The organism is Burkholderia sp. 10_S31, assembly GCF_056930375.1.
Map to the genome: position 1 here is coordinate 857844 of NZ_JBXOWK010000002.1, position 115343 is coordinate 973186.

Annotated in this window: 94 protein-coding genes and 2 pseudogenes; 32 read left to right on the forward strand and 64 right to left on the reverse strand. The window is 63.3% G+C overall.

Annotated elements, in window-relative coordinates:
* Positions 1 to 54: 54 nt before the first annotated feature.
* Together AC1Z3W_RS18425 and AC1Z3W_RS18430 are read left to right on the forward strand one after the other, a co-directional pair.
* Entirely contained in the window at positions 55 to 636 is a 582-nt protein-coding gene (locus AC1Z3W_RS18425; RefSeq protein WP_057927409.1) for a TetR/AcrR family transcriptional regulator, read from the forward strand.
* A 222-nt stretch (positions 637 to 858) separates the two neighbouring features.
* Positions 859 to 1152 (forward strand): hypothetical protein, encoded by a 294-nt coding sequence (locus AC1Z3W_RS18430; protein ID WP_483508177.1) that lies wholly within the window; start codon positions 859 to 861, stop codon positions 1150 to 1152.
* A 110-nt stretch (positions 1153 to 1262) separates the two neighbouring features.
* Here the strand turns inward: AC1Z3W_RS18430 and AC1Z3W_RS18435 are convergent, their stop codons facing one another.
* The 3 genes from AC1Z3W_RS18435 to AC1Z3W_RS18445 form a co-directional block, all read right to left on the reverse strand.
* The gene (locus tag AC1Z3W_RS18435; RefSeq protein WP_483508178.1) at positions 1263 to 2702 is read right to left on the reverse strand and encodes an MFS transporter; all 1440 of its coding nucleotides are present in this window, start codon (positions 2700 to 2702) and stop codon (positions 1263 to 1265) included.
* 160 nt (positions 2703 to 2862) lie between these two features.
* On the reverse strand, positions 2863 to 4014 hold the full coding sequence (locus AC1Z3W_RS18440) for a CaiB/BaiF CoA transferase family protein (protein WP_057927412.1): 1152 nt from the start codon (positions 4012 to 4014) through the stop codon (positions 2863 to 2865).
* A 7-nt stretch (positions 4015 to 4021) separates the two neighbouring features.
* Positions 4022 to 4963 carry a hydroxymethylglutaryl-CoA lyase gene (locus AC1Z3W_RS18445; protein ID WP_483508179.1) on the reverse strand — a complete coding sequence of 314 codons (942 nt, stop codon included), beginning with the start codon at positions 4961 to 4963 and terminating at the stop codon, positions 4022 to 4024.
* 312 nt (positions 4964 to 5275) lie between these two features.
* Between AC1Z3W_RS18445 and AC1Z3W_RS18450 the strand changes: the two genes are divergently transcribed.
* The 3 genes from AC1Z3W_RS18450 (at position 5276) to AC1Z3W_RS18460 (ending at position 8138) form a co-directional block, all read left to right on the forward strand.
* Positions 5276 to 6193 (forward strand): LysR family transcriptional regulator, encoded by a 918-nt coding sequence (locus AC1Z3W_RS18450; RefSeq protein ID WP_057927414.1) that lies wholly within the window; start codon positions 5276 to 5278, stop codon positions 6191 to 6193.
* A gap of 337 nt (positions 6194 to 6530) precedes the next feature.
* Complete coding sequence (locus tag AC1Z3W_RS18455) at positions 6531 to 7616, forward strand: extracellular catalytic domain type 1 short-chain-length polyhydroxyalkanoate depolymerase (protein WP_483508180.1); 1086 nt, start codon at positions 6531 to 6533, stop codon at positions 7614 to 7616.
* 228 nt (positions 7617 to 7844) lie between these two features.
* Positions 7845 to 8138, forward strand: coding sequence for an antibiotic biosynthesis monooxygenase family protein (locus AC1Z3W_RS18460; RefSeq protein WP_124489678.1), 294 nt, complete (start codon positions 7845 to 7847; stop codon positions 8136 to 8138).
* Positions 8139 to 8238: 100 nt separating this feature from the next.
* Here the strand turns inward: AC1Z3W_RS18460 and AC1Z3W_RS18465 are convergent, their stop codons facing one another.
* From AC1Z3W_RS18465 to AC1Z3W_RS18475, 3 genes are read right to left on the reverse strand one after another with little or no spacing between them, the layout of a single operon-like run.
* Complete coding sequence (locus AC1Z3W_RS18465) at positions 8239 to 9465, reverse strand: porin (protein ID WP_483508181.1); 1227 nt, start codon at positions 9463 to 9465, stop codon at positions 8239 to 8241.
* A gap of 60 nt (positions 9466 to 9525) precedes the next feature.
* Complete coding sequence (locus AC1Z3W_RS18470; RefSeq protein WP_483508183.1) at positions 9526 to 10851, reverse strand: MFS transporter; 1326 nt, start codon at positions 10849 to 10851, stop codon at positions 9526 to 9528.
* A 53-nt stretch (positions 10852 to 10904) separates the two neighbouring features.
* Positions 10905 to 11966: a lactonase family protein gene (locus AC1Z3W_RS18475; RefSeq protein WP_483508184.1), complete on the reverse strand. Its 1062-nt coding sequence runs from the start codon at positions 11964 to 11966 to the stop codon at positions 10905 to 10907.
* 238 nt (positions 11967 to 12204) lie between these two features.
* On the opposite strand from AC1Z3W_RS18475, the gene acnA reads away from it, so the two are divergent.
* The 3 genes from acnA to AC1Z3W_RS18490 are packed head-to-tail and all read left to right on the forward strand — an operon-like array spanning position 12205 to position 16539.
* Positions 12205 to 14829 carry an aconitate hydratase AcnA gene (gene acnA / locus AC1Z3W_RS18480; RefSeq protein ID WP_483508185.1) on the forward strand — a complete coding sequence of 875 codons (2625 nt, stop codon included), beginning with the start codon at positions 12205 to 12207 and terminating at the stop codon, positions 14827 to 14829.
* A 38-nt stretch (positions 14830 to 14867) separates the two neighbouring features.
* The gene (locus tag AC1Z3W_RS18485) at positions 14868 to 15761 is read left to right on the forward strand and encodes a GntR family transcriptional regulator (RefSeq protein ID WP_175827147.1); all 894 of its coding nucleotides are present in this window, start codon (positions 14868 to 14870) and stop codon (positions 15759 to 15761) included.
* A 43-nt stretch (positions 15762 to 15804) separates the two neighbouring features.
* Positions 15805 to 16539, forward strand: coding sequence for an ABC transporter substrate-binding protein (locus AC1Z3W_RS18490; RefSeq protein ID WP_175827114.1), 735 nt, complete (start codon positions 15805 to 15807; stop codon positions 16537 to 16539).
* A 95-nt stretch (positions 16540 to 16634) separates the two neighbouring features.
* Here AC1Z3W_RS18490 and AC1Z3W_RS18495 read toward each other — a convergent pair whose 3' ends face one another.
* A complete protein-coding gene (locus AC1Z3W_RS18495) occupies positions 16635 to 17618 on the reverse strand; it encodes an AraC family transcriptional regulator (RefSeq protein WP_483508186.1) in 984 nt (327 codons plus the stop codon).
* 136 nt (positions 17619 to 17754) lie between these two features.
* Here AC1Z3W_RS18495 and AC1Z3W_RS18500 point away from each other — a divergent pair, with 136 nt between their 5' ends.
* On the forward strand, positions 17755 to 18591 hold the full coding sequence (locus tag AC1Z3W_RS18500; RefSeq protein ID WP_483508187.1) for an alpha/beta hydrolase: 837 nt from the start codon (positions 17755 to 17757) through the stop codon (positions 18589 to 18591).
* A 166-nt stretch (positions 18592 to 18757) separates the two neighbouring features.
* A complete protein-coding gene (locus AC1Z3W_RS18505) occupies positions 18758 to 19765 on the forward strand; it encodes a serine hydrolase domain-containing protein (protein WP_483508188.1) in 1008 nt (335 codons plus the stop codon).
* Between the two features lie 133 nt (positions 19766 to 19898).
* Here AC1Z3W_RS18505 and AC1Z3W_RS18510 read toward each other — a convergent pair whose 3' ends face one another.
* From AC1Z3W_RS18510 to AC1Z3W_RS18550, 9 genes and pseudogenes are all read right to left on the reverse strand, one after another.
* Positions 19899 to 20615, reverse strand: coding sequence for a Type 1 glutamine amidotransferase-like domain-containing protein (locus AC1Z3W_RS18510; protein WP_175827110.1), 717 nt, complete (start codon positions 20613 to 20615; stop codon positions 19899 to 19901).
* 237 nt (positions 20616 to 20852) lie between these two features.
* Positions 20853 to 21599, reverse strand: coding sequence for a carbonic anhydrase family protein (locus AC1Z3W_RS18515; RefSeq protein ID WP_483508189.1), 747 nt, complete (start codon positions 21597 to 21599; stop codon positions 20853 to 20855).
* Between the two features lie 442 nt (positions 21600 to 22041).
* Positions 22042 to 22629, reverse strand: a complete 588-nt coding sequence (locus AC1Z3W_RS18520; protein WP_260428456.1) for a J domain-containing protein — start codon at positions 22627 to 22629, stop codon at positions 22042 to 22044.
* Positions 22630 to 22938: 309 nt separating this feature from the next.
* Positions 22939 to 23634, reverse strand: coding sequence for an HNH endonuclease (locus AC1Z3W_RS18525; RefSeq protein ID WP_175827077.1), 696 nt, complete (start codon positions 23632 to 23634; stop codon positions 22939 to 22941).
* A 63-nt stretch (positions 23635 to 23697) separates the two neighbouring features.
* A complete protein-coding gene (locus AC1Z3W_RS18530; protein WP_483508335.1) occupies positions 23698 to 24330 on the reverse strand; it encodes a DUF6946 family protein in 633 nt (210 codons plus the stop codon).
* 704 nt (positions 24331 to 25034) lie between these two features.
* Positions 25035 to 25436, reverse strand: coding sequence for a hypothetical protein (locus tag AC1Z3W_RS18535; RefSeq protein ID WP_483508190.1), 402 nt, complete (start codon positions 25434 to 25436; stop codon positions 25035 to 25037).
* A 528-nt stretch (positions 25437 to 25964) separates the two neighbouring features.
* Positions 25965 to 27383, reverse strand: coding sequence for a DEAD/DEAH box helicase (locus tag AC1Z3W_RS18540; RefSeq protein WP_483508191.1), 1419 nt, complete (start codon positions 27381 to 27383; stop codon positions 25965 to 25967).
* 82 nt (positions 27384 to 27465) lie between these two features.
* A pseudogene (locus AC1Z3W_RS18545) lies at positions 27466 to 27598 on the reverse strand (MFS transporter small subunit).
* Between the two features lie 22 nt (positions 27599 to 27620).
* A pseudogene (locus AC1Z3W_RS18550) lies at positions 27621 to 27761 on the reverse strand (hypothetical protein); the annotation flags it as partial.
* A gap of 274 nt (positions 27762 to 28035) precedes the next feature.
* Here AC1Z3W_RS18550 and dapA point away from each other — a divergent pair.
* The 8 genes from dapA to AC1Z3W_RS18590 all read left to right on the forward strand — a co-directional run bounded on the left by dapA (position 28036) and on the right by AC1Z3W_RS18590 (position 36792).
* Positions 28036 to 28932, forward strand: coding sequence for a 4-hydroxy-tetrahydrodipicolinate synthase (gene dapA / locus AC1Z3W_RS18555; protein WP_057928222.1), 897 nt, complete (start codon positions 28036 to 28038; stop codon positions 28930 to 28932).
* A 14-nt stretch (positions 28933 to 28946) separates the two neighbouring features.
* Positions 28947 to 30113 carry an iron-containing alcohol dehydrogenase gene (locus AC1Z3W_RS18560; protein ID WP_124835574.1) on the forward strand — a complete coding sequence of 389 codons (1167 nt, stop codon included), beginning with the start codon at positions 28947 to 28949 and terminating at the stop codon, positions 30111 to 30113.
* The gene (locus AC1Z3W_RS18565; protein ID WP_483508192.1) at positions 30110 to 31387 is read left to right on the forward strand and encodes a four-carbon acid sugar kinase family protein; all 1278 of its coding nucleotides are present in this window, start codon (positions 30110 to 30112) and stop codon (positions 31385 to 31387) included. The genes AC1Z3W_RS18560 and AC1Z3W_RS18565 overlap by 4 nt, the downstream gene beginning before the upstream one ends.
* 11 nt (positions 31388 to 31398) lie before the next feature.
* Positions 31399 to 32424 carry a 4-hydroxythreonine-4-phosphate dehydrogenase PdxA gene (pdxA, locus tag AC1Z3W_RS18570; protein ID WP_057928219.1) on the forward strand — a complete coding sequence of 342 codons (1026 nt, stop codon included), beginning with the start codon at positions 31399 to 31401 and terminating at the stop codon, positions 32422 to 32424.
* A 112-nt stretch (positions 32425 to 32536) separates the two neighbouring features.
* Complete coding sequence (locus tag AC1Z3W_RS18575) at positions 32537 to 33955, forward strand: sodium:solute symporter family protein (RefSeq protein ID WP_483508193.1); 1419 nt, start codon at positions 32537 to 32539, stop codon at positions 33953 to 33955.
* 23 nt (positions 33956 to 33978) lie between these two features.
* Positions 33979 to 35166, forward strand: coding sequence for a sialidase family protein (locus AC1Z3W_RS18580; protein ID WP_057928217.1), 1188 nt, complete (start codon positions 33979 to 33981; stop codon positions 35164 to 35166).
* Between the two features lie 104 nt (positions 35167 to 35270).
* On the forward strand, positions 35271 to 36065 hold the full coding sequence (locus AC1Z3W_RS18585; RefSeq protein ID WP_057928216.1) for a DeoR/GlpR family DNA-binding transcription regulator: 795 nt from the start codon (positions 35271 to 35273) through the stop codon (positions 36063 to 36065).
* A 22-nt stretch (positions 36066 to 36087) separates the two neighbouring features.
* Complete coding sequence (locus AC1Z3W_RS18590; RefSeq protein ID WP_057928215.1) at positions 36088 to 36792, forward strand: SDR family NAD(P)-dependent oxidoreductase; 705 nt, start codon at positions 36088 to 36090, stop codon at positions 36790 to 36792.
* A gap of 101 nt (positions 36793 to 36893) precedes the next feature.
* Here AC1Z3W_RS18590 and AC1Z3W_RS18595 read toward each other — a convergent pair whose 3' ends face one another.
* Together AC1Z3W_RS18595 and AC1Z3W_RS18600 are read right to left on the reverse strand one after the other, a co-directional pair.
* A complete protein-coding gene (locus AC1Z3W_RS18595; RefSeq protein ID WP_483508194.1) occupies positions 36894 to 37949 on the reverse strand; it encodes an aldo/keto reductase in 1056 nt (351 codons plus the stop codon).
* A gap of 72 nt (positions 37950 to 38021) precedes the next feature.
* The gene (locus tag AC1Z3W_RS18600; RefSeq protein WP_057928213.1) at positions 38022 to 38612 is read right to left on the reverse strand and encodes a flavodoxin family protein; all 591 of its coding nucleotides are present in this window, start codon (positions 38610 to 38612) and stop codon (positions 38022 to 38024) included.
* A 117-nt stretch (positions 38613 to 38729) separates the two neighbouring features.
* Here AC1Z3W_RS18600 and AC1Z3W_RS18605 point away from each other — a divergent pair, with 117 nt between their 5' ends.
* On the forward strand, positions 38730 to 39635 hold the full coding sequence (locus AC1Z3W_RS18605) for a LysR family transcriptional regulator (RefSeq protein ID WP_057928212.1): 906 nt from the start codon (positions 38730 to 38732) through the stop codon (positions 39633 to 39635).
* A gap of 75 nt (positions 39636 to 39710) precedes the next feature.
* Here AC1Z3W_RS18605 and AC1Z3W_RS18610 read toward each other — a convergent pair whose 3' ends face one another.
* Entirely contained in the window at positions 39711 to 40223 is a 513-nt protein-coding gene (locus tag AC1Z3W_RS18610; RefSeq protein WP_242431882.1) for a lipocalin-like domain-containing protein, read from the reverse strand.
* A gap of 1199 nt (positions 40224 to 41422) precedes the next feature.
* Here AC1Z3W_RS18610 and AC1Z3W_RS18615 point away from each other — a divergent pair.
* Positions 41423 to 41788, forward strand: a complete 366-nt coding sequence (locus AC1Z3W_RS18615) for a type II toxin-antitoxin system RelE family toxin (RefSeq protein WP_483508196.1) — start codon at positions 41423 to 41425, stop codon at positions 41786 to 41788.
* A 220-nt stretch (positions 41789 to 42008) separates the two neighbouring features.
* Here the strand turns inward: AC1Z3W_RS18615 and AC1Z3W_RS18620 are convergent, their stop codons facing one another.
* The 4 genes from AC1Z3W_RS18620 to gltP all read right to left on the reverse strand — a co-directional run bounded on the left by AC1Z3W_RS18620 (position 42009) and on the right by gltP (position 46359).
* Complete coding sequence (locus tag AC1Z3W_RS18620) at positions 42009 to 42410, reverse strand: hypothetical protein (RefSeq protein WP_483508336.1); 402 nt, start codon at positions 42408 to 42410, stop codon at positions 42009 to 42011.
* A 576-nt stretch (positions 42411 to 42986) separates the two neighbouring features.
* Positions 42987 to 43280 (reverse strand): GYD domain-containing protein, encoded by a 294-nt coding sequence (locus tag AC1Z3W_RS18625; protein WP_057928240.1) that lies wholly within the window; start codon positions 43278 to 43280, stop codon positions 42987 to 42989.
* Positions 43281 to 43699: 419 nt separating this feature from the next.
* Positions 43700 to 44977, reverse strand: coding sequence for an aminotransferase class V-fold PLP-dependent enzyme (locus tag AC1Z3W_RS18630; protein ID WP_124835581.1), 1278 nt, complete (start codon positions 44975 to 44977; stop codon positions 43700 to 43702).
* 53 nt (positions 44978 to 45030) lie between these two features.
* Positions 45031 to 46359 carry a glutamate/aspartate:proton symporter GltP gene (gltP, locus tag AC1Z3W_RS18635; RefSeq protein ID WP_124835582.1) on the reverse strand — a complete coding sequence of 443 codons (1329 nt, stop codon included), beginning with the start codon at positions 46357 to 46359 and terminating at the stop codon, positions 45031 to 45033.
* A gap of 160 nt (positions 46360 to 46519) precedes the next feature.
* Here gltP and AC1Z3W_RS18640 point away from each other — a divergent pair, with 160 nt between their 5' ends.
* The 3 genes from AC1Z3W_RS18640 to AC1Z3W_RS18650 all read left to right on the forward strand — a co-directional run bounded on the left by AC1Z3W_RS18640 (position 46520) and on the right by AC1Z3W_RS18650 (position 49924).
* Complete coding sequence (locus tag AC1Z3W_RS18640; protein ID WP_175827080.1) at positions 46520 to 47437, forward strand: LysR family transcriptional regulator; 918 nt, start codon at positions 46520 to 46522, stop codon at positions 47435 to 47437.
* Positions 47438 to 47661: 224 nt separating this feature from the next.
* Positions 47662 to 48969, forward strand: coding sequence for a dicarboxylate/amino acid:cation symporter (locus AC1Z3W_RS18645; RefSeq protein WP_057928208.1), 1308 nt, complete (start codon positions 47662 to 47664; stop codon positions 48967 to 48969).
* A gap of 13 nt (positions 48970 to 48982) precedes the next feature.
* Entirely contained in the window at positions 48983 to 49924 is a 942-nt protein-coding gene (locus tag AC1Z3W_RS18650) for an amino acid ABC transporter substrate-binding protein (protein WP_057928207.1), read from the forward strand.
* 236 nt (positions 49925 to 50160) lie between these two features.
* Here the strand turns inward: AC1Z3W_RS18650 and uvrA are convergent, their stop codons facing one another.
* Together uvrA and AC1Z3W_RS18660 are read right to left on the reverse strand one after the other, a co-directional pair.
* Entirely contained in the window at positions 50161 to 56055 is a 5895-nt protein-coding gene (uvrA, locus tag AC1Z3W_RS18655; protein WP_483508197.1) for an excinuclease ABC subunit UvrA, read from the reverse strand.
* A 182-nt stretch (positions 56056 to 56237) separates the two neighbouring features.
* Positions 56238 to 56633, reverse strand: a complete 396-nt coding sequence (locus AC1Z3W_RS18660; protein ID WP_124835586.1) for a winged helix-turn-helix transcriptional regulator — start codon at positions 56631 to 56633, stop codon at positions 56238 to 56240.
* A 96-nt stretch (positions 56634 to 56729) separates the two neighbouring features.
* Here AC1Z3W_RS18660 and AC1Z3W_RS18665 point away from each other — a divergent pair, with 96 nt between their 5' ends.
* From AC1Z3W_RS18665 to AC1Z3W_RS18675, 3 genes are all read left to right on the forward strand, one after another.
* Complete coding sequence (locus AC1Z3W_RS18665; RefSeq protein ID WP_483508198.1) at positions 56730 to 57137, forward strand: DoxX family protein; 408 nt, start codon at positions 56730 to 56732, stop codon at positions 57135 to 57137.
* Positions 57138 to 57148: 11 nt separating this feature from the next.
* Complete coding sequence (locus AC1Z3W_RS18670; protein ID WP_057928204.1) at positions 57149 to 57892, forward strand: SDR family NAD(P)-dependent oxidoreductase; 744 nt, start codon at positions 57149 to 57151, stop codon at positions 57890 to 57892.
* A 220-nt stretch (positions 57893 to 58112) separates the two neighbouring features.
* Positions 58113 to 59090 carry a D-alanyl-D-alanine carboxypeptidase family protein gene (locus AC1Z3W_RS18675; protein ID WP_082664819.1) on the forward strand — a complete coding sequence of 326 codons (978 nt, stop codon included), beginning with the start codon at positions 58113 to 58115 and terminating at the stop codon, positions 59088 to 59090.
* An 84-nt stretch (positions 59091 to 59174) separates the two neighbouring features.
* Here the strand turns inward: AC1Z3W_RS18675 and cuyB are convergent, their stop codons facing one another.
* The 14 genes from cuyB to AC1Z3W_RS18745 all read right to left on the reverse strand — a co-directional run bounded on the left by cuyB (position 59175) and on the right by AC1Z3W_RS18745 (position 77534).
* Positions 59175 to 60635, reverse strand: coding sequence for a cysteate racemase (gene cuyB / locus AC1Z3W_RS18680; protein ID WP_483508199.1), 1461 nt, complete (start codon positions 60633 to 60635; stop codon positions 59175 to 59177).
* Positions 60632 to 61906 (reverse strand): dicarboxylate/amino acid:cation symporter, encoded by a 1275-nt coding sequence (locus tag AC1Z3W_RS18685; RefSeq protein ID WP_483508201.1) that lies wholly within the window; start codon positions 61904 to 61906, stop codon positions 60632 to 60634. The genes cuyB and AC1Z3W_RS18685 overlap by 4 nt, the downstream gene beginning before the upstream one ends.
* A gap of 184 nt (positions 61907 to 62090) precedes the next feature.
* A complete protein-coding gene (locus AC1Z3W_RS18690) occupies positions 62091 to 63005 on the reverse strand; it encodes a LysR substrate-binding domain-containing protein (protein ID WP_483508337.1) in 915 nt (304 codons plus the stop codon).
* Positions 63006 to 63174: 169 nt separating this feature from the next.
* Entirely contained in the window at positions 63175 to 63483 is a 309-nt protein-coding gene (locus AC1Z3W_RS18695; protein WP_057928201.1) for an H-NS histone family protein, read from the reverse strand.
* 193 nt (positions 63484 to 63676) lie between these two features.
* Entirely contained in the window at positions 63677 to 65071 is a 1395-nt protein-coding gene (locus AC1Z3W_RS18700; RefSeq protein WP_483508202.1) for a phosphomannomutase/phosphoglucomutase, read from the reverse strand.
* A gap of 169 nt (positions 65072 to 65240) precedes the next feature.
* Entirely contained in the window at positions 65241 to 65474 is a 234-nt protein-coding gene (locus tag AC1Z3W_RS18705; protein ID WP_483508203.1) for a flagellar transcriptional regulator FlhD, read from the reverse strand.
* Between the two features lie 215 nt (positions 65475 to 65689).
* Positions 65690 to 70153 carry a cellulose biosynthesis protein BcsC gene (locus AC1Z3W_RS18710; protein WP_483508204.1) on the reverse strand — a complete coding sequence of 1488 codons (4464 nt, stop codon included), beginning with the start codon at positions 70151 to 70153 and terminating at the stop codon, positions 65690 to 65692.
* 1 nt (position 70154) lies between these two features.
* Positions 70155 to 72638, reverse strand: coding sequence for a cellulose biosynthesis cyclic di-GMP-binding regulatory protein BcsB (gene bcsB / locus AC1Z3W_RS18715; protein ID WP_483508205.1), 2484 nt, complete (start codon positions 72636 to 72638; stop codon positions 70155 to 70157).
* Between the two features lie 16 nt (positions 72639 to 72654).
* Positions 72655 to 74832 (reverse strand): UDP-forming cellulose synthase catalytic subunit, encoded by a 2178-nt coding sequence (gene bcsA, locus AC1Z3W_RS18720; protein WP_483508206.1) that lies wholly within the window; start codon positions 74830 to 74832, stop codon positions 72655 to 72657.
* A complete protein-coding gene (gene bcsQ, locus AC1Z3W_RS18725; RefSeq protein ID WP_057928193.1) occupies positions 74829 to 75608 on the reverse strand; it encodes a cellulose biosynthesis protein BcsQ in 780 nt (259 codons plus the stop codon). Before bcsQ ends, bcsA begins: the two co-directional genes overlap by 4 nt.
* The gene (bcsP, locus tag AC1Z3W_RS18730; RefSeq protein ID WP_483508207.1) at positions 75605 to 76030 is read right to left on the reverse strand and encodes a cellulose biosynthesis protein BcsP; all 426 of its coding nucleotides are present in this window, start codon (positions 76028 to 76030) and stop codon (positions 75605 to 75607) included. Before bcsP ends, bcsQ begins: the two co-directional genes overlap by 4 nt.
* 45 nt (positions 76031 to 76075) lie before the next feature.
* Complete coding sequence (bcsD, locus tag AC1Z3W_RS18735) at positions 76076 to 76531, reverse strand: cellulose biosynthesis protein BcsD (RefSeq protein WP_483508208.1); 456 nt, start codon at positions 76529 to 76531, stop codon at positions 76076 to 76078.
* A 284-nt stretch (positions 76532 to 76815) separates the two neighbouring features.
* The gene (locus AC1Z3W_RS18740; RefSeq protein ID WP_483508209.1) at positions 76816 to 77049 is read right to left on the reverse strand and encodes a flagellar transcriptional regulator FlhD; all 234 of its coding nucleotides are present in this window, start codon (positions 77047 to 77049) and stop codon (positions 76816 to 76818) included.
* 290 nt (positions 77050 to 77339) lie between these two features.
* On the reverse strand, positions 77340 to 77534 hold the full coding sequence (locus tag AC1Z3W_RS18745; RefSeq protein ID WP_057928189.1) for a flagellar transcriptional regulator FlhD: 195 nt from the start codon (positions 77532 to 77534) through the stop codon (positions 77340 to 77342).
* Between the two features lie 342 nt (positions 77535 to 77876).
* Between AC1Z3W_RS18745 and galU the strand changes: the two genes are divergently transcribed.
* The 4 genes from galU (at position 77877) to AC1Z3W_RS18765 (ending at position 82297) form a co-directional block, all read left to right on the forward strand.
* Positions 77877 to 78761 carry a UTP--glucose-1-phosphate uridylyltransferase GalU gene (gene galU, locus AC1Z3W_RS18750; protein ID WP_057928188.1) on the forward strand — a complete coding sequence of 295 codons (885 nt, stop codon included), beginning with the start codon at positions 77877 to 77879 and terminating at the stop codon, positions 78759 to 78761.
* Between the two features lie 97 nt (positions 78762 to 78858).
* Positions 78859 to 79440, forward strand: a complete 582-nt coding sequence (locus tag AC1Z3W_RS18755) for a phosphatase PAP2 family protein (RefSeq protein WP_483508210.1) — start codon at positions 78859 to 78861, stop codon at positions 79438 to 79440.
* 150 nt (positions 79441 to 79590) lie between these two features.
* Positions 79591 to 80856, forward strand: a complete 1266-nt coding sequence (locus AC1Z3W_RS18760; protein WP_057928186.1) for a glycosyltransferase WbuB — start codon at positions 79591 to 79593, stop codon at positions 80854 to 80856.
* A 31-nt stretch (positions 80857 to 80887) separates the two neighbouring features.
* Positions 80888 to 82297, forward strand: a complete 1410-nt coding sequence (locus AC1Z3W_RS18765; RefSeq protein ID WP_483508212.1) for a UDP-glucose dehydrogenase family protein — start codon at positions 80888 to 80890, stop codon at positions 82295 to 82297.
* A gap of 1202 nt (positions 82298 to 83499) precedes the next feature.
* On the opposite strand, the gene AC1Z3W_RS18770 is transcribed toward AC1Z3W_RS18765, so the two are convergent.
* From AC1Z3W_RS18770 to AC1Z3W_RS18840, 15 genes are all read right to left on the reverse strand, one after another.
* Positions 83500 to 84705 carry a glycosyltransferase family 4 protein gene (locus tag AC1Z3W_RS18770; protein ID WP_483508213.1) on the reverse strand — a complete coding sequence of 402 codons (1206 nt, stop codon included), beginning with the start codon at positions 84703 to 84705 and terminating at the stop codon, positions 83500 to 83502.
* Entirely contained in the window at positions 84623 to 85735 is a 1113-nt protein-coding gene (locus tag AC1Z3W_RS18775; RefSeq protein WP_483508214.1) for a glycosyl hydrolase family 28-related protein, read from the reverse strand. Before AC1Z3W_RS18775 ends, AC1Z3W_RS18770 begins: the two co-directional genes overlap by 83 nt.
* A gap of 10 nt (positions 85736 to 85745) precedes the next feature.
* Positions 85746 to 87182, reverse strand: a complete 1437-nt coding sequence (locus AC1Z3W_RS18780) for a flippase (protein WP_483508216.1) — start codon at positions 87180 to 87182, stop codon at positions 85746 to 85748.
* 49 nt (positions 87183 to 87231) lie between these two features.
* On the reverse strand, positions 87232 to 88656 hold the full coding sequence (locus AC1Z3W_RS18785) for a hypothetical protein (protein ID WP_483508217.1): 1425 nt from the start codon (positions 88654 to 88656) through the stop codon (positions 87232 to 87234).
* 94 nt (positions 88657 to 88750) lie between these two features.
* Positions 88751 to 89908 carry a glycosyltransferase family 4 protein gene (locus AC1Z3W_RS18790; protein WP_483508218.1) on the reverse strand — a complete coding sequence of 386 codons (1158 nt, stop codon included), beginning with the start codon at positions 89906 to 89908 and terminating at the stop codon, positions 88751 to 88753.
* 1 nt (position 89909) lies between these two features.
* Positions 89910 to 91079: a glycosyltransferase gene (locus AC1Z3W_RS18795; RefSeq protein WP_483508219.1), complete on the reverse strand. Its 1170-nt coding sequence runs from the start codon at positions 91077 to 91079 to the stop codon at positions 89910 to 89912.
* 25 nt (positions 91080 to 91104) lie between these two features.
* Positions 91105 to 92295: a glycosyltransferase family 4 protein gene (locus AC1Z3W_RS18800; RefSeq protein ID WP_483508220.1), complete on the reverse strand. Its 1191-nt coding sequence runs from the start codon at positions 92293 to 92295 to the stop codon at positions 91105 to 91107.
* On the reverse strand, positions 92292 to 93470 hold the full coding sequence (locus AC1Z3W_RS18805; protein ID WP_483508221.1) for a glycosyltransferase: 1179 nt from the start codon (positions 93468 to 93470) through the stop codon (positions 92292 to 92294). Before AC1Z3W_RS18805 ends, AC1Z3W_RS18800 begins: the two co-directional genes overlap by 4 nt.
* A complete protein-coding gene (locus AC1Z3W_RS18810) occupies positions 93467 to 95677 on the reverse strand; it encodes a polysaccharide biosynthesis tyrosine autokinase (RefSeq protein WP_483508222.1) in 2211 nt (736 codons plus the stop codon). The genes AC1Z3W_RS18805 and AC1Z3W_RS18810 overlap by 4 nt, the downstream gene beginning before the upstream one ends.
* Before the next feature lie 4 nt (positions 95678 to 95681).
* Complete coding sequence (locus AC1Z3W_RS18815) at positions 95682 to 96122, reverse strand: low molecular weight protein-tyrosine-phosphatase (RefSeq protein ID WP_483508223.1); 441 nt, start codon at positions 96120 to 96122, stop codon at positions 95682 to 95684.
* Positions 96119 to 97291 carry a polysaccharide biosynthesis/export family protein gene (locus AC1Z3W_RS18820; protein ID WP_483508224.1) on the reverse strand — a complete coding sequence of 391 codons (1173 nt, stop codon included), beginning with the start codon at positions 97289 to 97291 and terminating at the stop codon, positions 96119 to 96121. The genes AC1Z3W_RS18815 and AC1Z3W_RS18820 overlap by 4 nt, the downstream gene beginning before the upstream one ends.
* Positions 97292 to 97347: 56 nt before the next feature.
* The gene (locus AC1Z3W_RS18825) at positions 97348 to 98727 is read right to left on the reverse strand and encodes an undecaprenyl-phosphate glucose phosphotransferase (RefSeq protein ID WP_483508225.1); all 1380 of its coding nucleotides are present in this window, start codon (positions 98725 to 98727) and stop codon (positions 97348 to 97350) included.
* A gap of 45 nt (positions 98728 to 98772) precedes the next feature.
* On the reverse strand, positions 98773 to 100290 hold the full coding sequence (locus tag AC1Z3W_RS18830) for a mannose-1-phosphate guanylyltransferase/mannose-6-phosphate isomerase (protein ID WP_483508226.1): 1518 nt from the start codon (positions 100288 to 100290) through the stop codon (positions 98773 to 98775).
* 93 nt (positions 100291 to 100383) lie between these two features.
* Positions 100384 to 101349: a GlxA family transcriptional regulator gene (locus AC1Z3W_RS18835; protein WP_483508227.1), complete on the reverse strand. Its 966-nt coding sequence runs from the start codon at positions 101347 to 101349 to the stop codon at positions 100384 to 100386.
* Between the two features lie 674 nt (positions 101350 to 102023).
* A complete protein-coding gene (locus AC1Z3W_RS18840; protein WP_483508228.1) occupies positions 102024 to 102290 on the reverse strand; it encodes a hypothetical protein in 267 nt (88 codons plus the stop codon).
* A gap of 808 nt (positions 102291 to 103098) precedes the next feature.
* Here AC1Z3W_RS18840 and AC1Z3W_RS18845 point away from each other — a divergent pair.
* Positions 103099 to 103560, forward strand: a complete 462-nt coding sequence (locus AC1Z3W_RS18845) for a GDP-mannose mannosyl hydrolase (RefSeq protein WP_483508229.1) — start codon at positions 103099 to 103101, stop codon at positions 103558 to 103560.
* Between the two features lie 71 nt (positions 103561 to 103631).
* Here AC1Z3W_RS18845 and AC1Z3W_RS18850 read toward each other — a convergent pair whose 3' ends face one another.
* Positions 103632 to 104588 carry a GlxA family transcriptional regulator gene (locus AC1Z3W_RS18850; protein WP_483508230.1) on the reverse strand — a complete coding sequence of 319 codons (957 nt, stop codon included), beginning with the start codon at positions 104586 to 104588 and terminating at the stop codon, positions 103632 to 103634.
* Between the two features lie 1920 nt (positions 104589 to 106508).
* Between AC1Z3W_RS18850 and AC1Z3W_RS18855 the strand changes: the two genes are divergently transcribed.
* Positions 106509 to 107669: a porin gene (locus AC1Z3W_RS18855; RefSeq protein ID WP_483508231.1), complete on the forward strand. Its 1161-nt coding sequence runs from the start codon at positions 106509 to 106511 to the stop codon at positions 107667 to 107669.
* A 184-nt stretch (positions 107670 to 107853) separates the two neighbouring features.
* Here the strand turns inward: AC1Z3W_RS18855 and AC1Z3W_RS18860 are convergent, their stop codons facing one another.
* The 9 genes from AC1Z3W_RS18860 to AC1Z3W_RS18900 all read right to left on the reverse strand — a co-directional run bounded on the left by AC1Z3W_RS18860 (position 107854) and on the right by AC1Z3W_RS18900 (position 115107).
* The gene (locus tag AC1Z3W_RS18860) at positions 107854 to 108168 is read right to left on the reverse strand and encodes a high-potential iron-sulfur protein (protein ID WP_057928170.1); all 315 of its coding nucleotides are present in this window, start codon (positions 108166 to 108168) and stop codon (positions 107854 to 107856) included.
* Between the two features lie 116 nt (positions 108169 to 108284).
* On the reverse strand, positions 108285 to 108626 hold the full coding sequence (locus AC1Z3W_RS18865; RefSeq protein ID WP_057928169.1) for a cytochrome C oxidase subunit IV family protein: 342 nt from the start codon (positions 108624 to 108626) through the stop codon (positions 108285 to 108287).
* 8 nt (positions 108627 to 108634) lie between these two features.
* On the reverse strand, positions 108635 to 109354 hold the full coding sequence (locus AC1Z3W_RS18870; protein ID WP_124835254.1) for a heme-copper oxidase subunit III family protein: 720 nt from the start codon (positions 109352 to 109354) through the stop codon (positions 108635 to 108637).
* A complete protein-coding gene (locus AC1Z3W_RS18875) occupies positions 109351 to 109962 on the reverse strand; it encodes a cytochrome c oxidase subunit 3 (protein ID WP_483508232.1) in 612 nt (203 codons plus the stop codon). The genes AC1Z3W_RS18870 and AC1Z3W_RS18875 overlap by 4 nt, the downstream gene beginning before the upstream one ends.
* Positions 109959 to 111719 (reverse strand): cytochrome c oxidase subunit I, encoded by a 1761-nt coding sequence (gene ctaD, locus AC1Z3W_RS18880; RefSeq protein ID WP_483508233.1) that lies wholly within the window; start codon positions 111717 to 111719, stop codon positions 109959 to 109961. The genes AC1Z3W_RS18875 and ctaD overlap by 4 nt, the downstream gene beginning before the upstream one ends.
* Positions 111720 to 111732: 13 nt before the next feature.
* Positions 111733 to 112881 carry a c-type cytochrome gene (locus tag AC1Z3W_RS18885; RefSeq protein WP_124835257.1) on the reverse strand — a complete coding sequence of 383 codons (1149 nt, stop codon included), beginning with the start codon at positions 112879 to 112881 and terminating at the stop codon, positions 111733 to 111735.
* Between the two features lie 356 nt (positions 112882 to 113237).
* On the reverse strand, positions 113238 to 113753 hold the full coding sequence (locus tag AC1Z3W_RS18890; RefSeq protein ID WP_483508234.1) for a hypothetical protein: 516 nt from the start codon (positions 113751 to 113753) through the stop codon (positions 113238 to 113240).
* Between the two features lie 408 nt (positions 113754 to 114161).
* Positions 114162 to 114671 carry a hypothetical protein gene (locus tag AC1Z3W_RS18895; RefSeq protein ID WP_057928163.1) on the reverse strand — a complete coding sequence of 170 codons (510 nt, stop codon included), beginning with the start codon at positions 114669 to 114671 and terminating at the stop codon, positions 114162 to 114164.
* 220 nt (positions 114672 to 114891) lie between these two features.
* Positions 114892 to 115107 (reverse strand): DUF3820 family protein, encoded by a 216-nt coding sequence (locus AC1Z3W_RS18900; protein WP_057928232.1) that lies wholly within the window; start codon positions 115105 to 115107, stop codon positions 114892 to 114894.
* Between the last annotated feature and the right edge of the window lie 236 nt (positions 115108 to 115343).

Consider the following 115343-nt stretch of genomic DNA (forward strand, 5'->3'; position numbering starts at 1 on the left):
CTCGCCCTATCGCCCCATCACCGCGCACAAGCGCGACGCCATCGCGACGAACCAATGGACAACCAGACCCGCTCGGAAATTTCCCGCAAGAAGGCCATCGATGCAGCACTCGGCATCCTCACACGCGACGGCGTCGGAGGCTTGACGTTTGACGCGCTCTCGCGTGAAAGCGGCATCAGCAAGGGGGGGTTGCTGCATCAGTTCCGTACCAAGCAGGGCGTGCTCGAGGCGCTGCTCGAATTCCAGCAGCAGCAATTCGAGCAGTTCGGGCGCGATTACCTCGTGAAGGAGGGGGCGTCGAAGGCCGAGCCGACGCTCGCGGCCCAGATCGCGATTTTTCGGGAAGCCATCAATCAACCGAACTCGGTCGCACGCGCGGTACTGGCGGCCATCATCGAAAGCCCGGAACTGCTGGAGGGCCGAGACAACACCGATGCCGACAAGCTGAAAGCCATGGACAAGGAGTCCGGTGATTTCGAACTCTCGCTGCTGCGTTACTTCGCGGCGAGCGGCATTGCGTTCAACGTGCTGCTTGGTTTGACGCCACTGACCGGCGCCATGCGAAATCGACTGTTCGCCCGCCTGCTGGATGAGGAAAGCTGGCAAGCCAGGACGGTCAAGCCGAAACGGAAGTGATCGGTTGATCCGTCGCCGCTAACGCACTTCCGCAAATTCGACGGCCGGCACACCGGCCTTCGCATGGCAGGCCTGACCTGCCCCCGCCGCATCCCCACGTCCGCGCCGCCGATCCCGCCGCCCCGTTCCGCTTCCGACCATGAACGCAACCGTTGACAACGCACCTTCCGCCCCGTCGGTCCTCGGCGTCTATCGGTAACTGGCGGATCCTTCCGCCGGGCAATGGGTCGTCAGCCGCTCCGAACGCGCGCACATGTACCGGACCAGCATTACCGGCCCGACGGCAGCACGTCCGTCGATACGGTCGTCGAGGCGGATAACCTCGACGCAAAGCTGCGCAAGCGGCATCACGAAGGCTTCGCGCGGCGCGACGACGCCGACGGCGGCAACCCGGCGATCCTGCGCACCGACCTGCGTGCGCGCTTCGTGCGCAGCGTATCGAACTTATCGGCGTCGCGATTCTCGACGATTCGGTCGAATCGTTCTATCCGGTCAGCAGCGTGGTCGAACGGTTGAACGAATTGCCCGGCGCGGCGTTCAGCGTACTGGGAGCGACGTTGCCGAAACGCCGGTGACGATCGGCGCGAATCGAGCACTTGCGCGTCGTCACTCGATGCAACGGTGCATCAGCGGTTCAGTTCCTCGAGACGCAACCCGTTGGTCTTCGGCCCGAAGAACCCGATCGATACGGCGACCGCCACCATGCATGCCGTGATGCCGGCAAATACGCCGGGCAAGCCGAAATCCCGGAGCAGGAACGCGATCGAAAAGCCCGATATCATCGCGCCGACCCGGCTGGCCGAGTACACGATGCCGTTGGCCCGGCACCGCACGGCCGTCGGAAACAGCTCTGCCTGGTACGCGTGGTAGCAGACCGAGATGATCTGGCCGGCGAAGCTGATCGACACGCCTAGCAGGATGAGCGGCACCACCGCCTTGACTTGCGCGAACGCCGTCCCGCACGCGATCACGACCAGCGCGCCGCCGACGATCAGGTATTTGCGCTGGATCCGGTCGGCGACGGCCATCGCGAGCAGCGGCCCGACCGGCAACGCGAACGCGATGATGAACGAATAGAGCAGGCTTTTCGTGACCGTGATGCCCTGGCTGATCAACAGCGTCGGCACCCAGTTCGCAAAACCGTAGTAGCCGATCGCCTGACAGAAGTTGAAGACGATCAGCATCACGAGGCGCGACCGATACGGCGGCTGCCACAACTGCGCGAGCGATGCACGTCGATGGCGCGGCTGTTCGACGACCGGCGACGGCGGCGGCAGCGGCTTGCCCGACTGACGTTCGACGATCGCCTCGATGGTGCGCACGATCGCGTCGCTCCTGTCGACCTGTCCGTGCATCGCGAGCCACCGCGGACTCTCCGGCACACCGCGCCGGATGAACCACACCAGCAGCGCACCGACCGCGCCCGCGAGCACCACGATGCGCCATCCGTCGATACCGAATACCGTGGTCGGCACGAGCCAGTACGACAGGATCGCGGCGACCGGCGCCGCCGCGAACATCACGCTCTGGTTGAACGCCATCGCGCGGCCGCGCATCTGTTGCGGGACGAGTTCCGTCACGTAGCTGTCGATCGTGATGATCTCGACTCCGACACCGATCCCCGTGATGAAGCGCCACAGGATCATGCCTTCGGCGCTCGTCTGAAATGCCATGATCACCGAGCCGATCGAGTACCAGAGCAGCGACACCGTGAACACCGTGCGCCGGCCGTAACGATCGGGCATCCAGCCCAGCCCGAACGTACCGACGAACAGCCCGGCAAACGTCGCGGCAATGAAGCCGGCGATCCCGGTGAAGCCGAAGAATGCGTGCGTGGTCGTTTGCAGCACCCCGCTCTTCGCCATGCCCGGCGCGATATAGCCGGTGAAGATCAGGTCGTAGACTTCGAAAAATCCGCCCAGCGAAATCAGCAGCACCAGCATCCACAAATGGCGGGTGATCGGCAGACGGTCCATGCGCGCGGCGATCGCCGCGCCCGGCATGGCGTGGACATCGATGAAGGGCGAATCATGCGGACGGGAATCCGCGGTGACGGTGGGCTGCATGAATGTCTCCTGAATACGGCGATTGTCGACGGCCTTGTTGTTCGATCGTGGTCCGTCCGCCGGTGTTGCGCGCCGCGCGCGTCATGCGCGGCGCGCGGTTCTCAACGGTTTCTTGCTGCGACGCCTCGACGGCCCGGATTGCTGCCGATACGGTAGAGGGTCATGCGACCGCGCGTCCGGTCAGCCGCGAAAGAATCTCGTGCGTGTGTTCGCCGACCCGCGCCAGCGCCTGCCGGACGCCCGGCCGGCGCCCACCCATCGTGAGCGGCAGCAGCACGACGTCGGTCGTCGTGCCATCATCGGCCACCATCGGCACGAGGCCGCCGCTGGCCTTGAGATGCGGGTCGTCGAGCAGTTGCTCCGGTCGCACGATCGGTGCGTACGGAATGCCAGCGGCTTCGAGCTTCGGCGTCAGCTCGTCGACACGGTGGTCCTTCAATATGTCGCCGAGGACATCGAGCAACGCCGGCCGTACCGCCACCCGCAGCGCGTTGCTGGCGAAGCGCGGCTCGGCGGGCAGATCCGGCCGGCCTAGCACGTCGCACAACGTGACGAACTGCTTGTCGCTGACGGCACCGATGAACAGCTGTTCGTCGTCGGCAAGCGTGAACACGTCGTAGACGCTCCATGCGGACACGCGCGCGGGCATCGGCGGTGGCGCTTCATGCGTCATTGCATACTGCTGCATATGCTGCGCGGAAAGGAACACGCAGTTCTCGAAGAGCGCGCTTTGCACTTCCTGGCCGCGTCCGGTGGCATCCCGTTCGCGCAGCGCGGCGAGCACCCCGATCGCGCCGAACATGCCGCCCATGATGTCGTTGACCGACGTTCCCGCGCGCAACGGCCGGCCCACCGGCCCCGTCATGTACGACAGCCCGCCCATCATCTGCACCACTTCGTCGAGCGCGAGGCGCTGCTCGTACGGGCCGGGCAGGAAGCCCTTGTGCGACACGTAGACGAGCCGCGGGAACACCTTCGACAGCGTGTCGTAGTCCAGGCCGAGCTTCGCCATCAGGCCCGGACGGAAATTCTCCAGCATCACGTCGCATGTGCCGATCAGTTCGACCGCGGCGTCCTTGCCCTGCGGCGTGTTGATGTCCAGGACAACGCTCTTCTTGTTGCGGTTGAAGGTCCGGAAGAAGCCGATGCCGAGGCCCGGCAGCTTGCGGGTCTTGTCGCCGCCGGGCGGCTCGATCTTGATGACCTCCGCGCCGAGATCCGCGAGGATCATCCCGCACGTCGGCCCCATGACCATGTGCGTGAACTCGATCACGCGCACGCCGTCGAGCGGCAGTTTTGCGTTTGTTTCCATGATGTCCTCAGGCAATGTGCGCGGTCGACGCGCGATGTGTTTTCGGCAAGCCGGCCCGCCACAGCGCGCCGTGCAACGATTCGCCGTCGAGCCAGCGCGCAACCTTCGCGCGCAGCGCAAGCAGCGCCGTCAGGTCGATGCCCGTATCGATGCCCATGTCGTCGAGCATGAACGCGAGGTCTTCGCTCGACGCATTGCCGCTGGCGCCAGGCGCATGCGGACACCCGCCGATTCCGGCGAGCGTGGCATCGAAACGCGCGACGCCGGTTTCCAGCGCGGCGTAGACGTTCGCGAGCGCGAGGCCGCGCGTGTCATGGAAGTGACCGCAACAGAAGCGGTCGCCGGCAATTCGACGTGCCCGCTCGAACAGCGCGCGCACGGCCGCCGGCCCCGCGTAGCCGACCGTATCGGCGATGCTGACGCGATCCGCGCCCGCATCGAGCAACGCCTGCATGCAGCGCAGGACCTCGTCCGGTTCGACGCGCCCCTGGATCGTGCAGCCGAAGGCCGTGCCGATGCCGCCTTCGATCAGCGTCTTTGCCCCGGCGGCATCGCGCTCGGCGCGGATGCGCGCGACCTCGGCGACGACTTCGTCGGGCGTCTTGCGCAGGTTCGCGAGGCTGTGTTCGTGACTCGCGGACAACGGCACGAGCACCAGGTCGGCCCCGGTTTCGATAGCGCGCTGTGCGCCTTTCAGGTTCGGCACCAGAACCGACACGGCGAGGCCCGGCAGCGTTTTCGCATACGCGACGAGTTCGGTGGTATCCGCGAGTTGCGGCAGAAGCCGCGCGGGCACGAAGGAGCCGACTTCGATCTCGCGCTGGCCGGCCGCGTATGCGTCGGCGATCCATTCGATCTTGCGCCCGGTCGGCAGAACGGCCTGAATACTTTGCAGGCCGTCGCGCAATCCGACCTCGCGAATCACGACATGGGTGGGAAAAGAAGGCATGACGTTGCTGTCTCCACAATCTGGGGCCGATCATTGCGCGCCGGCGATAGCCCTACTTTAGAGATTCCCGAAAAAACGTAAAGCATCGGTTTGGAAGCAAAAACGTTCCGAAACGGAATGCCTGAGATCGGGCGGCCGCCGCGCCGTGACGGCGTCGGCCATCGCCATGAAGGCGTTTTGTAAGTCACATGCGCCGACCGACGTGTCGCCGACGACGTGGTAATTTCTGACATTCCCGGAGAACCCGAAGATCGGCGAAATCGAGCCGATAACTTCCGGCCCGGAACGTTTAGACAGGCGGAGACTGCACCGATGCGCGACATCGACCTCAAGACACTGCGACTGTTCGTGGCGGTGTGCGATCACGGCAACATCGCGCGTGCCGCGAAGGAAGCGCACATCGAGCCTTCTGCGATCAGCAAGCGCATTGCGCAGCTCGAAAGCGATCTCGGCGTGCCGGCGCTGACGCGGTCACGGCGCGGCGTCGCGCCCACGCCAGCCGGCATCGCGCTGCTCGAGCACGCGCGCAGCATGCTGTTCACGATGGACCGGATCGCGGCCGACGTCACCGCGATCGGCGACGGGTTGCAGGGGCGCGTGAGCATCTGCGCGTCGGCGTCGGCGATCGCGGAAGTGTTGCTGGACGACATCGCGTCGTTCATGCGCGATCCCGCCAACCGCAACATCAAAGTCGACGTCGAGGAGCGGCTGTCGCGCGACCTCGTCCGGCAGGTGCGCGAAGGGGCTTCCGCGGTCGGCGTGTGCTGGGACAACGTCGACTTGCAAGGGCTGCAGGCACGCTCGTACCGCCATGATCGGCTGGCGCTCGCCGTGCATCCCGAGCATCCGCTTGCCGGCCGCCGGTCGGTCGCCTTCGACGACACGCTCGAATTCGAGCACGTTGGCCTGCCGCCGGCCACGGCCGTCCACACGATGCTCAAACGGGCAGCCGCGGACCGCGGCCGGACCGTGTCGTATCGCGTGATCGTGTCGAGTTTCGACGCGGCGTTTCGCGTCGTGGCCGCCGGCCTGGGGATCAGCGTGATTCCGGTCGAAGTCGCGGCCGCTTACCGGCAGTCGCTCGGCGTGCAGGTGATCCCGCTCACCGATGCATGGGCGCGGCGGCGCTTCATCGTGTGTTTCCAGCGCTTCGATACGCTGCAGCCCGCCGCGCAGCGGATGGTCGATCATCTCGCCCACCGCGCGGCGCGTGACGATCACGGCCAGTAGCACATCCCGGCTCGTCGGCATACGCGGCAGTCCCCATTGAACCGGAGGGGCGACACCCCCGAAGCGTTCACCGATTCGTCACATAACCATCTCACTCGATGCGCGCGCCGCCTGCTAGCATGCCGCGTGGCCTGTCCGAATCGCGACGACGGCTGTCAAGATGTCGCGTGGCGCGGTATTCGGCCCGGCCGGTCGGCCGCCTCCGTGCCGGTCATGCCGAAGCGCTTCGACGCGGATGCTTCCCGCAGCACGAATCGTGCTCCGCCGCATTCGACTTCCATCCGATGGCCGGCTGCGCCGCATGCTGTCGCGCGAGCCGCCGGCACGAGATCCGTCCATGCCCAGGAAAAAAACCAGCCTCTGGCTACGGCCTTTCGACCTGCTTTCCGCCGCGACGAGCGCGCGGCCCAAAAGGAAGGCAACCAAACCGCCGGCATCGCCCAAGCGCCCGGCCAACACCCGGCCCCCGCGTCGCACGGCGCCAGCGCCTGCGCCCGCCGCTCGCGCATCGCCCCGCCAGGCCCCCGGCACGTGGCTTCGCTCGTTTCATTCCGCGCGCCCGTCCGCCGGCAGCCTCGTCAACCATCTTGCCTATGCGCTATACCTGCCCGCCGCGCCGGCGACGACCGAAGGCATGCCCGTCATCGTGATGCTGCACGGCTGCAAGCAGACGGCCGAATCGTTCGCCGCGGGCACGCGCATTTGCCGCGTCGCCGAGCGCGCCGGGTTTGCCGTGCTGTTTCCCGAACAGGCAAAGACCGCCCACTCGCATCGCTGCTGGAACTGGCATGGCGATGCGTCGCAGTCGGAGGCCCCGGCGATCGCGTCGCTGATCGACGCGCTCGTGCAAGAACGCCGGTTCGATCGCGACCGGATCTATCTGGCCGGCATGTCGGCCGGCGCCGGGCTGGCCGCGCGGCTGGCGATCGCCCATCCCGAGCTGTTCGCGGCCGTCGGTTTGCACTCCGGTCCGGCCATCGCGCCGCCGCTGTCGACGATGGCCGCGATGAGCGTGATGCGCCGCGGCCTGCACGACGACCCGATACGCGTCGTCGACGCATGCGTCGACGTTCGCGCTTATCCGGGCATGCCCGCGCTCGTCGTGCATGGCGGACTCGATACGGTCGTCGCCGAGCAAAACGCGCTGCAGCTCGGCGTCGCGTTCGCGCGGATCAACCGGCTCGTCGACGAACAGGGTGAACTGCGCGTCGGCGAGCAACATACCTATGCGCACGACGATGCGCATTACACGGACTATCTGCGCGGCGGCCGGCTGATCGTCCGGGTCTGCATCGTGCGCCGGCTGGCGCACGCATGGAGCGGCGGCGATCCGCGCGAGGCATTCCACTCCGCGACGGGGCCGGACGCGACCGCGATGTTCTGGAATTTCTTTCGAAGGCGGCGGCGCAAGCGGGGACGGTAACGACACGTCGCCTTGCGCTCATGCCCGTTGCTCGACGTTCGGATCGTGATCACGCCGCGCGTCGGAATCATCAGGGCAAACGCCGGCAAGCACGATGTATGCGCCGGCGTCGTGATGACCGCATGGCGCCACCGCATGGCCGACTTCCGGTATCGTTGCCGGATGCGCCGTCCGCGGCGCGCGTCGCATCACGATCCGTTCGTATCCTTCACCCCTTATGGAGCCTTCATGATTCTGGAAATGGCATCGCTCGACATCGATCCGTCGCAGGCCGAGCAATTCGAAGCGGCGGTTCGCCAGGCACTCCCGCTGTTCGCGCGTGCGCGCGGCTGCGGCGGCGCCGAGCTGCACCGCGTGATCGAGCGCAGCGGCGGCTACCTGCTCGTCGTCAAGTGGGACACCGTGGACGACCACATGGTGCATTTCCGGCAATCGGACGACTTCCAGGCATGGCGACAGCTGGCGGGCCCGTTCTTCAAGAGCCCGCCGCAAGTCGTGCATACGGAAGTCGCGGTCAAGTAATCGCCACGGTAAAAAGCGGGTCGGGCAAACGCCCGCCCCGTGTCGCCGGCGCGCCGCCGAAACCCGGCTTTACGCGCGCCGTTCCAGTCGCCCCGCCTGTTCAGAACCTGTGACGCAACCCGATCCGCAATGAAACCTGCTTGTCGGTCGCGGACGGCGTCAACCCGGTAATCTGCGCAACCGCCGGCTGCCCGAGCGAATCCGTCCCGCTCGCCTTCTCGAACACGGCAACCGTATAAACGTCCGTGCGCTTCGACAGGAAATAATCGACACCCGCGCTGAACAGGTTGTAGTTCGCGCCGCCCTTGCCGCCGGCACCGCCGTTTCTCGTGTAGTCGTAGGCGACACCGGCCTGCAACGACGGCGTGAACTGGTATTTCGCGTTGATCTCGACGTTGTTGAACGCCGCGGTGCCCGCGTAACGCAGCGCATTCGGCCCCGACGCGGAGCCCAGCCCCTCGAAGCGCGTATTCGAATACGCGAGATTGACGCTGAGGGCGGCCAGCGTCACGCCCGCTCCGACGCCGGCGATTTCGAGCCGGTTCGCGGACGCATAGCCGGCGAACACGGGGTTGCTCTCCGGCGCACTCGCGCTGCCGGCGCTGCCGAGGTTGTTGCTCGTCGCCGGGCCGGCATTCGGATTCGCGCCGAAAAACGACGTGTTCGGATTGCGGACGTTCAGGTAGCCCGCGCCGATCGAAAACGGCCCCGCCGCATACGACGCGCCGGCACCCCAGATCCAGTTGGTCGAGAACGACCCGGCGGTGCCGCCGAGATTCATCAACGCGTCGAGCGTCAGCCCGCGGTAGCTGGCGCTGCGGAACTTGATCGAATTGTTGATGCGGCGCGTGTTCAACGCATTGTCGAGGTCGCCCGGATGCGAGGTCATGTAGCCGCCCCACTGCGGCGCGGCGAGGAACGGCCCGTAGAAGTCGACGACGGGATCGTACTGCCGCCCGAGCGTGACCGTGCCGACCGGATGGCTCAGGCCGACATACGCCTGCCGCCCGAACATCGCGCCGCCCTGGTTCAGCACGCCGTTGTTGCTGTAGAAACCGCTCTCCAGCACGAACAGTGCCTTGAGACCGCCGCCGAGATCCTCGCTGCCCTTGAGCCCCCAGCGGCTCCCCTGCAGGCCAGCCGACCCGCCTTCGATCATCGCGATCTGATGGCCGCCGACCGGGCCTGCCGCCGTCCGTGCCGTCTGCACGTTGCTGGTGTAATTGATGCCGCTGTCGATGATCCCGTACAGCGTCACGCTGCTTTGCGCCAGCGCGATCGCCGGCACTGAATTCAGTACAACCAAGCAAAATGAAAGCTTCTTCATCAATCGATCTCCTCTTTCGGTTATATATCCCGGCTCGCCGCCGGATTGCGCGTCATCGTGTCAATGGGTCTGGTTCACCACGTTCGACGGCGTGTCGTCGGCCGGCTGTTCGTGAACGCGAATGAAGAACGTCATCAGGAACGACACGACGAGCAGCGCCGCGAGAAACAGCAGCCCCGGCGTCGCGCTCTGCCCCGTTCCCTTGACGAAGCCGATCATGAACGGCCCGACGAAGCCGCCGAGGTTGCCGATCGAGTTGATCACCGCGATCGACACAGCCGCGGTCGAGCGGCTGAGAAACAGCGTCGGCAGCGCCCAGAACGGCGACTTGAACGCGTACAGGCCCGCGAGGCTCAGGCTGATCATCGCGATCGACACGTACGGGTTCGTCGCGAGCCCCGCGCCGAGCAACGCCGCGGCAGCCACCGCGAGCGGAATCGCCGAATGCAGGCGCCGCTCGCTGCGCCGGTCCGAACGACGCGACCACATGACCATCGCGATCGTCGCAACCACGTAGGGCACCGTCGCGATGAGCCCGATCTCGGTATGCGAGAGCTTCGACGAGAAGCCCTTGATGATCTGCGGCATCCAGTAACCGACGCCGAGGCTGCCGCACTGGTACACGAAGTAGATGAACGACAGGTACAGCACCTTCGGGTTCGTCATCGTCTTCAGCGAACCGAGGTGCTGCGCACGCGGCCGCGCCTTGCGATCGTTGTCGAGTTCGTTCAGCAGCCACGCGCGTTCCGCGGGCGTGAGCCACTTCGCGTCGCCCGGGCGGTCCGTCAGGTACAGGAAACACAGGATCCCGCCGACCAGCGCGGGCGCGCCTTCGAGCACGAGCATCCAGCGCCAGCCGCTCCACTGGAACCAGTGGACGTGATCCATGATCCACGTCGAAAGCGGTGCGCCGATGATGTACGACACCGGGATCGCGGCCGTAAACAGCGCGACGGTCGTCGCGAGTTCCTTCGCACGGAACCAGTAGGTCAGGTACACGATGATGCCGGGGAAGAAGCCCGCTTCCGCCACGCCGAGCAGGAACCGCAGCACGTAGAGTTGCGTCGCGTCGTGCACGAATGCGGAGATCACCGACACGACACCCCACGTCACGAGGATCCGCGCGATCCACACGCGTGCGCCGAACTTGTTGAGCATCACGTTGCTGGGCACTTCGAACAGGAAATACCCGATGAAGAAGATGCCCGACGCGAAGCCGAACGCCTCGCTCGACAGCGCGAGGTCCTTGTTCATCTGCAGCGCGGCGTAGCCGATGTTCGCGCGGTCGAGATACGAAATGATGTAGAGGACGAACACGAACGGGATGATGCGCCACGCGATCTTGCGCACCAGCGCGCGTTCGTCGATAGGGGTTGCTTGATTCATGGTTGTCCACCGGCGGACCTGCCGCCGGCTGTCTCCTGATGGGGCGGGAAGGATTACGCGCGGTGTCCGGAAAACACCATGCAGACGGGGCTGCCCGACGCGACCGAGAAGCCGGTCGGCTTGAGGCGGCCCGTCGCGGCATCGATCGCGAACGCGACGATGCTGTCGCTGTCTTCGTTCAGCGCGTACATGAAGCGGCCGTCCGGCGTGCCGGTCATGAAGCGCGGCGTGCGGCCGCCGGCCGGTTCGGCCGCGACGAACAAGAGATGGCCGCTGGCCGGGTCGATGCGGAACACGGCGATGCTGTCGTCGCCGCGGTTCGATGCGTAGACGAAGCGCCCGGCCGGATCGACCTCGATCTCCGACGCGCGGCTGTTGCCGGTGTACGTGTCCGGCAGCGACGACACGATCTGCACGGGCGTCAGCGCACCGTTCGACGACGTGTACCGATAGGTCGTGACGGTCGAGTCGAGTTCGTTGACGACATACGCGAGCGCGCCGTTCGGATGAAACGCGACGTGACGCGGGCCGGCCGTCTCCCGCGTGACGACGAACGCCGGATCGGCCGGCGCGAGCCGCCCGTCCTTGAACCGGAACGAGAACACGCGGTCGAGCCCCTTGTCCGGCACGATCACGAATTGCCCGGTCGGGTCGAACGGGTTGAAGTGCGGCTTCGCCTGCTTCTGCTCGATGCGATGCGGACCGATCGGGCCTTCGAGCGGAACGAGCTGCGCGACCTCCTGCAGCGTCCCGTCGGCCGCGATCGGCAGCACCGCGATACTCGCGCCGATATGGTTGGACACGACGACGTAGCGGCCGGTCGGATCGATCGCGAGATGCACGGGGTTCTTGCCCTGCGTGCTCTGGCGATTCAGGAACGTGAGCTTGCCGCTGGCCTGGTCGACCTTGAATGCGCTGATGTCGCTCAGGTCGCCGTGGACCGTATACAGGTGTTCGCCGTTGGCGCTCAGCGCGAGGAACGACGGATTCACCAGATCCTTGACGAGCTGCACGAGTTCGAGCGCGCCCGTCCCGGCGTCGACGCGGTAGACGCTAATCCCGTCGCCGCGGGCGTTTCGTTCGCGCGTGGTGCGCGATCCGACATAAGCAAACATGGGTGTTTTTCCTTTCAAAGCCTTGTGTGATTCGTCTGCAGAAACCGGCCCGGCGGCCGCGCCGAGGAGCGCGAGCGCGCCGAGCGCCGCCGTGTGCCCTATCACGCGGCGGCGCATCTGATCCGGACCGTTTTCGTCCGAGTCGTTGCCTGTTTTCGTCACGGTCGTCTCCTGAATTGTTGTATCTCGGGTTAGCACTAGATTGCATTTTTACTTGTTAAAGTGCAAAAATACAGTCATGGAAAACACCAACTCCCCCTCGCAAGCCCGGTTGACGGTCGATGGCGCGACGTTTCGCTTCGTCGATCTCCCCGGCCAGTTCGGCGACACGCTGCGCACCCTGCCGGTCGTGCTGCGCCTGCTGCTCGAAAACGTGATCCGCAACACCGACGGCGACGAGCGGCGGCAGGCGGTCGACGCGATCGTCGACTGGACGCGCCGCGCCACCAGCGAGGCGGAGATCGCGTTCCAGCCGAATCGCGTGCTGATGCACGACACGACCAGCACGCCGGCGCTCGTCGACATCGCCGGGATGCGCGATGCACTGGCCGAAGCCGGCGCGGACCCGGCGTCGCTCAATCCGGTGCTGCCCGTCGATTCGTCGGTCGACCATTCGCTGGCCGTCGAGTACTTCGCGCAGCCGGACGCCGCGCCCCTGAACCTGAAGCTGGAACTGCGCCGCAACGCGGAGCGCTACCGGTTCCTGCGCTGGGCGTCGAAGGCGCTCACGGGCGTACGCATCCATCCGCCGGGCACGGGGATCATGCATACGATCAACCTCGAACAACTGGCGACGGTGGTCACGACGCTGGCGCGCGACGGCGAGCGCTGGGCCGTGCCCGACACGCTGATCGGCACCGACAGCCACACGCCGATGATCAACGGCATCGGCGTGCTCGGCTGGGGTGTCGGCGGGCTGGAAGCGCAGACGGTGATGTTCGGGATGCCGGTGATGCAGCGCATTCCCGACGTGATCGGCGTGCGGCTGACCGGCGCGTTGCGCGCGGGCGTGCTCGCGACCGATCTCGCGCTGACCGTCACGCAACGGCTGCGTGCAATCGGCGTATCGGGCGAGTTCGTCGAGTTCTTCGGCCCGGGCGTCGCCACGCTCGGTGCCGGCGAGCGCGCGGTCGTCGCGAACATGGCGCCTGAATACGGCGCGACGACCGGCTTCTTCCCGGTCGACGGCAACACGCTCGACTATCTGCGCGCGACCCATCGATCCGAATCGGCGGTCCGGCTCGTCGAAGCGTTCACGCGGCAAGCCGGCCTGTGGTTCGATCCGGATGCCGAGCCGCGCTACACGCGCACGATCGACATCGACCTCGCGTCGATCGGCATGCACGTCGCCGGGCCGCGCCGCCCGCAGGACCTGCTCGATCATTCGCAGACGGCCGCCGCGCTCGCGCCGCTCGCGTTCCATCCCGCGCATCCGCATCCGTCGATGCCGAAGCATCCGGTCGCGATCGCCGCGATCACGAGCTGCACGAACACGTCCGATCCCGCGCTGCTGATCGCAGCCGGCCTCGTCGCGCGCAACGCGCGTGCGCTCGGGCTGAAGGTGCCGGCATGGGTCAAGACGTCGCTCGGTCCCGGTTCGCCCGCGGCGGCGGCCTATCTCGAACGGGCCGGGCTGATCGACGACCTGTCGGCGGTCGGCTTCGATATCGTCGGGTATGGCTGCACGACCTGCATCGGCAACTCAGGGCAACTGACCGAGCCGATCCGGGCGGCGCTCGCCGACGCGTCGATCCGGCCGGTCGCGATGCTGTCGGGCAACCGCAATTTCCCGGGGCGTATCCACCCGGATCTCGACCTCGGCTTCATCATGTCGCCGCCGCTCGTGATCGCGTTCGCGCTGGCCGGCGACGCCGAAATCGACATGAGCCGCGATCCGCTCCAGCACGCGGCTGACGGCCAGCCCGTGTACCTGCGCGACCTGTGGCCGACACGCGAAGCCATCGCCGAACTGACGGCGGCCGCCGCCGATCCGCACGACTACCCGCGCGCATTCGCGCACGCCAGTGCGAACCCGGCCTGGCACGACCTCGACGCGCCCGACAGCGCGCAATTCCCGTGGGATCCGGCCTCGACCGCGCTGCGCCGGCCGCCGTTCGCGTCGGCGTCGCAGGGCAGCCAGCTCGGCACGTACAGCGCGTACCCGCTGCTGGTGCTCGGCGACGACGTGACGACCGATCACATCTCGCCCGCCAGCGCGATCCCGAAGGACAGCTTCGTCGCCGATTTCCTCGTATCGCGCGGCGACGATCGCGACGACCTGAACGTGTTCGCATCGCGGCGCGGCAACTGGGAAGTGATGATGCGGGCCGCGTTCTACAACCGGACCCTCGTCAACCGGCTGCGCGACGGCATGCCGGTCGCGCATACGCTGCACGTGCCGAGCGGCGACGTGTTGCCGATCTTCGAGGCGGCCGCGCGTTACCGGGAGGAAGGCAATCCGGTCGTACTCGTCGCCGGCGAGCGCTACGGCACCGGGTCGTCGCGCGACTGGGCCGCGAAAGGCCAGCGGCTGCTCGGCATCCGCGCGGTGCTGGCGGCGAGCTTCGAGCGCATTCACCGCTCGAACCTGATCGGGATGGGCATCCTGCCGCTGCGCTTCGCCGCGGGCACCCACCCCGACACGCTGGAGCTCCGGCCAGGTGATAAGCTCGAGGTCGACGCGCCGGCCGATGCGCTGTCGCCGCGCTGCACGGTGCCCGTGCGCATCGTGCGCGCCGACGGCCGCGTCGAGCCCGTCGACGCGACGGCCGCGGTCGAGACCCGTCTCGAATGCGAGCTGCTGCGCTCGGGCGGCGTCATCCCGCTGATATTGCAGAAGAACCTGGCGACGCAGGAGGCTTGAGACCGAAGCCGCCCGCGGCGCTCCGAATGCTCACTCACATGATCGACCGCTCCATCGCGACCCAGATTGTCGAACTGATCAAGACGGAAGGACTGGACGTCGGCGCGCACCTGCCCGCGCAGATGCTCGCCGACCGCCTGCGCGTGTCCCGTTCACCCGTCAACGAGGCCCTCGCGCTGCTGCACGAGAAAGGCATCCTGACACGCGAGCGCAATCGCGGCTTCTTCGTCGCGAAGCCCGTGATCGAGCCGCTGTCGGACGTCGTCGACGAACTCGGTCTCGGCGAAGCCGACGTGATCACGAGCGTGTATTTCCGGATCGCGGACGATCGCCTGAAGGGCGAGCTGCCCGACGAATTTTCGGAACAGCTGATCCGCACCCGCTACGGGCTGACGAACGCGCAGCTCACCGCCGTGCTCGGGCGTATCGCGCAGGAAGGCTGGGCCGAACGCAAGCCGGGCTACGGGTGGCAGTTCTCGCCGATGCTGACGACGCCCGACAGCCTGCTGAAATCGTACCGGCTGCGCCTCGCGCTCGAGCCGGCCGCGCTGCTCGAGCCCGGCTACCGGCTCGAACCGAAGGTGCTCGAACGGTGCCGTGAAGTCGAGAAGCACCTGCTCGCCGGCGGCATCGAGACCGATACCGCCGATCAACTGCACGATCGCGGCGTGCGGTTCCACGAATCGCTCGTCGAAGCATCGGGCAACAGCTTCTTCATCGACACGATCCGGCGCGTGAATCGCGTGCGCCGCCTGCTGTCGTATCGCTCGATGCAGGATCGCGCGCGCTACGTCGAACATGCGAAGCAGCATCTTCACGTGCTCGAGCTGCTCGAGCGCGAGCGCAACGAAGAAGCGTCGGAAGCGCTGCGTCAACACCTGTTGCATACGCTCGATGCGCTGTCGCGCATCAGTGCCATTCTCAAACCCTGAGCACCCGCGCCACCAGCGCATCCGATTCCCCACGAGCCCTTCCATGACCATCGACCCTTCCGTCCTCTCCGCGTTCACCCCGACCGGCAAGCTGCGCGCGTCGATCAATCTCGGCAACCCGATCCTCGCGAACCGCGACCCGGCCACGGGCGAGCCGTTCGGCGTGTCGATCGACCTCGCGCGCGCGTTCGCCGAGCGGCTGTCGGCCGAGCTGGAGCTCGTCGTGTTCGATGCGGCCGGCAAGTCGGTGCAGGCGCTCACCGAAGAGCGTGCCGACTTCGGCTTCTTCGCGGTCGATCCGCTGCGCGGCGAAACGGTCGCATTCACCGAACCGTACGTGCTGATCGAAGGCTTCTATCTCGTGCGCGACGATTCGCCGATCCGCGGCAATGCGGACGTCGATCAGCCACACAACCGTGTCGCCGTCGGCAAGGGCAGCGCGTACGACCTGTTCCTCACGCGCGAGCTGAAGGCCGCGCAGATCGTGCGCGCGCCGACGTCGCCGGCCGTCGTGCCGACGTTCGTCGAACAGCAGCTCGAAGTCGCGGCGGGCGTGAAGCAGCAACTCGAAGCCGATGCGGCGAAAACACCCGGCCTGCGCCTGCTCGACGAGCGCTTCATGGTGATCCGCCAGGCGATGGGTGTACCGAAGAGCCGCGGCGCGGCGGCCGCCGCGTTGCTCGGTGCGTTCGTCGAAGAGATGAAGGCGTCGGGCTTCGTCGCGGATGCGCTGAAACGCCATGGGATCACGGGCGCGTCGGTCGCACCGCTGGCGTGATCAGGACAGGATCGGACACCCGCTGACGCAACGACGGCGCCACTGTCTCGCCCGGCATCGGCGCCGCGCACCGCAAGCATCGCGCGGCACGGGCACTACTCGGCATTGGCGCGCCGCCATTGCATCGGCGACATCTCGTACCGTCCGCGAAACGCGCGGCTGAACGCCGCCTCGGACGTATAGCCGACGCGGTTCGCAATATCCGATACCGGCGCGCGGCTGTAGCGCAACAGCTCCGCCGCTCGATCCAGACGCCAGGTCGTCAGATAGCTCAGCGGCGCCTGGCCCACGACACGCTGGAATCGATCCGCGAACGCGGAGCGGGACAGGTTCGACAGCTCGGCGAGATCGTTGACGGTCCACGCGCGACCGGGGTCCGCGTGAATGGCGGACATCGCCGGGTTGATCCGGCTGTCGATCGCGCCGGACAACCAGCCGTGGCCCGTCGCCCCCTCCGTCGCCCAGGTGCGCAGCAACTGGACGAAGATGACGTCCAGCAAGCGGGAGATCATCGCGGCGGCGCCCGCGCGCGGGCTCAATGCCTCGTCGAGTATGAAATGGCAGCTCAGCTCCAGCCACTCGAACGGCCGTTCCCGCAAGCCCTTCAGCACCAGCACCGGCGGCAGCACGGACAGCAGACGCTGCGACAGCACACCGTCGAAGCCGAAATCGCCGCACAGCCAGGTGGTGTCGCCGCTACCTATCGTCAGACGTTCGCGGTCGTAGTGCTGTGGCGCGAGATCCGTGACGAGACGGGCGGAACGGCCCGGCCGGTCGGCGATGACATGGCCATGGCCATGCATCAGCATGACCAGGTCGCCCTGCGACGCCTGATAGCACGCGTCGAGCCCCTCCACCTCGATCGTCACGCTGCCGCTTCGAATGATATGCAGCCGGTACTTCCCGGCAGGAAAGCGCAACCCGAAAGGCGCCGAGGCCGCGCAGGTGAACACCGTGTTGCCCCGGATGCGGATCAGCTCCAGCACGTCGGAAAACGCGTCCCGCCTGAACGCGAACGGATCTGCTTCATCGTCCAGCCGGTTCGGCGTTTCAGCAAAGAATTCCGGTTTTTCAGCCATGTCGCGTACTCGGATGGTCTTTAAGATGGACACATCATTCACGCCGGGCGGTGCCGATGTCAAAGGGATTCGACGAGGGCACGCGGCACACTCGCGGGCGTGACGGGCGTCATCCAGCGACCACAGGAGCAGGCACATGAATCCGGAAACGCGCACCGATACGGTTGTACTCATTCACGGCCTGTGGATGACGCCGCTGTCGTGGGAGCATTGGGTCACCCGCTACACGCAGCGCGGCATGCGAGTCATCACGCCCGGCTATCCGGGAATCGAGCCGGGCACGGCCGGGGTCGCGGCCCTGCGCCGCGATCCGTCGCCGCTCGTGAACCTCGGCGCGCGCGAGATCTTCGAGCATCTGGCCGCGACCATCGCGGCGCTCGACACGAAGCCGATCATCATGGGGCATTCGTTCGGCGGCGCGTTCGTGCAACTCCTGCTCGACGCGGGCTTCGGCACGGCCGGCGTATCCATCGACGGTGCGGCCGTGAAGGGCGTGTGGGCGCTGCCGTTCAGCGAGATCAAGGCGACCTTCCCGGTCCTGCGCAATCCGGCCAACCTGCACCGCGCCGTGCCCATCACCGAGACGGAATTCCACTACGCGTTCACGAACAACCTGAGCCTCGCGGAATCGAAGCCGGTCTATGACCGCTATGCGGTGCCCGTGTCGGGGCGCATCCTGTTTCAGGGCGGATTCGCGAACGTGACGCCGAATGCCGCGACAAGCTACAACTTCGCGAACGACACGCGCGCACCGCTGCTCTTCATCGCCGGCGGCAACGATCACATCCTGCCGCCGGCCGTCCAGCGCGAGAACTACGAGAAGAACGCGAAACGTTCTCGGGCGATTTCCGCATATCGGCTGTTCCCCGGCCGCAGCCATTACACCTGTGGCGAGCAAGGCTGGGAGGCGGTCGCCGACTTCGCACTCGACTGGGCGCAGGCGCCGGTGGCGGGGGATCTCGGTAACCGTTGAGCGGTTTTCATCGCGGAGGACCACACGGCGCGGACGCTCGGCATGACCGAAAGCGGTCGCGCATGTGGCTGCCAGCCACGGCTGCAGGCGTTTCAAGTCGCGCCTGATACGTTGCGGGCGTTGCGGTCGGTACCATTCCGCGAGCATGCTGTCGATACCTGAACAGATGACCGACCTCGAACGATTCCTCGCTGAAACAACCGCCAGCGGCAAGATACCTGGCGTATCGCTTGCCGCCCTTCGCGCAGGGACGAGAAGCGTCGAACTCTACTCAGGGGTCCGCGGTGTACACGACCACGCGGCTGTCGATGCGGCGACCGTCTTCGAGGCTGCGTCTCTCACCAAACCGCTCGTTGCGTATATCGCGCTTCAGCTTGTCGAAGAAGGGCTTCTGGATCTGCAACAACCCCTATTCGAAATCTGCGGCGATTACGTACCCGGCGATTCGAACTCTCGCCGGATAGCGGCCTTTCATGTCCTGACACACACCAGCGGTCTTCCGAATATCGTCCGCGACAACGCTCCGCTTCGCACATACTTCATGCCCGGCGAGCGGTTCAGCTATGGCAGCAGTGCGTTTGCATGGCTTCAACGCGCGATGGAAACCGTCAGCGCGCGCCCGCTCGAGATGCTGGCGCGAGCGCGCGTATTCGGGCCGTTGGGCATGCGTCATTCGAGCCTGGCGTGGCAAGAGCGCTTCGCGGTCAATCATGCGCAAGGCCACGAATGGGAAGGTCAGCCGGTGCCGAAGCGTCGCGTGCAGACAGCGCAGGCCTCGTGGTCGCTGCTGACGACGGCATCCGATTACGTCGGCTTTGTTCAGCATGTACTGGCGCGCCGAGGCTTGACGGCAGCGAGCTACGATCAGTGGTTTGCACCTCGCGTCAATACTCGGCAAGGCGACGATGCCGAAGATCTCATCGGTCGAAACCCGCCCGATCCAAACGTTGCGTGGGGATTGGGCTGGGGGCTCGAACCGCTGCAGGGTTGCTTCTTTCACTGGGGAAACAACGCGGGATTCCGGGCGCTTGTTCTCGCCAATCGGGCGACGCGGGATGCAGTCGTCTGGTTTGCCAATTCGGCCCGAGGCCTGAGACTGATACATGCCGTCCTGCCGGCCACCGTTCCCGGCGAACACCCCGCGGTCGCATGGCTTCGGATCGGTAACTTGTGACTATGTCGTTAGCGGCATCGCGCAATCGAAACCGGTAATCCACGTTGAAACGGTGGGCACACTGCAAGGTCGACCAAGTCGCTTCCGAGCGGCAACCTCTATTTCCACAGCAGTCGTCGGATCGTGGGTACTGTCAGCCGATCCGGTTGACCGGCAACGCGGTCTCGAACACCGTCTCGCGTTCGCGATGGACTCGATACGCGGCTGATCCCGCTCGCCAGGAAAACACGCTTTCGACAGAAGTGTGCATGTACAGCACAGCCGCAAAATCATCGATTGCAATCGTCGGCGGGATGCTGCCGGCCTGTTGTGCGGCATGTAACGTCCGACGCCTCTTAGGATCGCTGCCGTAGTGAACGGCACAGCCGCCGGGCAGCAATCCCAGGCAGTCGAGCGGACGATGGGCTGCGCCCCAGAATGAATCTGTCAGCCCCGCGTCAAACCAGCACATTGCGCCGGCACTCATACCGGCGAGCAACACGCCACGCTCCCATGCCGTTCGCAAAACCGAATCGAGTCCCCACTCCCGCCATACGGCAAGTGCGGACTTGGTATTGCCGCCGCCAACGTAAATCACGTCCTGCTCGAGCAGCCTGATTGGAAAGTCGGAAACAAGCATCGACCTTGAGTCGGGTTGCCGAAAAAACGCAAGATGGGACGTTTCGCAGCCCAAATTGCCGTAGGCCATGTGGAACTTCTCCAGATGGTCTGGCAAATCCCCGCTGGGCGTGGCCAGAAAACAGATACGCGGTCGCGCCTTGCCCGTGAGCGTAACGAGATGTTTGTCGATCGGCGACGACGTCTCTTCCATCATGAAACCGCCACCGCCTATCGCGAGAATACGTTGCATGAATGCACACCGGGTCGTTGATTGTCGCTTATCGCATGCGGATTCAACCCGTCGATGCAACATACGTGAGGCGGCATAGCCGCGAGGGGTGTTGCATCGACGGGTTGAATCCGCAACCCTCTCCCGCCGTACGCGGCTGCGTTAGCACAACGACCGCTGTGAGGGAAAGCGACCGTCCGTGTTGTCAGGTGGCCGCCTCGTACTCCGCGATTTTGTTGAAGAGGGACGTCGACGTGCTCAGCCGAAGAATTCGACTGCGCCAGTCCGAAGGTTGTACATCGCGCCAACGATCTTAATCTTTCCCGTGGTCTCGAGTTCGGCGAGCACGGGGCTATGCTGACGAATGTTGGCGATGGTCAACTCGACGTTCTTGCGCGACACGGCGTCCACGAAAGCATAGTTCGTTGCAGAGCGATCACCATCGTAGATCGTTGCCTGCACGGCGGGTTTGATCTTGGCTAACAATCCGGTGAGATTGCCTAGCTCGGCGTTGGCAATGGCTCCCTTGATCGCGCCACAGGCCGTGTGTCCCATCACGACGACTACCTTTGCGCCAGACAGTTTGCATGCGAACTCCATGCTGCCAAGGATGTCTTTGTTTTCGATATTCCCGGCGACACGGCAATTGAAGACATCGCCGATGCCCAGATCCATGATCACTTCTGCTGGCGCGCGCGAGTCGATACAACTAAGCAGCACTGCGGCGGGATACTGCCCGGCTGAGCTCGCCCTCTGCTCTCGCAAATAATTGCGAGCTTTCCTCTCGCCCCTCTGAAAGCGCGCGTTCCCCTGGTTCATGACCTTGATTATCTGTTCCGGTGTCATGCTGTCGCGCTGTGCCTTGGTCAATGCATCGGCGCGTGCGGGCTTCATAAAGAGTGGTCCAGCGGCGAGCCCAACCACAGTGGCGGTGCCAGCAAGCTTGAGAAAATTCCGGCGACCTGAGCCTCTGTATTGCCTCGGATACTCGAAAGTGTCGCACATGACGTTGTTCCTCGTTTTTGCCAACTGGCGTCCATGGTTCCAGCATGTCCCGATCACCACGCTCGCGGGAGTTACTGGAGGTGGCCGATCGTCACCACAGCCCTGACGGGGTTTGATGACCTACTATGTCCGTCGCAAGGGATCGATTCAATATAGGCGATCGCTAGCCGCGTTCAAGTGAAGTGAAAGGATTGGAGCCCGCTTTCTGCAACGCATAGTCCCCCCCCTCAAGCAACGTTCGTCGTCGCGAATCGAATGGCCGCTTGTTGTTGCGAAGCCGCTGTCTGAACGTCCAACTGACGCGACGGATGAGTGACCCTTCATGGCGAATACTGCCCAATTAGCCGTCAATTCATGAAGCAGTCGATCGAAGAACCTCCCCCGAAGAGGGCTCCGATCGCGGTCGAGTTCCGCGCTCGCAAAACCGGTCACCCACCAGGACTCACGGGCGCAGCCCGAACACGCCGTGCCACAGAGCGCTGAAAAAGTCCCTATGCACGTGTTCGTCACTCCTTCGCGCGTCGCTCTTTGGCGCCGGTGTCGCCCTCTTCTCGCATTGCGGCATCTGCTCATCACGCTGCCCGTCCCGCGATGCGCTCGGCTGGCGCGACGCATGCAGCTCGACCACGCCGCCGGCAATGCGCTCGGCGAGTTGAACATCGCAATCACGGCCGAGCAGAACACCGAACACGACGTCGCGGTTGTGCCCTTGTTCGGCGAAGCGCATCGCCCATGCCACGAACCGCGCGTATTCCGCTTCGCGCTCCGCCTTCAAGCGCTCCTCTTCTTCGCGAAGCCGTGCGTGACGGAGCATTTCCTCTGCGAAAACGGTGTCATAGACGCGGCGCAGCTCCGGGTCCGAGAGAATCGCGTATGCCTCCTTGATCTCCTGAAATCGCGCATGCGCGTCCGCTTCGCCTCCGACGTTGCGGTCGGGATGCGCTTTCATCGCCGCCTTTCGGTAGCTGCGCTTGATTTCCTCGTTGGTGGCGTTCTCGCACACACCGAGCAATTCATACATTGTCGTCATTGTGCGTCGGGATGAAAGTCGGATCGCGTTGATCGTAGCATGTCGCCGCCGCGCCAATCCGTCGGGTTGAGAATTCACCACGTTCTGAACACCCTGAGTGCAGGTCAGGAGCGCTTTGGCAGATGACGAAATCTGAATCATTCTCATCGGAACGGCCGTTTGCCGAGGTGGATTCAACCGCCGAACTCGGCCAGCCGCCACCCCACGACACGCGACCGCCGCAGATCAACCCACGCCCGCTATTCGATCCGGCGCGACATCTACCGCAACGTCCGAGGTAAAACAGGCATCGGAATCGCGCACCCTGACTCAGCGGCACAACATTGCACGTAACTTCTCAATCGGCAGTGGAGGATCCTGCCGGTGAAGCATCGCATGACAGTTGGGGCACACCGGCTTCAGGTCGCGAATAGGGTCCACTTGATAGTTCGCGCCAATGTCTGCGATGGGAACCTCATGGTGAACGTGGATGAAGCTGCGACCGATTGATCCATAACGGACTTCGAAATTCAGATCGCAGACCATACAGGCATATCCGTAGTGGTTAATGCACGCTCGGCGCGCGGCTGCATTTCGCTCATAAACGTTCACAAGCACCTGTGCAACCGCGCCTTCGAAATACTGCACCCCGCCCGGAATGTCATCTGGATACAATGTGCCAACGTCTGGGGACGACGACCGAAACCATTCGTCGATCTGAGCCAGAGACGGACCATGCTTCACCTGAAACAGCTCGACGAGTTCGACACGGACTTTCACTCGCTCGATGTCGTGGCTGCTACCCGGTGCCAGCCGGAGCGCGTCGGCCATCTGCTCTGTGTCGTCCCATACAAATACGGCATGAACCACGCCGTATGCTTTGTGCATATCACGGCCGACGCGCTCGAATCCACGCAGGAGATTTTCCGCGCCATCCCTTCCGCTAATCGCAGCCTCCAGGGTTTGATGTCCTGAATGCCGGCGCCATGTGTTCTTCTCGTGCACTGCTGCAAATTGGATGCTCATGAGGCTTTAGTCCGGTCGATTCATTCACGACATGCTCAGCGTAGCGTCCAGCATTTCTATTGCTCAACAGGTCAGGTACTTCGGGTTGCCAGTAATCCAAGCGCCGAAGAGTGGTACCCGCGAAGAAACGGCAAGTTTTTGGACACACCCATGTTCCGCTTCAACTCCGAATAATCGGGTGAAAGCCTGGAAATCCAGCCAGCCCGAACGTTCGGGGCTGAAAGAATGTATGAGCACGATTGCGGCGACCGCTCGATACTGCTCGGCTGTTATGACAGCCGAAGCCGCCCGATGCAGCAGTTGATAGCGAATGTCTCCCTGCGGTGCTGCTACAAGGCCGATCACTCGCAGTATGTGGCGCAAGCGCTCCGCCTTGCCGCTTGACGACTCGTTGCACCAGCTCTCCAACGTCGGGCCGAACGACTCACGGACCTTTCCTTCAACCATGATGGATACGGCTCCAGCCGAGGAACGCGCGAGCACGAATATATCGTTTTGCGAAGCACGTTCCCCACCCGGTAACGGCACCTTGAATTCCGGCACCGCCAGGAGTGGAGTGAGTTCTTCGAGCAGCGGCTCGCAGGAGCATGACAAGGAGGCGGCAACTTCCGCCGGAAATCCATCGGCGTCTTCCCAGCAATAGGCGAGCGTGCGTGCGGAATACCCTGTCTTCCAATGCTTTTCAGGATCAGCCAATTGGCGTTGCCAGTCATTGGGCCCGGAAGAAAACGAAAGAATTCGCGCCATGGCTCCCTCTCGGATTGGTCGGTCACGCATGCGGCAAACGGTATCAATGCAACGCAGCAGATGACAAGCGATTCCGGCACGATACTCAAATCCTGCTGACACCGGGGTGTCAGTTGCTTTTGAAATAATCGTCTGACCTATCCGCCGAGCAATCGATTGCAAGCGTCCGTTGAGATCGCGCAACGGACGTCTGAATGTCCGAACGCCGCTGCCTACGAAAGTCGCCTATTGGCCGGCTAGTTGCCCAAAGCCGAGGCCGAAGCCGGCTCGCTTGCCACCCGATGTAGTCGGTAGTTGCCGACCCAGAGCGGTCATCGCCTATATCGTAGTGGGGAAAAATAATCGATTTCCGATGATCGCTTCGGCCAAAGCCAACGTCAATGTCGGTATCGGATGGCGTTTCCGTGGAGGCGATCAAAAGCTGATTAAATTGTTCCAATTTTATTTGGTATTTTTCTGCCATCACGTGCAAATATTTCATGTTGCACCTGTTCTCAATGGCTCACCGAAGCAGCTTTTCCCTGTCACACGAGCACGCAACGCAACCGCATACCAGAAGACGTCACCCCAGATCTGCCGCTAGACGCCCCCAAAACTGACATACACAATCAACAGCTGAACGGTACCTCGCGACCCTGCTGCGTGCAATGTCGCTACAAATAACTCGTCGTAAACGATGCGAAAATCGCCGAAACACCATCATAAAAATCGCCAGGAGCTTTGGGCGAAAGAAATACGGACACGTTGGCGCGCGAAACAACATTTGAACGGTACCCGTCAACCCGCGCAATGACATCATATCTATGCTGCAGATTACCCGGTTGATTTTTATCCGGCCGTGGTCCGACTGAAAAACCGGCGCCGCGAAGGATGACTTCGGCGTCGTCAAACGAACTTTCGAGAGGAATGTAACGAACTGCGAGCCAAGTAATGTCCCCAGCTTTCTCTATCTCTTGTATCGGGCCGCTTTTGGGGAGCTTCTGATATGCTTCGTCGATTTCAACACGAAGTCTTCTGCCCAGTATTTCAAGGTCTTGCGGAGGGGACGCAAGCAACGCCCCTGGTTTTAGCGCAAAGTAAAGCGAAACCCATAGGCCCGCGTGTATCGCAGTGCGTCTTTGGAAGACCAGCTTCCGACTCTTTGTCACTGTCACCGCCGATTCGCAGTACCAGTTACATCGCAACGACAACGATTATCACCGGAATAGCGTGGGCGATTGGGTTGGAGCATGCGGCCGTGGAACCCTAGTGTCAACGATCTAGCCCCATCTGTCGAAAGACCGCTCCTGGCCGACTGCACCCCAAAGCGAAAGGCCACTATCCGCCTCAACGCGATAGTCCTCGACGAGCCGATCAGACAACAGCGTTCGTATGAAAAACCGGACACATCGCCGGTGTCACCCTCGATCTGACGCCTGTTACGCACGACTCCAACATCCGTTCGGCCCCGAAGGCGTTACTGATCCTGACTACAGTGCGCCGTTACCCGTCGACCTGATGCATGTGCCGAAGTCGAGCCGTTACCTGCCTCCCGACCCGCCAGCCTGCGCCTTGGCTGGCGTCGGCCGCCCCACCGATCGACGTTAGTGCTTCCCGCGCCCACCAGACGATTTCCCAGCCGGCTTACGCGCCCCCGCAGCCGCCTTACCAGCGGGTTTGCTCCGCGGCTTCTGCACGCTGAACGGACTACCGGCCAACACGCTCGCGCCCTTCCCCGCAGCCTTACCCTCACCACCCTGCGGCCGCAGCTTTTTCCCAGCCACAGCCACCGGCACAGCCCCCGCCCCACCTTGCGCCACCTTAGGCTTCTTCGGCTTTTTAGGCTTCTTGATGATCTGCCCTGTCGCACTGGTTTCCGGCACGCGGTGTTCCGCCTCAAACCCCGGCTCTTCTTCACGACGCAGCGTTTTCCCGATCAGCGCTTCGATCGCGGCCAGTTGCGGCGCTTCATCGGCACACACGAGAGACACCGCCACACCACTCGCCCCCGCACGCCCCGTACGCCCGATCCGATGCACATAATCCTGCGCCACGATCGGCAGATCGACGTTGATCACGAGCGGCAGATCATCGATATCCAGCCCGCGCGCAGCCACATCGGTGGCGACCAGCATCTGCACCTCACCCGTCTTGAAGCGCTCGAGCGCACGCAGCCGCGCGGGTTGCGGCTTGTCGCCGTGGATCGTGTCGACCGCATAGCCCGCGTCATTCAGCATCGACGCCAGGTAATCCACGCCATTGCGGGTCTTGACGAACACCAGCGCGTGGTCCCAGTTGTTCTCGGCCACCAGGTGCATGAAGAGGTCCGGCTTGTTCCGCTTGTCGACCGTCACCACCCACTGTTTGATCTTGCTCGCCGTGACATTAGGCGGACTGACGCTGATATTGACCGGACCGCGCAGAATGCTCGCCGCCATCGCGCGGATGTCGTCGGTGAACGTGGCAGAGAACAGCAGGGTCTGGCGTTGAACGGGCAACGCAGCAAAGACGGCATTGAGCTCGCGCGCAAAGCCCAGATCGAGCATGCGGTCGGCCTCATCCAGCACCAGCATCTGGACTTGGTCGAACTGCACGGCATTCTGGCGATTGAGATCCAGCAGACGGCCAGGCGTGGCAACGAGCACATCCACGCCCTTGCGCAACTTCATCATCTGCGGGTTGATGCTCACCCCGCCGTAGGCGGCCAGAAATCGCAAGTCGAGGCCTTTGCCGTAAGCGACGAAGCTTTGCAGCACCTGCTCGGCCAGTTCACGCGTCGGCACCAGCACCAGAACACGCGCACGGTTGCTGGACACCGCCGGCCCGTGCTGCACCAGCCGTTGCAACAGCGGCAACGCAAAACCCGCGGTCTTGCCCGTGCCCGTCTGCGCCCCGGCCATGACGTCCTTGCCGCCGAGCACTGCGGGAATCGCCTTGGCCTGCACCGGCGTAGGTGTCTGGTAATTGAGGTCCTGCAGATTACGCAGCAGCGGGTCGATCAGGCCTAGCGAGGCAAAAGACATGGACGTGTTCCGGGCTAAAAACCGCAATTCTAGCGGTTACCGCGCTGATCGCACCGTGCAGATCAGCGCGCCCTGCCCGCCTTCACCCAAACAGCTTCATCGCCGTCGTGAGCGTGTTGACGACACCCCAGGCAAGCGGAATCAGCACGTAGAGCCAAAACACGGCAAGCACCGCCTTGTTTGGTCGGGCGAGCGGAAGCGACCGTTTCGTTCATTTTTCGCGTCTCCTGGATTTATTTATTTGCCGGCGTCGAGCTGCGCGTCGGTCATGTGATGGCGCTCGTTCACGCGCGTGACGAACAGGTTGCAGACGAAGCCGATCACGAGCAGCCGGCCATGCATGCCGCCGACGTACGCGAAGCCGAACCATTCGCTCATTTCTCCTTTTCGGCGCCACCTCAAAATGATCGATTCAATCATATTAGGGTTTTCATTGACTGATCCAGTCACCACATCAGCTAGAATGCACACATCGCGCAACAACTTTGATCGAAACGAGCAAGTCCACTGAAGAAAGCTGCCGGACGACTCGTTCCGTCATACGCGTTGCACTGGCGGGTGCCCGCAAGCGCACGGCCCCGCTGTTTTCTGCCTAACCCCAAGGAGACGGCGCTTCCGCCCGCCGTCCCTTCCGCGATGGAGCAAGCCAAGCATGTCAATTTCGTTCAAGGGGATCGTTCCCGCGCTGATCACGCCGATGACGGCAGACGAGAACATCGATGAAGACGGGCTGCGCGCGCTGGTCGAACGGCTCATCGAGTCGGGCGTGCACGGGCTCTTCGTACTCGGCACCAACGGCGAATTCATCGCACTGAGCGAAGAAGAGAAGCTGCGCATCGCGCGCATCGCGGTCAGCCAGGCCCGCTCGCGCGTGCCCGTCATCGCGGGCACCGGCGCCTATGCGACGCGTGACGTGATCGACCTGAACCGGAAGATGACCGAGGTCGGCGTGGATGCCGTTTCGGTGATCACGCCGTACTTCAACGGCGCGACGCAGCCGGAGCTCTACACGCACTACAAGAAGATCGCCGAGGCAACGCCGCTTCCGGTCATGCTCTACACGATCCCCGCGAAAGCGGGCATCACGCTGACGGTCGATACCGTGCGCCGCCTTGCCGAGATTCCGAACATCCGCGGCATCAAGGACAGCGGCGGCGACTTCGATCGCCTGCTGCAACTGATCAACCTGCGGCGCGACGACTTCGCGGTCTTCACCGGCACCGACTCGATGATTCTCTGGACGCTGATCGCGGGCGGCGACGGCGCGGTCGCCGCGACGACCAATGCCGTCCCGCAGGTCGTCATGTCGATCTGGAACAAGTTCCAGGCCGGCGATATCGCGGGTGCACGCGCCGCCCAGGAGTCGCTGCGTGCGCTGCGCGACGCGTTCGCGCTGGGCACGATGCCCGTCGTGCTGAAAACCGCCGCGCAGATGCTCGGCATGCCAGCGGGCCCGGCTCGCTCGCCCGCGCAACCGCTCGACGACAGCGCGCGCGAGCGCCTGGCGCAAGCGCTCTCCATTTACCACGACGCCGCGCGCGGCCACTGAAACAGGTCATCAGCATGACGACTTATCACTTCCAGACAGTCAAGCACATCGTCCACGGCGCCGGCAGCCTCGCCACGCTTCCCGACACGCTGTCGCTGCTCGATACGCCGATCGAGCGCATCGCGCTGATCACGCAACCCGCAATGGAAGCGCTGGGGGTCGCCGATCGCGTGATCGAATCGCTCAACGCGAGGGACGTCGACGTGCGCATCATTCGCGGCGTCGAGCCGGAGCCGACCATCGGCAACGTCGAGACGGTTTTCAAGGAGCAGATCGAGCCCTTTGCGCCTCAGGCGATTCTTTCCATCGGCGGCGGCAGCGTGCTCGATGCGGCGAAGCTGTTCGCGGTCCGGCTGACCAACGACGAACCGCTGCGCAACTGGCTCGGCATCGACCTCATCAAGCACCCCGGCGTGCCGATGATTCTGGTGCCGACGACCGCAGGCACCGGCTCCGAAGTCACGCCCAACGCGATCGTGACGCTGCCGGACGAAGCGTTGAAGGTGGGCATCGTCAGCCGTCACCTGCTGCCGCAAATCGTGATTCTCGATGCGGAACTGACGCTCGGCCTGCCGAAGCCGATCACGGCCGCAACCGGCATGGACGCGTTCGTGCATGCGCTCGAATCGTATATCTCGACGAAGGCGAACCCGATCAGCGACATGTACGCGATGGAGTCGATGCGCCTGATCGGCGCGAACATCGTCGAGGCGTACGAGAACGGCCAGTCGCTGAAGGCACGCGAAGCGATGATGCTCGGGTCGATGTACGGCGGCCTCGCGCTCACCGCCGCCGGCACGGCAGCGGTGCATGCGCTGGCCTACCCGCTCGGCGGGATGTTCAACGTCACGCACGGTGTCGCGAACGCGATGCTCCTGCCGCACGTGATGGCCTTCAATCTCGATGCGATCGAAGGCCGGCTGTCGAACGTTGCGCGCGCACTCGATCTGGCGCCGAACACGGATTCGGACCCGGTCGCCGCACGCAAGCTGATCGACAAGATGGTGGAATGGACGGCGGCTGTCGACATTCCGCAGGACCTGCGCAAGTTCGGCGTGTCCGAAGCACATCTCGACGCGCTGGCGGTGGCGGCATCGAAGGTCAAGCGCCTGCTCGGCAACAATCCGAAGGCGCTGACGCTCGACGACATGAAGTCCATCTACCGTCGCCTGCTGCCATGAACGCGGTCGCACAGCACGCAGCACGGCTCCTGATCGTCGCCGACGACCTGTCGGGCGCGGCCGATTGCGCGGTGGCCGGGTTGCGTCACGGATTGACGGCGATGGTCCTGCTCGACACGGAACACGCGTCGGCGCCGGCGCACGACGTCGACATCCTGTCGGTCGACGTCGACTCGCGCCGCGCATCGAAGGACGTGGCCGCCCGACGCAACGTCGCCGCCGTCGAGTCGTTGTCGCGTGTCGGCACCCGCGTCTACAAGAAAGTGGACTCCACGCTGCGAGGCAATGTCGCGGCCGAGGTCGCCGCATTGGCGTCACACCTCGGCATGGCGATCGTCTGCCCCGCCTACCCGGCATCCGGACGCACGACGCGGGACGGACGCCAATGGGTTCGCGGCGTGCCCGTCGAAGCGAGCGAATACTGGCGCAACGAGCACATCCCGGGCAAGGCCGATCTGGTTGCGCTGCTTTCGGCCGAGGATCTGCGCGTCGCACACGCGGGAATCGGCGCGGTGCGCGGCGAACCGGACGCGCTCGCGGCACACATGCGGCAGTTGCAAGCCGATGGCATGCAAGCCGTCGTGTGCGACGCGGAGTCCGATGCGGACCTGCAACGCATTGCCCGCGCATCGGCCACGCTCGACAACGTGTTCTGGGTGGGCTCGGCCGGCCTGGCGCCCGCCGTCATCGAAGCGTTGGCGCCAACCCGAAGCACGACCGGCACGGCGGCCGGCCGCGAGGATCCGCAAGGGCCCGTGCTCACGGTCGTCGGCAGCATGTCGAGCATCTCGCATGCGCAGCTGGACTGCCTCAAGGCCAACTGCGGCACGAGCCTCGTTGCGCTCGAGGTCCCCGTCGCCGCGCTGGATGATCCGCGCAGCGACGTGACGACGCTCGTATGCGACGCCCTTCGTCGCGGCCGGCATGTGGTGGTCTCGTTGAGCCAGGCGCAGCGCGGCGACGTGAAGGACGGCCTGCTGTTCTGCAACCGTCTTGCCGCGTTGCTGGCGCCCGCCGTGCGCCACGCGGGCGGGATCATCGCGACGGGCGGCGAAACGGCGCGCGCGCTGCTCACCGCGGCCGGCGCGAACGCGTTGCGGATCGTCGACGAAATCGAGGACGGCATGCCGCTGCTCGAATGCCGGCTGCAAGGAAAGACACTCCCCGTCGTGACCAAGGCGGGCGGCTTCGGCCAGCCCGCATCGCTCCATCACGCGTGGCGCCGGCTTGCGAATGAAGGCAAGACGGCCAATACCGCTCAAACCAATTTGTGAAGAGAACTGCCATGGACAACCGTCCCATCATCGGTATCACCATGGGCGACGCGGCTGGCGTCGGCCCGGAAATCATCATGAAGAGCCTTGCCCATGCGTCCGTGTACGAGCAGTGCCGCCCCGTGGTCATCGGCGACGCCGCGCGCCTGCGGGACGCCGGCCGCAGAGCCGGCGTCGAGCTCGACGTTCGCGCCGTCAGCCGGCCGTCCGACGGCGCGTTCCGCGTGGGGGTCGTCGACTGCATCGACATGGCGCTCATTCCGGCCGACCTGCCTTATGGAAAGCTGTCCGCGATCGCCGGAGACGCCGCGTATCGATATATCGCGCGCACCGTCGAGCTGACGTCGAACGGCGAGCTCGACGCGATCTGCACGGCCCCGCTCAACAAGGAAGCGTTGCATGCCGGCGGCCATATTTTCCCCGGACATACGGAAATGCTCGCGCATCTGACGGGCATCGACGAGGTGTCGATGATGCTGGTCGCGCCCAACCTTCGCGTGATCCACGTGACGACGCACATCGGCCTGCTCGACGCGATTCGCAAGATCGAGCCGGGCCTCGTGCAACGCACGATCGAACGCGCACATGACACGCTGGTTCGCGCCGGCATCGCGAATCCGCGCATCGGCGTATGCGGCATCAATCCCCATGCCGGCGAGAACGGCCTGTTCGGCTACGGCGAAGAGGAAGAGAAGATCGTTCCGGCGGTGCAGATCCTCCAGGCGCGCGGCTGGGACGTGGAAGGCCCGCTGCCGGCCGACACGCTGTTCTTCCGTGCGGGCCGCGGCGATTTCGACGTGGTCGTCGCGATGTATCACGACCAGGGACACGGGCCGGTGAAGGTGATGGGCCTCGAAGCCGGCGTGAACGTGACGGTCGGCCTGCCGGTCATCCGCACGTCGGTCGACCACGGCACCGCCTTCGACATCGCCGGCAAGGGCATTGCCGACGAACGCAGCATGCTCGAAGCCTTCCGCCAGGCCGTGGACCTCGCGACGCGGCGCAACGAGCCGTCGCCGGTGGCGAGCGCCGCCTGAGCCGCCCATGTAACGACACGCATCGACCAACGGGTCATACCGGCAGGAACATGCCGGATGACTCGACGCACCCGAACGGACATATCAACCGAAGGTAACGTGGAGACAAGCGATGGCCACCTTCAGTTATTGGGATACAGCCACCATCATCGGCATGGTGGTTGCCTACATCGTGCTGACGAGCATCATCAGCATTCGCCTGCGCAGCCGTAATTCCGAACAATTCATGGTGGCCGGGCGCTCGATGCCCGCGCTGGTGGTCGCCATCCTGCTGATGTCGGAATTCATCGGCGCCAAATCGACGGTCGGGACATCGCAGGAAGCCTTCTCGGCCGGCATCGCCGCTTCGTGGTCGGTCCTGGCGGCAGCCATCGGCTTCCTGCTCTTCGGGCTGTTCATGGCCAAGCGCCTGTATGCGTCAGGTGAATTCACCATCTCCGGGTTCATCGCCCAGCGGTACGGGCATGGCGCGAAGCTCGCCGTCTCCGCGATCATGATCTACGCGCTGTTCGTGGTGAACGTCGGCAACTACGTGAGCGGTGCGGCGGCGATCTCGACGGTCATGCGCATCAACCTGCCGACGGCCGCCATCATCACCGCCATCGTCAGCACCATCTACTTCGTCTGGGGCGGGCTCAAGAGCGTCGCGTACCTGACGGTCGTCCACAGCGCCGTGAAGCTGCTCGGCATCGCCATCCTGGTCGGCGTCGCGTGGCAGCTGTCGGGCGGCATCAAGCCGATGGCGCAGCACATGCCCGCGCACTACTTCACGTGGACGGGGGCGCTGTCGGGCGGCACCATCGGCGCATGGATCATCGGCACGGCCGGCGCGATCTTCTCGACGCAGTTCATCATCCAGGCGATCTCGGCCACCCGCAGCCCCGAGGGCGCACGCGCGTCCTCGCTGATCGCCGCAGTCCTGTGCGTGCCGATCGGGCTCGCGCTCGGCTTCATCGGCGTGACCGCCAAGTACCTGTATCCGAACATCAAGAGCCTGTATGCGCTGCCGGTGTTCCTGCAGCACATGAACCCCATCCTGGCCGGCATCGTCACGACTTCGCTCGTCGCATCCATTTTCGTGAGCGTCTGCACCGTCGCACTGGCGATCGCTTCGCTGATCGTCAAGGACTTCTATGTGCCCCGCTTCAAGCCGACGCCCGACGTCGAACTGAGAATGACGCGCTGGATCTCGCTGGTCGTCGGCTTCCTCCCGCTGATCTTCGTGCTGTTCGTCCCGCAGATCCTCGCGCTGTCGTTCTTCAGCCGCGCGCTGCGCCTGTCCGTGTCGATCGTTGCGCTGATCGGGATCTACCTGCCGTTCTTCAGCGGCAAGCGCGGCGCCGTCTCGGCGCTCATCTTCGCGACGATCGCGACGACGGTCTGGTACCTGCTCGGCAATCCGTTCGGCATCGACAACATGTACGTCGCACTCGTGACGCCCGCGATCGTGCTGATCATCGGCAAGCTGTTGTTTCATGGCGAAGGCTCGGACCTTCGCGACAAGCCGCTCACGCATCGCGAATCGCACTAACCTCGCCACTCGAGACACATTTCATGAGCACCAACCTCGTTGAAGCGCCGAGCGCCGCTTCGGATCATTGCGTTCGCACGGCGTATGCCGACGCGGAACGGCAAGAAGCGTTTCTGCCGACCGCCTGCGTGCAGAACCACGCGGCCAACCTGCACTGCCTCGACAACGGCGACCTGCTGTGCGTCTGGTTCGGCGGCACCCAGGAAGGCATTCCCGACGTTTCCATCTACCTGTCGCGTCTCGCGGCCGGGACGAACGCGTGGTCGTCGCCTCAAAAGCTGTCGGACGACCCGACCCGCTCGGAACAGAACCCGGTGCTGTTCACCGCGCCGGACGGCCGCCTGTGGCTGATCTACACCGCGCAACTGTCCGGCCATCAGAACACCGCGATCGTTCGCCGCCGCGTGTCGGCAGACGGCGGCGTCACCTGGGGGCCCGTCGAAACCCTGTTCGAGCGTCCGGGGACCTTCGTCCGCCAGCCGATCATCGCGCTCGACAGCGGCACGTGGATTTGCCCCATCTTCCTGTGCCGCACGGCGCCCGGCGAGCGCTGGGTCGGCAACGACGATGTCAGCGCGGTCATGGTCTCCGACGATCAGGGCGCGTCGTGGACGCTGCATGAAGTACCGGACAGCGTCGGGTGCGTGCACATGAACGTTCACGTGCTGCACGACGGCTCGCTGCTGGCGCTTTACCGTAGCCGCTGGGCCGACTTCGTCTACGCGAGCCGCTCGACGGACGGCCGCACGTGGAGCGCGCCCGAGCCGACCGACGTACCGAACAACAACTCGTCGATTCAGTTCACGGTGTTGCAGAACGGTCACCTCGCGCTCGTGTTCAACGAGAGCGATGCGTCGCACAGCAAGGAGCGGCGCGCGTCCCTGTACGACGATATCGAAGACTCGGAAGACAGCGGCGAGCTGCGCGACCAGAAGGCGTCCGCGCGCGGCACGGCCTTCTGGGGCGCGCCGCGCGCGCCGATGTCGCTGGCCATCTCGGAAGACGGCGGCAGGACATGGCGGCGCCGTCGCAACCTGGAGATCGGCGACGGGTACTGCATGACCAACAACTCCGCGGACCAGCGCAACCGGGAGTATTCGTATCCGTCCATCGTGCAGTCGCAGGACGGCGCGTTGCATATCGCATTCACCTGGTTCCGCCAGAAAATCAAGTACGTGCGCGTCGACGAAGCGTGGGTTCGCGGTCGATGACGCCAGCCGGTGCAACTGGCCGGTCGCTGCGGCAATTCGATAAACTTGTCGGTCGGGATGCGCGGACTTGCGCGCCAATGCGATCAGACCAGGAATTCACGCACATGAAAGTGACCAGGCGCCGGGAGGCGATGCTGCAGGCCGTGCTCGGGGGCATGACGGACGTTGCGACGTTGTGCGAGCACTTCGGGATGTCGGAAGCGACGGTTCGCCGGGATCTGCGTGCGCTCGCGAGCGACCGTCGCATTCTGCGCACGTACGGCGGCGCCGCCGCGGTCGGCGGCCACGAGCCTGAGCCCTCGCTCGAGGAGCGGCGCGTCAGTTCGCAGGAGCAGAAGGAAGCCATCGCGCACGCGGCAAGCGCGTTCGTCGAGGATGGCGACACCGTGTTCCTCGACGGCGGCACCACGACCGCGGCGCTGGCGCGCCTGCTTGCCGGCCGGACCGCCGTTCACGTCGTCACCAACAACCTGCTGGTCGTGAGCCCGCTCGCATCGTCAGGGGTTGCTGTGACGGTGATCGGCGGCGACGTCCGGTCGTCCAGCATGAGCACGCTCGGGCCGCTCGCGCAGATCGCGCTGAGCCGCCTGAGCGTCGACAAGGCCTTCCTCGGCGCCGACGGCGTGGTCGCCGAACTGGGTTTGTGCGAGGCGAGCAGCGAGCAGTCGTATCTGAAGGAGTGCGTGATGCGGCAGGCGGCGGAGGTCTTCGTGCTCGTGACCGCGGACAAGCTCGGACGCGCGAGCCAGCAGCACTGGACGCCGCTCGAGCGCGACTGGACGCTCGTGACGGATGACGCCGCCCTGCCCGAGCAGCTCGATCCGTTCCATTCGCAGGCGCGGATCACGGTGCATGCGGTCAGCACGAAGACTGCGGCGACATCCGCCGGTTCATCGTAGTTCACACGTAGCAGGAGCGATCGTGGGTCAATTGGAGCAGTCGGGTTCGGGTTCGCGCCATGCCGTCGTCACGGGCGCGTCGTCGGGAATCGGGCAAGCGATCGTCGATCGTCTGCTGTCCGATGGCTGGCGCGTCACGGGACTGTGCCGCTCGCACATCGAAACGACCCGCGATGCGCTGACAATCGTGCCGGTCGACGTCACCGACTTCGCGGCACTCGGGCCCGTGTGCGATGAACTGGGCGCGGTGGACGCGCTGGTGCATGCGGCCGGGTTCATGCGTACCGCACCGCTCGGTCAGCTTTCACATGAAGACGGAGCAGCCATGTGGCGCCTGCACGTCGAGTCCGCAACCTTTCTCGCCGATCGGCTGGTGCCGCGGATGCCTGCAGGCGGACGCATCGTACTGCTGGGCAGCCGCACCGCCAACGGCGCGGCCACCCGCAGCCAGTATGCGGCGACCAAATCCGCGCTGGTCGGCCTGGCGCGGTCCTGGGCGGCGGAACTCGCGCCGCGGGGCATCACCGTCAACGTCGTCGCGCCCGGCGCGACGGACACGCCGTTCCTGCGTGATCCGGCGCGCGCGGCAACGCCTCCCCGCCTGCCGCCGATCGGGCGATTCATCACGCCCGAGGAAGTCGCCGCGCTGACCGGCTTCCTGTTGAGCGCCGATGCGAGCGCGATCACCGGGCAGCAGATCGTCATGTGCGGCGGCGCGTCGCTTTGACGCGGCGAGGTGCTTCCTTTCGCGTCACGCGTGTGCCCGACTCGACACCGGGCGTGTTCGCGACCGCCCCGGTCGAACAGATGGATGTCGCGTCGCCGATCCTATTTCGACACGGCACGTGCGAAAGGCTGCGGCAGCCGCCCCGCCGCCTGACGATCGATCATCCAGCCGGGATAACAGGGCGGCAACGCACTCACGGCGTCAAGATGCGCAAGCTCGTCGTCGGTCAGGACGACATCGACCGCGCCGAGATTGTCCTCAAGCTGCTCGACCCGTTTGGCACCGATGATGACGCTCGTGACATGCGGCTTCGCGAGTAACCACGCGAGCGCGATCCGGGCGACCGACACGCGCCGATCATCGGCGATGGCGCGCATCGCCGCGACGCACGGCCAGGCCCGCTCGAGATCGACCGGCGGAAAATCGAAATGGCTGCGCCGCGCGCCTTCTTCGGTCGGCGCCCCGGGACCGAACTTCCCCGAAAGCAATCCGCCGGCGAGCGGCGACCAGACGAGCAAGCCCATCCGCTCCTCGATCGCGAGCGGCACCAGTTCGCGCTCCACGTCACGTCCGGCGATCGAATAGTAGGCCTGCAGCGTCTCGAAGCGCGTCGCATGACGCGCTTCGCTGAGTCCGAGCGCCTTGCCGATCTTCCCGGCGCGCCAGTTCGACACGCCGACATAGCGAACCAGTCCCTGGCGCGTCAGATCGTCGAGCGCCCGCAGCGTCTCTTCGATCGGCGTGACGGAATCGTTCGCATGGATCTGGTAAAGGTCGACATGGTCGACCTGCAGCCGCTCCAGGCTTCGCTGCACGGAATCCATGATGTGGCCGCGCGACGCGCCCTGATCGTTGGGTGTCGGGCCCATCACGCCGGCCGTCTTGGTCGCCAGCACGATCTCGCCGCGCGGCACGCCGAGGTCCCGCAGCGCTTGTCCGACGAGGCGTTCCGACTGACCGAACGAGTAAATGTCCGCGGTATCGATGAAGTTGATGCCGTCGGCCAGCGCGCGGGCGATCAGACGCGTCGCGTCGTCCTGGCCGACCGCGCCGATCGCCGCCCACATGCCGGCATCGGCATTGCCGCCCAGCGTCATCGTGCCGAGACACAGCTCGGAGACATACAGGCCGGTGCGGCCCAGTTGCTTGTATTTCATGCCCGTTTCCTTCTGGACCGGCTGGGAAGAATGCGGCGGCGTCCGGTCCGGCGCGCGCCGCACTCCAGGATGTCAGCTGTTTCGAGCGTGTCCTGCCCGAAACTGTCCTGCGATCGTTGCGACGCGCGCGCCATAGCGGCGTGCCGTCTCGAGATCCCCCGCCGACATCTCGTCGGGAGACGCGTCGGCCGGCGTCTGCGCCATCGGCGCGATATAGGCGCCCATGCGATTCAGGTCGTCGCGCATCGACGCCTTCAGGTTCGCCGGCTTGATGTCCATGCTCGCCCAGATGCCGCCGTGCTGCCCGGCGAGCAGAACGAAGTATTCGAGCGTATTGAGCTTGTCGCCGTTGATGCTGGCGCTGTTGGTAAAGCCGCCGAAGATCTTGTTGCGCCACGCGCCGTCGAACCAGGCCTTCGACGATGCGTCGGCGAACTTCTTGAACTGCCAGCTCGGGCCGCCCATGTAGGTCGGCGAGCCGAACAGGATCGCATCGGCGCCGGCAAGCGTCTCCCACGCGTCCGGTGGAATATTTCCGTCGGCGTCGATGGCGACGACTGCGGCGCCAGCGCCTTCGGCGACCGCCGCGGCCATGCGTTCGGTATGCCCATAGCCCGAGTGGTAGACGACGACCGCTTTAACCGGAGTGATGTGTTGCGTCATGCTTGCTCCCTTTCGTTCAGGTTGTCGTCGGGCGACGACATGGGAAGCACTCTACTGAGTCGCAATTGAGTTATAAATGACGACCGATTGAACGTTCTGTTACTCGCAGAGTGAACAATGCAAAACCTTGACGCGCTGTTGATCTTTGCCCGTGTCGCCGAAATGACGAGCTTCACGCGCGCGGCCGAAAGCCTGGGTATCCAGAAAGGACGTGTGTCGATGGTGATCCGCCGGCTCGAGCGCGACGTGGGCGTCGCGCTGCTGCATCGGACCACGAGAAGCGTGCAGCTGACCGAAGACGGACGCGCCTTCTATTCGCGTGCGCGGGACCTGCTGGCCGAAGTGCAGGAACTGCAATCGATGTTCTCCGGCAATGGCACCCGCCTGCGGGGACGGTTGCGCGTCGACATGCCGACCGAGCTCGCGCGCAGCGTCGTGATTCCCGCATTACCGCAACTGATGGCCGCGCATCCCGAACTGGAACTGGAGCTTTCGAGCACCGATCGGCGTGTCGATCTCGTCCAGGAAGGATTCGATTGCGTGATCCGTCTCGGGCCGATCGTGGACGAGACGCTGGTTGCCCGGCCGTTGGGCCGGCTGCGCATGATCAATGCGGCGAGCCCCGGTTATCTCGAGCGGTACGGTGTGCCACATACGCTCGATGATCTGCTCGGCCAGGGGCACCGGATGGTCCACTACACGCTGACGCTCGGTGCCCGACATCCCGGATGGGAATATCCGGACGGCGACGGCTATGCGACGCTTGCATTGCCGAGCGCGATGCAGGTCAACAGCGTGCAGACGTATCACGCGGCAGGGCTTGCCGGCATCGGGTTGATCCAGGCCGGGTATTCAGGGGTTGCGAGTCACATCGCAAGCGGTGCGCTGGTGGAGGTGCTGCCGGATCTGCGTCCCGAGCCGCTGGCCGCGTCGCTCGTCGTGGCCCATCGGCGTAATCTGTCGCCGCGCGTGCGGGCGTTCATGGACTGGATCGAGGGGGTGTTGGCGCCGTATTTCGATTGAGGGGAGTGGCCGTTCGCTCCGGGTTCGGTCATCCCTGAGAGGGCGCGACGTCAACTACCCGGCCTGCGCTCGACGTCATTTGGCTCGCCTTAGCACAACCTCTCCCGAGCCGCCCCCTGAAGCGGCAGGCGTCGTCCACCTGAGCTCATCTCCCGAGAGGACAAACGGCCTGCGCTGCTCGACGCCATTCCAGTTTGGAAATGTGCTCGTATCGATGCGAAAGGTGATGGTTTTGTCTGCTTCGTTGACGACGTACGTACCAAAGTGGGCGATCGAACCTTGCACCACCGCGCGATATTCCTCCGCACTGCCCTTCATTCGATCGTTGGATACGTACTTGGGCAGGTCGCCGCGCGAATTCACCAGCGCGTAGTGGCCATGGCCGTCAAAGATCACCAGACCGTGGGGATTGGGCCCGTACATGGGTGTGCGGCTGCCGTCCGGACGGACAGTATCGACCGAGACATACGTCCACGCGCCGGCCAGTTGCTGGTCCAATGACTGCTGGCTCAACGCGGCGCCCGATTGAAGCATGAGTCCCAGAAGCACCAGTCGCGAAACGGTAGGGACGATGTGGATGTGATTCACGGCCCTTCTCCTCTCGCAACGCAACCCATAACGACAAATATAGGATGCAAGCAGGGAAAGACAGGGGTAATCGCACGCCGGGACGAATGCCCGGCGCGCGGGCGCGCACGCGTGGCGATCAAAGCCACCTCGATAAGTAACGGTCAAAGGCCGCTAGTCGGTGCAATTAGCTCCGACCATAGTTGGCCACGTGGCTGCCGGACACGGCCGGCGGGAGCCGATCCAAAGCGGAAGTAAACGCTTTCCGTAAGCGGACCTTTGACGTTGACGTGAGATCCAGCAATCGCTACATGCATTGTCGGCACCTCGTCAGAGCACGACCATACTTGCTCCGGGCCCAGGCTTCCAGTTCTTCGATTTGTTCGGAGCAGACCTTGAAGTAGCGCCCGGTCGTGTAGTTCGTGCGAGCTGGGCTGGACATCGACCGGTGAGAGGCTGAATGGACCATGGGGTACTGAGGAGTGACCTGCGGATTGTCAATGTTTACGACGTATCCATTAGGGTGCGCTTGCACCCACCCGAGGTAGCCATTCTCATCATTCACGAATGTTTGCGGCATTCACGTCTTCATGTGAGTTCAAGCAATCTAACGTTCACAATGAGGGGCACGCGCTGCTCTTGCGCGCGTCCCTTTCGATTGGGCTGTCGGCGCTACGGGTGCGGGGCCAAGCTGCTACACGATGGCCTACAGCGCGGGATCTGGCCGCAGCAACTCAGTCGTTATGGCCCGACTCCCGAGGGCCGCGAAGAAAATCGGCGTGGACCTGAGCACGATGGCATACGCCAGGAGGCCATTGTCGTTAACCACCCCGATCTTCAGTAGCACGTAGCCGCCCCACCTGTGCCGAACTCGACACTCTAGATTAGAATGAATTGGTCATTCAGAACGAATTTCTCACGTGACCATGCCGCCGCTAGCTGCCGCAATCCTGACGGGGTACATAGTGATCGGCACCGGCCTATCCGTGGCAGGGCCTTTGGCGAGAGACTTGCGTAGGACGTTTCGAGAAACTAGGGCCGAGCTCACCTATTCCGCGGTACCAGCGAAGTGGGCTAGATTTTCAGCTTCGGTCTTTGTCATGATATTGGTCTGGCCGGTTTTCTTGTGGGATAGTAGATCAGAGCAGGCACCCCGGAGAGTATTGGGTGGGCGACTTTTTCGAGTCACAGATCTGATCAAGTACCCTAGCGTGCATTGGGTGGGTGACTTTGTTGATCTACGCGATCATCTGCTCGCCGTATGGGATCCATCTTATCGCCCGCTGCGTTATCTCCGCGAGCGCGGTAACTGGACGATTGGCTTAAGTCCAGCATTCAGGAAGGCAATAGGCAGCGTAGACAAGAAATTGCAAGGCCGCATTCTGGAAGCGATAGCAGGCATATCTGAAGACCCTCTGACCGCCCAAGGAGACACGAAGAAGCCCTTGGAAGGTAATCTAAAGGGCCTCTGGCGCTACCGGATCGGCGAGTTCCGCTTGATCTATCGCCCTGAAAATGCGGCTAGCGTCGTCGTGCTCGTGGATTTCGTCGCCCGCAATGCTGGATATTCGGGAGTAGGAGACTAAGAGATGGTAATCAACGGCCGTTGCTAAATTGCTAACTGACGTTCGAATGTCAACCTTGGTGTACGGACGATTGGCTGCATCTGGCCGCCTCCTGACACTGGTGCATGTAACGGCCGCGAGTTCCCGTTGTCCATGCGCAGCCTCCCCAATCATGAAGCGTAGCCACACCGGGGAGCCTCTTTCCGTTCGGCCCGGTGGGTTCAGAAAGTCAGCGGACAAGCTATCCGAAAACCCGAGCCCATACCGCCCGAAGGCGGCGCGCGCGGTCTTCGAAGAGATATGAGGCCGCGAGCGTCAAGAGACCTGAAATCGCACCCGTCACGAGGTGCTCGACATAGGGGATACGGTAGTGACTCGTGTGCGAGTAGGCGTCGCCCAACGTTGTCAGGACGCCAACGACCAGCGCATTGCCGTATCGATGCGCGTAGAGTTTCGCCGCAGGCGTGAAAGTCAAAAATACAGCCAGGAGTCCAGTAAGCAGACCTGTATGAAATGCAATAGTCCAGTGGGCAAGGCTCATGATATTTCCCCAGCTCCCCGGCATGCAGGTCATGCACGCACTGGTCGGCTGCCAGAAACGCTGGGCAAACAGTCTGACGCGGTGCTTCCACTCGGTTGACATGATGCATCCCATCAATGCCGTCGTCACGGCCAGCGCCATCACATGTATCGTTGACGCAGTTTCCAAATCCTTTAACGAGCTTGCCGCCCTCACGGATGAGTTGGCTGTGCGCCGCAGAGGCCGAGCAATAACTCAGACATTGGGGGAATACTACTCCACGATCAGACGGCCGCAGTTTCGACCGAGACCGGAATTCAACTCTTGCGTCGATCAGTGCGGCCCCATCCATGACGACCGACGCGAGCACGAAAACAGCCCGACCGCGAGCCGGCAATCGCACTCGGGATTAGGCGGATGATTGCGAGCATTTCGGCACGAGGCACGAGGCACGAAGATGCTGGCCGTGATTCGGTTACCGATGTCGCGCAGGAAATCTGCCCACTCACTACAACCTTCCCGTATAAGCGGCGCCGTTTCTTGTCGTGGATTAACCACCGAAAGCGTAACTGCGCAAGCGCCTGGCTCGTGAGCGATACCCGTGATGCCACGATGCCACGATGCGAGGACAACCAACCAGCTTCCAAGGCGCCCGTTTCACCACTGTCGGTGGCTGGTTGCATCTCGCGCGTCAAGGCTTCACTTCATGCCGCCGACGATCCTCTCCATTTCCGCTTCGCCGAAAGCACGCATGCTGACGGTTCGAACATTGCCTAACTGCGCCAGCATCAGTCCCAGCCGCGTCGCGGTTTCGTCGTCGGGTGCATCGAGTGTCGCGACGATGTCGTAAGGCCCAAGCGTCCATTTGAGCGAGCCGACGGTGACGCCCATCGCCCGCGCCCCTTCCTGAAACGCTTTCGCTCGCTGGACCGTGTCTTTCACGGATTGCACACCTTGGTCAGTCCAATTCATCAATACGATGTATGTCGCCATATTGCCTCCGATGGTTGAGGAGCCCATCCCCGCGCCCTCGCCCATGCACGGGCCGAACTCCACCGACCGGCCGCAAGCGTTTGCGGCCGGTGCAGTTTTCGTTTACCCCGGGATTTGTCGGACGTGTGCGTTGTTGGCGCACGCATGCCGTTGATAATTCGGTCAACGTAAACAGTATAGAAAGCGAATCAGCCGCCGGCGGGTCAATGATTGCGTCTTGTGCGATACCCGCGTCGTCGCAGATCGCATGTCATGTCGGGACATGTATCGAGCTGGAAACGGTGTCATCAGCCAGCTACAGCTTCGATCTCGATTGGATGCCGAAACTGCCGCCGATCGGCTACGCACCGCTCGCGGACGTGCAGAATTTTACGGCACCGAATGCGACACGGCCCGGATCACCCGGGCCGTGTCGTCAATCACCGGCTCGCCGCCAGCACCTCTGTAACCGCGAGAAACCGCGCGATATCCTCCGGCGCATGACAATGAAGCGGCGATATCCGCACCGCGCCGCCGATCCCGAACGACTTCAGCATCCGGCCGGAATACAAACTCGACGCGACGCGTTCATAGACGATCACACCGTGCTTCTCGTATTCCCGCACCGCTTGCGTCGGTTCGAGGTTCGCGAAGCCGATCCCGACGATCAGGTCGCGCTTCGTCAGGTCGTCGTGATCCCAATAGACCTCGACACCATCGATCGACCTCAGCCCGCGACGCCCCTCGCACCCATCGAGCAACGCGGCCAACAGCGCGCGTTCATGCAGTTCGATCCGCTGCATGCCCTCGACGAACAACGTGCGCCGATCATCCGAGTCGAGGAAATACCGCCCGATCCACGTGACGTAATCGACGATCGACGTCACCACCGCAAACTGCGCGGGCGCCGGGCTGCCCAGCTCCCATACGTCGCGCCCTTTCGCGGCGAGCCGATGATGCGGCAACGCGGCCGCGCGCGGCGACAGCCACGAGATGCCCGAACCGCGACACCCGAAGAACTTGTACGGCGCGAAGTTGATCCCGTCGACCGGCATGCGCGCCAGGTCGATCACACCGTGCGGCGCATGCTGAACCGCATCGACGATGATGAACAGCCCGGGCTTCTTCTCACGCGCACGCGCGACGAGCGTCTCGATGTCGAATTTCGCGCCGGAGATGTTCGATGCATACATCACGCTGAGCAGCGCGGTATCGGCGTCGACCAGCGACACGATCGCATCGACGTCCACGCCGCCGGTCGCCGGATTGCTCGGCGCGATGCGCAGCGTCTTGCCTGTCCGTTCCGCATAGCCCGTCATCGCGTCGTAGGACGACGGATGCTCGAGAACGGTCGTCACCGCATTGGTGCCCGGCACGTTCTCCATGATCGCGCGCACCATGTCGAACATCGCGCCCGATGCCGTCAGCGACGCATATACGGTGCCGCCCTGCGCGTTCAGGATCGTTCGAACGTCATCCTCGCCGCGCGACTGGATCGCCTGGAGGTCGAGCGCGCGCTCATGGATGCGCTCCGGGCAATCGGGCAGCGCATCGATCCGCGCGTACGCTTCGACCGCGGCCTTCAGCCGGAACGATCCCCCCGCGTTGTCGAAGAACAGCCGCTCGCGACCATCGAGGTCACGATCGACGTGATGAAAGCGCGACTTGACCTGCTGCATCAATGCGTCTGGAAAAAGTGCTCCATGGGTACTACTCATCTTCGATGCTCCTGTCTGCTTCGATATGTTGTGCGATGCATGCATGGCGGCGTTCAGCCGCGCAGCGATTCGAGGTACGCGCGCCCCTTCTCCGCGTCGTACCGGCCTTCCCATTTGGCGATGACGAGCGGCGCGAGCGCGTTGCCGACGACGTTCAGCGCCGTGCGACCCATGTCCATGATCCGGTCGACGCCGGCGATGAATGCCAGCCCTTCGAGCGGCAGCCCCGCACTCGCGAGCGTCGCGAGCATGATCACGAACATGAAGCCCGGTACGCCCGCGGCACCCTTCGACGTGACGACCATGGTCAGCGTCAGCAGGATCTGCTGCTGCCAGTCGAGATGCACGCCGTAGAGCTGCGCGACGAACAGCGTGCCGATGCCGAGATAGATCGACGCGCCGTCGAGGTTGAACGTGTAGCCGGTCGGCACCACGAACGTCGTGATGCTCTTCGGCACGCCGTAGTCCTCCATCTTCTTCATCAGCTGCGGCAGCACGGTCGCAGAGCTGCAGGTCGAGAACGCGATGATCAGTTCGTCCTTGATCACGCGCAGCAGCGTCAGGATGCGAAAGCCGAACAACCGCGCGGTGAGGCCCAGCACGACGATCGCAAACAGCAGGATTGCAAAGTAAGTCACGGCGACCAGCTTCAGCAACGGCAGCAGCGAGCCGAAGCCGAAGCTCGCGACCGTCACCGCGATCAGCGCGCACACGCCGACGGGTGCATAGCGCATCACCATGTTCGTCACCTTGAACATCGCGTCGGCGACGCCCTTGAGCATCGCGATCACCGGCTTGCGGTGTTCTTCCGGCACCGATTGCAGCCCGAGCCCGAACAGCAGCGAGAAAAAGATCACCGGCAGCAGGTCGCCCTTCGCCATCGACGCGACGATGTTGTCCGGGATGATGCCGAGCACCAGCGCCATCAGCCCGTGGTGCGCCTGCTGCACCTGTTGCGTCGCTTGCTGGTAGCGGGAAATGTCCGTGTGCCCGAGTTGCGACATGTCGGTGCCGACGCCCGGCTGCAGCACGTTGCCGATCACGAGCCCGAGGACGATCGCGATCGTCGTGACCACCTCGAAATAGAACAGCGTCTTGAGGCCGATGCGGCCGAGCGACTTGCCGTCGCCCACGCCGGCGATGCCGATCACCATGCTCGTGAACACGATGGGCACGACGATCATCCGCACCAGCTTGATGAAGATGTCGCCGGCCGGCTGCAGCAATCCGGATACGGCCGTCTCGCGCAATGGCGGGAACCGGTTCAACACGAACCCGGTTGCAATGCCGATGACGAGCCCGATGACGATCTGCCAGGCGAGGCCGATGCGCGGCTTGCGTGCCGCGTCGGGGACGGGCGGGGAATCGATGACGGTGTCCATGCTGTCTCCACAATGATGGGGTTCGATTGAACGCCGGACGCGACGTGGCGAGTCTTCCGGCGAACGCAATGGCAGAACCTTAAACAGCCGAAAAATGTAAAAAAAGCGATTTTTTGACATGAGAAAATATCGCTTTTCCTCATCTATCAAGTGCAAAGCAATGCTCACGTTCAAGCAGATGGAAGCGCTGTACTGGATCGTGCAGCTCGGCTCCTTCGACGCGGCGGCCACGCGCCTGAACACGACGCAGTCGGCCGTGTCGAAACGGATCCAGGAACTCGAGCGCGCGTTCGACCTGACCGTGTTCGATCGCGCGCATCGCAGCGCCCGGCTCACCGACAAGGGCGCCGAACTGTTCGAGCACGCGAAGGAATTGCTCGAGCAGCGCGACCGTGTCGTCGAGCGGATGAGTTCGAAGGAAGCCCTGGTGCGGCATGTCCGGATCGGCGTGACCGAACTGACCGCGCTGACCTGGCTGCCGCGCCTGATCGCGGCGATCCAGGCCGCGTATCCGCGGGTGCATGTGGAGGCGGAGGTGGAACTGACCGCGGCGCTACGCGAGCGTCTCGCGGCCGGCACGATCGACCTGATCGTGGTTCCGCAGATTCATGCGACGGAATCGTTCGCGGCGACGGTGATCGGCGAGGTCGACAATGCGTGGATGTGCGCGGCCGGGTTCATGCCGAAGCGCAAGGCAACCCTTTCGCTGACGGACATCGCCCAGCATCCACTCATCCTGCAGGGAAACCTGTCCGGTACGGGATACCTGTACACCCGCTTCCTGCAGGAACATGGCGTCGCGATGCAGCGCGTGCTGTCGAGCAACAGCCTGATCGCGCAGATCGGCCTGACGCTGTCGGGGCTGGGCGTCAGCTATCTGCCGAAGGCGTGCGTCGCGCATCTGGTCGCATGTGAAGCGCTGGAGATCGTGCGCACGCGGCCGGCGTTGCCGCCGGTGCGCTACGTCGCGCTGCATCGTGCGGAACGCGCCCATTCGCTGACCGCCGAAATCGTTCGGCTGGCGGCGCAGGCGTGCGATTTCAGCAAGAGCCTGCTGGATCCCGCCGCGCATGACTAGCGCGGCATCCCGCAACGAACCGGCCATGTGCTGCCCCGCACAAATCCGCTATCGGGTTGCGCCGGCCCGGGCCCGAGGGGCGCTACCGGCGCAATCGCCGACGGGCAAGCGGTCGCGACGCGGCGCTAGGACAAATCCCGCCCCGGTTGCACTGTTCATCGCCGTTCGCGTCCTGTATTGTCCTTCCATCCCCGGTTGCGGAACCGGTGCATGGGAGGCTCACGATGCAGAAAAAGAATGCTGCAGCCGTCTGGATCCTGATCGCGATGGTGGCGGGCATCCTGATCGGCTACATGATCTTCACGAGCTTTCCCGACAAAAAGGCCACCACCGAGATCGCCGGTTACATCTCGCTCGTGTCCGACGTGTTCCTGCGCCTGATCAAGATGGTGATCGGGCCACTCGTATTCTCCACGCTGGTCGTCGGCATCGCGCACATGGGCGACGCGGCATCGGTCGGGCGCGTGTTCGCGAAATCGATCAGCTGGTTCATCACCGCATCGCTGATCTCGCTGCTGCTCGGGCTGTTCATGGCGAACCTGCTGCGGCCCGGCGACAACCTCGGCTTGCCGCTGCCGGACATCGGCGCCTCGGCGAACCTCGCGACCTCCAAGTTCACGCTGAAGGATTTCGTCGGCCACATGGTGCCGCGGTCGTTCGCGGAGGCGATGAGCAATAACGAGATCCTGCAGATCGTCGTGTTCTCGATGTTCTTCGGCGTGGCGCTGGCGGCGCTCGGCGAGCGCGGCAAGATCCTCGTGGCCGCGATCGACCAGTTGTCGCACGTGATGCTGAAGATCACCGGCTACGTGATGAAGCTCGCGCCGCTCGCGGTGCTGGCCGCGATGGCCGCGACCGTCGCGGTCAACGGGCTGTCGGTGTTGCTGAAGTTCGCGGTGTTCATGGGCGACTTCTACGTGAGCCTGTTCCTGCTCTGGACATTGCTCGTATGCGCCGGGCTGCTGTTCCTCGGGCCGCGCGTGTTCAAGCTGCTGGTGCTGATCAAGGAAGCGTTCATGCTGTCGTTCGCGACGGCAAGCTCCGAAGCCGCGTACCCGAAGATCCTCGATGCGCTCGACCGGTTCGGCGTGCGCCGCAAGATCTCGAGCTTCGTGATGCCGATGGGCTATTCGTTCAACCTCGACGGCTCGATGATGTACTGCACGTTCGCGTCACTGTTCATCGCGCAGGCGTACAACATGCACCTGTCGCTCGGCACGCAGATCACGATGCTGCTGGTCCTGATGCTGACCTCGAAGGGAATGGCCGGCGTGCCGCGCGCATCGCTCGTCGTGATCGCCGCCACGCTGCACCAGTTCGGGCTGCCGGAGGCCGGGCTGCTGCTGATCCTCGGCGTCGACACGTTCCTCGACATGGGCCGCTCGGCGACCAACGCGGTCGGCAACTCGATCGCAAGCGCGGTGGTCGCGAAGTGGGAAGGCCAGCTCATGTCGGAGGCGGAAGCCGAAGCCAACCTGGCGCGCATCGACGCGGAGCAGGAAGGGACGATCGCGCATCCTGCGGATGTCTGACGGAGGCCCGGCGATGAAGATGCAGCGATTCTGGCGTGCGCTCGCGCTCGCAGGCCTGCTTGCCGCGGGTGCAACCGCGCGCGCGGAAGATGCGCCATCGGCGCCGCCGCGCGTCGAGCCGTTCGCGCCGGCCCAACTGACCGGCACGCTCGCGAAGGTGCGCAACAGCGGCACGATCGCGATCGGCTATCGCGACGCGTCGATACCGTTCTCGTACCTGAACGCACGCAACCAGCCGATCGGTTATTCGATCGAGCTCTGCAAGGCGCTCGTGTCGTCGATCGAGGATGCGATCAACAAGAGCCTGACGATCAGCTGGGTGCCGGTCACGGCCGACAACCGCATCGACGCGGTGGTCAGCGGCAAGGTCGATCTGGAATGCGGCTCCACGACGAGCAACCTGGAGCGCCAGAAGCGCGTGGCGTTCTCGCCGATCTTCTTCGTGGCCGGCACGAAGGTGATGGTGAAGCGAGGCTCGCCGATCCGCTCGTTCCGCGATCTCGCGGGCAAGAAGGTCGCGGTAACGGCCGGCACGACCAACGAGAAGGCGCTGCGCGACCTGGACGCGCGGTTCAGGCTCGGGATCCAGTTGCAGGTGGTGCCGGACCATGCGCAGGGCTTCGCGCTGGTCGCGAACGGCGGCGCCGATGCGTTCGCGACGGACGACGTGCTGCTGTACGGCCTGATTGCCGAGAATGCGGGCAAAGGCGGTCAGTACGACGTGGTTGGCGATTTCCTGTCATACGACCCGTACGGCATCATGTTCCGCAAGGACGATCCGCAGCTCGCGCGGGTCGTGAAGAGCACGTTCGAGGAGCTGGCCGCCGACGGCGAGATCACGCGTCAGTACAAGCGCTGGTTCCTGCGTCCGCTGCCGTCGGGCATGAGTCTCAACCTGCCGATGAGCCCGCAACTGGAGACCATCATCGAGACGATCGGCGTGAAGGCCGAATGAGATCGGAGAAGGCGCAGCCGTCTTCCGCCCGAGCGGCGAAAGCCGTTGCTGTCGTTCCTTGTTCGCCCGCTTCACTGGTGTTGGCTGGCAGCCTCGACACATCCCGCGACGATATCCGACGCAGCGATTTGTTCACGCTGTGTGCCGGTTCCCGTATCAGCTGATCGCACGAGCGAATGTAAAAGCGGCCGCGATGTCTGACCCGACACCGCGGCCGCTCACCGGAAGCACCGCGTTCAACCGACCCGCTCTACTCCCTCACGCACCGCTTCATCGCCCGCCGCGGCCGTGCGCGCCAGCACGGGCTTCAGCGCCTGCCCGGTATGACTCGCCTCCACCTGCACGAGCCCTTCCGGCGGCGCCGCCGCGACGATCGTGCCGCCGCCCACGCCGCCTTCCGGACCGAGATCGATGATCCAGTCGGCTTCGGCGATTACGTCGAGATCGTGCTCGATCACGACGACGCTATGCCCGCCGTCGACCAGCCGGTGCAGCACACGAATCAGCTTCGCGACGTCGGCCATGTGCAGGCCGACCGTCGGCTCGTCGAGCACGTACAGCGTGTGCGGCGCCTTCTGGCCGCGCCGCGTGATGTCGTCGCGCACCTTCGTGAGCTCGGTGACGAGCTTGATGCGCTGCGCCTCGCCGCCGGATAGCGTCGGCGACGGCTGGCCGAGCGTCAGGTAGCCAAGGCCGACGTCCTTCATCAGCTGCAGCGGATGCGCGATGTTCGAAATCGGCGCGAAGAACGCCACCGCCTCGTCGATCTCCATCGTCAGCACATCGCCGATGTTCCGGCCGCGCCACGTGACGGCGAGCGTCTCCGGGTTGAAGCGCTGCCCGTGGCACACGTCGCACGGCACCTTCACGTCGGGCAGGAAGCTCATCCCGATCGTGCGCACGCCTTGCCCTTCGCACGCGGGGCAGCGCCCGTCGCCGGTGTTGAACGAGAAGCGTGACGCCGTGTAGCCGCGCGCACGCGCTTCCAGCGTATCGGCGAACAGCTTGCGGATCGTGTCCCACACGCCGATATAGGTGGCCGGACACGAGCGCGGCGTCTTGCCGATCGGCGTCTGGTCGACTTCGAGCACGCGGTCGATCTGCTCCCAGCCGCTCAGCGATTCGCAGCCCTGCCACGCATGCGTGACGTTCAGCGACGGCCGCGGCGCGCTGCGTGCAAGCACGCTCGAGCGGCGGTTGGTCGCCGGCGCGTCCTGCTGCGCGGCCTTGCGCGCGCGCCGCGTGGCCGGCGACGACAGCACCGAGCGGCCGACCGCATCGAGCAGGTTCGTCATCAGCACGTCGCGCGCGAGCGTCGACTTGCCCGAGCCGCTGACGCCCGTCACCGCGACGAGCCGCGCGAGCGGAATGCCGACGGTGACGTCGCGCAGGTTGTGCAGCCGTGCGCCATGCACGGTCAGCCAGCCCTCCGGCACCGCCGGTGCGCCCTTCTTGCCCGGCAGGCTCACCGCGCGGCGCGGTTGCAGCGGGTGCGTCATCGGTTGCGCGAGCAGGCGCCCCGTCACCGAATCCGGCTGCGCGGCCAGATCGGCGACCGCGCCCTCGGCGACCAGCATGCCGCCGCGCTTGCCGGCGCCCGGGCCGACGTCGATGATGTGATCGGCGCGGCGAATCGTGTCCTCGTCATGCTCGACGACGACGAGCGTATTGCCCTTGTCGCCGAGCTTGCGCAATGCGTCCAGCAGGATCTGGTTGTCGCGCGGATGCAGGCCGATCGTCGGCTCGTCGAGCACGTAGCACACGCCCTGCAGGTTGCTGCCGAGCTGCGCGGCGAGCCGGATCCGCTGCGCTTCGCCGCCCGACAGGCTCGGTGCCGCGCGATCGAGGCTCAGGTAGCCGAGCCCGACTTCCTCGAGAAACGCGAGGCGGCTGCCGATCTCGCTGACGATGTCGCGCGCGATCTGCGCGTCGCGGCCGGTCAGCTCCAGCGTGTCGATCCAGCGGCGCGTATCGGATACCGTCCACTGCGCGACCTCGACGATCGGATGCGCGTCGAACGTGACCGCGCGCGCGGGCGGGTTCAGGCGCGTGCCGCCGCAATCCGGGCACGGCTCATTGCCGACGCCTTCCGGCTCCTGCTCGTCCGACGGCAGGGTTTGCTCGCGGCCGCGCTCGTCCCCGGCGAGCACCGTGTCGTCGTACGCTGCACGCTGTTCGCGCGTGAGCGTGACGCCGGTGCCGACGCAGGTCGTGCACCAGCCGTGCTTGCTGTTGTACGAGAACATCCGCGGGTCGAGTTCCGGGTAGCTCGTGCCGCACACCGGGCATGCGCGCTTGACCGACAGCACCTTGATCTCGCCGACGCGTGCGGTCGAACGATCGTTCTGCATCGCGTGATGCAGCCCGTCGAGCGGCGCGAGCAGGTGCATCACGCCCTTGCCGAGCTCGAGCGTCTCGTCGAGCCGCCGCCGCAACTCGGCCTCGTTGTCCGGCGACACGACGAGGTCGGCCACCGGCAGCTCGATCGTGTGCTCGCGGAAACGGTCCAGCTTCGGCCACGGATCGACCGTCACGAACTCGCCGTCGACGCGCAGATGCGTGCTGCCGCGCGCCTTCGCCCACTTCGCGAGATCGGTATACACGCCCTTGCGGTTGACGACGAGCGGCGCCAGCAGCCCGACGTGTTCGCCGCGATGGTCGCGCAGCAACTGCGCGGCGATCGATTCGACGGTTTGCGACGTGACCGGCGTGCCGTCGTGGATGCAATGCTGGAGGCCGAGCTTCACGTACAGCAACCGCAGGAAGTGCCAGACTTCGGACGTGGTCGCGACCGTGCTCTTGCGCCCGCCGCGCGACAACCGCTGCTCGATCGCCACCGTCGGCGGAATGCCGTACACCGCATCGACCTCCGGCCGCCCGGCCGGCTGCACGATCGAGCGCGCATACGCGTTCAGCGATTCGAGGTAGCGGCGCTGGCCTTCGTGGAACAGGATGTCGAACGCGAGCGTCGACTTGCCCGAGCCCGACACGCCGGTGATCACGTTGAACTTGCCGTGCGGGATGTCGACGTCGAGCGCCTTCAGGTTGTGCTCGCGTGCATTGACGATCCGCACGACGTCCTCGCCCTCGATCGCGCGCCGCTCGCGTGCGGCGTTCAGCACGGCCTGCAGCGGCACGCCTTCGTCGGCCAGCGCCGTTTCGCCATCCATCGCGCGGTCGTACTGCAGCAGCGCCGCGCCGGTATGCGATTGCGCGCAGGCCTTCACGTCGTGGGGGGTGCCCGCGCACAGCACGAGGCCGCCGCCGTCGCCGCCTTCGGGGCCGAGATCGATCAGCCAGTCGGCCGCGCGGATCACGTCGAGGTTGTGCTCGATCACGATCAGCGAATGGCCGGCCGCGAGCAGCTTGCCGAACGCCTGCATCAGCTTCGCGATGTCGTCGAAGTGCAGCCCGGTGGTCGGCTCGTCAAACATGAACAGCTTCGCGCGCGCGATGCGCGCCTCTTCGCTGGCGACCCGGCGCCCGCCGGCGGCGGCCGCCGATTCGGCGAGGAAGCCGGCCAGCTTCAGCCGCTGCGCTTCACCGCCCGACAGCGTCGGCACCGGCTGGCCGAGCTTCACGTATTCGAGACCGACGTCGACGATCGGCTGCAGCACGCGCAGCACCTCGGCGTCGGTCGCGAAGAACGCGGCCGCTTCGCTGACGGTCAGGTCGAGCACGTCGGCGATGTTCAGCGCGCGGCCGTCGCGCTCGATGTGCACTTCGAGAATCTCGGCGCGGTAGCGGCTGCCGTCGCAATCGGGGCAGCGCAGGTAGACGTCGCTCAGGAACTGCATCTCGATGTGCTCGAAGCCCGAGCCGCCGCAGGTCGGGCAACGGCCGTCGCCCGAGTTGAAGCTGAACGTGCCGGCGCCGTAGCCGCGCTGCAACGCGAGCGGCGCCTTCGCGAACAGCTTGCGGATCTCGTCGAACGCGCCGACGTAGCTGGCCGGGTTCGAACGCGTGGTCTTGCCGATCGGCGACTGATCGACGAACACGACGTCGCCGACCTGGTCGGCGCCCGTCAGGCTGCGGAACGCGCCCGGCGACTCGGTCGCCTTGCCGTGGTGGCGCGCCATCGCCGGATAGAGCACGTCCTGCAATAGCGTCGACTTGCCGGAACCCGACACGCCCGTCACGCACACGAGCCGCTGCAGCGGAATCTCGACCGTCACGTCACGCAGGTTGTGCTCGGTCGCGCCTTCGAGCACGATGCGCGGCGTGTTCGCGTCCACCGGACGGCGCGCCCAGTTCGACGCATGCGCGACGTGCTTGCGTCCGCCGAGATACTCGCCCGTCAGCGTGTGCGCGGAGCGGATGTCGCCCGGCGTGCCGTCGTAGACGATCGTGCCGCCGCGCTCGCCCGGGCCGGGCCCCATGTCGATCAGCCGGTCGGCCGCGAGCATCACCGACGGATCGTGCTCGACGACGACCAGCGTATTGCCCGCGTCGCGCAACCGCTGCATCGCCTCGACGATCCGCGTGAGGTCGCGCGGATGCAGCCCGATGCTCGGCTCGTCGAGCACGAACAGCGTTTTCGTGAGCGACGTGCCAAGCGCCGTGGTCAGGTTGATCCGCTGCACCTCGCCGCCCGACAGCGTGCGGCTCTGCCGGTCGAGCGTCAGGTAGCCGAGCCCCACGTCGCACAGGTATTTCAGGCGCGTGCGCACCTCGGCGAGCAGCAGCTTCAGCGCATCGTCGAGCAGCGCGCTCGGCAGGCTCACTGCGTCGAAGAAGCGGCGGATGCGCTCGATCGGCAGCAGCATCAGGTCGTGCACCGTCAGGCCCGGCAGCGCCTCGAGCTGCGCGCGCGTCCAGTCGACGCCGCGCGGCATGAAGCGATCGGCCGGTGCGAGCACGCCGTCTGCGTTTTCTTTCGAGCCGAGCCGCCATTGCAGCGATTCCGTCTTCAGGCGCGCGCCGCCGCACACGTCGCACGGCGTGTAGCTGCGGTACTTCGACAGCAGCACGCGGATATGCATCTTGTACGCTTTCGATTCGAGGTAGCCGAAGAAGCGTTTGACGCCGTACCACTGGCTCTGCCACTTGCCGTTCCAGTCCGGCGAGCCATTGATCACCCAGTCGCGCTCGGCGTCCGTCAGATCGGACCACGGCGTGTCGCGGCGGATGTCCGCCTTCGCCGCGTAGCGCATCAGGTCGTCCTGGCATTCCTTCCAGGCGGGCGTCTGCATCGGCTTGATCGCGCCGCCGCGCAGCGTCTTGCGCGCGTCGGGGATCACGAGGCCGAGATCGACGCCGATCACGCGGCCGAAGCCGCGGCAGGTCTCGCACGCGCCATACGCCGAGTTGAACGAGAACATCGCCGCCTGCGGCTCCGCGTAGCGCAGGTCGCTGTCGGGATCGTGCAGCCCGGTGGAGAAGCGCCACACCTGCGGCTCGGCGATCGCGTTTTCGGCCTCCGGTGCCAGCACGTACACGTTCACGCGCCCGCCGCCACGCTTCAGCGACGCCTCGATCGCCTCGACCACGCGCACCTTGTCGGCCTGCTGCACGCGGAAGCGGTCGGCCACCACGTCGAGCAGCTTGCGCGGGCCGGTGGGCGACGCGACTTCGCGCTGCGCCTGCACGCGCGTGTAGCCGCTCGCGGACAGCCACTGCGCGACTTCTTCCTCGGACGCGCTTTCCGGCAGCTCGACCGGGAACGTGACGACGACGCGCGGATCGTCGGCGCGCGTGCGCTCGACGAGTTCCGCATAGATCGTCTCGGGCGTGTCATGCCGCACCTGCCGCGCCGTCTGCCGGTCGAACAGCTCGGCCGCGCGCGCGTACAGCAGCTTCAGATGGTCGTTCAGCTCGGTCATCGTGCCGACCGTCGAGCGCGAACTGCGAACCGGGTTGGTCTGGTCGATCGCGATCGCGGGCGGCACGCCGTCGACGCGCTCGACCTGCGGGCGGTCCATCCGGTCGAGGAACTGCCGCGCATACGCGCTGAACGTCTCGACGTAGCGCCGCTGGCCTTCCGCGTACAGCGTGTCGAACACGAGGCTCGACTTGCCGGAGCCCGACGGGCCGGTGACGACCGTCATTTCGCCGGTGCGCAGGTCGAGATCGAGGTTCTTGAGGTTGTGCTGACGTGCTCCGCGAATGCGGATCAGATTGCTGGATGACAATTTGCCTGCCCGTCTGAATGAGTTAGCCGGAATTCACGGTGCCGGAACGCTGCGGCGGATGCCCGCAGGCGCGGCGCACGGGCCGCATGGGTCATGCCCGCGCGGCTCGAGTTCGACGGATACTATACTGTATATTCATACAGTTTTCCACGAGCAAGCCGAATGCGGGAAAACGCGCCAGATCACTCCGGCTTCACCTTGGCGGAACTGGCCTTGCGTCCGCGCGTCGACGGCTTGGCCGGCACGGTACGCCCGTACTCGTTCCACCATGCCGTCAACGCCTCCATCGTCGGCCCGAGACCGCGCGCCTTTGCGGTGATTCCGTATTCGACGCGCGGCGGAACTTCCGCGAACACCGTACGGGTAATCAAGCCGTCCGATTCCAATTCGCGTAGTTGAGCGGTCAGCATGTGTTGCGTGATGCCGGGAATCGCTTTTCGTAGTTCTCCAAATCGATAGACACGCTGATTGAGCAGCCACATGATCTCCAGCTTCCACTTGCCGGAAAGCAGCGAGAATGCGCGTCTCATTTCATCGTGCATATTCACTTCGTCGGCATCATTAGTCATCTTTTCCATACCAACAGACAGAAAATCATCCTACTTGCGGGATTTCATCTTAGACGACATTCTTGCGCCAAGTCGAGATCGACGAAACTCAGGAACCCGCAACAAATGGCTGAAAATATCGCATACTGGATCAGCACCGCATTGCTGTCGCTGCTCTATCTGGCATCCGCAACGCTCTACATCGTCAAGCGGGATTGGGTCCGTAAAACCCTCGTCGAATTCGGCTATCCCGCGTATCTCGTGCCGCTCCTGATCGTCGTGAAGATCGCCGCCATAGCGGTCATCCTGACGCGTGTCGGCGTACCGCTCAGCGATCTCGCGTACGCGGGCATCTTCTATCACCTGCTGCTTTCCGCACTCGCACACATCGGTGTTCGCAAGCCACGCGGCGCACTGCCGGCAGCGGCCGCCCTCGTCTGTCTCGTCGTTTCATTCACCACGCAAAACGCGGCGCGTGACATCCCGTCACCGTACGGCATGGTCGCGACGACGCGTCATGCAACCGTCAGCTAAAGGAGAACGTCATGGCCCGACTCAACGGGAAAATTGCCATCGTAACGGGCGCAGGCCGAGGCATCGGCCGCGCCATCGCGAAACGGTTCGCCGCCGAAGGCGCAACGGTAGCGGTCGTGTCGCTCACGTCGGCCAACGTCGATGCGGTTGTCGCCGACATCGAGGCCGCCGGCGGCCATGCGCTCGGCGTCCCTTGCGATCTCGGCAGCGCCGATCAGATCAACGCCGCCGTCGACAAGGTCGCCACGACGTGCGGCGGCATCGACATACTCGTGAACAATGCGTTCGATCCGTCCGTGCCGTTCTCCTCGATCGCCGAGTTATCGGTGGAGAAACTGCAAAGAAACTTCGATCTCGGACCCATCGCGTACCTGAGGATGATGCAGGCGGCTTACCCGCACCTGAAAGCGAGCGGCGAAGGGCGAGTGATCAACTTCGGCTCGATGGCCGGCGTCATGGGTCTCGCGGGATACGGTCCGTACAACATGGCCAAAGAAGCGGTACGCGCGCTGACGAGAACCGCCGCGCGCGAATGGGCCGCTGACCGGATCACGGTCAACAACCTGTTGCCGTTGGCGCAGACGTGGAGCGAGAACGCCAACGTGCCGCCACCGACCAACCCGCTGGGGCGTTTCGGCACACCCGACGACGACATCGCGCCGGTCGTCCTGTTTCTCGCCAGCAAGGACGCACAGTTCCTGACCGGCTACAGCCTCACGCCGGACGGCGGCTCGATCATCGACAGCGCACGCTGAACGACGCTCCGCGGGTGCGTGTCGTTACGGCGTACGGCCCGCGCGTTCGAGGTCGTATGCCGCTCACGCATCACGCGATGCCGACACGGCATCGCACGCGCCGCGTCGTCGCTTATGATCGGCGTCCGCGAATCCTGTCGCGATACGTCACGCCAGACGCTCCCCGTCGACACATCCGCTCGACGCCCGATCAGCCCTACCCGTCACGACTCACATTCCCATGCAGGTTATTCGGCATACGACACGACGATTCCATTCACGCCTGCGCTTCCCCCGCTTGCTGGCTGCCATTACCGCCTGTCTGACAGCACTGGCCGAAGCCGCGCCCGCACCTGCACCTGCGCCTGCACCGCCGAACATTCAAGCCGTGTCATGGCTCGTCGTCGACGGTGCGTCCGAACAGATCCTCGCCGAGCACAACGCGGACGCGGAACGTCAGCCCGCGTCGCTCACCAAGCTCATGACCGCATATATCGTGCTTCGTGCGTTGCGCGACGGAACCCTGAGCTGGGACGAAAAGGTCACGGTCGGCGTGTCCGATGTAGCGGAAGTCGGCAGCGACGAAGCCCGGATGTATCTCGTCCCCGGACAGCGCGTCACGGTCAGGCGCCTGGTCCAGGGCCTGATCGTCGCGTCGGCGAACGATGCGGCGCTGGTGCTGGCCGAGCGGGTCGGCGGCTCGCCGGCCGGTTTCGAGCAACGGATGAACGACACGGCGCGGCAGATCGGCATGCAGCACACCCGTTTCACCACGCCGTCAGGCATCACGACACCGGGTAACCATTCGACCGCTCGCGATCTGTCCACGCTGGCACTCCGTCTCACGCGAGACTTCCCGGAATACTACGGGTACTCATCCGAGCAGCGCTTCTCCTACGGAAAATTCGAGAAGCGCAACAAGAACTGGCTGCTTGGCATGGATCCGTCCGTGGACGGCCTGAAGACGGGACACACCGCGGCCGCCGGATATTGCATCGTCGCGACCGCGAGCCGATTGCAGGCCGCCCCCACGATGAAGCGCCGCGTGTTCGCGGTGGTCCTGGGCGCGCCCACTGCCGCAGCAAGAATATCGGATGCGGCCCGGTTGCTGAACTACGCATTTTCCTCGTACCGGGATGACGCAGCGGCGCCCTCGTCCGGACGCCATTTCATCACGCGCCCGGCCGGGCCGGGTGCAGGTGATGCGGGCAGAACCTGATGCGACGCCGACGCGCCTGAACCGTGCCTCGAACCCGGCGGGCGCCAACCTCATCATCAACGCCCTCCCCAAACAGGAACCGACTCAGCCACCGCCCGCCGTCGCATAACCAATGCACGCGCGGGCAAGCACTTCGGTCGGATCGACCAGCGTTGCCCGACTCCCGTTGCGCGCCACATATTCGCCGCCCGGCAACAGGATCGGCAGTTCGGTACATCCGAGCACGATCACGCTCACGCCTTCGGCAATCAACGCCTCGACGGCCGCACCGATATCCTCCTCGCACTGTCCGGTCGTAAAGCCGGCCTTGACGCCCTGCTTTCCGTAGATCGCCTCCATCACGCGCGCCTGCAACGCCGGCGCCGGCGCCACTTGCCGAAGGCCTTGCGACGCCAGCGCCCGCTTGTACACGCCACTTTCGATCGTGCCCGACGTCGCCAGCACGCCCACCTCCCGCAGCGCCGGATAGGTATCACGCAGGTGGGCGACCGTGACCGTCAGCATGTTGACGATCGGAATGCCGAGATAAGGCTGAATCCGTTCGACGAACGCATGCGCGGTGTTGCATGGAATCGCGATGATGTCGGCATCGCCGTCTTCCAGCTTCTTGCAGGTCGCGTACAGGGAGATCGTCGGGTCCGCACCGGTGCCGACCAGGTTCTCCGTCCGGTCGGGAATCTGCGGATTCTGTTCGACCAGCAGCTTGATATGGTCCTGATCGCGCGACGCCGGCGTGTTGCGCACGATCTTGTCCAGGAAATCGACCGTCGCGGCCGGCCCCACGCCGCCGACCACGCCGATCTTGAACGGCGCCGTGCGCGAACCCGGCTGCCCGGTCACCGCGTACTGCGCATACGCGAGGTTCGAATCCACGAGCGGCACGCGCTGCGAACCGATTTCGTCCGCGACGAGCGCGATCTCGGTCATCCCCGGAACGATGACCTGCACGCCCTGATCGACGAGATCCTCGCAGGCGCGGCGCAGCAGCTCGACCGGCCGGCCCCGAAGATTGCCGCGCTTGATGCCGTCCGATCCGTAGATGGCCTCGGTTACGAGATCGACACCTTCGTGCGACCGCGGATAGACGACTTCGAATGGCGGTGACGCGAAATAGGTGTCGAAGAGCCGCTTGTCGCGCACATAGTCGGAAGCGAGCACGCCGATGCGCGTCGCGTCGGGATACTTGCGCCGCACGTGGCTGCGAACCGCTTCGACGATATCGACGATCGGCAGGCGCGTATTCGCCTTCAGCTCGTCGATGAACGTATGGCTCAGGAAACACGGCAGCACGACCGTCGTCACGCCACGCTGCTCGAACGACCGGATCATGTCGAACACGTACAGCTTGCGCTCGATGGTCGCCGCACTGCCCGACCCCGAGCCCTTGAACGGGTATTGCTCGAAGATCACTTCGTCGTGCTCCTCGTCGGACGACGCAGGCGTCGCCTTCACCATCTTGAAGAACACGTCGGCGCTCCCCAGCGGCCCGAGACCGCCGACCACGCCGAATTTCCGCCGCGCATTCCCGCTATCCGTGCGCATCATGCGTTCAGCTCCGGCTGGTCGAATACGGCGCCTTCCGGCTTCGCGGCACGCCGGCCTTCCCACTTCGCGATCACCGCCGTCGCCACGCTGTTGCCGATCACGTTCGTCATCGTGCGGCCCATGTCGAGGATCTGGTCGATCGCCAGGACCATCGCGACGCCGGCCGCCGGCAGATGGAACATCGGCGCGACCGCCGCAACCACCACCACCGAGCCGCGCGGCACGCTCGCCATGCCCTTGCTGCTCAACATCAGCACGAGCAGCATGAAGACCTGCTGCGACAACGGCATGTGCACGCCAAACGCCTGCGCGATGAAGATGGCCGCAAACGCCTGATACATCATCGAGCCGTCGAGGTTGAACGCGTAACCGAGCGGCAGCGTGAAGCCCACGACCTTCTTGTCGACGCCGAACTTCTCGAGCTGCTCGGTCAGGCGCGGATAGGCGGCCTCGCTGCTCGCGGTCGAGAATGCGATCAGCGCGGGTTCGCGTACGGCCTTCAGCAGGCTGCCGACGCGCCGCCCGAGAAACACATAGCCGACGCCGATCAGGATCATCCAGAGCACGAGCAAGCCGAGGTAGAACGCGCCGATCAGCTTGCCATACGTTGCGATCACGTCGAGCCCGCGCAGCGTGACCGACGAAGCGATCGCACCGAATACGCCGAGCGGCGCCGCGCGCATCACGTAGTTCGTCAGGCGCAGCATCACCGGCACCATGCCGTCGATCGACTGGATCACGACGCCGACGCGCTTGTCGTGCTTCAGCGCACTCAGCGCGACGCCGAGAAAGATCGAGAACACCAGGATCTGCAGGATGTCGTTGCGCGCCATCGCGTCGAGCAGGCTGGTCGGGAACGCATGCGTGATCACGTCCCGGGCGTTCAGGGCAGCGGTATTCAATCCGGTGTTGACCTCGCCGGCGGTCTCCGTGAGGTTCAGGCCGGCGCCCGGCTGCAGCGCATTGGCCATGACGAGGCCCAGGCTCAACGAAAGCAGCGACGCGCAGATGAACCATCCGATCGAACGCAGGCCGATGCGGCCGACGTCTTCGCCGCTGTCCATGCCGGCCAGGCCGGACACGAGCGTCACGAACACCAGCGGCGCAATGATCATCTTGATCAGGCGCAGGAAGATATCGGTGACGATCGAGAAGTAGCCGGCGACCGCTTTGAGCGTGGCCGGGTCCGCTATGCTGGTGTGGCACGCATAACCGGCGACGACACCGAGGATCATGCCGATTGCAATGCTCAGGGTAAGGCGATTTTTCATGTCCATTCGTCCTTGGGTGACGCCCGGCCGCCGGGAGGCGAACGAGCGCTGCGAAGAAGGCCGCGCGACGCCGGTCACGCGTCACGGTTGCCGCTGGAACGAATGGTAGGGATGGTCAAAAACTTCGTGATGCCGGTGCAACATGGCGGTATGCGAGTTCCGCATAAGGCGGGAAAACCCTTGCTCACCCTAGCCGGGCAGGCTCCGCGCGCAGATGCTGCCAGAGCGTGTCCAGGAAGTCGCTGCGGTTCGACACGTCGCGATACACGCGCAGCTCGACGTCCAGATTCCACGCCGCCGCTCCGGCCGGCACGAGCTCGCCGGCCGCCAGTTCCGCGGCGATCGCGCTGCGGGGCAGCCACGCGACGCCCTCACCTTCCATCACGAGCTTTTTCAGCACTTCGGCCATGTCGGACTCGTAATGCAGTTGCAAGGCCGGCGTGTCCGACGCACGACCGAGCAGCAGCGCGAGACATCGACCGAAGTAGCTGGTTTCCGTATAGGAAATCAGCGGCAACGGGTTCTGTCTCGTTCCGGGAAGGCGAAACGCGGGCGCCGAATGGCGGTTCGGCCGGCACGCCGGCATCAACGTGTCGAGGCCCACGGTCAGGTGCTCGTATTTCGCGGGGTCGAGATGAAGCGGAAGCTCGGGATGGTGATAGGCGAACATGAGCTCGCAGTTGCCGTTGACGAGCATCAGGATCGAGTCATGGACATTGGTCGGAATGACGCGCGCCCGCACCTCGCCGAAATGCGGGGCGAGCGCCTTGAGCCAGGTCGGCAGGAAGCTCAGCGCGATCGTGTGGCCCGCGGCGATCTGCAGGCTCTTGCCGGCGATCCGCTGCTCGGTGCGGATGATGGCCCGCGTGTCGAACAGGCGGCTGAGCACGTCCTCGGCGGTCTCGCGAAACAGGCGCCCCGCCGGCGTCAGCACCGGCGGAAAGCTGCTGCGGTCGATCAGTTCGGCGCCGATCCACTGCTCGAGCGACTGAATGCGGCGGCTGAAACCCGATTGCGTGACGTTGCGAAATTCAGCCGCGCGGGAAAAGCTCTGATATTGAGCAAGCGCGAGGAAATCCTCGATCCATTTGATTTCCATGTTGGCCTTGGAGGGTCGCGGGTGGATCGGCCCGCGCGTCACCCAGGTCAGGGTGAAGCGCAGGCCGACGGACGCCTCCATTGTAGGTGCTCGCTCTTCTGCGACGCGTTGGCGTTGGCGTTGGCGTTGGCCTCGGCGCCAGCAACCGGCGCGCCGCGCGATTGCCCGTTCAGTCGTCCTGGTGCTCGATCAGGAAACGCTCGCGGCGCTTTCCCTTGATCCACGCGGGCTCGCGCCCCCGCCCGCTCCATGTCGTTCCGGTGTTCGGATCGCGGTACTTCGGCGCTACGGTGACCGTTGGCCTTGCAGGCTTCCCCACGCCCCCCTTGCGGCCGAATATCTGCTTCGGCGTCAACCCGTATTCGGCGACACGGTTGCGGACTTCCTGCAGCACGGTTTCGAGTTCGGCCAGTCTCGCTTCCTCGGCCCGTCTCATCAGTTCATCGGCTTGCGCCTTCAGTTCGCGATAGCCCGACATCCTTTTCCTCCAAATTGTTCCGGCGTCTTGAAAAGCCGAACGGGACGCTCGTCCCGAACGGTTCGTTATGTTGTCGACGGGTGACGGTTGCGTCTGCGGCGGCCCGCGTGTTCGAACGCTCGGCGCCGCGACGGACCCGCCCCCGCACGTATCGGATGCGTCGACAATTCGACAATACGCGTGCGTACGTCGCTCAGAACGGCAGCTCGACGTCCGGCTTCGCGGCCGTCAGCACGCGGCGGAAATCGTCCTGGATGCGCTTGAGCCCTTCCTTGGTCTCCGATTCGAACCGCATCACGACGACCGGCGTCGTGTTCGACGAACGCGCGAGGCCGAAGCCGTCCGGGTACTCGACGCGCAGGCCGTCGATCGTCACGACTTCGTCCGCACCGTCGAACTTCGCTTCCTTCTGCAGCTTGTCGATCAGGCGGAAGTTCTCGCCCTCCTCAAGCTTGAGCTGCAGTTCGGGCGTGCTCATCGCATCCGGCAGCGCATTGAGCACCGCGCTCGGATCGGCCGTCTTCGCGAGGATCTCGAGCAGGCGCGCGCCCGTGTAGAGACCGTCGTCGAAGCCGTACCAGCGGTCCTTGAAGAACACGTGGCCGCTCATCTCGCCCGCGAGCGGTGCGCCCGTCTCGCGCAGCTTCGCCTTCACCAGCGAATGGCCCGTCTTCCACATCAGCGGCTCGCCGCCCTTCGCCTTCACCCACTGCGCGAGATGGCGCGTGCACTTCACGTCGTAGATGATCTGCGCGCCCGGGTTGCGCGACAGCACTTCCTCCGCGAACAGCATCAGCTGGCGGTCCGGGAAAATGATCTGGCCGTCCTTCGTGACGACGCCCAGGCGGTCGCCGTCGCCGTCGAACGCGAAGCCGAGTTCGGCGTCGGTGTCCTTCAGCGCCTGGATCACGTCCTGCAGGTTTTCCGGGTGGGCGGGATCGGGGTGGTGATTCGGGAACGTGCCGTCGATGTCGGTGAAGCGCTCGACGAGTTCGCAGCCGAGCGCCTTGAACAGGCGCGTCGCGAGCGGGCCCGCGACGCCGTTGCCGGCGTCGACGACGAGCTTCAGCGGGCGCGCGAGCTTCACGTCGCCGACGATGCGCGCGATGTACTGGTCCGCGACGTCGAACTGCTCGAACGTGCCGTTGCCCGTTTCGAAGCGCTCGTCGACGATGCGACGGTACAGCGCCTGGATCTGCTCGCCGTAGATCGCGGCGCCGCGCAGCACCATCTTGAAGCCGTTGTAGTCGGGCGGGTTGTGGCTGCCCGTGACGACGATGCACGAATCGACGCGGCGCTCGCCGCCCTTCAGTGCCAGCGGCACGCTCGCCGCGAAATAGCCGACCGGCGTGGGCACCATGCCGACGTCGACGACATCGACACCCGCCGCACGCAGGCCATCGGCGAGCGCACCGACGAGCTCGGGCCCCGACAGGCGGCCGTCGCGCGCGACGACGACCGCGTCGCCGCCCTGTGCGCGCACTTCGCTGCCGAATGCCCGGCCGATCCCGCGCGCCGTATCGGCGTCGAGCGTCTTGCCGACCACACCGCGAATGTCATATGCCTTGAAGATGGATTGGGAGATCATCGATTCTTTCTCGTTTGCGTGCATGGGAAACAGTCGGACCGTCGCGTCACCACGTCTTCGCGTGACCGCGCACTTCGTTCGGGTTCAGGATGCCGCCAGGGCGCGAGCGCGCCTGCGACCGTTGTCGGAGCCGCCCCGATGCCGTGGTGCGCCCCGTCGCTCGACCGATTCACGCGCGCCCCGGGGCCAATTCGTCGCGAAACGCGCAGAACAGTTTGCCGCCTGCCGCCAGATCGTCGATCTGCGCCAGTGTCAGCGATGCGATACGTGATGCCGTCTTTTCCGAAATGCCCAGTTGCCGCGAGGCCTCGTCGCGGTTGGCGAGCAGCAACCACTTCGCCAGCATGAGATACGAGCGATTGAATTCGGCAATCGCACTGGAAATATCGTGTTGTTCAGCCATGGTCAGTCTTGAGTGGCCAGCGCATCGCGCGTTGCCGGTCGATTCGCTCGGACACGGCGGTTCGGCATCCACCGGATTTCGATGACACACTGTACGTCGCGAACGCACCGATGGGCCGACAAAGCTCTGAACGGATCCGCCAGCAAGCGTATGGGCGAGGACGCCGGCATGCGCTGCGTTTCGCATGGAACCGCCACGACTCCATGCGAATCCGTTCAGTCGGCTTCCGCGAGATACGGCGACGTGAACGCGCGCGGCGGAAACAGCGGCACACCACCTTGCGGCGTAAAGCTGTAGCGGAGATAAACGGCCGCCGTCCACTCGCGATACTGATACGCGTTGCCGAACGATGCCGTCCCGCCGACGGCGAGCTGCGGAGCGACCTGGTATTCGCCGCGCGCGGCGAGCGAATAGGCAACGCCGGTCTTGCTGCGGGCCGGATACACGGCCCCCGGGTCGAGCCCCACCGCTTGACTGGTGGCGGCGTTCGCCGCCGCCTGCGCCTGCATGCCGGGATCGAGCGGGAAATACGGCACCGCGTTCTGCCGGTAATGCTGGACACCGAACGATCCGTTCAGATCGTAGGAAAATGGACCCGTTCGCCCCGCAAACTCGATCGGTATGTTCAGGATCACATACTGCTGCGGACTGAAATAGCCGCCCTGGCCGTACGTGAAATACGACTGGTTTTTGCTGAAGCGCATCCACGTCGCATTGACGCCCACGGTGAGCGTCCGGTCCGCGTCGCGAAACAGGCGCGTATAGGCGCCACCGCTCCCCTTGCCCGAGAAGTTCCGTTCCACGTGATGGCCGTCGTAGTAGTCGAACGCGCCCTCGACATACAAGCCGCTGGTGCCGTCGTCCCAGCTCAGCGCGCCGCGCGCGCCGCTGCGCATCACGCCGCCCCACTTGAGGCCGGCACTCGCATCACGCGCGCCCGCGAACGAAAGCACGCTGTCGGTCACCGCGCGGCGCGTGACGGCCAGCGAATAGGCGGCCCGATCGGTGATGGCACCGTTGTAGCGCGCGCCGCCCACCATATCCTGGTACGGGAACCCGACCGGCGTCGCGCCGACATCGACCTTCAATTGCTTGCCTTCGTAGCCCGCGGAGAGACCGACGCCGCTCGCCGTCTGGGCACCCGGCGAGCCGCCGCCGGGCGCCATTGCGAGCCCCGCGCCGAACCGGGCGAGGGTCGGCACATCGGTGGCCGAGCTGGCGCCGTCGAGCATGACGGGGGTGGCGGTGACGACGATGTGACCGTTGCCCGCCTTGATCCGCCCTTCCAGCGGCGCCTCGATATCGGTGAGGCCCGACAACCCCGCTTCGCCCGTACGGTTTCGGAACACGAGGCCGCCGGTCGCCGTACTGGCCTGTTCGCGGTTCACCTGCGCAAGCTCGGATGCGACATCGAGCATCTGTCCGCCGGCGTCCGTGCCCGCATCCGGCTGCGGCGAGCGGGCCGCGATCGCGCTTCTCGCATAGCCGGCCGGCGGCTGCGGGATATAGCGAGGCGACGCATCGGCCTGCCCGTATGCCTGCAACGGAACCGACGACCGCGCGGAGGCGAGCTTCGCGCCACCGCGCGACGGCCTGCTCGCCCTGGTGGAGGGCGCGGATGCCATCGGCGATGCGCTCGTTGCCGCGGCGCGCGACGCCGGCGACATCGGCCACGGCGTGGCGACGTAACCGGCACAGTCGTCGTTCGAATCAGCCTGCGACACGCATCCAGCGGACGCCCCCGCTGACGGTACGTCGGCGGCGGGCTCCCGATAGGGCCGATAGCGCCGCGCGATCGCAGGCCCACCCGATTCGCCCGCGCCAACGCTCTCCTGGCCGTAACCGCCGGGATCGCGCGCGACTGGCTGCAGCGGTATGGCGGACGGCACCATGCGCGCCTCCGGCATGGCGGACGGTGTGACGTAGGTCGCGGGCGGCGCGGGCGGCATCGTATAGGGCACGGTCGGAGCGGAAGTAGACGGGGTGGACCAGGAAGGCATGTCCGGCAGCGGCGGTACCGCGGCGCCGAAGCCGGCGCCGTTCGACGGACGCACGACGTCGACGGCGGTCTTGCCTTCGAACGGATTGGTACCGGGCAGCGGATTCGCGCCGATGCGCCGCATCGCGTCTTCCCAACCGCGCGGAACGTTCGATCGCGCCGGCTTGCTGCTCGGGGGCGGCGTATTGGCGGCCAGCAGCGCACGCTGCAGATACTGCGCGGCGAGCGAAAGATTCCCCTCCGCGCGATACAGACGGCCCGTCGCGGCAAGCAGCCCTGCGTCGTCGGGCGCAATACGCAGTGCGGTGGCCGCGAACGCTTCGCCGTCGCGCCATGCCTTCGCGCCGCTCGCCGCATAGATCGCCGCGACCAGCAAGCCCGTGTCGTCGGGCCGGCGGGCCAGTGCGACCCGATAGCATTTCAGCGCGTTCGGCGCGTCGCCGGCCGACGTATACAGCCTCGCGAGCGCGCCCTGGAGCTCCGGACTGTCGGGCATCGCGGCCAGCCAGGGGGCGATGACGGCATAGCCGCCGGCAAGGTCGCCCTCCTGACGTACCGCATCGGCGCGACGCACGACGATCTCGAGGTTCAGGCGTTCGAAGTCGCTTCGCTGCGCGGGCGACAGCGTCATCGCGGCAAGCCGGCGCATCGCGTCGCCCAGAAGCGCATCGTTGCGCACGGTCAGCAGAATCCGCGCATATTGCAGCAGCAAGTCGGCGTTGTCCGGCTCCCGGGCCAGCGCACGCTGCACGATCCAGAGCGCACGCGACACGTCGCCGGCTTGCGCATAGCCCGCCGACAGCTGCGCCGCGAGCGCCGGCACCGACTGACCGATTCCCTCGGCGTCGTGCAGCACGCCGAGCGCCTGCGCACGGCGGCCCTCGCGCGCCATCCGCGTCGCGAGTGCAACCTGCTGGCCGACCCAGAGGCGGTGCTGCAACGTCGTCATCGCCGCCGTGCGCTGCGCGGGCGCGATGCGCTCGAGCCGCTGCAGCCCGACGCTCCAGTCCTGCGTCTGCTCGGCCAGCAGCGCGCCGGCGTAGAGCGCGTCGGCCATGTCGGGCCGCTCGGCCAGCAATCCGTCCATCATGCTGCGTGCCGACGCGATCGCGCCCTGCCGCACGTATACGCGTGCCAGATCCAGCCGCAGCCATGGATCGTCCGGGCTGCCCGCGAGCGCATCCTCGAACAGGCTGCGCGCCGTGCCCAGGTCGCCGCGCGCTTCGGCCTGCCGCGCCTGCGCCGCCTCGGCCGTACGACGCAGCCGGTCGAGGCCACCGGCCTTCGATTGCTGCTCGGCGCTCAGTTGCGTCGCGAACTGCAACGCTTCATCGCCGCGTCCCTGCGCGGCCAGCGCGCCGACCAGGCCGCGTATCGCGTCCGGATTGTCGGACTGACGCCGCAGCGCCATCCGGTACGCCTGCTCGGCGCCACGCGCATCGCGATTCTCCAGCAGCGCGTCGCCGAGCATCACCTGCGCGGTGACGTTCGACGGATCGGCAAGAATCGCGCGCTCGAACAGCGCTTTCGCCTTGGCGAAGTCGCCGTTGCTTTGCGCGCCCAGTGCCTCGCTCGTGTAGGACCAGTATGTCGCGCTGCCCAGCGCCGATCGCCAGCGCGCCGTATTCCCGCCTCGCGACGCGCGCTCCAGATCGCTTCGCGCCTGCGCAAAGCGCTCCTGCTTCAGTTCGACGATGCCGCGACCGCCCAGCGCGTCGCTGTCGTTCGGCGACTTGTCGAGCACGGCGTTGAAGCGGGCCCGCGCCGCGTCGAGATCGCCGCGCTGGAGTGCCGCGAAGCCGTCCTCGATCGCGCGGCCGCGCGCTTCGTTCGACGCGTCGCGCTGATCGTCCTCGCGCCCGGTTTGATCCTGTTGCACCATGCTGTCGTAGCGCGCCTTGACCGGCGGGTCGTCGGGCACCACCTTCAGGTAGGCGAGATAGCGTGCCTGATCCGACGGCCTTGCCGCGAGCCAGAGCAGCGCCTGGCGCCAGCTCTGGCGCGCCTCCTTCCCGACTTTCCCGTCGGCGGACAACTGCTCGAGCCGCGCGATGCCGTCGCGGCGCGTCGCGTCGCGATAGGTCAGGTGTTGCGCATACGCGAGCGCGTAGCGCGGATCGTCGGGGTTGTCGCGCGCGAGACGTTCCAGGCCCCGCCGCGCTTCGCTCCATCCGCTCGGCGTGGCCGCGAGCGCCTGGAAATATTCGAGCTGCAGTGCCGGCGACGACGGCGCGCCTTGCAGCGCGCGCTGATACTCGCGCGCGGCCAGTGCGCTCTGCCCCGTTTGCGCGAGGCGGCGGGCATCGCTGATCTCGCCGTCCCGCACGCTCGCGTCGCCCAGGCGCCGGCCAAGCTCGTCGATCCGCGCAAAGCCGGGCGCGATACGGCGCAACTGTTCAAGGTAGCGGCGCGCGCCGTCGTCATCGTGGCGATCGGCGAGCACCATGCCCATGCCGAACAGCGCGTCGGGCTGATTCGGATCGACGCCCAGCACCTTCTTCCAGGCCTGTGTCGCAAGGTCGCCTCGACCGTGCGCCTGCCAGTATCGGCCCTGATCGACGAGCACCTTCAGCGCGTCGCTGCCGGCAGCCTCCGCATGCGGCAGTGCCAGCGCGATCAGGAGACTCGCGACACCGCCCGCGCGGGCGGCGCCGAGCCCGCGTAACCGTCGGTTTCGCATGTCATTCCTTCAGCCGGCGCGCCGCGCGCGCACGGAGCAAACGATAGAAGAGCGCCGCCGCGACGAACGCGGCCAGCACGCTGAACAGCGCAAGCAGCAGCGGGCGCTCCGACAGCATCCAGCGCAGGTACGTGATCGGCGGCAGCGCACCGACGTGATACGACGTTTCGTTCGACGTCACCGAGACGGTGCGATCGCGAATCACGACCATCGCGCCCTGGATCGACGTGAGCATGTCGTCGTCGAGCAGTGCGCGGCCGAGCACGTCGTCCGCATGCCCTGTCGCGCTGATCAACGAGACAGCGCTGCGCGTCTTGCGCAACGGCGACTCGAAACCGGCAATCAGCGCGCTCGTGCCGTCCGAGACGATCGAGAGGCCGGCGCGCACGCGTTCGCGCTCGGCACGAGGCGACTGCGCCGCCTCGGCGAGGCCGAAGATGCCGCCGTCGCGATCCGTGCCGAACGGCATGCGCGCCGCCCAGCGGGTCAGCAGAGGCTGGGTATCCGGCGCGCCGAGAATCAGCAGGTCCTTGGACGCGAACGCGCCGACACCGCCGGCATCCGTCACCGTCACGCCGGTGACCGGATAACCCGTCGACACGCCCATGCGGCCCATCGCGAGCAGGTACAGACTGTAGACGTCCGGAGTCGGCTCGGCAGGCAGCACGACGGCCGTGTCCGACAGGTCGGCCATCCGCGTGAACGGAAAGCCGCTGTTGGCGAACGCGGCGAGGTCGGGCAGCGCCTTGTAGTGCGGAAACGACGACACGTCGATCGTCGAATCCGGGTCGATCGAACCCGCGACGTTCTGCAGCAGCCGCCCCGTGCATCTGCCCATATCCGGGATCTCGTAGAAGAAGTGCAGCTGCAGTTGCGTGCGCGGCGTGAGCAGCAGCGGCGGCACGTGCAGCGTCGCGCGGTCGATGCCGTTGGCGATGAACGGCAGGTAGCGACTCAGGCTCCAGCGGGACGTTTCCCGCGCCGGAATCGGCAGCGCCTTCACGAACGTGTCGCCGACGCTCTGGTTGAGCGACGAGCGGTCGGCGCGCAGCGTCGGCGTGTATCGATAACGCAGGTCGATCGGTGCGCCGCGCGTATCCCATGTGAACAGATCGGGCGCCACGCGCAGGTCGAGCCGAATCGCGCCCGCGTCGTATCCGGACACGCTGAGCGCGCGCCCGTCGAGCAGGTCGCCGATCCGCACCGGGCGGGTCGACGACAGCCAGTTCGGCGCGTCGTACGGCACGCGCGGCGCGACGTTCGCGGCTCGGCTCATCGTGGCCTGCGTGCCCGCGAGCGTCTTGCTGCCGAGCGCGAGCGCAAGCGCGGCAACCTTCACTTCGGCCGGCGTTCGACCGAGCACCAGCAAGAGCTGCCCCTGGACAGGCGCCTGCCGCTCGGCGATGGCCAGCGTCGGTCCGTCGATTGCCGGCAGCGTCACGCCGTTCAGACGATCGTCGGGCGTCGCGAACACCACGGCATTGCCCGATTCGGGCAAACCGCCGGGCCTGGCCGGAAACCGCGCGCCGCGATACGAGGCCAGCGCGCCGAACCACGAAGCGACGATGCCCGCCGCCTCCAGCGTCTCCCGCGGCGGTCGCGCGGCGAATGCGAACGGCAGCTCGAGCCGCCGGACGTCCCGCGAATCGAAGAACGGCGCGGGCAGGACGCCAAGCTCCGGCCGTTCGGGCAGCGCCGCATAGGTCAGGTCGAGCCGGCTCGCGTTGCTTACCGTTGCCCACAGCGAGGAGCTGGCTGGATTCTCGCAATCGTTCGTGTAATGACCGATCAGCTGAACGTTGAGATGGTTGTATTCGGTGACGAAGCGCGGATCGATCAACACGTCGCGTGCAACCGTCATCCCGCCTTGAGCGGCCGGCAACGGCAGCGTCGCCGCCACTTCGCCGTTGACGAGCACCTTGAGCTGCGACAGATTCGACAGCAGCGCGGGCGAGTAGCTATAAATCAGATGCAGCGTCGCGCCCGTGACGACCTCGTCGCGACGGACCGAGAACGCGATGCCGTTCTGGCCGTCCGTGCCCCGCAGCTGCAGCGGATCGCGCGCCCCGAGATCCGCGAACGTCAGTGCCTGGCGCCGGCCGCCGGGCACGAGCGTGCCGGGCTCGGCGGTGGTCGGCAGCACGCCGAAGCGGCGGCGCTCGGTGTCGGCCGCCGGCACCGGCTCGGCGAGCAACGGCGGGCGCGCCGTGGCGGGCCCGACGGGTACGGCCGGCGACGGCGGCGCCACGTCGCCCGACGACATCGCGCCATCCGCCGCTCGCACCGCGCCCGGCGCCGGCATCTCGGCGGCCGATGCCCCGCCGCCCGATGCGATGCCGCTCGCCACGGCCCAGAGCAGGACCGAGAGCATCCCGCGCGACACGCGCGCATGCCGGCCGATACGGGCAGAAACCGCGGCAACCGCGCCCTGCGAAATGCACGCCTTGCGGCGCGTGCTGCCGCGCTGTCGCGACGCCCACGTCATGCTTTCCGACCTCACGTTATTTTTTGTCGTTGTTTTGACCGCCGCGCCCGAGCATGCGCATGTCCGCATACAGGCGTGCGATCAAGCGAAAGAAGCCGTGCACGCCGACCTTCGAGAGATGCAGGAACGCACGCGGCGGCGAATCGGGCCGGCGGCCGTCCGTCCAGTCGACCCATGCATCCGCACGGGAAAAAGTCGAACTGACGAGATCGAACTCCTGCTGTTGCGACAGGCTCTCGAACCGAATACCGAGACGTCCCGTTTCGACATACTCGATCGTCGCGGGAAACGCGTACTCGTCGACCCCGCGAAACAGCGACACCGTCACCGCTTCGCCGCTCGGAACGCGCGCATCGTCGGGGACGACGACGCCGATGCCGCCCTCCGAGTAGTCACGCGTTTCGCATGCCAGGGTCCGGCCGTTCCCAAACCGCAGCATGACCGGAATGCGCGCCGTGACACGATGAGACACGCGTACCTGCCGGCGTTCGTTCGCCGCCGCGACAGCGAGGCCCAGAATCAGGATGTTGTAGGTCGTCCACGCCAGGTTGAACGCAATCGTCTGGACCTCGCTGCCGACATGACGATTGAGCGACAGGTTCAGGATGCCGATCGCCAGGCCGATCGCGTTCAGGATCACCAGGCTCAGATACGGTTTCGACACGGCCCAATCGAAGTAGCCGCGGTCGATTTTCCCGCCCTTGGCCGTCACGTTGAACTTGCCCAGCCGCGGGTTGATCAGCGCGAGCAACGTCGGCAACGCGATGTACGACGCCAGCACGGCCTCGTACACTTCGGCCCAGAACGAATGCCGGAACCGGCTCTGCATCCGCGAGTTCGTCACGTTCGCGTGGACGACGTGGGGCAGCGCATAGAGCGCAAGCATCGTCGCGGACGCATGGATCACGTGCGCGTTGAAGAACAGGAACGACAACGGCGCGGTCAGGAACACGAGCCGCGGGATACCGTAGAAGAAATGCATCATCGCGTTCAGGTAGCACAGCCGCTGGCCCACCGTCAGCCCGCGCCCGAACAACGGGTTGTCGATCCGGAATATCTGCGTCATGCCGCGCGCCCAGCGGATTCGCTGGCCGATGTGTCCGGTCAGGCTCTCGGTGGCGAGCCCCGCCGCCTGCGGTATCGCGAGATAAGCGGTCGTATAGCCGCGGCGATGCAGCTTGAGCGCGGTGTGCGCATCTTCAGTCACCGTCTCCGTCGCGATGCCGCCGATCTCTTCCACCATCGAGCGGCGCAGCAGCGCACATGACCCGCAAAAAAACGTCGCGTTCCAGAAATCGTTGCCGTCCTGCACCAGCCCGTAGAACAATTCGCCTTCGTTCGGCACCTCTCTGAAAATGCCGAGGTTGCGCTCGAACGGGTCCGGCGAAAAGAAATGGTGCGGCGTCTGCAGCAAGGACAGCTTCGGATCCCGAAGGAACCAGCCGAGACAGACCTGCAGGAACGAACGCGTCGGCACGTGATCGCAATCGAAGATCGCGACGTATTCCCCGTCGGTGATCTTCAATGCTTCGTTGAGGTTGCCGGCCTTGGCATGGCGATTGTGATCGCGGGTCGTCCAGTGCACGCCGACGGACTCGCAAAACGCGCGGAATTCCGGGCGGCGTCCGTCGTCCAGCACGTGAATCGACAGCTTGTCGGCCGGGTAATCCAGCGCGAGCGCCGCATAGATGGTCGGTTTGACGACGCTCAACGGTTCGTTGTACGTCGGAATGAACACGTCGACGCTCGGCCAATGCGCGCGCGACGCGGGCAACGGCAGCGGCTTGCGCCCGAGGGGCCACGCGGTCTGGAAGTAGCCGAGCAGCAGCACCGCCGCCGCATAGACTTCGGCAGCCACGAGCAGCGTGCCCCACACCGCGTCGAGCGGATGCAGCCACATGAGCGTGTCGGACAGCCGCCAGTACATGTACCGGCCGGTGGCCGCCACCGACAGCACGATCATGACGAGCGTCGCGTAGCGGCCATCCAGGCGCCGCAGCAGCAGCGAACAGACGATGCAGCAGGTGGCGAACACGAGCTGCCCGATATTGTCGAGCGGCACGGTACACACGAAGTACAACGCAAGCAATGCGCAAGCTGCCGCCGGCAACGCGACGAACCAGCCGTTCCCGGGCAGCGCGTCGACGAACCGATCAACCGCCGAGGGCTGCGCAGCATCCCCGCGGGCGCTCAAGCGACGCTCCGCGCGGTGTCACGCCGCTCGAGCACGCGCTCGAGCCATGCGCCGCACGCGTTCAGATCGGCAGCCGCCTGCGAACGCGGATCGTAGCGATTCACGGTCGTCCGGCACGCGAGCGATTCCGCGACCCCTTGATCCGCGTGAATCACGCCGCCGAACCGCGCCGCGCCGAGACTGTCGCACAGCACGCGCAGCACATCGCGGCCCAGTTCGCGCGACTGATCGACCTGATTGACCACATAGCCGTCGCCCAGGAAATCCGCGCGGGTCGCGGCGTAGACGTCGAGCATCCGCCGCATCTGCGGGATCGTCGCGTACGATGCCGCATCGGCAAGCACGACATTGAGCACGAAATGCGCGGCCGTCAGCGCGGCGCGCATATAGACCGAGGTGCCCGGCGGCGTATCGAGGATCACGATGTCGTCGTCGCCGAGCTCGAGCGCCGCGAGCCCGCGCGCGAGCCACGACGGATCGTGGTCCAGCAGTCGCTCGAAGCGACGCTGATCCGCTTCGCCGACCACGCCGAACGGCATGATCGTGATCCCGTCGACAACCGCGGCCGGCCAGCGCAGTCCGTTCAGCGCGGCGTCGGCAAGCCCTTCGGTCATCTCGAGCGGCACGCCGAAATGCAGCTTCAGCGCATTCTGCGGATCGAGATCCACCATGCTCACGCGCCGCCGCCGCGACGCCGCCATCACGGCCGCGAGGTTCGCCGCCAGCGTCGTCTTACCGACACCGCCCTTTGCCGAAGCGATCGCGACGATCTTCATGAACGGCCCGTCCACACCGACGGTTTCTTCGGCTCCTCGCCCTTCGTCTCGGCTCGCAACCGCTCGAACAGCCGAACCAGCGGCTGCGGCGAGCCTTGCGCGCCCGTACTCGTACTGTCCGACGCCACCGGCTTGCCGACCAGTTTCTTCAGCGAGCCCGGAGGTTGATCCCGCCTGCCCGCATCCGGCGCAAGCGCCGCGCGCGTGTTGGTGATCACGACATTGCTCGGGCTCGGCCGGTTCTCCGGTGCCCCCGAATCCGGTTGCCCTTGCAGATCGCTGTCACGCAACTCGACACCGCCGAGCAACGGCCAACGCACGCGCGCCATTTCGGCGTCGACCTCGGCACGGACTTCCTGATAGCGTTCGGCATCACCGCCAAAACGCTTGAACAACGATTCGATATCCCCTGAGGTCGACATAGCGTGCCCATTTGTTATCGCGGAAATTTCGGTCGACCGGGCCGCTCAGTTCCTTGCCCGCGCCACGCGCAGCTCGATTCGCGAGTCGTCCGTCGGCGCGATGTTCTGCGCCACGCGCAGGCCCGTCGCGCCGACGCTGTCGAACCAGCCCTGATACGCACCTTGCAGAAAAGCCGAGGACCACGCGAGATGGTCATTGCCGAGCGCGCGCAACGGCGCGGCGTAATGGACGATGCGCAGGAATTCGTGTTCGTCGGACAGTTCGGCGTAACCCCACTGCATGTCGCGCCAGCGCGCGTTCAGTGCATCCGTGAGATCGTCCGTCGACTCGCAGGGGCCCAGCGGATGGGCGGCCGCGAAGCGCATGCCGACGCGTTCCATCAACTGCCTCAACTCGTCTCGATCGAGCTGACCGGTGAATTCGCCGGCCAATGCTTCCAGGAATCCGCGCCATTGGGGCGATACCTGGCGCTCGAGAAGATGCTCCAACATTCCCTGCATGGACGACGGACCCGGTGAAAGACAATGATCGGCGTGACCGCATCGCGCGTTTCGCGTGCGGACATCTTGGCAACAGCGTTTTTGCGCATCGTATCGAATCCGGGGAGCCGAATGGCGTTCGATACCTAGTCGAAAAACGCCAAACCATCAGACATAACCGACAAATTGGCGGCAGCGACAGCGGCCGTGGCGAACGCCGAACGCGATCGTTCGCGAACCGGCAACCGGATATCGGGCCGTGTTCGTGCGCGACGTGACGCATGAAACGATGGAAAGGCGCCGGGTCAGGCCCGGCCGGGGGAAGATTCCGCGCGGAATTCGCAGAACAGTTCGCGACGCTCGGCGAGCACCTCGATCTGGGCCGGCGTCAATGCAGCGACGATCGAGGCCGTCTCGTCCGACATGCCGAGTTGTTGTTTCGCCGCTTCGCGATCCGCTCGCAGCAATCGCTGCGCAAGCTCCAGATACGAACGGTTGAATTCCACAATCGCGTCGAAGATATCGTCCTGTTCGGCCATGGTCGTTCCTGTTTTGGACGACCATTGAATTCGGCCGGCCGCAGGGCGGCTATTCGCAACGCCCGGAGTTTTCGACCACGCACTCTACGTGACGGATGCATCGATGGACGGACAAAGCATAGAAGTAATCCGCCAGATCGCCTGTTTTTTATTTCCGCTTGAAAAAATACGGTAATGAGGCTTAGCCGTCTTGCCGTTTCGCAGAAACCGCTCGATACCACATTAAAGAAAGCAAAACCAGCGGTTCCCGAAAACCGGACGCATCGCGCGAAATGCCGCCAATGCGCGGCCTAAGTCTGCGCCCTGCGGCTGATCAACGCTTCGATCTCGCTCGGCGTCAATGCGATGATCCGGGACGCGATCTGGTCCGAAATGCCCAATTCACGTGTCGCCACCTCGCAGTCGATCTTCAACATCTGCTGCATCAGTTCGAGATAGGCCGGATCCAATGTTTCCAGCGTGTGACAAACATCATCCTGTTCCATCGCCACTCCCTCCCAATGACACGCCCGTGAACTCGATGCGCGGCATACGGACGCATCTGCCGACAAACGACAGCCGCAATCCGCTATATAACGCCGAGTCGGCCACATGCATACCGTTTCAAAATAATTCTTTGTGCAATGCCGGCCTTTCAATCAGCCTGTCGGATTCGCCCAGGATTCAGTCGCCGCCTCATCCGCAAATACACCTAGGATTTCCGGAATTGCACGTGCGCGACCATGCAATTGCGTCCTGTGCGACGTCGAATATTCTGTTGCGCCCGGACGCCGACATCGGACATCGACGTTGTCCGCTTTTCATTCCGAACTCATGGAATTACCACTATGTTGAAAGTGACGAAAGCCGTCTTTCCGGTCGCCGGTTTGGGCACGCGGTTCCTGCCTGCCACCAAGGCGAGCCCCAAGGAAATGTTGCCGGTCGTGGACAAGCCCTTGATCCAGTATGCGGTCGAGGAAGCGATCGAAGCGGGTATCACGGAGATGATTTTCGTGACCGGACGCAGCAAGCGCGCGATCGAGGATCATTTCGACAAGTCGTACGAGATCGAGGCAGAGCTCGAGGCGCGCGGCAAGGACAAGCTGCTTTCGCTGGTGCGCAGCATCAAGCCGAGCCATGTCGACTGCTTCTACGTTCGCCAGGCCGAAGCGCTCGGGCTCGGTCATGCCGTCCTTTGCGCGGAGAAACTCGTCGGCGACAATCCGTTCGCGGTGATCCTCGCCGACGACCTGCTCGATGGTCCGAAGCCGGTGCTGCGCCAGATGATCGACGTCTTCGACCATTATCATGCGTCGGTCATCGGGGTCGAGGAGATCGCCCCTGAAGATTCGAAGTCCTATGGTGTGATCGACGGCAAGCGCTGGGAAGACGATCTCTTCAAGCTGTCCGGGATCATCGAGAAGCCCGAACCGGCGAATGCGCCGTCGAATTTCGGCGTCGTCGGCCGCTACGTGCTGAAGCCGAAGATCTTCGAGCATCTTCGCGGGCTCAAACCCGGCGCGGGCGGCGAATTGCAACTGACCGACGCGATCCAGTCGCTGCTCACCGACGAACAGGTACTGGCTTACCGCTACAACGGTACACGCTACGATTGCGGCAGCAAGCTCGGGTACCTCAAGGCGACGGTCGAGTTCGCGCTGCGGCATCCGGAAGTTGCGGCGGACTTCGAGCGGTATCTGCTCGCGCGCATGTCGGAACAGCTCGTCGTCTGACGCCCATCGTGCATCCCGGTGGCGCGAACGCGGCGTGCGGCTGCCTTTTCGCGCCGCACGCGATCGATCCCTCCGTTTCGTTCAGCGAGGACCGGAAATGTGGCTCGTCATCGGCAACCTCGGTGACGCGGCGCTGACGCTCCCGCTCGCCGCCGTCTGCTTCGCGTGGCTCACTCGCTCGATGTACGGCTGGCGCATCGCGCTATCGTGGATCATGCTGCTGGCCGCGGCGATGTTCATCGTTGGCGTAACGAAGATCCTTTATGCCGGATGCGGGATGCAGATCCGGGCGATGAACTTCCGCATGATCAGCGGGCATACGCTGCTTGCCGCCACTGTCTGGCCGATGGCATGTCTGCTCATGCTGCACGACGGGTGGAGCGTTCGCCCCGGCCCCGCGCTATTGCCCGGACTCTTGCTCGCCGCGACGGTCGGCTTTGCACGCGTGCAAGAGGATGCGCATACCGCGTCCGAAGTGATCGTGGGCTGGATGCTCGGCGTGCTCGTCATCACGCTGTTGTTGAAACGGTGGACGGACGCGCCGATTCTGCCGCCGGCATTGCGCCCGCTTGCCGTGGGTTCGGTGCTGGTGGTGTCCGGCATCGCCTACGGATATCACGCGCCGATTCAGGTTGCGATCGAGATGTATTCGCCACTGCTTTGCGCGCGTTTTCTCTGACGGGCGCTTTTCCCATTCGGTGACGCGGGCCGCACGACCGCGATCGATGATTGGCGGCACCGACCAACATTCTGTCTGACTCGCATGATAGGCATTACCGACAATGCGTTTATAACGCACTGCACCATTTTTATTTTTCGCTGAGAGCCGATGAAGATCCTGATCTACGGCATCAACTATGCGCCCGAGCTGACCGGCATCGGCAAGTACACCGCCGAAATGGCGGAAACGCTCGTCGAAAAAGGCCACACCGTGCGTGTCGTGTGCGCACCGCCGTACTACCCCGAGTGGCGGGTCGCCAGCGGATACCCGGCGCTGCGCTACTCGACCGAGCAGCGCGACGGCGTCGCGCTTTGGCGGGCACCGCTGTGGGTTCCGTCGCGACCGAGCGGCGTGCGCCGCATCGCACATCTCGCGAGCTTCGCGCTTTCGAGCCTCCCCCTGATGCTGCGGCATGCGCTCTGGCGGCCCGACGTCGTCGTCTGCATCGCGCCGAGTCTGCTGAACGCGCCCGCCGGTTGGCTCGTCGCACGGTTGACCGGCGCCCACGCGTGGATCCACATCCAGGATTACGAGGTCGATGCGGCGTTCAGCCTCGGGATGCTCAAGGGATCTCTGCTGAAGCGTGCCGTGCTCGCCGTCGAGCGCACGCTGCTGAAGCGCTTCGATACCGTGTCGACGATCTCCGGAAAGATGGTCGAGCACGCGCTGCGCAAGGGAATTCAACCGAGCAGGCTCGTGCACTTCTCGAACTGGGCCGACACCCATTCGATCTACCCGCTCAAACGGCCGAGCGAGCTGCGCAGCGCGCTGTATATCTCTCCAGCCGCGACGGTCGTGCTCTATTCCGGCAACATGGGCGCGAAGCAAGGACTGGATATTCTGGCAGAGGCGGCCCAACGGCTCGTATCGCGCGACAATCTGGTGTTCGTCTTCTGCGGCAACGGACCCGCGCGCGCCGAGATCCTCATGCGCTGCGGCGGCCTCAAGAACTGTCGCTTCATAGAGCTGCAACCTATCGGCCGGCTCAACGAGCTGCTGAATCTGGCTGACATTCACGTCCTCCCGCAACGCGCCGACGCGGCCGATCTCGTGATGCCGTCGAAGCTGACCGGGATGTTTGCAAGCGGGCGGGCTGTCATCGCGATGGCGAGCCCGGGGACGGAACTGCATGACGTCGTCGCGCCGCGCGGCATCGTCGTGCCGCCCGGCGACCCGGACACGCTTGCAGCGACTATCGACGCGCTCGCCGCCAACGCGACCGAGCGCGCTCGCCTGGGACAGGCCGGGCGTAGATTCGCCGAGGCTGTTCTGTCGCGCGACGCGGTGTTGAGCGAATTCGACGCCAGATTGCGCGCATTGCGTCCCGAGCCGTCCACCGCCGACGTATCCGGCGCCCGGCATCCGGATTTTTGAAACCGTATTCGATCCCTCTCCATACCGCAATATGAAGATCACCATCATCGGTACCGGCTACGTAGGCCTTGTCACTGGCGCATGCCTCGCTGAAATCGGCAACGACGTGTTTTGCCTCGATGTCGATCAACGCAAGATCGACATCCTGAACGGCGGCGGCGTACCGATTCACGAACCCGGCCTGAAAGAGTTGATCGATCGCAATCGCGCGAGCGGCCGACTGCAGTTCTCGACCGACATCGAGGCCAGCGTCGCGCACGGCGACGTCCAGTTCATCGCGGTCGGCACGCCGCCCGATGAGGACGGCTCTGCCGACCTGCAGTACGTGCTCGCCGCTGCTCGCAATATCGGACGGTATATGACTGGCCCGAAGGTCGTCGTCGACAAGTCGACCGTACCGGTGGGCACCGCGATGCACGTGCGTGACACGATCGCGACGGAACTGACGCGCCGCAGCCTGCGCCATGATTTCTCCGTCGTGTCGAACCCCGAGTTCTTGAAGGAAGGGGCCGCCGTGGACGATTTCATGCGTCCGGACCGGATCGTGATCGGCACCGACGCCGACGAGGCCGGCGAACGTGCACGCGAGCAGATGAAGCGACTGTATGCACCGTTCAACCGCAATCACGAGCGCACGCGGTACATGGATGTGCGCTCGGCGGAGTTCACCAAGTATGCGGCGAACGCCATGCTGGCGACGCGGATCTCGTTCATGAACGAGCTCGCGAATCTTGCCGATCGCGTCGGGGCGGATATCGAGGCCGTGCGCCGCGGTATCGGTTCGGATCCGCGCATCGGGTATGACTTCCTGTATGCCGGTGTTGGTTACGGTGGATCGTGCTTTCCGAAGGATGTGCGCGCGCTGGTGCAGACCGCGGCGGAATATGGGCAGTCGCTGCGGATTCTGGAAGCCGTTGAAGCGGTTAACGATGCGCAGAAGAAGGTACTTCTCGAGAAGATCGCCGAGCGCTTCGGGGACGATCTGTCGGGGCTCACGTTCGGACTGTGGGGACTTGCGTTCAAGCCCAATACCGACGACATGCGCGAGGCACCGAGCCGTGACCTGGTGGCCGGGCTTTTGAAGCGCGGTGCCAGCGTGCGTGCTTACGATCCCGTCGCGACGGACGAGGCGCGGCGTGTATTCGCACTCGACCTGCGTGACGAACCGGATGCGCATTCTCGGCTCGAGTTCGTGACGACCGCGGAAGAGGCTGCGGCCGGCGCCGATGCGCTCGTGATCGTCACCGAGTGGAAGGTGTTCAAGAGCCCGAATTTTGCGGCGCTGGTTGAGTTGCTGAGCGAGCCGGTGATCTTCGATGGGCGGAATCTGTATGAGCCGGAGACGATGACGGAGTTGGGGATCGAGTATTACAGTATTGGGCGGCCGGGTGCGGCGGGAGCGCGTGAAGCGGCGACGACGTTAAGGGTGGCGCGAGGTTAGGAAGGAAGTACTCCGCGGCGCAGAAGGGCGCGACATGTCATCTCAAGCTCGTCAATCTTTCGCATGCCCCTTCGCGTCTCAACAATTTTGGGGCGAAAAATTTTTGAGTTTGCCCCTGAAAAACATATCCCTCGCTAAGGTTTAAACCGCAGCAAGGAGAATTGACGATGAGCCAATTGAAGCGTGCGCGGTGTACCCTGAAATTCAAGTTAGAGGCAGGGTGACTGGTAAAGGTCGACCAGAATCTAGCAGCAATGTCAGCGATTCGGGGGGCACGACAAACGATCTCAAGCCGGGACAGATAGATCGAAAAGGGACGCTTGTCGGCCCGTGCACGAAGCCGGTGACCAAGGAACAGATGGAACTGGACGACTGCGTATGGGAGAATGCGCGACTGCGCGGATCGCCGCGACGCGCCCACGAGGACACTAACGATGATGAAATTCGCCCTGCCCTGCTCGCTCGTGCTCATGTTCTGTACGAGTGCTTCCTCAATTGCACAAAGCACGGGACGCGGCGCATCGGAGCAGAACGCCCTGCGGCCGGGTTTCGGCCAATCGAATACGATGCGACCGTACGCGCGTAAGGGATCGAACAGGACTGTATCCAGCACTCCGATGCCATTCGACCCATTGCTGGGCGCACCCTCCATCGATGCCCCCATGCTTATGGAGGGCTCGAAGATATCACCATTTGATCCGCTGCTTGGAGCACCTTTAGACTATCTGGATAAGCCGACATCGGTGTCGGGCGGGGGGAGAGGTATCGCATCTTCCTCTCGTCAATCGGCAATCCAACAGGGGGAGTCAGCGCGCGCCGCTGGAGACTATGCGCCTACGCCAACGGAGAAGATGTTGCTTCTTGAGAGTGCGGTCGATAGCGACAACGCTGGACCGGCCTCCAATGGCGTCCCAACGCCCACAATGGTGCAAGCGCAGAAGAAAGCCCAGCGCGGGAACCACGCAACGCAGTCGATGGCCGCCGGTATCTATACATCACCTTTAGGCACTTCGCCAGTCACGTCTGGAACAACATATGGCAACGGCCAAGCTACTGCTGCAGGGGCGCAAATCTATAGATTGCCTTGGTAGGTGTTGGCTTCACACTTTGTGCAACACGCTTTCTCGCACGGGCCAGTTCCTGGCGGCTACTAGCTCGCCAGCGCAAACACACTCCAAACCTTACATGTTCTTTTCGCCGACTTAGCGGCGTGCCGCTTCGTATAGTTCGAGGTAGTCGTCGGCCATCTTGCTTGCGGAAAAGCGTTCAATACCCTCCCTTGCAATGCACTTGGCGTAGGAAAGTGCCTGAGCGTCGCACAGCAATCGACTCAACTCCGCCGACAAGGCCTTCACATCGTCTGGCGGCACCAGCACACCGCTCGCGCCGCCGTCGAGCGCCTCGGGAATGCCGTCGATATCCGACGCGATGACGGCGCAACCCGCTTCGCGTGCTTCCAGCACCGCAAGCCCAAACGGCTCCCGGCGTGATGCCAGTACAAACACATCGGTCTGCTTGAGGTGCGCCATGACATTTTGCTTAAAGCCAAGAAAATGCACGTAATCATGGAGTTCCCGCTCCTGCACGATCGCCTCGAATGCAGCCCGGTCCCGACCTTCGCCTATGACGTACAGGTGAGCGCCCGCTTCGATCGCCCGACTTGCCGCAAACGCTCGAATCAGCACGTCAATGCCTTTTCGATGAAATAGCCCGGCAACCGTCGCCACGCTCGGCCTGAGCATAAGCGACGTCGTTGTGGGATCATCGTTCTTGCGGGCGCGCGGCGTACCCACCGTACCGTTACATATCGTCACGACCCGGTTGGGAGGCACGCTTCGGTTCACCATAGCCTCGGTTACCGCCCGGCTTACACCCACGACACGATCCGCAAGACCCATGTATTTCGCGGAGCGATTGAATTCATTGTGGACAGTTGAGATGAGCGTATAGGCCTTCGCCGCCTTCCCTATCTTGCCGAGAAAGATGCCCGTCACCATGTGTGCGTGAACGACATCAGGACGCTCCCTGAACAGAATTGCCACGAATTTCATCACCATGAGCGGCAGCATTGCCTTTCGGATCGGACGTTGCCTGAGCTCGATGTGGCGCACCCCGTGCTGTTCGAGCAACTCGACGTATTCACCCCCGCCAGAAGCGACGATCACCACGTGTCCCCGTTTGGCTTGATTGCATGCCAGATCGACCAGCACGTTGATGATGCCATTGCCGCTTTCGCGCACATCATTGGCCAGATGCAATATTTTCACTCGTCCTTTCCCTACAAGGTGCTTGTTGATGCGCAGCTCGCTGGAACCGACTGAATTCTCACTGAATTTTCTTCGCAATGAATCTTCTGTCGGCGAGCCGATTACCATTGGCGCTAACGCCTTCAATATCCAGCTGGACATGTCCTCGTTCCAGAACCGGCACGCCAGCCTGCTCACTCACTGCCAGATTTCGCACGACGACCCCCGAGCTGTCGCTAACCAGCACCGCATTGCCGCCGTCAACCGACGTCGAATCAATCTCAACATCCTTCGCGCCGCTCACCAGCACCGAATTTGTCCCTTTCGTGGGATGGGCGGTTGCAATTTGGTTACCCGTCAACCTTGCTCCATTTGGATGATAGGTGTTGTAGAAGGACTCGTAGGCTACCGCGATCCCGTGTCCACGTGGATTATTGACGGTGTTATTGAAAATTCCGCAGTGGCTCGCTCCGATGCAGGCGACCCCTCTTGCGTGCGACGACACGCTCGTATTTCCCTTGATGATCACGTTGTCCGTCTGCTTCGGCCAGCTTGCGTACGCGACCGCTGAAAACGAGTCGTCGCCGGTATTCGAGGCAAAATTGTTTTCGACGACGACATCGGAAGAACCATTCACAATATGAATACCGTCGGCCAGCGTATTTGCAACATGGTTGTCAGAAACCGTCACCGCCCGGCTATTCGCGATCAAGATTCCGGCCGACGCGCCGCCCTCTATCGAGAGGCGTTTTACATAACAGTTCTCTACGTGATCCATCACCACGTCTGCCGAATTCTGCTCGTGGAGGCGCGTCCGCGCGTCGGAAACGAATCGAAGGTCCTGTACGCCGCATTGGCTGGCATCGGTGAAGACCAGGGCAGCTCTAGCGGGCGACAGCGCCTTGAGCACGCTCTCGGCCCCGGTTCCAGACACCGTTACGTGCCCACTGACAGCGATTACCTCGCTGTGCAGATAGGTACCCGTCGGAAAATACAATTCCCCACCGCCCGCCGCGTTCAATGCAGTGATGGCACGCTGCAAGGCCGGAGAGTCATCACTATGCCCGTCTCCCCTTGCGCCATAGGTCCTGACGTTGACTACGACCGGCTCAGCACACACTGTCGTCGCATACGCGACCAAGACTATTGCTTGAACAGCGCGCAGCAGGGGCCGCCAATTGTCGTGCTCCATCGAAATCCCCTCATTCCGGAACAGCTGGTTTTATGAGCCGGCCGAACTGGCCACTCACCGCAAATACGATCATCACCCCAATGCTGACTACGGCACATGCGATTTGTGCGGTCACGGAAAGATCTTCTACCGTCAACACATAGTTCAGCGCAAGGCATGCTGCCGAAATGGCGGCTGAAAGCGCTCCGCAAGCCAAAAGCCTCCCGTACCAAAGCAATACGAGTGCATCACACAGATTTCTCAAGACGACAACGATCGCTACGCCGCTCAGTCCGAAGCGCGATGCACCAAACCATATCGCAACAAGCAGCAGCGGTGTTTCGAACAGGCTCAACTTGGCCACGATGTTTGGCTTCCCGGTCGCCTGCAGAAAGGCGACGACTATCACACTCTGACCGGCCGCCCACACACCAAGGATGAGCAAGTGAGCTACTGGAATCGCATCTGCCGCGAACGCATGACCCACCCAGAGAATCAGGAAAGGCTTGACGATCCAAAGGGCAGCCACGAGACACGCTGTATAGATATACCCGTGAATCCGCAACGCCTGCAGGCACAGGCGGTGGGCATCCTCCGGTGCGCTATTGGAAAAACGTGGAAACATGGTCCGAGCGAGTGCATTGGGCATCAACATGCAGCGCACAATCAGATTCTGCGGTACGCCATAGGTGCTTAGTGCTGCGGCGCCTATGATTGAGCCAACAGCAAAGCGATCGGCATTATCGGCAAGGACTCTCACCGATGATGAGGTCACTACCCATTTGCCGAAGTGCAGCAGATCAACCGCGCGCGCGCGGGAGAACTTCCCAAGCCAACCCAGCTCGAATGTGTTGCGCACCACCACCGCCAGCATTACACAGGTCACAACGCGCGCGATGGCTGCCGCCGGAACGACGATCTCGAGCGATGGGCCGACCATGAGTCCAGCGATGAGCGGTAACGTCTGAACACCCAGGGTTCCAATAAACTGCACACCATTGTAAATACCGAATCGTTCAGCGCCTTCGAGCGCGCCACCCAACACCGCGGAAAGATTCACGACCGGAATCGCCACAGCGATCCAGAGCACCGATCGCGCAATTTCCAGCTGATATGATTCAGGTGCCTTCACGAGGCGATGCAGGATCCAGTCCCCAGCAAAATAAAAGAGGATGCCGCCGACCACGCCAAGCGCAGTGTTCAGATATACAGCACTCCAGAAAACCGAATGGACCTCGGTCATATCACGGTGAACCGCCTTCGATATCCTGTTAGCAGTAGCCCTGCTTATGCCGAGATCGAGAATTCCGAAATAACCCACCAGCGTCCAAACGAACGTCAGAATTCCATATCGAACCTCACCAAGATGATGCAAATAGGCCGGCACCGTAATCAGCGAAACTGCAATTGGCAGCGCCGATCCACCCAAGTTGAATCCGAAGTTCTTGAGAATATGTTTGAGCTTCACGAACAACATCCGATTCGGGGAAATGGAACCACTATGTAATGTGACTTCGTCATGCAATCTGTTCCGGTGGAACATGGCCCGCTACGACTCCGGCCGATGTCTTACGCCTGAAACGCTTTACCAGCGCACCGCCGGCGTCCTTAAGACGCGGCGCCAAAACGATCACGACCAACAGCGAAACACCGATTTGCGGAAACACCGCATTGAGCGACCCTCGCAACAGAATGAACAGAAAGCCAGCAATCGTGCCGACCAGCAGGCGATCGAGTCCGATCACGCGTTGCCTGAGCGATGCGTCATAGCGTCCGTCGTACCTGGCAGCAAACCAGCCCAAGGCTGCAAAGAACACCACGACGCCCAAAATCCCTAGTCCGCTCAGTGCCTCCCCAATGAGCGGCGCGGAAAGATTCGAGTACTCATAGCCGACGTAGTCAGCCGCCAGCGCACCCGTGATCGTCGCTTTCCCGGCCCAGAGCGAACGAGGTACCCAGAAGAAGATCGCAGAGAGAAAATTGCTGCCCCACGATATGCCGATACCCTCAGTCATGCGCGCAATGTTGGCGAGCTGCTGCAAACCGTCGAAATCGACGCCCCCTATCAGATATGCACCCACGTCGGGCAACAAATCTCCTTGTTGCGATATCGTCTCCCCCAGATTCTTCACGACCGGGAACAGCGTGTAGAGGAACACCGGCGCCGCCGTCCACACAATAATACGTGTAGACCTTCTGCTGAACGGCCGCAGCACAAGCAGAGCACCCAGAATCATGCCCAGAAAATGAAACCGTGGGCTCGACAGCGGATTATTCACGAACATGGCAATGGCAGCGCAAAAGATGGTGAACATCGCAAGCACCGGTATGTAACGCTTATGCCCCACCTCGGATCGCAATTTGCGCGCGTTTCCAACGTATGCGGCCAACGCGATGGCTACGCCGAATACAGCAAACTTCGCTGCGTTGTAGACAAGAGCCAGTGCGTCGGATTGATAGATCATCTCACCCAGCGCGCTACGCTCCTGAAGAAAGCTCGCGGGACCGACGATCGCAATCAAAGCCATGGCGGGAATTGAACATCCCAGTGCAAACAAGATCTTGAACGCATTGATCCGTGTCGACGCGGTCGCGTCGCCGGCCACGATTGCGTCGGCTGCACGCCCTCCCGTCAATCGATATGTGATCGAGAATGACCACAAACCGAGCGTCACGGCGCACAACGCGTATTCCATGTCGGCGTCGGTTGCCACTCGCGCCCACGGGTAAAAGTTGTTAATCACCTGCAGCCAGCCCGGAATCAGCAGGAAAAACGCGTGATAAAGCCAGAAAACCGTCGCTATTGGTCTCGCGTCTTTCGATGCGATGGTTTCCCCGAACTGATAGACAGAGTAGAAGACGCATGCAAGTAGCATGGGTTGGACGGCATCACCATCGACGAGCAGAACCAGCAGCACCAGCACTGCCAGTAGCAACTCCATTGTTGCCTTCAATTTTCTAGATGTGGACGCTCGACTCACGTTCTACTCGCTTTCCTGATGTTCACCGCGCATTCGGCATGCGCCCTATTCAAGTTCAACGTCCAACGACCTCGTTTCTAAACGACGTGTACTCCTCACTCACGAAGCGCTCGAATCGATGCTTGAAGGCTTCGACCGAGAAACGCAGCGCGTTCTCCCTACAGACGTACGGGTCGAAGCTCTCACGATCAGCCTCGAACTGCCGTACTGCACCGACAATGCTGGTCGCATCCTGAGCGTCATAGAAAATGCCGGTAGGTGCCCCTTCGCTGCCATCACGCACCGACTCGCGCACGCCGCCTTGCCCGTACGCAATGACGGGCGTGCCACACGCTTGTGCTTCGACCGGCACAATGCCGAAATCTTCTTCCGCGTTAAAGATGAAGGCACTAGCACGCTGCATGAGAGACAGCAGAGTTGCGAACGGCTGATAGCCGAGGATCTCGATGTTAGGCGCGGAAAGTGACTTTACGAGTTCCAGATCGGGTCCCGTTCCAACTACTACCAGTTTCTTGTCCGGCATCTGCCTGAATGCGTCCACAATTGCCGGTACCTTCTTATAAGGCACAAGCCTCGAGGCGGTCAGATAGAATGGCTCCTTCAGCACATGCAGCGAAAAAGCTTCCGTGTCGACCGGTGGATATATGACGGTGGCGTGACGTCGATAGGACTTGCTGATACGGCGTGCAATGAAGTTCGAATTTGCTGCGAACGCGTCGACACCAACTGAAGTCCGCACGTCCCACATCCGCACCTTGTGCAGCATCCAGCGCGCGAACACAGTGCGCAACCCGCGGCTCAGCTTTGCCTCGCGCAAATACTGGTTCTGCAGGTCCCATGCATATCGCATCGGCGAGTGCACATAGGACACGTGAAACTGGTTCGGTCCAACCAGCACGGCCTTCGCTACCGCGTGCGAGCTCGAAATAACGATGTCGTATCCAGAAAGGTCGAGTTGCTCGATTGCAAGCGGCATTAACGGAAGATACGACCGATATTTCAAGCGCGAAAACGGCAACTTCTGGATGAATGTAGTACGAGAATTTTTCCCTCCAATGAACTGGCGGTCGGCGTCCGAGTAATGATCGACGACCGTGAATACGTCCGCGTGAGGAAACATCTCGACGATCTTCTCCAGCACCCGCTCAGCGCCACCCCGTGTAACTAGCCAATCGTGAACGATGGCAACCTTGCGTCCGGCGAGAGGGTTCATGTCATGCTCCCAAACTGTTTACCAGTTCCATCATCCTGCTTGTCCTGCGTTCATATGTGTATTCCTGAGCGAGCGAAAGTCGTGCTTGAAGCTTTTCCGCCGAGTCTGAAAGCGCGCGCTCCACACCAGCGACAAAAGACGCGTGGTCGTTCGCAAGCGTGCATACGTCGGCAAAGCCAGCAAGCGCATGGAGATCGGTCGCAACGACCGGTTTGCCCGCCGCGAGATACTCGAAGAATTTCATCGGAAACATGCCACGCGTGTACTCATTCAAGCGGCTCGGCAAGATGGCGACGTCGATGCCTTTCAGATACGCTGGCAAGCTCTCGTATGACCGGGCGCCGAGAAGATAGACATTTGGCAACGCCTCCACCTCTGACACGGTAGTGGAGGGATCACCTTCTCCCACGCGACCAATCAGCACGATCGACCATTCAGGATGCTCGCGCGCCATGCTAGCCAGAAGCCCGAAGTCCACTTTGTATTCGCTGATCGCCCCAATGAATCCGACGCGCGGCCCCGGAATCGCCGCTAGGTCAACGGGAACCTTGAGTTCGCGGTCCAGCGCCGAAGCAAAATGCGCGTAATCGGCAACGTTCGGAAAATAGTACGTCTGTTGCTTCCATGCCTTGCGCGTCTCCAATAGATGCTCCGACGTGACAAAACATATCTGGCAAGACTGCGTCAACTCCATCTCCGCATTTTCCACCACCTCGTATGGCACCCCAGGTTGCGCCTTGACCTCGTCCACGCAGTGGTAAACAAGCTTTTTAAATCGCGACAAGTCGAAGAACCGCGTAGTCAGCGGGTTATACGTCCAGCCAATCGGACGCCTGAAACCAAGGTATGCAGTGCACACCGCGAGCCCGAACGACAGCAGGATGCGGTTGAGAATCCGCACAACCGAATACCGATGCATGGGAATAGCGACAGGCGACCAGACCCAGATCCGCTCTTGCACCTGCCGTACCCCTCTCGCGCTCTTCGCGATGCGTCGTGCGATTCGACGTAGATCACCCGTGGACGCGGATGGCTGGCGCAGGCCGATCGAATCGACGTAGAGGACTCGATGACCACGGCGTGCCAGTTCGACCGCTACGTGTTGTTTGTTAGTCCAGAAAGGGTTGTCCCAATCCGCCGTCGACAGCAGTACGATGTCTTCACATTTCATGATGACCCTCTATCAGACATTCTTGTTACGCCCTGTATCGATTACTCACGCGAAGTTCTCGAAACAGTTCGATGTATTGGCCCGCGCAGTAATCGATCGACTGCTTCGTATCGAGCGCACTGCGTCCACCTTCCTTCGCGTGATCCAATGCCAGGAGCAGAGCTTGTGCTGCTGCTTGGGCGTTCATCGCGTCGACGCCCCAAACCGCTCGCCGAATGGGAACCCGGCTCATCAGATGGTCCGACAGAACGCACGGCAATCCGACGCCCATCGCTTCGAGCAGATTGAGCGGCGCCCCCTCTGCACGCATCGAGAGGAAAGCGAACACGTCACCCGCATTCAGGTAACGAGCAACCTCCTGCCTAGAAAGCCCGCCTGCAAAGTGAACTCTTCGTGCGATTCCCAACTCAGCGACGAATCTCTCAAAACGACCTTTATCCGGTCCATCACCAACAAGGATCATCCGCACAGATGGGACCATTTTTAGAAGGACTGCAAAACTTGAAATTAGCTGCTCCACCCCCTTTTCCACGTGCATGCGGCACGCACACACGATTACGGGAACTGCGAGCCAACCGAGCTTCGAGCGGATTGCTTCACGCGCATCAGGATCAGGTGAAAACAAAATCTGATCGATTCCATTTTCGATGACCAACATGCGTCGATCTTCGCCACCAAGCCGCGACAGTGGGTGCAACAGTTCACTCCTGACAGTCTCCGAAACACATACAGTCGCGTCATATCGAGCGCGGACAGCGCGGTCTTTGAAGAGCCAGACCATGTTGCGTGCGGAACCTGCAATCGACTTGATGGACGCCGTCTTCCATTTCGTGCGGATTTCGCCAAGGCTGCTCCCGTGCGCCTGCAACACGATGGGCTGATCACGCTGCGCACCCATCATCGCCACCTCGCGGCCCGCTGCGCTGACGCTGAGCACACCAAGCGTCCTGTTCTTTCCAACCTCCAGAAAAAGTTCCTTCGTACCGCTCCAGAATCGATGCGTATATCGCGCCGCCGCCGCACCCACAATAGTCTGCACGCGTACACCATCCTGCTCGAACCTCGTCGGTGCCCCGGCAATCTCGGTTGTTCCGACAATGACTTCCACGCCCTGTCGCACGATCGCTTTAGCCAAATCCCATGTCATGACCTCAAGCCCTCCGATTCGGTGTTGGGGAATCGATCGGGAGAGAATCAACAACCGTTCTTTTGTCATCTTGCTTCCAAGATTTCGCCGTAGATGCTCTCGAGTGCCGAACATTGCTTGACCACGTCGAAATGCATTTCCATGCGTGCTCTTCCATTAAGCCCCATCTGCACCCGAACCTGCTCGTTTGTCGCGAGCAAGGTAATCGCGTCGGCCAACGCCAGAGCATCGCGTTCGGGCATCAACATTCCCGTCTCGCCATCCACCACCGCCTCCGGAATACCCCCATGTCGCGTCGCCAGAACAGGCACACCACTAGCAGCGGCCTCAAGGACCACCATGCCCAGACCTTCCGCGTCGCCGTTTCCTGCAGTCACGCTGGGTAGGCACAGAAGATCGGAACTCGCCAGGTGCGCCCGCACCTCGCCCTGACTTTTGGCACCATGAAACGTCACATTCCCGGCAAGACCGTCCCGCGTCGTCATGGCCTCTAGTTCCGCACGCAGCGGCCCTTCCCCAATGACATCTAGTTGAACTCGGTGACGAATATGATTCGGCAAACGGCACAATGCTTCCAGCAAATAGCGGGTGCCTTTTTTCTCGACCAGTCGTGCAATATGCAGGATTCGAAACACTTCGCTACCCATGTGCAGCGTGGGCGTAAATTGACTCAGATCGATACCGATGTAATGAGTCAAGAGTCGCTCTTCCGGAAAACCAAACTCAATCGCCTTCTTCCGAATGAACTCCGACACGCAAAGTAGGCGCGTCGCCGACTTCGCAAGGCGTCTATGCAATAAACCGTATCGCATCAAAGCCGGCGATCCCGAGCGTAGAAATCCCGTGCGTCTAACTGTCACGTCAAAACCGTGCAGCGTCGCAATAAGAGGTATGCCAAGCGAGCGAGCGAGCGAAGCACCGTATAGCGCGTCGACGCCGAAATGTGCGTGTACAAGCGCAGGCTTGTGCCGGGCGACTTCCCGGTTCAACTCGAATGAACGGCCGCTGATAGCGTGTGCAAATTTTCCGGCCCGACTGCCGGACGCAATCACGATACTGTGCTGGGCCTCTGCCGGTTGAGTCCAGCGTTCGCGTCCGACGAATATTGGTCGAAATAAGGCGAGATAGCGTGCCTGCAGAGCAATGAACGGCTCAGAAGGCTTGAACAGCTGATTGCGGTAAATAGCCACAACGCGCTTATCGTCACTCGCGCCTCCGAAAAAATGTGAAGTTGCCGCTTTCATTCCGACACACTCTCGTAGCCGTAATAGCTCGAGTAATACGCACCGTATCCGACGCGACGCTTCGGCACATCGGTAAATAACACGCCTTTGAGTGTCACGCCACTGATTCGCAAGCGATTAACCGATTCGAGGAGTTCCGGAACCGGATGGCGACCATGGCGCACGACGAGAAGTGTCGCCCCCGCGTGGCGGCCGATAAGTGCCGCATCGGTCACGGCCAGAATAGGTGGCGTGTCGATGATAACGAGGTCATAGCGCGCCCCAAGCTCGTCGAGTAGCGCCTTAAAGTGGTTGCTCATCAGGAGCTCGGCTGGATTCGGAGGCAGCGTCCCCTTTGGCAATATGTCGAGCCCGGGGAGCACCTCGCGCAACAACACACCATCGAGTTCGGCGCCTGCGATCACGTCAGAGAGCCCAGGCTGCCGTGACACGCCAAAATAGCTGTGCACATCGCCGCGCCGCATATCAGCATCAACGAGAAGCACGCGTTTGCCACTGGAGGCCAGCACCGCTGCCAGATTGACCGACGTGAACGACTTGCCCACGGCGGGACGTGGTCCTGTGATGACGAGTACGTTGTTTGATGCGTCGATCAGCCCGAACTGCAACGCGGTATGCAGGCTACGCAGCCCTTCGATTGCCACGTCGTTAGGCGCGGCAGCCGCAAGCACGTGATGCTGCCCTGCCGGCGCACGACGGACTGCACGCGACATCCGTACTTGCGTTTCGCTATGCGGCACCGACGCGTAGACCGGCAGTTCGAGCACGCGCTCGATCTCCTCGCTCTGCTCCACGCCGCCAAACAACGTCTTGCGCAAGAACGCAATCGCAACACCGGCAATAACTCCAAGCACCAGTGCCGCAGCGACGACGAGAACTCGCTTGGGCTTCACTGGCAGATCCTGCGCGACTGCATAGTCGACTACGCGCACCGAGCCGACCTGTCCAGCCTTCAGGATGCGTAGTTGCTGAGCACTATCGAGCAGATTGGTATACAGCTGTGTGTCCACACGCACATCGCGCAACAGCCGCAGTGCCGATTGCTCAGTGTTGGGGAGGTTCTCGACGTGCTTGTTCAACTGGCTCTGCTGGTCCTGCAAGGCCGCGATCTGCGCGTCCAGTGACGCAATTGCCGGATGCGTCGGCGTAAACCGTTGCGCCAGCTCGACACGCCGTTGCTGAAGATCCGCAAGCTTAGTCTTGCCATCCACGATCTGCTGGAGCAGGAGCCGGCTCTCCTCGGTCAGATCAACCGTACCGTTCTGGTTGCGAAACGCGTTGTAGCGGTTCTCTGCATCATCGAGCTGTTTGCGCAAGACCGGCAACTGCTGGTCGAGAAACGCAATCGTATGCTCGGCTTCCGCAGATTTTCGATCGATATTCTGTTGGACATATGCTGACGCGATCGTATTAATAATTTCGGCCGTGCGCTGACTATCTGGTCCGTCAAGGCTCACGCCGATCACGCCCGACTGCTTTGTCTTCTCCGCAATGACGAGATCGCTCTGAAGCTTGTTGACCGTGCTAAGCGTCGATGCGCGCTTAAGTACGAATTCAGTGCCTGGCCTCGCGACAAGATGCGAAACCCGCAATGCACGCACCTCTCCGGACACGGAGGTTACGAGTTCGCCGACCCGCCCCTTCATTACGACAATGCCGTCTTCATCACGCAGTTCGAACTGATCACCCGGCAAAGCGATGAGGGTGAAGGGTACGTCGTACAATTGTTCCGGAACATCGAAACTGGTGACCTTAATCTTCTCACCACCCCACGCAAAGCGACCCAGACCGAATAGTGGCGAGGCAGGTGTAGGGCCCGACGGGTGCCGCGCAATGAGCGAACCGATCAATGGAAAATATCGAGGCTGGGCCGAAATATCCAAGTGCAACGCGCGCACCGTCTGTCCGATGACGAGACGCGAACGAATCAGCTCGATTTCTGCCGATGCAGTCTGCTTGGTATCGAAGATCGATGCGAGCTGCCCCAGCGCGTCGTTGACCGATCCTGTGCTGTCGTCGACTTGGATCATCACGTCGGCTCGGTACACCGGCTTCGCAATCAGTGCGTATAGGACGCCTATCAGGACGGTACATGCGGTGACCGCTACAATCAGTCGCCAGCTTTCCTGAACGACTACCAAGTAGTCGGACAGGTGCACGTCTTCGATGTGAGCCGCATCGACAGGGATTTTGGTGGTATCAGTCATTCTCTTATTTGTTCAGACGAGTAATTGCACTGGTCCAGCGTGTGAGGCCTCGTTCGATCTGTGCAAGCGAATCCTCGAAAATCAAACGTCCTTGACGATACGGATCTACTACATCTTCGTTTTCATGCGCTGCGACGCGATAGACCCGTCCCTTTGAGAATGGATAACGACGTTCTATTTCCTTTTGCTGGATTAGCGTCATGACCAAAATCAGTTCAGATTTTCTTACGTATTCCAGACTGATATTCGAGGCGATATGGCCGCTAATATCGATGCCACGTTGCGCCATCATCTCGATAGCAACAGGATCCGCCCTCCTACCGACAAGCGCACGACAGCCTGCCGATATGACGTTCACCCCCGGCAGGTGCGCTGCCAACAATCCCTGCGCCATCGGACTACGGCAAATGTTTCCCTCGCACACCACGAGCACGTAGCCAATCATTTCGTCACAACCGCACCAGTCAGACCTGCATTGATCGCCGGCAGCAACAGGCTAAGCACCCGACTAATGCGCACGAGACCATTTCCGTCGACGTACACCACATCCTTCGGATGCAGCTCAAACTGGTTTGCCAGCACCATCGACACTGGCGATTGAGCGTCGAGGTGATATACCTTCGGCGTACCGCCCTCACCGTCGCGGATCACATAGAGTTGAGCAGCATCGGCCGTAGCGTTATTCAAGCTACCCGCTTGGGAGAGCGCATCGCTCAGCGTGAGTCTTCCGCTCTTCAGCGGCAGGGCCGTAATTGGCTTGTTCACTTCGCCCATGACAAACACGCCGTTGTCGTCGCGCGAAACCACGCGCAACAGGTCTCCGTTCTTCAGAAGGATGTTTGCAGGGTTTTCGTCTCGCGCCAGAAGCCTCGTGAGGTCCAACCGGTACGACACGCCGCTGCGCACGAGCACCATGCGGCTCTGATCAGCCGTGGTACTGAAACCACCCGCGCGATTGACTGCTTCGTAGAGCGTCATCGGCACGTCGTTGATCGGTACGGCTCCCGGCGTGTGCACTTCGCCGTCAACGTAGACCTGCTTCGAGCGATACGAGGCCACACGCACCGTAACTTGGGGCCTGACGAAGACCCTCACGAATGCCTCATAAACAGCGCGTTGCGCCTGCTCCACCCGCATGTTTCCCACGTGCACGACGCCCGCATAGGGCAACTGCACGTTGCCGTCTGCGTCGACGACGAAGCCCTGCGCCGGGTCGTAGGGGCGCGAATTTGTCTGCTGCTGCGCACCCAGCGCTGCGACAAGTTCCGGATGGTCCCAGACCGTTACCTGCAACACATCGCCCACACCTAGTGTGTACGGCTGTGCTTTTGCAAACAGTTGGCGTACGGCCTCGTGGGTCGTCTTCGCATCGGTAGTCCGCATCTCCTGAATGAGGCTCATATCGATCGTCGTAATTGGCACATCAACCTTGGTCGAAGGTGCGTTTGTGTCGACACTCGCCACCGGCAATGTGGCCGGCGTAGCCATGCGCATACCCGGCGCCACCGCGCAGGCGGACAGCATTGCGCTTACAACCACACCCAAAACCACCTTGCAGTTGCGTTTGCGAATTTGCACCACGGCCTCACCCGCTTTTTGCCAATAACCACGCATTCCTATCTTCCTCGACTTTTTCACCGCTCGGATGCCCGCCAACCGTGAAGACCGGTTCAGTAAGCGTTTGTATTTATCAAGCCTTTCGTCACTGTCGTGAGAACGATGCGCATATCCAAAGCAAACGACCAGTTCTTCAGGTAATAGAGGTCGTACTCGACGCGCTTCTGCATCTTCTCGAGCCGATCGGTTTCCCCGCGATACCCGTTCACCTGGGCCCATCCGGTAATCCCCGGCTTGATCCGATAACGATGGATGTACCCATCGACAACTTTCTGATAAATCCGATCGTGCTCGATCGCATGCGGCCGCGGCCCCACCACCGACATCTCACCGCGCAGCACGTTAAGGAACTGCGGCAGCTCGTCAAGACTGGTCCGCCTGAGAAGACGTCCGACCCGTGTGATACGCGAGTCGCTCTTCGTCGCCTGCGTAACTACGCCTGCTTGTTCAGCGTGCACGCGCATCGTGCGGAACTTGAGGATCTGGAATTTGCGCCCATCGGCACCCTTGCGGTATTGCTTGAAGAACACAGGCCCACGCGACGACAACTTCACCGCGACGGCGATCACCACCATCAGCGGCAACAGCGCCATCAGCGCGACTGCCGCGAACAGGCGATCGAACACTTCCTTCTGCCACATCGCCTGGCGCGGCATCGGCGACGCCACGAGATTGATCGCCGGCGCGCCGATGAGATCGATCATCGCGCCGTCGAACAGCGCGACGCTGCGCACATCGGGAATAAAGCGGATATTGACGAGATCGTCGCCGAACGCATTGACGAACCGCAGAACGGTCGCTTCCTCCGACAAAGGCAGCGCAAGCCAGATCTCCCGGACACCGTTCTCACGGACAAACTGCACGAAATCATCGAGCTCAGTGAATACCGGCACGCGATTCGAAGCATTTGCGATGATCGGGCGCAGGTCGAATATGGCCGCCGGACGAAAGCCGCTGGCCGGCGACTCCTCGATGTTCCGAACTACCTGCTGGCAGTGCTGTGCATGCCCGACCACCGCGACACTGCGCAGGTTGATGCCTGCATGCCGAACACTGCGCAGAAAAAGATGCGTGCCGATTCGCGATGCGATCAGCGCACCTCCCGTCATCGCGGTCCAGTACACGAACCACAGCCTGGAAACCACATCCGAGCGATGCAGCGAGAACATCAACACGATGCCGCATGCCTGAACGACGAGCCACGCGAGCGAGATCTTCCCGCTCAGCCTCAACATCGACCGGCCACGCCACGATTCGTACACGCCGAACACCGGAAACAGCACCAGCGTGAACGCAATCGCGAATGTGACAAGTGCGCTGTCGACGTGCCCTACTGAAACCGCCTGGTATCGAAATTGCGACGCAAGCAGCGAGCCGGCGACGATCAATGCGATATCCACGAGCCGAGCCATCATTCCTTGTAGACCGAACATTTCAATCTCCCGTCTGACGCCAGCGATCACAAGCGATCCGGAACATCACGCTCGCCCGTACGTATCATCGAACCGCACGATGTCGTCCTCGCCGAGATACGATCCCGACTGCACTTCGATGAGCTCGAGCGGCAACTTGCCCGGGTTCTCGAGCCGATGCGTGACGCCAAGCGGAATGAATGTGGACTCGTTTTCGCCGAGCATGAACTGCTCGTCGCCACGTGTGACGAGCGCGGTCCCGCTCACGACGATCCAGTGTTCGGCACGGTGGTGGTGCAGCTGGAGCGACAATCGCCCGCCCGGATGCACGACGATTCGCTTGACCTGGAATCGAGCCCCGTGATCGATCGAGTCGTAATAGCCCCACGGGCGTCGCACCTTTCGGTGCGAGTCGGCCTCCGGCGCCTGCTGTGCGCGAATCCGGCTCACCAGGCCCTTCACGTCCTGCACGCGCGAGCGATCGGCCACGAGCACCGCATCGGCAGTCTCGACGACGATGGCATTGGTCATGCCCACGCATGCGACGAGTCGCCCTTCCGAATGCACGAAGCTCGACGTCGCGCCTTCGAACACGACCTTGCCGCGCCCGACGTTGCCATCCGGGTCCTTGTCGAGCGCTTCCCAGACCGCATCCCACGAGCCAAGATCGGACCAGCCCGCATCGAGCGGCACGACTACGCCGTCCACCGTGCTCGCCTCGGACGCAAGACGTTCCATCACCGCGTAATCGATCGAATCCGACGGCGATTGACGAAAGGCATCGTCATGCGGGCGGAAGAACGGACCGTCGTTAGTACCTTGCACATGTGCCGTCATGCAGGCCGCGTGCATGTCAGGCTGAAGCGCGCGCAACGTGTCGAGCCAGACGCTCGCGCGCACGACGAAAATACCGCTGTTCCACCAGTACGAACCAGCCTCGACATACTGCGCAGCAAGTTCGGCAGCCGGTTTCTCGACGAATCGCTCGATCCGGTGTGCGCCGGCGCCGAGCGCTTCGCCGATCTTGATGTAACCGAAACCCGAATCGGGCCGAGTCGGCGGCACGCCAAGCGTCGCGATCGCACCGCGCCGCGCATGGTCCACCGCCAGTTCGATCGCGCAATGAAACGCAGCCGTATCGGCAATAGCGTGATCAGCCGGCATGGCAACTACGATCGCGTCTTGCCCGTCCGCGCAGGCAGCGGCAGCTGCAAGGGTCAGCGCAGGCGCCGTATCCCGCCGGGTCGGCTCGACGATGATGCGGGCATCGAGTCCGCTGGCCCGAAGCTGCTCGGCTGTCACGAATCGATGTTCTTCGCCGCAAACGACGATGGGCGCCGATACGTCGCCTTCCCCGATCGAAAAACCCGTCATGCGCTGGACGGTTGCCTGCAACAAGGAGTCCGCACCCAGTACGCCGATCAACTGCTTCGGATACTGCTCGCGCGACATGGGCCACAAGCGCGACCCCGATCCGCCTGCGAGAACAACCGGCGCGACGCGGATCTTCACGTCGACCGCGTTTCCACGATCCGATCCGATCTGTCCTGTTTCGTTTCGTGCTGTATCGATGGACGTCGACATGTTCTGCACTCCTATATTCTCTCAGGCAATGGATTCGATCTGCAAAACCGCAAAAGTGGGCCTTGTCTTTCTCGAGGCCGATCCAGCTTTTTTCTACAATTCCTGTTCCGTCTCGCTCGAACGTGCGCGGGACCGGTATTCAGAAGGCGTCACATCCAGGTGTCGCCGGAAGATCTTGGCCAGGCGATCACCATTTCCCCACCCGCATCGCCGTGCAATCGTGCCGATCGGCAAATCGGTTTCCATCAAGAGCTGCACCGTGCGCTCCAGGCGAACCTGCAGCAAGAATTCCGACGGCGTCATTCCGATTTCCTGCTTGAAATGGCGCAAGAAGTTCCGTTCACTCATGGCAGCGACGCGCACTGCATCGCTGACGGATATGGCTCGTTCACAGTTCTTTCGCAACCAAATCTGCGCCACCCGAACCCGGTCTGCGGGTACACCATTATGTGCATCGCCATCCTGTTCGACCGGGGCGAGTGCGTCACTCAGTGCGAGCCGCGCCGCGATCCCGCGCACGGCATCGCCGCCCAGGTCGCGCTCGACCAGCGCCAACGCTGCTCTCGCCGGCTCGTAGCCGTCGCGCATCACTTTCACCACATCGGTCGCGAGCGAACCCGTTCGCGCGGCATCGATCAACATCCTGCCTTCGCCGATCGGTTCGACCATGCCCGTCTTTGGCAATACGATCCGTAACCAGTCAATCATTCGGGCGTCGCGCGCGGCGCGCCGCGCACCTTCTCCGCCTGCAACGAACAACGCGTCGAACGCATTCGCCGATCCGGCATCGCATGCCGATGTCCGCACGCTGATGGCTGACGACCAGACGATGTTTCCACCCTTCGACGAATAGAACCGAATGTCGTAGAGCGGACGTCCGGTTGCTCGCGGTGCATAGATTTCGTTGGCTACTTCGAATACCTCGAACACCGCGCCAGCTGCAAACAACGAGAATCCATCGAAGATGACAATGCCGATGTTCCGATTCCTGCGTGACCGCTTCCCCCCATCATCCGCTGCCGCCCCATCACTCGAATGATCGACAACCATGTGCGTCATAGCGTGCTCTCGGACATTCAGTCCAATCAACTTTTGCCGTCTTTGGTCGATGTTTTTTGCTCCGTTGCAATGCATCATACCGAGGGCGCCGAGTGGCGTTTAAACACTGGCCGAATCGAACAAACAGTCGTCGGATTAGTCTGCGGGATTTCCCTGATCGGCCAAATCCTGGCGGTTTCTGACTAGCTCGCCGCAGCGAAATTAAGGACGACGATGATGGCGGAGCGGCAACGATCGCGCTGCGAGCGGGTGACATGCGACGGAGATGACAGGACGATTGCAGCCGCACCGCATGCACCGCTGGTCGCCGCCCGTCCGGCAAGGCGCGCGGCACGTGCTTACATGAATCGCGGCGCCGCTGGATGCGATGCGGCACGCTCGCACATGGGCAGCATCATCCTGGAAGAACCGATTCGCCGCCGTAAAGTCCGGCCACACGGCGGCACAATGCGATCAGCGCCGATCATGTTCGGCCAGCGTCGATTCGACGTATTCGGCCACAAGCATCGTGCGAAGCCGACTAGCCTGGATCCGCCATTCCGGTATTCGGCGAAACATGCTGACGCTGCGATGCAGCGGCCGGCTGCCTTCGTTTCCGGTGTATTTCGCAGGAGGTCCGGCTATCCGCCCGGCACATGCATCGAGCCCGGGCATATATCTGCGAATGTGATCGTCTATGACATCACCGCGCTCGCAATGAGCGACGCAATGCCTGCGGGAAGCGCAAACATCACGGACAGCGCCATTCTCTTCAGGATTCGCGCTCGCGCCACTTCACGCGAGCCACGGGCTCGACGCGACTGAAATTCGAGCAACAGCAGCCCCTGACCATGTCGTGCGCCGGCCCAAAGACCCGACGCGGCGCTAAAGACGAGGTAGAAGAGAATCCACACGAAGCAGAACCTCGAGAAGATCAGAAGAACGACGTTCATATCGGCCATGCTCCGTTGTCGGCAATGGTCTCGCGCATCCAACCACGCGCGGTACGATACCGCTAGCGTACATTGCAATGCAGCATGTCCGACATGACAATTGTTCCGACGATTCCGCCAATCGGTTAGCGCACGTTTTCGACCGGCAATGCGCGTCGCCGCGCGCGTCACGGAAGCGACGTGCGCGGCGACACCAGGCCGGTTTCAGATTGTGCTCAGGCGATGATGCGAGACACGCGGTGATCCACCGCACTCGGCATAGCTTCCCGATCGATGAACGTTAGGCTCGAGATACTGTTCGCACTGCTTCGCTATTCTCGATGCAGGACGTCAGGTCTCGTCTTGCGGTTCCACGATTCGAACGACGGCTACTGACAATCGCAGCACGTTCAGCTCGACCCGTGAGGAATAAAAAGCCTGCGCACCCGATGGCGCGCAGGAAAAATTCCGAGGAGAGTTCCGGGGTGAACGCATCTCCTCGAAAGGCCAGACGAAAGACTAACGTCGAATTGACCGTTTCGAAATGAGATGGCGGCTACGACCACGATCATGGCCGAATGAAAATGTATCGATGCGCGCGCACGCACTTCTCGACAGGCGTTGCGCCGTCGCGCCCGATGCGCTTGGTGCGATTGGCGGATTGCTTCGGTGTTTTGGCCGACGCGCGCAATCTCGGCCGGCCATGATGAGATGCACACAGGCGAACATCCGCCGCTCGAGCATCAGCAACGCCGGCAAGTCACTCCGGTAACCGAGTTGCATGCGAGTGCGGAACGATGCCAGTGCACTTCGACAGATTTTCTGGAGCCGATCGGTCATGCTTCCGCTGGACACTTTCTTGCGCATCGTCGACGCAACCCCGCTCGTTGCAACCGACCTGATCATCTCGAACGGCAACGGCGCCCACCTGCTCGGTCACCGCGTCAATCGCCCGGCGCAGGGTTTCTGGTTCGTGCCCGGAGGCCGAATCCGGAAGAACGAACGTCTCGATGATGCGTTCAATCGCATCGCGCAAGACGAACTCGGGTGCAGCGACCTGGACCGGGGCGATGCCGAACTTATCGGCATCTTCGATCACCTCTACGACGACAACTTTGGCGGCGAACCAAGCATCACGACACACTATGTCGTGATGGGCTACAAGCTCCGTGGCAAGTTCGACCTTGTGTCGCTGCCGAATGCGCAGCACGCCGCATACCGCTGGGCGACCGCCGACGAAATCGTCGCCGATGAAACGATTCATCCGAATACCCGGGCCTACTTCGACACGCTCGCCTGAAATCAAGCATGCACCGCGCCCAGGCCCGGATCGGCCGCCCAACGCCAGCAGGCGTCATGGCGAAGCAAATTTCATCGAGACGACGTACCGTTCCGCCAGTCCGAGCCATCCGTCGACGTGAACATTCGCTCACGAGCGACCGCGCGATACTCCGTCGGCGACATCGAAAGATGTTGACGGAACAGCTTGGCCAGCCGGTCCCCGCTGCCAAGGCCGACGCGCCGCGCGACCTTGTCGGCGGGCAAATCCGTCTCGATCAGCATGGAGCACGCTTTCTCGAGCCGTACGCGCAGCACGAACTCGGTTGGCGTCACGCCGATTTCGTTCTTGAAGCGTCGCAGGAAATTCCGCTCGCTCATCGCGGCTGCCTGCGCTGCATTGGCGATCGAGATGCGATTCGCGCTATTGCTCCTGAGTTGATGCGCGGCCGCGCGAATCAATTCGCTGGCTCGCGCCTCCTGCACGCCAAACAGAACGCTCGCAAATTTTCTGTTCTCGCCGGGCATCATGCATGCGACGATCTCCTGCGCGATTTCGTAACCCGCGTCGCGCACGACAATCGACAACGCTGCGGCAAACATGCCTTCTTCGTCGTCGCTGGACGGCGCCGGGTCGCCTGTATCGCACGCGGCCAGCGCCGCTTGCGGCACGGCTTCCTGACCTTTCTGGTTCAGGCGAAGCCCGGCCAGCATTTCGACGCCGCCGCCATCGCCCTTCACCACGCGCGCGCGCTGATGAGCATGGTGCAACCAGGCGATAAAGGAATCGTCAAGACCGCTCGCCCGCCCCTGTCCGCCGAGCACGAACATTGCCTGCACACTGCTCGCATCGAGCGGGCGAGGTACGTCCGTCCAGATCTGTACGCCCGACGACGAGCGAACAGCGCCACCATGACTGGAGTAGAGCCGTAATTCGTAACGATCGGCAAACGCGGCATCGACGCGTTCAAGCTGATTTGCAAGCTCGAATACCGCGGCCAGCCGGCCCATTTGCATAATTGAAAACCCGTCGAGCAACAGAATGATCACACTGTCCCGCCGACGACCGATGCTTCTTCCTCGATCCCCGCTCACTCTCAACCCCGTTGTCGTTACATTCGGCACTGTTTGCATCATCTCGGCCCTTAACAATTTTTTGCATTTTCTGCAGCGCATCATATGCGGCTAAATCGACGGCCGTTCCGTCAGTGTCCGATCTCGCCTCATTGTTGACGGAATCCATCAAGACGGCGATGTGGTACTAATTATTTGTTGAGAATCAAGAGAACGGTGTATCACGCCAATACAGAGTCGACCGAACTTGATCCAGATCATTGACGTAATATTTTTGCAACATTGAGTATCAGATTCAGATCGTTCAGAATATGTACCGCCCTTCTCCAGAATAGGAACGCTCGTTCCATTTCTTGCCAACCGATTTCATTCAAATGCTGCAAGGAATGGCAGCGCTGGCGACATCAAGCGCCCAGCCAATCCTGGCGGGGGTTCCGGTCAATACACGCAACGCAGCCTGCTGTATTGGACATTTCCCTGCAAACTGCATCGTGCAAGAGTGATTCGAAAAATTTTCGTGCGAGTCGGGGTTTAACGTTTGCGAGCGCTCTCTGAATTTCCTATACAGGATTCAAGAAAACGTATTCATCGACCGCCTTGTTTCATCAGAACAATTCACATCGATGCCGAGATCCGTAACAGACGGTAATCTCGAACCCAAAGTGCGACACCGCCTCCCGCGTCAAGCAGAACGTCAAAAACGGCCGTTTTCGAGACGCGTGGATAATCCGTAAACCGGTCGCGGTACATACGATTTCTTCAATGGTACGAACACATTACGACACTGAAATGGAGCCTCGCGCTGGTCGCAAAAAATAGTTGTGCACCGCACACCCTGTTCGGTCACGAGCCATATGCGCTCACTCGGCGGCGACGACGAGCCTCTCAGTTGCCGAACGGAGCCCGATGGCGCATGCGGCGGCACGTCAATCGAAAATGCTGCCCCAGCCGGAATCCCGGTCGTTCGCACTGAATGAGGCAAACAGGAACATTCAGTGCACCCTGCTTCGGCGCCATCATCCAGTTCCATAAGCAAAACGAACTATCTGCGAACGGACTCACACAGCACGCACATCGATGTCCGACGCATGGCTATGCTCATTTCCAATGATCGCGTCCAGGAAACGTGCACGACTGACAACGCAGCATCAACCGCAATGATCGTCGCTCCGTCGCATGACAAGTCTTGAGCATGCGGCTCAATCATTTCCGTCGACTCGCGCGTTGACTTGGCGATCATCCGATTGCCATCTCTCTTATAATTTTCGATCTTATATTTATTCGCCTTCAAAATCTTTAGTCGACGAATTCTCCGACATGACATGCTGCTTTCGAACGATCGACTTTTCGGGCAGCATCAACCCCGCCGAGCATCAACCGATTCACTCGACGCTCCGTCTTTTATCGACAGATGAAGTACCGGAATTGCACGCGGAAGCCAGAATTTGAATTGATTGCAGCGCCCTTGCACAATGAATTTTCGTCGCTACCGCCGATTCCGTACGGATTCCATTCAGCACCTTTTGACAACCTTGCAAGCACGGCGCCTACGCGAGCCATGCGCGAATCTGATGGCGACGGCACTCGGCGAACGAGAGCCGACGGCGTATCGAATCGATCCTGGCGCGTCAACAATAAATTTCTACATTCACCTAATAAATTTCCGCAGTCCGATTAGATCGGGTTCTTGACTGATCCCTCCTATAAATATCAGTTGCCTTTTAATTTAATCGACGAATAACCAGCCAATTCGATCGACGCGGGACATACCGAAAGTCGTCTATCGAAATTATTTTTTATCGACACTGTGCTCCTTTAATTTCGCATGGTAAATATCTCGACGCAATCCGCATCTGTTCATTTTGGCCGCAGACATCCATACAAAACGGAGAGACCATGAAACGCGCATTTTTTCCGATCCTGACGATCGCGTCGGCCGCTATCGCCGGCTCGGCCCACGCACAGACGAGTGTGACGCTGTACGGCACGATCGATACGTCGCTCACGTACGTGAATCACGCCGATGGGAGCAAGAACCTTTGGGCGCTCGGCAACAGCAGCGCCGGCAATCTGTCGGGCAGTCGCTGGGGGCTCAAGGGCGCGGAAGATCTCGGTGGCGGCCTGACGGCGATCTTCCAGTTGGAAAACGGCTTCAATCCGAGCACGGGCGGCCTCGGTCAAGGTAGCCGCATATTCGGTCGCCAGGTCTATGTGGGCCTGACCAGCAATCGATATGGTTCGATCACGCTCGGCCGCCAGTACGATCCGCTGATCGATCTCGTGCAGCCGATCACCGCCGACAACTACTTCGGCAGTGTGTTCGCCACCGCCGGCGACGTCGACAACTACGACAACAGCTTCCGTGTCGACAACGCGATCAAATACACGTCACCGGTCATTGCCGGACTCCAGTTCGAGGCGATGTACTCGCTCGGCGGTGTCGCGGGCAGCACTGGCTCGAAGCAATCGTATTCGGCCGGCGTGTCGTACAGCAACGGTCCGCTGAGCCTCGCTGGCGGCTACTTCTATGCGGCGAACGCGAATCCCGCCACCGGCGATCGCACGACATGGTCGAGCACGTCGGACGGCACGTTCGACGGCGCAATCAATACGGGTTACCAGACAGCCCATTCCATCGGCATCGCCCGTGTCGCCGGCCAGTACGTATTCGGCCCGTTCACCGTCGGCGCCGGCTACAGCAATGCACAATATCGACAAGACGGCGCATCGGTATTCGCAAAGAACGAACACTACAACACCGCGCAAGGCTTCCTGAACTATCAGGCATCGGCAGCGCTGCTCGTCGGGGTCGGCTATAGCTTCACGAAGTCGGGTGGCAACACCGCGGCAAACTATCACCAGGCGTCCGTCGGCGCCGACTATAACCTGTCGAAGCGTACGGATGTCTACATGACGGCCGCGTATCAGCACGCAAGCGGCACGACCGCCGACGGTGCTGGCGGTGCGATGCCGGCACAGGCGTCGATCGGTTCATACGGCTACAACGGCACGAAGTCGCAGACGTTGGTCAATCTCGGGCTGCGTCACCGGTTCTGATTGTCATTTCGGCTCGCCGGCAAGACCGGCGACCGCCTTGGACACTCGTGGCAGTTCACCTTCGCGGCACGTTGACCGGATACAACATACCGCGGGCGTCGAGGTCCGATTGACATCGACGCCCATCAGAGCGCACCGATCGCGAAACGACTCAGGCAACATCGACTCACCCCCCCCCTGCTCGCTACGCCTTTTTCGTATACGCGCTGCACCAGCCTTTTGCATTGACCTGCTTGCCGGCGAAAATGGCGCACGGCGCCATCGCGGCGCCGGTCTTGCCCTGGAAAAACTGGCAGTTCGCACAGGCCTCGCCCGCCTGAAATTTCGGGAACTTCACATGGTCGACCCGGCTGGCATCCGTCTTGTAACCGAGCGCCTGGGCATTTGCATCGGATTCCTGCACAACACCGGCATCCGCCGCCGCCGCGCGACGTCCAATGGCGAGCGCGGAGGCGAGAACGGTGGTCGCTGCTATAAAACGTCGGCGTGAAAACTTCATGGGGTCCTCCCTTCAAGTGTGCGTGAACGGATGTCCGGAAAACGTCGCGCCCCGATGACGGGACGCCGGCCGTCCCAAAACGGCGCCCGTCGGCCAAGGCATGGTCGGCAACGGCGTCAGCGGAAGAAGAGTTCCCGCATGCCGAACGTGTGATGGGCTTCAGCGGCCATCAGCACCATGAGCACCAGCAGGCACAGGGGCGGTATCAGGATCGCGTACACCAGCGCCAGCCGTTCCCACATCATGTGCATGAAAATCGACACGATCAGCCCGGCCTTGGCGATCATGAGCACGACGATCAGCACCCAGCGCAGCACGCCCTGTACGTGGAAGTAGTCCACCAGGTACGACAACGTGCTCAGGACGAACAGCAGGCCCCAGATTTTCAGGTAGATGCCGATCGGATGCTGCTGGCCGTGCGCGGCGTCGGGTCGATCGGCGGGATCGGTGTGGTCCATTGCCTGCCTCACCACAAATAGAACAGCGCGAAGATGAACACCCACACCAGGTCGACGAAGTGCCAGTACAAGCCGGCAATCTCGACGATCTGGAAGTTGCCGTGCGCGGCAAACCCCGGCTGCAGGATCTTGCGTGCGATCAGCAGCAGGTAGATCACGCCGCAGGTCACGTGAAAGCCGTGAAACCCGGTGATCAGGAAGAAGCACGCGCCGAACTGTGCCGCGCCCATCGGGTTGCCCCACGGGCGTATCCCCTCACGGAAGATCAGGTTGCTCCATTCGAAGGCCTGCAGCGACACGAACGTCGCGCCCAGCAGCGCGGTCGCCAGCAACAGGGCCGCGGCGGGCCTTGCATTGCGCCGGTAGCCGAAGTTGACGGCCATCGCCATGGTGCCGCTGCTGCTGATCAGGGTGAACGTCATGATGGCAATCAGCAGCAACGGCACTTCCACGCCGCCCACGGTGAGCCCGAACACCTTGGACGTGTCGGGCCACGGCGCCGTGGTCGACATGCGCACCGTCATGTAGCCGATCAGGAAGCTGCTGAAGACGAAGGTGTCCGACAGCAGGAAGATCCACATCATCGCCTTGCCCCACGGCACCTTGAAGGCTTCGCGGTCGGCCGACCAGTCGGTGACGATGCCACGCCAGCCGTCGGGCCCGGCGTCGGTCGACGCGATGTCAGCCGATTCGCCGGCGGATTCGGAGGGGAGCGTGGGCGAGGTCATGGCGCGACTCCGTACAGCGGCCCGCAGATGGCGGCGACGATCCCGGGGGTGATCCACCACATCGCCGCCAGCAGCACGAGCCAGACCGCGAGCAGGAAATGCCAGTAGCGCGCGCAAAGCCCGATGACCCGTTGGGCCCGGAACGGGTCCGCGCGCCGGAGCTGTACGATCGTCACGCCCCACGCCGCCAGCCCGCCCAGCACATGCAATCCGTGCAGGCCGGTGAGCAGGTAGAGGAAGCTGTTGGACGGATTGACGCTGACGGTCTGCCCGGCCGCCGACAGTATGTGCCACGCGGTCAGTTGCCCGATCACGAACACGGCCGCCAGCACGCCGCCGCCCACCAGCCACGTCATGCGGTGCGCGGTCAGTTGCCGGGCACGCTGCATCGCGACGCTGGCCAGCGCCAGCGCGCCGGTATTCCACCACAGCAGCGCCGGATGCGGGATCGGCTGCCAGTCGGATTCGCGCATGCGCATCGCATAGGCGAGCAGCAGCAACGAAAACAACGTCGTCGCAACCGCCATGAAAACGGTCAGGCCGGTGCGGCCCGCATTCGACAAGCCGGGTGGCGCGTCGGGAACGAAGGGGCGCGGCAGCGTGGTCATTCGCGGGCCTCGCCGGGGTGAAGCGTCGGGTGGGCTGCCTCGGGTTCAGACGCCGTCGCGGGCGGCTGGTTTTGCGGCACGAAGTCTTCCTCTTGCCCCGGCGGACTGTATTCGTACGCCCAGCGGTAGACGACGGGGAGCGCTGCGCCCCAGTTGCCGTGCACCGGCGGCGTCTGCGGCGTCTGCCATTCCAGCGTCGTGGCGCGCCACGGGTTGCCGTCGGCCCGCCGACCGTACACGAGGCTCCACGCGAGGTTGAACAGGAACAGCAGTTGCGCCGCCGCGACGATCAGCGCAACGACGGTGATGAACGTGTTGAGCGTCTGCGCCGAATGCGGAATGAAGCTGTAGTCCTGATACGCGTAATACCGCCGTGGCATGCCCAGGATGCCGAGATAGTGCATCGGGAAGTAGATCGCATAGGTGCCGATGAAGGTGACCCAGAAGTGCGCGCGCCCGAGCGTATCGTTCAGCATGCGGCCCGTCACCTTCGGATACCAGTGGTAGAGGCCGCCGAACACCACCAGGATCGGCGACACGGCCATCACCATATGGAAGTGCGCGACCACGAAATACGTGTTCGACAGTGGAATGTCCACGCTCACGTTGCCGAGGTAGAGCCCGGTCAACCCGCCCAGCACGAAGGTACTGACGAAGCCGATCGCGAACAGCATCGGCACGGTCAGGTGGATATCGCCGCGCCACAGCGTCAGCACCCAGTTGTAGACCTTGAGCGCGGTCGGGACGGCGATGATGAGCGTGGTGGTCGCGAAGAAGAAGCCGAAGTACGGATTCATGCCCGCGATGAACATGTGGTGCGCCCAGACCACGAAGCTCAGCGCGCCGATGATGACGATGGCCCACACCATCATCCGGTAGCCGAAGATGCTCTTGCGCGCGTGCGTGCTGATCAGGTCCGACGCGATGCCGAAGGCCGGCAGCGCGACGATGTAGACCTCCGGATGCCCGAAGAACCAGAACAGGTGCTGGAACAGCAGCGGGCTGCCGCCGACGTGCTTGAGCGTCTGCCCCATCGACACCACGGCCGGCACGAAGAAGCTGGTGCCGAGCGTCCTGTCGAGCAGCATCATCACCGCCGACACGAACAGCGCCGGAAACGCCAGCAGCGCCATGATGGTGGCGATGAAGATGCCCCACACCGTGAGCGGCATGCGCATCAGCGTCATGCCGCGCGTGCGTGCCTGCAGCGTGGTGGTGACGTAGTTCAGGCCCCCCATCGTCGCCGCGACGATGAAGATCGCCAGCGACACGAGCATCAGCACGATGCCCCATTCCACGCCTGGCGTGCCAGGCAGGATGGCCTGCGGCGGATACAGCGTCCACCCCGCGCCGGTCGGCCCACCTGGCACGAAGAAGCTCGCCACCAGCACCAGCACGGCCAGCAGGTAGACCCAGTAGCTCAGCATGTTGAGGAACGGGAACACCATGTCGCGCGCGCCCAGCATCAGCGGGATCAAGTAGTTGCCGAAGCCGCCCAGGAACAGCGCCGTCAGCAGGTAGATCACCATGATCATCCCGTGCATCGTGACGAACTGGTAGTAGTGGTTGGCATCGATGAAGGCGAACTTGCCGGGAAAGCCGAGCTGCAGCCGCATCAGGTCCGACAATACGAGGCCGACCAGGCCGATGGCGATGGCCGTCAGCGCATACTGCACGGCGATGACCTTGTGATCCTGGCTCCACACATAGCGGGTCCAGAAGCTGTGCGGGACGTGGTCGGTGTACGCATGGGTCATGGCATCTGCTCCGCTACGGCTGCGCCGCACTGCTGGCGGGCGTCCCGCCCTGCGCCTTGATATAGGCCACCAGTGCGGTCAGCTCCTGGTCGCTCAGGTCGAAGTGCGGCATGATCGGCGAGAAGCCCTTCACGACGCGAGCCGTCGGATTGCGGATGAACGCGCGCAGATAGGCTTCGTCCACCTTCGCGGTGCTGCCGTCGGCCATCGTTTCGGTCTTGCCGTACAGGCCCTTCCAGGTCGGGCCGACAAGCGGGCTGCCGTCCACGGTATGACAGGCGACGCAGCCCTTGCCCGCCGCGAGCGTCTTGCCCAGGTTGGCAAGCGCCTGCGCGCTGCCGCCGGCCGCGGCGGGGGCGGTCTGCACGTGGGCCAGTTGCTGCTGCGCGAACGTGGTCTGCTGCGCGAGCCAGCGCGAGAACGCGGCTTCGTCTTCCACCACCACCACGCCGCGCATGCTGGAGTGCCCGATACCGCAGAGCTGCGCACACAGGATGTCGTAGCGACCAGCCTTGGTCGGCGTAAACCAGAAGGTGGTCACCATGCCGGGCACCATGTTCATGCGTGCACGAAACGGCGGGACGTAGAAGTCGTGCAGCACGTCGCGCGACCGTGTCAGGACCTGGACCGGCCGGTTGAGCGGCAGGTGCACCTCGGGCCCGTTGATCAGGTAGTTGTCGCGGCCGTTGGGGTCGGCGGGATTCAGGCCGAACGGGTTGTCGTTGCTGATGTAGCGCACGTCCGTCGTACCCAGCTTGCCGCCCGGTCCGGCAAAGCGGAAGCGCCATTGCCATTGCTGGCCGAGCACTTCCATCTGCAGCACGTTGCGCGGCGGCCGGATGTAGTCCGCGTAGACGAAGAGCCCCGGCGCCAGCAATGCAGCCACGCCGATCGAGGTCAGGCCGATCAGCCACCATTCCAGCCGCTTGTCGTGCGGGTTGTAGGCGGCGCGATGACCGCTGCGGTGGCGGTAGCGCACCAGTGCGATCACGATGAACAAGTTGATCGCGATGAAGAATGCGCCGGTGATCACGAGCGTGATCGTCAGCATGTCGTCCATGCGCACCCAGTTCGACGCGATCGGCGTGATCCACCACGGACTGGCAAAGTGAAACCCCACCGCCAATACGATGATCAGGACCAGGGCAATCGCAAGGGCCATAGGCCGCCTCGCTGCGTGTCACGCGCTCGAGCCGCCGGCATGACGCTGCTGGCGTCGTCGTGCCGCATCGCCGCATTTCGTATTCTTCGTATCGTCGGCGCCGGCACCTCGGCCGGGACCGCTTCGCGACGCGTTGCACACGACGGCTCTAAAAGAAAAGGTAGTTCTCTCCCCTGCATCGTGCAAGGCAGCGCCACAGGGGAAGCGCACGCCGTGTACGACCCGCGCGCATGGCGGCGTCGCATACGGCGATGCCATGCAGGACGGCCGCCCCGGCATGGGTTGCCAGGGCGGCCGTCTCTCAGGGCCGCCTGGTATTCAGGGTCAGCGCGGCGCGGCGGGAAAAAAGCGACGCGTCAGTTCCCCCTGCTCCGGCTGCGCCATCGCTCCAGCCTGCCGTAGGCGACAGCGGCAACCACGCCGAACAGCAGGTTCGCCAGCAAGGGGCCGGAACCCCGCTCCGAGATGAACCACGGGAACACGGCCGTCATCACATGAAAGTTCCACGCATACGCGACGATGCCGAAGGCCAGCCCGATCACGGCCTCCATGCCCACGCTCGAATCGAAGCGAAAAGGCGCCATGATCGCGGCGAGCATCATCCCCATGATCGCGCCGAGCACGTAGTGCAGCAGCAGTGCCATCGCGACGATTTCGAGGCTGAATTGCGACATCTGACTGAGCGCACCGCGGCCCATCACCATCGCCGCGATCTTGTGGGTCGGTTGCCACGGGCTTTCACCGAGCACCAGGGTCGACCAGAAGAATTCCAGCACGATCACCAGCGCACCGCCCGCAAGACCGGCCACGGCAGCGGCGATCCAGTCCGGCGTGCGCCGTTCCCAATGGTGGGATTGCATGTGCAGTTCCATATGACCTCCTCGCTGACGGTTCAGCTTCAGCACTCGGGTTCATTTCAGCAGGCGCCATTCGCGTCAAAAGTACGTCCCGTGCGAGATTCGGAATGGCCGGACACGAGGCCGGCGCAACGCACGAAAGGCCTCCTCGGCGCGTTCTGCCCGCCATCCGGCGTCGGCATGTCGGCAGGCACGCCGTTGACGCGCGGCGTTTTTCTCTTCGCTCGCCCGGTGAGGAAACAAGGCCGCTACGCCACGATAAATACGGCGAGCATCTCCCGTGCCCGCGCGAACGATGCTGCAACGCCAAGGGCGGCCGCATCGACACGCAACGGCATGCCGTCCGTCACGGCAATGCGAACACGCGTCCGGCGAATCACGCCGATGAGCGCAGGTGTTCGTGTAGGGGCGGGTTTTCGCGTGTCAGGGAAAGATCGGCGTCGTGGGCTCGCCGCCCTCCAGGTCCGCCTTGGGAAAATGCTGCGCGACCATCTGCTCGATTTCCTGCTCTCGCAGTGGCGGCACGTCGGCCATGATCAGGATCTGACCTTCCCGGATGGCCTCACGAAAGCGCGCGAGTCGCACATTCGGCTCGGCAATGCCGATCATCGCGGCTGTCCACGCCCCGAAGCCCGCTCCGGCCACCGTCAATGCGACGACGGCACCGCCCGCAATCACGAGCTCCGCAGGGGGGAATACCAGCGCAACGAGGCCGATAAGCGCGCCTGTCGCGCCGCCGAGTGCGACGCCGCGCTCGAGCGCGTGCACGACATCGCTGCTTTGTAGCAAGGACGCTTCGGGCAACTGATCGAGCGTGACGCTGTGATCGGCGAGAACGTGAATATGGCGCCAGATGATGCGCGCGCGCAGCAAGTCATCGACGATCGCCTTCGCCATCTGCGTATCGGGTACGAGGAAATAAAGGCGTCTCATATTGGCACCCCTCTTTTGCCATCGGCTCATCCGCAACAGAACTTTTTCTATTCTATGTCAGCATCGGCCATGCGGTATCCGCACACATACGAGTGTCGGTGCCGTGATGCGCATGGATTCTTCGAACGTCCGATCCCGCCCCGATGCGGTGCGTTGGTTCAAACACGTGGACAGATGCGCTTGACAAGAGGCACGCTGCGTCAATGGCGGCTGGTCGGCACTATCCGCGTTTGCGCAGCGGCTCCAGCAGGCTCCTCAGGCCGTTGTGGTCGATCTCGTGCATCAGCGCGAGCTGCCGGCCGATTTCGCCGCGCGGAAACCCTTCGCGAGCCAGCCAATTGAGGTAAGGCCCGGGCAGGTCGGCAATGAGTCGACCCTTGTATTTTCCGAAGGGCATGGTGACGGTGACAAGGCATTCAAGGTCTGGGGCTCGCATGCGCGTATTGTGCACGGCTTTCCGCCCCCGCGCGCCGCGGCCCCACCGCGTGCTCACCGGTCCACGCCGGCCGACGGTCGTGAATCCGGCCCTTCACGGAAGGCCGAATCGAGAAGCCGATCCTGGCTGACGGCCGGAGTCGTGCCAGCGCTCCGATCGACTGACAAATACCGATGAACCGGTCGGAATGAAGCACCGACAATCGGCGCGGGAGTGCCTCCGACGGTGCCTCACGG

Excerpts from the sequence above, each read along its gene's own strand:
- AC1Z3W_RS18425 (WP_057927409.1), top strand. The coding sequence starts at position 55 with ATGGACAACCAGACCCGCTCGGAAATTTCCCGCAAGAAGGCCATCGAT.
- AC1Z3W_RS18430 (WP_483508177.1), top strand. The coding sequence starts at position 859 with ATGGGTCGTCAGCCGCTCCGAACGCGCGCACATGTACCGGACCAGCAT.
- AC1Z3W_RS18435 (WP_483508178.1), bottom strand. The coding sequence starts at position 2,702 with ATGCAGCCCACCGTCACCGCGGATTCCCGTCCGCATGATTCGCCCTTC.
- AC1Z3W_RS18440 (WP_057927412.1), bottom strand. The coding sequence starts at position 4,014 with ATGGAAACAAACGCAAAACTGCCGCTCGACGGCGTGCGCGTGATCGAG.
- AC1Z3W_RS18445 (WP_483508179.1), bottom strand. The coding sequence starts at position 4,963 with ATGCCTTCTTTTCCCACCCATGTCGTGATTCGCGAGGTCGGATTGCGC.
- AC1Z3W_RS18450 (WP_057927414.1), top strand. The coding sequence starts at position 5,276 with ATGCGCGACATCGACCTCAAGACACTGCGACTGTTCGTGGCGGTGTGC.
- AC1Z3W_RS18455 (WP_483508180.1), top strand. The coding sequence starts at position 6,531 with ATGCCCAGGAAAAAAACCAGCCTCTGGCTACGGCCTTTCGACCTGCTT.
- AC1Z3W_RS18460 (WP_124489678.1), top strand. The coding sequence starts at position 7,845 with ATGATTCTGGAAATGGCATCGCTCGACATCGATCCGTCGCAGGCCGAG.
- AC1Z3W_RS18465 (WP_483508181.1), bottom strand. The coding sequence starts at position 9,465 with ATGAAGAAGCTTTCATTTTGCTTGGTTGTACTGAATTCAGTGCCGGCG.
- AC1Z3W_RS18470 (WP_483508183.1), bottom strand. The coding sequence starts at position 10,851 with ATGAATCAAGCAACCCCTATCGACGAACGCGCGCTGGTGCGCAAGATC.
- AC1Z3W_RS18475 (WP_483508184.1), bottom strand. The coding sequence starts at position 11,966 with ATGTTTGCTTATGTCGGATCGCGCACCACGCGCGAACGAAACGCCCGC.
- acnA (WP_483508185.1), top strand. The coding sequence starts at position 12,205 with ATGGAAAACACCAACTCCCCCTCGCAAGCCCGGTTGACGGTCGATGGC.
- AC1Z3W_RS18485 (WP_175827147.1), top strand. The coding sequence starts at position 14,868 with ATGATCGACCGCTCCATCGCGACCCAGATTGTCGAACTGATCAAGACG.
- AC1Z3W_RS18490 (WP_175827114.1), top strand. The coding sequence starts at position 15,805 with ATGACCATCGACCCTTCCGTCCTCTCCGCGTTCACCCCGACCGGCAAG.
- AC1Z3W_RS18495 (WP_483508186.1), bottom strand. The coding sequence starts at position 17,618 with ATGGCTGAAAAACCGGAATTCTTTGCTGAAACGCCGAACCGGCTGGAC.
- AC1Z3W_RS18500 (WP_483508187.1), top strand. The coding sequence starts at position 17,755 with ATGAATCCGGAAACGCGCACCGATACGGTTGTACTCATTCACGGCCTG.
- AC1Z3W_RS18505 (WP_483508188.1), top strand. The coding sequence starts at position 18,758 with ATGACCGACCTCGAACGATTCCTCGCTGAAACAACCGCCAGCGGCAAG.
- AC1Z3W_RS18510 (WP_175827110.1), bottom strand. The coding sequence starts at position 20,615 with ATGCAACGTATTCTCGCGATAGGCGGTGGCGGTTTCATGATGGAAGAG.
- AC1Z3W_RS18515 (WP_483508189.1), bottom strand. The coding sequence starts at position 21,599 with ATGTGCGACACTTTCGAGTATCCGAGGCAATACAGAGGCTCAGGTCGC.
- AC1Z3W_RS18520 (WP_260428456.1), bottom strand. The coding sequence starts at position 22,629 with ATGACGACAATGTATGAATTGCTCGGTGTGTGCGAGAACGCCACCAAC.
- AC1Z3W_RS18525 (WP_175827077.1), bottom strand. The coding sequence starts at position 23,634 with ATGAGCATCCAATTTGCAGCAGTGCACGAGAAGAACACATGGCGCCGG.
- AC1Z3W_RS18540 (WP_483508191.1), bottom strand. The coding sequence starts at position 27,383 with ATGTCTTTTGCCTCGCTAGGCCTGATCGACCCGCTGCTGCGTAATCTG.
- dapA (WP_057928222.1), top strand. The coding sequence starts at position 28,036 with ATGTCAATTTCGTTCAAGGGGATCGTTCCCGCGCTGATCACGCCGATG.
- AC1Z3W_RS18560 (WP_124835574.1), top strand. The coding sequence starts at position 28,947 with ATGACGACTTATCACTTCCAGACAGTCAAGCACATCGTCCACGGCGCC.
- AC1Z3W_RS18565 (WP_483508192.1), top strand. The coding sequence starts at position 30,110 with ATGAACGCGGTCGCACAGCACGCAGCACGGCTCCTGATCGTCGCCGAC.
- pdxA (WP_057928219.1), top strand. The coding sequence starts at position 31,399 with ATGGACAACCGTCCCATCATCGGTATCACCATGGGCGACGCGGCTGGC.
- AC1Z3W_RS18575 (WP_483508193.1), top strand. The coding sequence starts at position 32,537 with ATGGCCACCTTCAGTTATTGGGATACAGCCACCATCATCGGCATGGTG.
- AC1Z3W_RS18580 (WP_057928217.1), top strand. The coding sequence starts at position 33,979 with ATGAGCACCAACCTCGTTGAAGCGCCGAGCGCCGCTTCGGATCATTGC.
- AC1Z3W_RS18585 (WP_057928216.1), top strand. The coding sequence starts at position 35,271 with ATGAAAGTGACCAGGCGCCGGGAGGCGATGCTGCAGGCCGTGCTCGGG.
- AC1Z3W_RS18595 (WP_483508194.1), bottom strand. The coding sequence starts at position 37,949 with ATGAAATACAAGCAACTGGGCCGCACCGGCCTGTATGTCTCCGAGCTG.
- AC1Z3W_RS18600 (WP_057928213.1), bottom strand. The coding sequence starts at position 38,612 with ATGACGCAACACATCACTCCGGTTAAAGCGGTCGTCGTCTACCACTCG.
- AC1Z3W_RS18605 (WP_057928212.1), top strand. The coding sequence starts at position 38,730 with ATGCAAAACCTTGACGCGCTGTTGATCTTTGCCCGTGTCGCCGAAATG.
- AC1Z3W_RS18620 (WP_483508336.1), bottom strand. The coding sequence starts at position 42,410 with ATGTCAACCGAGTGGAAGCACCGCGTCAGACTGTTTGCCCAGCGTTTC.
- AC1Z3W_RS18625 (WP_057928240.1), bottom strand. The coding sequence starts at position 43,280 with ATGGCGACATACATCGTATTGATGAATTGGACTGACCAAGGTGTGCAA.
- AC1Z3W_RS18630 (WP_124835581.1), bottom strand. The coding sequence starts at position 44,977 with ATGAGTAGTACCCATGGAGCACTTTTTCCAGACGCATTGATGCAGCAG.
- gltP (WP_124835582.1), bottom strand. The coding sequence starts at position 46,359 with ATGGACACCGTCATCGATTCCCCGCCCGTCCCCGACGCGGCACGCAAG.
- AC1Z3W_RS18640 (WP_175827080.1), top strand. The coding sequence starts at position 46,520 with ATGCTCACGTTCAAGCAGATGGAAGCGCTGTACTGGATCGTGCAGCTC.
- AC1Z3W_RS18645 (WP_057928208.1), top strand. The coding sequence starts at position 47,662 with ATGCAGAAAAAGAATGCTGCAGCCGTCTGGATCCTGATCGCGATGGTG.
- AC1Z3W_RS18650 (WP_057928207.1), top strand. The coding sequence starts at position 48,983 with ATGAAGATGCAGCGATTCTGGCGTGCGCTCGCGCTCGCAGGCCTGCTT.
- AC1Z3W_RS18660 (WP_124835586.1), bottom strand. The coding sequence starts at position 56,633 with ATGGAAAAGATGACTAATGATGCCGACGAAGTGAATATGCACGATGAA.
- AC1Z3W_RS18665 (WP_483508198.1), top strand. The coding sequence starts at position 56,730 with ATGGCTGAAAATATCGCATACTGGATCAGCACCGCATTGCTGTCGCTG.
- AC1Z3W_RS18670 (WP_057928204.1), top strand. The coding sequence starts at position 57,149 with ATGGCCCGACTCAACGGGAAAATTGCCATCGTAACGGGCGCAGGCCGA.
- AC1Z3W_RS18675 (WP_082664819.1), top strand. The coding sequence starts at position 58,113 with ATGCAGGTTATTCGGCATACGACACGACGATTCCATTCACGCCTGCGC.
- cuyB (WP_483508199.1), bottom strand. The coding sequence starts at position 60,635 with ATGATGCGCACGGATAGCGGGAATGCGCGGCGGAAATTCGGCGTGGTC.
- AC1Z3W_RS18685 (WP_483508201.1), bottom strand. The coding sequence starts at position 61,906 with ATGAAAAATCGCCTTACCCTGAGCATTGCAATCGGCATGATCCTCGGT.
- AC1Z3W_RS18690 (WP_483508337.1), bottom strand. The coding sequence starts at position 63,005 with ATGGAAATCAAATGGATCGAGGATTTCCTCGCGCTTGCTCAATATCAG.
- AC1Z3W_RS18695 (WP_057928201.1), bottom strand. The coding sequence starts at position 63,483 with ATGTCGGGCTATCGCGAACTGAAGGCGCAAGCCGATGAACTGATGAGA.
- AC1Z3W_RS18700 (WP_483508202.1), bottom strand. The coding sequence starts at position 65,071 with ATGATCTCCCAATCCATCTTCAAGGCATATGACATTCGCGGTGTGGTC.
- AC1Z3W_RS18705 (WP_483508203.1), bottom strand. The coding sequence starts at position 65,474 with ATGGCTGAACAACACGATATTTCCAGTGCGATTGCCGAATTCAATCGC.
- AC1Z3W_RS18710 (WP_483508204.1), bottom strand. The coding sequence starts at position 70,153 with ATGCGAAACCGACGGTTACGCGGGCTCGGCGCCGCCCGCGCGGGCGGT.
- bcsB (WP_483508205.1), bottom strand. The coding sequence starts at position 72,638 with ATGACGTGGGCGTCGCGACAGCGCGGCAGCACGCGCCGCAAGGCGTGC.
- bcsQ (WP_057928193.1), bottom strand. The coding sequence starts at position 75,608 with ATGAAGATCGTCGCGATCGCTTCGGCAAAGGGCGGTGTCGGTAAGACG.
- bcsP (WP_483508207.1), bottom strand. The coding sequence starts at position 76,030 with ATGTCGACCTCAGGGGATATCGAATCGTTGTTCAAGCGTTTTGGCGGT.
- bcsD (WP_483508208.1), bottom strand. The coding sequence starts at position 76,531 with ATGCAGGGAATGTTGGAGCATCTTCTCGAGCGCCAGGTATCGCCCCAA.
- AC1Z3W_RS18740 (WP_483508209.1), bottom strand. The coding sequence starts at position 77,049 with ATGGCCGAACAGGACGATATCTTCGACGCGATTGTGGAATTCAACCGT.
- AC1Z3W_RS18745 (WP_057928189.1), bottom strand. The coding sequence starts at position 77,534 with ATGGAACAGGATGATGTTTGTCACACGCTGGAAACATTGGATCCGGCC.
- galU (WP_057928188.1), top strand. The coding sequence starts at position 77,877 with ATGTTGAAAGTGACGAAAGCCGTCTTTCCGGTCGCCGGTTTGGGCACG.
- AC1Z3W_RS18755 (WP_483508210.1), top strand. The coding sequence starts at position 78,859 with ATGTGGCTCGTCATCGGCAACCTCGGTGACGCGGCGCTGACGCTCCCG.
- AC1Z3W_RS18760 (WP_057928186.1), top strand. The coding sequence starts at position 79,591 with ATGAAGATCCTGATCTACGGCATCAACTATGCGCCCGAGCTGACCGGC.
- AC1Z3W_RS18765 (WP_483508212.1), top strand. The coding sequence starts at position 80,888 with ATGAAGATCACCATCATCGGTACCGGCTACGTAGGCCTTGTCACTGGC.
- AC1Z3W_RS18770 (WP_483508213.1), bottom strand. The coding sequence starts at position 84,705 with ATGTCCAGCTGGATATTGAAGGCGTTAGCGCCAATGGTAATCGGCTCG.
- AC1Z3W_RS18775 (WP_483508214.1), bottom strand. The coding sequence starts at position 85,735 with ATGGAGCACGACAATTGGCGGCCCCTGCTGCGCGCTGTTCAAGCAATA.
- AC1Z3W_RS18785 (WP_483508217.1), bottom strand. The coding sequence starts at position 88,656 with ATGGAGTTGCTACTGGCAGTGCTGGTGCTGCTGGTTCTGCTCGTCGAT.
- AC1Z3W_RS18790 (WP_483508218.1), bottom strand. The coding sequence starts at position 89,908 with ATGAACCCTCTCGCCGGACGCAAGGTTGCCATCGTTCACGATTGGCTA.
- AC1Z3W_RS18795 (WP_483508219.1), bottom strand. The coding sequence starts at position 91,079 with ATGAAATGTGAAGACATCGTACTGCTGTCGACGGCGGATTGGGACAAC.
- AC1Z3W_RS18800 (WP_483508220.1), bottom strand. The coding sequence starts at position 92,295 with ATGACAAAAGAACGGTTGTTGATTCTCTCCCGATCGATTCCCCAACAC.
- AC1Z3W_RS18805 (WP_483508221.1), bottom strand. The coding sequence starts at position 93,470 with ATGAAAGCGGCAACTTCACATTTTTTCGGAGGCGCGAGTGACGATAAG.
- AC1Z3W_RS18810 (WP_483508222.1), bottom strand. The coding sequence starts at position 95,677 with ATGACTGATACCACCAAAATCCCTGTCGATGCGGCTCACATCGAAGAC.
- AC1Z3W_RS18815 (WP_483508223.1), bottom strand. The coding sequence starts at position 96,122 with ATGATTGGCTACGTGCTCGTGGTGTGCGAGGGAAACATTTGCCGTAGT.
- AC1Z3W_RS18820 (WP_483508224.1), bottom strand. The coding sequence starts at position 97,291 with ATGCGTGGTTATTGGCAAAAAGCGGGTGAGGCCGTGGTGCAAATTCGC.
- AC1Z3W_RS18825 (WP_483508225.1), bottom strand. The coding sequence starts at position 98,727 with ATGTTCGGTCTACAAGGAATGATGGCTCGGCTCGTGGATATCGCATTG.
- AC1Z3W_RS18830 (WP_483508226.1), bottom strand. The coding sequence starts at position 100,290 with ATGTCGACGTCCATCGATACAGCACGAAACGAAACAGGACAGATCGGA.
- AC1Z3W_RS18835 (WP_483508227.1), bottom strand. The coding sequence starts at position 101,349 with ATGACGCACATGGTTGTCGATCATTCGAGTGATGGGGCGGCAGCGGAT.
- AC1Z3W_RS18840 (WP_483508228.1), bottom strand. The coding sequence starts at position 102,290 with ATGGCCGATATGAACGTCGTTCTTCTGATCTTCTCGAGGTTCTGCTTC.
- AC1Z3W_RS18845 (WP_483508229.1), top strand. The coding sequence starts at position 103,099 with ATGCTTCCGCTGGACACTTTCTTGCGCATCGTCGACGCAACCCCGCTC.
- AC1Z3W_RS18855 (WP_483508231.1), top strand. The coding sequence starts at position 106,509 with ATGAAACGCGCATTTTTTCCGATCCTGACGATCGCGTCGGCCGCTATC.
- AC1Z3W_RS18860 (WP_057928170.1), bottom strand. The coding sequence starts at position 108,168 with ATGAAGTTTTCACGCCGACGTTTTATAGCAGCGACCACCGTTCTCGCC.
- AC1Z3W_RS18865 (WP_057928169.1), bottom strand. The coding sequence starts at position 108,626 with ATGGACCACACCGATCCCGCCGATCGACCCGACGCCGCGCACGGCCAG.
- AC1Z3W_RS18870 (WP_124835254.1), bottom strand. The coding sequence starts at position 109,354 with ATGACCTCGCCCACGCTCCCCTCCGAATCCGCCGGCGAATCGGCTGAC.
- AC1Z3W_RS18875 (WP_483508232.1), bottom strand. The coding sequence starts at position 109,962 with ATGACCACGCTGCCGCGCCCCTTCGTTCCCGACGCGCCACCCGGCTTG.
- ctaD (WP_483508233.1), bottom strand. The coding sequence starts at position 111,719 with ATGACCCATGCGTACACCGACCACGTCCCGCACAGCTTCTGGACCCGC.
- AC1Z3W_RS18885 (WP_124835257.1), bottom strand. The coding sequence starts at position 112,881 with ATGGCCCTTGCGATTGCCCTGGTCCTGATCATCGTATTGGCGGTGGGG.
- AC1Z3W_RS18890 (WP_483508234.1), bottom strand. The coding sequence starts at position 113,753 with ATGGAACTGCACATGCAATCCCACCATTGGGAACGGCGCACGCCGGAC.
- AC1Z3W_RS18895 (WP_057928163.1), bottom strand. The coding sequence starts at position 114,671 with ATGAGACGCCTTTATTTCCTCGTACCCGATACGCAGATGGCGAAGGCG.
- AC1Z3W_RS18900 (WP_057928232.1), bottom strand. The coding sequence starts at position 115,107 with ATGCGAGCCCCAGACCTTGAATGCCTTGTCACCGTCACCATGCCCTTC.